This is a genomic window from Marinobacter sp. CA1 (assembly GCF_020546665.1).
In the GTDB taxonomy this organism is placed as follows: domain Bacteria; phylum Pseudomonadota; class Gammaproteobacteria; order Pseudomonadales; family Oleiphilaceae; genus Marinobacter; species Marinobacter xestospongiae.
On record NZ_CP071785.1, the window covers coordinates 341021 to 454108 of the forward strand.

At 63.3% G+C, this 113088-nt stretch carries 111 protein-coding genes and 1 riboswitch (2 of these 112 only partly in view); of the genes, 47 read left to right on the plus strand and 64 right to left on the minus strand.

Annotated elements, in window-relative coordinates; translation table 11 throughout:
• Nucleotides 1-1032 carry the 5' portion of a hypothetical protein gene (locus tag J2887_RS01545; protein WP_227173672.1) on the minus strand. Its footprint begins 120 nt before the window's first position, so the window shows 1032 of its 1152 coding nt (coding positions 1-1032); its start codon is at nt 1030-1032; its stop codon lies beyond the left edge, outside the window.
• A gap of 162 nt (nt 1033-1194) precedes the next feature.
• Between J2887_RS01545 and J2887_RS01550 the strand changes: the two genes are divergently transcribed.
• The 8 genes from J2887_RS01550 (at nt 1195) to J2887_RS01585 (ending at nt 8642) form a co-directional block, all read left to right on the plus strand.
• Nucleotides 1195-1686, plus strand: coding sequence for an NUDIX domain-containing protein (locus J2887_RS01550; RefSeq protein WP_227173674.1), 492 nt, complete (start codon nt 1195-1197; stop codon nt 1684-1686).
• Entirely contained in the window at nt 1667-3307 is a 1641-nt protein-coding gene (locus tag J2887_RS01555; protein ID WP_227173676.1) for a phosphotransferase, read from the plus strand. The genes J2887_RS01550 and J2887_RS01555 overlap by 20 nt, the downstream gene beginning before the upstream one ends.
• Complete coding sequence (locus J2887_RS01560; RefSeq protein ID WP_227173678.1) at nt 3300-4187, plus strand: GAK system ATP-grasp enzyme; 888 nt, start codon at nt 3300-3302, stop codon at nt 4185-4187. Before J2887_RS01555 ends, J2887_RS01560 begins: the two co-directional genes overlap by 8 nt.
• Nucleotides 4184-5278, plus strand: a complete 1095-nt coding sequence (locus J2887_RS01565) for an HprK-related kinase B (protein ID WP_227173680.1) — start codon at nt 4184-4186, stop codon at nt 5276-5278. The genes J2887_RS01560 and J2887_RS01565 overlap by 4 nt, the downstream gene beginning before the upstream one ends.
• Nucleotides 5275-6255 carry a histidine phosphatase family protein gene (locus J2887_RS01570; RefSeq protein ID WP_227173682.1) on the plus strand — a complete coding sequence of 327 codons (981 nt, stop codon included), beginning with the start codon at nt 5275-5277 and terminating at the stop codon, nt 6253-6255. The genes J2887_RS01565 and J2887_RS01570 overlap by 4 nt, the downstream gene beginning before the upstream one ends.
• Before the next feature lies 1 nt (nt 6256).
• On the plus strand, nt 6257-6961 hold the full coding sequence (locus J2887_RS01575; RefSeq protein ID WP_227173684.1) for a histidine phosphatase family protein: 705 nt from the start codon (nt 6257-6259) through the stop codon (nt 6959-6961).
• 107 nt (nt 6962-7068) lie between these two features.
• Entirely contained in the window at nt 7069-8370 is a 1302-nt protein-coding gene (locus J2887_RS01580; protein WP_227173686.1) for a metallophosphoesterase, read from the plus strand.
• Nucleotides 8367-8642: an amphi-Trp domain-containing protein gene (locus J2887_RS01585; RefSeq protein ID WP_227173688.1), complete on the plus strand. Its 276-nt coding sequence runs from the start codon at nt 8367-8369 to the stop codon at nt 8640-8642. Before J2887_RS01580 ends, J2887_RS01585 begins: the two co-directional genes overlap by 4 nt.
• Before the next feature lie 471 nt (nt 8643-9113).
• Here J2887_RS01585 and J2887_RS01590 read toward each other — a convergent pair whose 3' ends face one another.
• The gene (locus J2887_RS01590; RefSeq protein WP_227173690.1) at nt 9114-9527 is read right to left on the minus strand and encodes a VanZ family protein; all 414 of its coding nucleotides are present in this window, start codon (nt 9525-9527) and stop codon (nt 9114-9116) included.
• A gap of 93 nt (nt 9528-9620) precedes the next feature.
• Here J2887_RS01590 and cysZ point away from each other — a divergent pair, with 93 nt between their 5' ends.
• The 5 genes from cysZ to J2887_RS01615 all read left to right on the plus strand — a co-directional run bounded on the left by cysZ (nt 9621) and on the right by J2887_RS01615 (nt 16978).
• Entirely contained in the window at nt 9621-10385 is a 765-nt protein-coding gene (gene cysZ / locus J2887_RS01595) for a sulfate transporter CysZ (protein WP_227173692.1), read from the plus strand.
• A gap of 73 nt (nt 10386-10458) precedes the next feature.
• Nucleotides 10459-13290, plus strand: coding sequence for an RNA polymerase-associated protein RapA (rapA, locus tag J2887_RS01600; RefSeq protein WP_227173694.1), 2832 nt, complete (start codon nt 10459-10461; stop codon nt 13288-13290).
• A 273-nt stretch (nt 13291-13563) separates the two neighbouring features.
• Nucleotides 13564-16011 carry an acyl-CoA dehydrogenase gene (locus J2887_RS01605; protein WP_228752856.1) on the plus strand — a complete coding sequence of 816 codons (2448 nt, stop codon included), beginning with the start codon at nt 13564-13566 and terminating at the stop codon, nt 16009-16011.
• Between the two features lie 134 nt (nt 16012-16145).
• Nucleotides 16146-16526 carry a fluoride efflux transporter CrcB gene (crcB, locus tag J2887_RS01610; RefSeq protein WP_227173698.1) on the plus strand — a complete coding sequence of 127 codons (381 nt, stop codon included), beginning with the start codon at nt 16146-16148 and terminating at the stop codon, nt 16524-16526.
• Nucleotides 16527-16771: 245 nt separating this feature from the next.
• Complete coding sequence (locus tag J2887_RS01615) at nt 16772-16978, plus strand: cold-shock protein (protein ID WP_227173699.1); 207 nt, start codon at nt 16772-16774, stop codon at nt 16976-16978.
• A 102-nt stretch (nt 16979-17080) separates the two neighbouring features.
• On the opposite strand, the gene J2887_RS01620 is transcribed toward J2887_RS01615, so the two are convergent.
• Entirely contained in the window at nt 17081-17881 is an 801-nt protein-coding gene (locus tag J2887_RS01620; RefSeq protein WP_227173701.1) for a dienelactone hydrolase family protein, read from the minus strand.
• An 87-nt stretch (nt 17882-17968) separates the two neighbouring features.
• On the opposite strand from J2887_RS01620, the gene J2887_RS01625 reads away from it, so the two are divergent.
• The 4 genes from J2887_RS01625 (at nt 17969) to J2887_RS01640 (ending at nt 22415) form a co-directional block, all read left to right on the plus strand.
• Entirely contained in the window at nt 17969-19771 is a 1803-nt protein-coding gene (locus J2887_RS01625; RefSeq protein WP_227173702.1) for a BMP family ABC transporter substrate-binding protein, read from the plus strand.
• A gap of 220 nt (nt 19772-19991) precedes the next feature.
• On the plus strand, nt 19992-21125 hold the full coding sequence (gene ald, locus J2887_RS01630; RefSeq protein ID WP_227173704.1) for an alanine dehydrogenase: 1134 nt from the start codon (nt 19992-19994) through the stop codon (nt 21123-21125).
• A 9-nt stretch (nt 21126-21134) separates the two neighbouring features.
• Nucleotides 21135-21707 carry a glutathione S-transferase family protein gene (locus J2887_RS01635; RefSeq protein ID WP_227173706.1) on the plus strand — a complete coding sequence of 191 codons (573 nt, stop codon included), beginning with the start codon at nt 21135-21137 and terminating at the stop codon, nt 21705-21707.
• Between the two features lie 96 nt (nt 21708-21803).
• A complete protein-coding gene (locus J2887_RS01640) occupies nt 21804-22415 on the plus strand; it encodes a Yip1 family protein (protein ID WP_227173708.1) in 612 nt (203 codons plus the stop codon).
• Between the two features lie 24 nt (nt 22416-22439).
• On the opposite strand, the gene J2887_RS01645 is transcribed toward J2887_RS01640, so the two are convergent.
• Complete coding sequence (locus tag J2887_RS01645; RefSeq protein WP_227173710.1) at nt 22440-23072, minus strand: TetR/AcrR family transcriptional regulator; 633 nt, start codon at nt 23070-23072, stop codon at nt 22440-22442.
• Nucleotides 23073-23174: 102 nt separating this feature from the next.
• Here J2887_RS01645 and J2887_RS01650 point away from each other — a divergent pair, with 102 nt between their 5' ends.
• The 4 genes from J2887_RS01650 (at nt 23175) to J2887_RS01665 (ending at nt 27328) form a co-directional block, all read left to right on the plus strand.
• Nucleotides 23175-24101, plus strand: coding sequence for a ferritin-like domain-containing protein (locus tag J2887_RS01650; RefSeq protein WP_227173712.1), 927 nt, complete (start codon nt 23175-23177; stop codon nt 24099-24101).
• Between the two features lie 84 nt (nt 24102-24185).
• On the plus strand, nt 24186-25688 hold the full coding sequence (locus J2887_RS01655) for a flavin-containing monooxygenase (RefSeq protein ID WP_227173714.1): 1503 nt from the start codon (nt 24186-24188) through the stop codon (nt 25686-25688).
• A gap of 191 nt (nt 25689-25879) precedes the next feature.
• On the plus strand, nt 25880-26815 hold the full coding sequence (gene pbpG, locus J2887_RS01660; RefSeq protein WP_227173716.1) for a D-alanyl-D-alanine endopeptidase: 936 nt from the start codon (nt 25880-25882) through the stop codon (nt 26813-26815).
• Nucleotides 26816-26842: 27 nt separating this feature from the next.
• Entirely contained in the window at nt 26843-27328 is a 486-nt protein-coding gene (locus tag J2887_RS01665) for an asparaginase domain-containing protein (protein WP_227173718.1), read from the plus strand.
• Nucleotides 27329-27352: 24 nt separating this feature from the next.
• Here the strand turns inward: J2887_RS01665 and J2887_RS01670 are convergent, their stop codons facing one another.
• The 3 genes from J2887_RS01670 to J2887_RS01680 are packed head-to-tail and all read right to left on the minus strand — an operon-like array spanning nt 27353 to nt 30275.
• Nucleotides 27353-28072 carry a pseudouridine synthase gene (locus J2887_RS01670; RefSeq protein ID WP_227173720.1) on the minus strand — a complete coding sequence of 240 codons (720 nt, stop codon included), beginning with the start codon at nt 28070-28072 and terminating at the stop codon, nt 27353-27355.
• A 2-nt stretch (nt 28073-28074) separates the two neighbouring features.
• Nucleotides 28075-29106, minus strand: coding sequence for a metal-dependent hydrolase (locus J2887_RS01675; protein ID WP_227173721.1), 1032 nt, complete (start codon nt 29104-29106; stop codon nt 28075-28077).
• A complete protein-coding gene (locus J2887_RS01680) occupies nt 29094-30275 on the minus strand; it encodes a lytic murein transglycosylase (protein WP_416381906.1) in 1182 nt (393 codons plus the stop codon). Before J2887_RS01680 ends, J2887_RS01675 begins: the two co-directional genes overlap by 13 nt.
• Before the next feature lie 486 nt (nt 30276-30761).
• Between J2887_RS01680 and J2887_RS01685 the strand changes: the two genes are divergently transcribed.
• On the plus strand, nt 30762-31652 hold the full coding sequence (locus J2887_RS01685) for a response regulator (RefSeq protein ID WP_227173723.1): 891 nt from the start codon (nt 30762-30764) through the stop codon (nt 31650-31652).
• Here J2887_RS01685 and phoR read toward each other — a convergent pair.
• The 25 genes from phoR to flgB all read right to left on the minus strand — a co-directional run bounded on the left by phoR (nt 31649) and on the right by flgB (nt 52915).
• The gene (phoR, locus tag J2887_RS01690; protein ID WP_227173725.1) at nt 31649-32983 is read right to left on the minus strand and encodes a phosphate regulon sensor histidine kinase PhoR; all 1335 of its coding nucleotides are present in this window, start codon (nt 32981-32983) and stop codon (nt 31649-31651) included. The two genes, J2887_RS01685 and phoR, sit on opposite strands and share 4 nt — an antisense overlap.
• 33 nt (nt 32984-33016) lie before the next feature.
• On the minus strand, nt 33017-33709 hold the full coding sequence (gene phoB, locus J2887_RS01695) for a phosphate regulon transcriptional regulator PhoB (RefSeq protein ID WP_227173727.1): 693 nt from the start codon (nt 33707-33709) through the stop codon (nt 33017-33019).
• A 139-nt stretch (nt 33710-33848) separates the two neighbouring features.
• Nucleotides 33849-34730, minus strand: coding sequence for a 4-hydroxybenzoate octaprenyltransferase (ubiA, locus tag J2887_RS01700; protein ID WP_227173729.1), 882 nt, complete (start codon nt 34728-34730; stop codon nt 33849-33851).
• 108 nt (nt 34731-34838) lie between these two features.
• The gene (locus J2887_RS01705; protein WP_227173731.1) at nt 34839-35123 is read right to left on the minus strand and encodes a hypothetical protein; all 285 of its coding nucleotides are present in this window, start codon (nt 35121-35123) and stop codon (nt 34839-34841) included.
• A 261-nt stretch (nt 35124-35384) separates the two neighbouring features.
• A complete protein-coding gene (locus J2887_RS01710; RefSeq protein WP_227173733.1) occupies nt 35385-36365 on the minus strand; it encodes a flagellar motor protein MotB in 981 nt (326 codons plus the stop codon).
• Entirely contained in the window at nt 36365-37261 is an 897-nt protein-coding gene (motA, locus tag J2887_RS01715) for a flagellar motor stator protein MotA (RefSeq protein WP_227173735.1), read from the minus strand. The genes J2887_RS01710 and motA overlap by 1 nt, the downstream gene beginning before the upstream one ends.
• A gap of 6 nt (nt 37262-37267) precedes the next feature.
• Nucleotides 37268-37960, minus strand: a complete 693-nt coding sequence (gene fliA, locus J2887_RS01720; RefSeq protein WP_227173737.1) for a FliA/WhiG family RNA polymerase sigma factor — start codon at nt 37958-37960, stop codon at nt 37268-37270.
• Between the two features lie 11 nt (nt 37961-37971).
• Nucleotides 37972-38466 (minus strand): flagellar basal body-associated FliL family protein, encoded by a 495-nt coding sequence (locus J2887_RS01725; RefSeq protein WP_227173739.1) that lies wholly within the window; start codon nt 38464-38466, stop codon nt 37972-37974.
• A gap of 14 nt (nt 38467-38480) precedes the next feature.
• Nucleotides 38481-39707, minus strand: a complete 1227-nt coding sequence (locus J2887_RS01730) for a flagellar hook-length control protein FliK (RefSeq protein WP_227173741.1) — start codon at nt 39705-39707, stop codon at nt 38481-38483.
• The gene (locus tag J2887_RS01735) at nt 39704-40000 is read right to left on the minus strand and encodes a hypothetical protein (RefSeq protein ID WP_227173742.1); all 297 of its coding nucleotides are present in this window, start codon (nt 39998-40000) and stop codon (nt 39704-39706) included. The genes J2887_RS01730 and J2887_RS01735 overlap by 4 nt, the downstream gene beginning before the upstream one ends.
• Before the next feature lie 202 nt (nt 40001-40202).
• Entirely contained in the window at nt 40203-40583 is a 381-nt protein-coding gene (gene fliS / locus J2887_RS01740) for a flagellar export chaperone FliS (protein WP_227173743.1), read from the minus strand.
• A gap of 23 nt (nt 40584-40606) precedes the next feature.
• Complete coding sequence (fliD, locus tag J2887_RS01745) at nt 40607-41878, minus strand: flagellar filament capping protein FliD (RefSeq protein ID WP_227173744.1); 1272 nt, start codon at nt 41876-41878, stop codon at nt 40607-40609.
• A gap of 132 nt (nt 41879-42010) precedes the next feature.
• Complete coding sequence (lafA, locus tag J2887_RS01750) at nt 42011-42841, minus strand: lateral flagellin LafA (protein WP_227173745.1); 831 nt, start codon at nt 42839-42841, stop codon at nt 42011-42013.
• Between the two features lie 283 nt (nt 42842-43124).
• Nucleotides 43125-44126, minus strand: a complete 1002-nt coding sequence (locus tag J2887_RS01755) for a hypothetical protein (protein WP_227173746.1) — start codon at nt 44124-44126, stop codon at nt 43125-43127.
• Nucleotides 44127-44134: 8 nt separating this feature from the next.
• Nucleotides 44135-45028 carry a flagellar hook-associated protein FlgL gene (gene flgL, locus J2887_RS01760; RefSeq protein WP_227173747.1) on the minus strand — a complete coding sequence of 298 codons (894 nt, stop codon included), beginning with the start codon at nt 45026-45028 and terminating at the stop codon, nt 44135-44137.
• Entirely contained in the window at nt 45028-46365 is a 1338-nt protein-coding gene (gene flgK / locus J2887_RS01765; protein WP_227173748.1) for a flagellar hook-associated protein FlgK, read from the minus strand. Before flgK ends, flgL begins: the two co-directional genes overlap by 1 nt.
• Nucleotides 46366-46370: 5 nt before the next feature.
• Nucleotides 46371-46784: a rod-binding protein gene (locus tag J2887_RS01770; protein ID WP_227173749.1), complete on the minus strand. Its 414-nt coding sequence runs from the start codon at nt 46782-46784 to the stop codon at nt 46371-46373.
• Between the two features lie 13 nt (nt 46785-46797).
• The gene (locus tag J2887_RS01775; protein WP_227173750.1) at nt 46798-47889 is read right to left on the minus strand and encodes a flagellar basal body P-ring protein FlgI; all 1092 of its coding nucleotides are present in this window, start codon (nt 47887-47889) and stop codon (nt 46798-46800) included.
• 8 nt (nt 47890-47897) lie between these two features.
• Nucleotides 47898-48572: a flagellar basal body L-ring protein FlgH gene (flgH, locus tag J2887_RS01780; RefSeq protein ID WP_227173751.1), complete on the minus strand. Its 675-nt coding sequence runs from the start codon at nt 48570-48572 to the stop codon at nt 47898-47900.
• A gap of 10 nt (nt 48573-48582) precedes the next feature.
• Complete coding sequence (flgG, locus tag J2887_RS01785; RefSeq protein WP_227173752.1) at nt 48583-49368, minus strand: flagellar basal-body rod protein FlgG; 786 nt, start codon at nt 49366-49368, stop codon at nt 48583-48585.
• Between the two features lie 77 nt (nt 49369-49445).
• Complete coding sequence (locus tag J2887_RS01790; protein WP_227173753.1) at nt 49446-50177, minus strand: flagellar basal body rod protein FlgF; 732 nt, start codon at nt 50175-50177, stop codon at nt 49446-49448.
• Between the two features lie 12 nt (nt 50178-50189).
• Complete coding sequence (gene flgE, locus J2887_RS01795; RefSeq protein WP_227173754.1) at nt 50190-51386, minus strand: flagellar hook protein FlgE; 1197 nt, start codon at nt 51384-51386, stop codon at nt 50190-50192.
• Nucleotides 51383-52063, minus strand: coding sequence for a flagellar hook capping FlgD N-terminal domain-containing protein (locus J2887_RS01800; RefSeq protein ID WP_227173755.1), 681 nt, complete (start codon nt 52061-52063; stop codon nt 51383-51385). Before J2887_RS01800 ends, flgE begins: the two co-directional genes overlap by 4 nt.
• Nucleotides 52064-52080: 17 nt before the next feature.
• The gene (gene flgC, locus J2887_RS01805; RefSeq protein ID WP_227173756.1) at nt 52081-52518 is read right to left on the minus strand and encodes a flagellar basal body rod protein FlgC; all 438 of its coding nucleotides are present in this window, start codon (nt 52516-52518) and stop codon (nt 52081-52083) included.
• A 19-nt stretch (nt 52519-52537) separates the two neighbouring features.
• Complete coding sequence (gene flgB, locus J2887_RS01810) at nt 52538-52915, minus strand: flagellar basal body rod protein FlgB (protein ID WP_227173757.1); 378 nt, start codon at nt 52913-52915, stop codon at nt 52538-52540.
• 181 nt (nt 52916-53096) lie between these two features.
• Here flgB and flgA point away from each other — a divergent pair, with 181 nt between their 5' ends.
• The 3 genes from flgA (at nt 53097) to flgN (ending at nt 54589) form a co-directional block, all read left to right on the plus strand.
• On the plus strand, nt 53097-53786 hold the full coding sequence (flgA, locus tag J2887_RS01815) for a flagellar basal body P-ring formation chaperone FlgA (RefSeq protein ID WP_227173758.1): 690 nt from the start codon (nt 53097-53099) through the stop codon (nt 53784-53786).
• A 114-nt stretch (nt 53787-53900) separates the two neighbouring features.
• The gene (gene flgM / locus J2887_RS01820; protein ID WP_227173759.1) at nt 53901-54164 is read left to right on the plus strand and encodes a flagellar biosynthesis anti-sigma factor FlgM; all 264 of its coding nucleotides are present in this window, start codon (nt 53901-53903) and stop codon (nt 54162-54164) included.
• Entirely contained in the window at nt 54161-54589 is a 429-nt protein-coding gene (gene flgN, locus J2887_RS01825) for a flagellar protein FlgN (protein ID WP_227173760.1), read from the plus strand. Before flgM ends, flgN begins: the two co-directional genes overlap by 4 nt.
• Here flgN and J2887_RS01830 read toward each other — a convergent pair.
• From J2887_RS01830 to J2887_RS01900, 15 genes are all read right to left on the minus strand, one after another.
• Complete coding sequence (locus J2887_RS01830) at nt 54564-54968, minus strand: flagellar FliJ family protein (RefSeq protein ID WP_227173761.1); 405 nt, start codon at nt 54966-54968, stop codon at nt 54564-54566. The two genes, flgN and J2887_RS01830, sit on opposite strands and share 26 nt — an antisense overlap.
• Nucleotides 54968-56284 (minus strand): FliI/YscN family ATPase, encoded by a 1317-nt coding sequence (locus J2887_RS01835; protein WP_324197237.1) that lies wholly within the window; start codon nt 56282-56284, stop codon nt 54968-54970. Before J2887_RS01835 ends, J2887_RS01830 begins: the two co-directional genes overlap by 1 nt.
• 19 nt (nt 56285-56303) lie before the next feature.
• Entirely contained in the window at nt 56304-56969 is a 666-nt protein-coding gene (locus J2887_RS01840) for a FliH/SctL family protein (protein WP_227173762.1), read from the minus strand.
• A 4-nt stretch (nt 56970-56973) separates the two neighbouring features.
• On the minus strand, nt 56974-57981 hold the full coding sequence (locus J2887_RS01845) for a FliG C-terminal domain-containing protein (RefSeq protein ID WP_227173763.1): 1008 nt from the start codon (nt 57979-57981) through the stop codon (nt 56974-56976).
• Nucleotides 57962-59722, minus strand: coding sequence for a flagellar basal-body MS-ring/collar protein FliF (gene fliF, locus J2887_RS01850; RefSeq protein ID WP_227173764.1), 1761 nt, complete (start codon nt 59720-59722; stop codon nt 57962-57964). The genes J2887_RS01845 and fliF overlap by 20 nt, the downstream gene beginning before the upstream one ends.
• 11 nt (nt 59723-59733) lie before the next feature.
• Complete coding sequence (gene fliE, locus J2887_RS01855) at nt 59734-60057, minus strand: flagellar hook-basal body complex protein FliE (RefSeq protein WP_227173765.1); 324 nt, start codon at nt 60055-60057, stop codon at nt 59734-59736.
• Between the two features lie 12 nt (nt 60058-60069).
• Complete coding sequence (locus tag J2887_RS01860; RefSeq protein WP_228752833.1) at nt 60070-61386, minus strand: sigma-54-dependent transcriptional regulator; 1317 nt, start codon at nt 61384-61386, stop codon at nt 60070-60072.
• Complete coding sequence (locus J2887_RS01865; protein ID WP_227173766.1) at nt 61383-62255, minus strand: OmpA family protein; 873 nt, start codon at nt 62253-62255, stop codon at nt 61383-61385. Before J2887_RS01865 ends, J2887_RS01860 begins: the two co-directional genes overlap by 4 nt.
• A gap of 166 nt (nt 62256-62421) precedes the next feature.
• A riboswitch (cyclic di-GMP riboswitch) is annotated at nt 62422-62511 on the minus strand.
• Nucleotides 62512-62703: 192 nt separating this feature from the next.
• A complete protein-coding gene (gene flhA / locus J2887_RS01870; RefSeq protein WP_227173767.1) occupies nt 62704-64770 on the minus strand; it encodes a flagellar biosynthesis protein FlhA in 2067 nt (688 codons plus the stop codon).
• 10 nt (nt 64771-64780) lie between these two features.
• Nucleotides 64781-65908: a flagellar biosynthesis protein FlhB gene (gene flhB, locus J2887_RS01875; protein ID WP_227173768.1), complete on the minus strand. Its 1128-nt coding sequence runs from the start codon at nt 65906-65908 to the stop codon at nt 64781-64783.
• Entirely contained in the window at nt 65905-66693 is a 789-nt protein-coding gene (gene fliR, locus J2887_RS01880; protein WP_227173769.1) for a flagellar biosynthetic protein FliR, read from the minus strand. The genes flhB and fliR overlap by 4 nt, the downstream gene beginning before the upstream one ends.
• On the minus strand, nt 66690-66959 hold the full coding sequence (locus J2887_RS01885; RefSeq protein WP_227173770.1) for a flagellar biosynthetic protein FliQ: 270 nt from the start codon (nt 66957-66959) through the stop codon (nt 66690-66692). Before J2887_RS01885 ends, fliR begins: the two co-directional genes overlap by 4 nt.
• Nucleotides 66960-66963: 4 nt before the next feature.
• The gene (gene fliP, locus J2887_RS01890; RefSeq protein WP_227173771.1) at nt 66964-67686 is read right to left on the minus strand and encodes a flagellar type III secretion system pore protein FliP; all 723 of its coding nucleotides are present in this window, start codon (nt 67684-67686) and stop codon (nt 66964-66966) included.
• A gap of 6 nt (nt 67687-67692) precedes the next feature.
• Nucleotides 67693-68088: a FliM/FliN family flagellar motor switch protein gene (locus J2887_RS01895; protein WP_324197238.1), complete on the minus strand. Its 396-nt coding sequence runs from the start codon at nt 68086-68088 to the stop codon at nt 67693-67695.
• Nucleotides 68085-68969, minus strand: coding sequence for a FliM/FliN family flagellar motor switch protein (locus tag J2887_RS01900; protein WP_227173772.1), 885 nt, complete (start codon nt 68967-68969; stop codon nt 68085-68087). The genes J2887_RS01895 and J2887_RS01900 overlap by 4 nt, the downstream gene beginning before the upstream one ends.
• A gap of 158 nt (nt 68970-69127) precedes the next feature.
• Between J2887_RS01900 and J2887_RS01905 the strand changes: the two genes are divergently transcribed.
• The gene (locus tag J2887_RS01905; protein WP_227173773.1) at nt 69128-69478 is read left to right on the plus strand and encodes a PilZ domain-containing protein; all 351 of its coding nucleotides are present in this window, start codon (nt 69128-69130) and stop codon (nt 69476-69478) included.
• Between the two features lie 42 nt (nt 69479-69520).
• Here J2887_RS01905 and J2887_RS01910 read toward each other — a convergent pair whose 3' ends face one another.
• On the minus strand, nt 69521-70138 hold the full coding sequence (locus tag J2887_RS01910; RefSeq protein ID WP_227173774.1) for a chorismate--pyruvate lyase family protein: 618 nt from the start codon (nt 70136-70138) through the stop codon (nt 69521-69523).
• Nucleotides 70119-70676: a hypoxanthine-guanine phosphoribosyltransferase gene (locus J2887_RS01915; protein WP_227173775.1), complete on the minus strand. Its 558-nt coding sequence runs from the start codon at nt 70674-70676 to the stop codon at nt 70119-70121. Before J2887_RS01915 ends, J2887_RS01910 begins: the two co-directional genes overlap by 20 nt.
• Before the next feature lie 351 nt (nt 70677-71027).
• Between J2887_RS01915 and rubA the strand changes: the two genes are divergently transcribed.
• From rubA to J2887_RS01930, 3 genes are all read left to right on the plus strand, one after another.
• Nucleotides 71028-71195 (plus strand): rubredoxin RubA, encoded by a 168-nt coding sequence (gene rubA / locus J2887_RS01920; protein WP_227173776.1) that lies wholly within the window; start codon nt 71028-71030, stop codon nt 71193-71195.
• Nucleotides 71196-71227: 32 nt separating this feature from the next.
• Complete coding sequence (locus J2887_RS01925; RefSeq protein WP_227173777.1) at nt 71228-72382, plus strand: FAD-dependent oxidoreductase; 1155 nt, start codon at nt 71228-71230, stop codon at nt 72380-72382.
• Between the two features lie 162 nt (nt 72383-72544).
• Nucleotides 72545-73399, plus strand: a complete 855-nt coding sequence (locus J2887_RS01930; RefSeq protein WP_227173778.1) for an acyl-CoA thioesterase — start codon at nt 72545-72547, stop codon at nt 73397-73399.
• On the opposite strand, the gene J2887_RS01935 is transcribed toward J2887_RS01930, so the two are convergent.
• The 3 genes from J2887_RS01935 to J2887_RS01945 form a co-directional block, all read right to left on the minus strand.
• A complete protein-coding gene (locus J2887_RS01935) occupies nt 73396-75954 on the minus strand; it encodes an EAL domain-containing protein (protein ID WP_227173779.1) in 2559 nt (852 codons plus the stop codon). The genes J2887_RS01930 and J2887_RS01935 overlap by 4 nt on opposite strands.
• A 186-nt stretch (nt 75955-76140) precedes the next feature.
• Complete coding sequence (locus tag J2887_RS01940; protein ID WP_227173780.1) at nt 76141-76587, minus strand: flavodoxin; 447 nt, start codon at nt 76585-76587, stop codon at nt 76141-76143.
• 58 nt (nt 76588-76645) lie between these two features.
• Complete coding sequence (locus J2887_RS01945; RefSeq protein ID WP_227173781.1) at nt 76646-77743, minus strand: GGDEF domain-containing protein; 1098 nt, start codon at nt 77741-77743, stop codon at nt 76646-76648.
• A 231-nt stretch (nt 77744-77974) separates the two neighbouring features.
• Between J2887_RS01945 and J2887_RS01950 the strand changes: the two genes are divergently transcribed.
• Both J2887_RS01950 and J2887_RS01955 read left to right on the plus strand, forming a co-directional pair.
• The gene (locus J2887_RS01950) at nt 77975-79537 is read left to right on the plus strand and encodes an inorganic phosphate transporter (protein ID WP_227176026.1); all 1563 of its coding nucleotides are present in this window, start codon (nt 77975-77977) and stop codon (nt 79535-79537) included.
• A 140-nt stretch (nt 79538-79677) separates the two neighbouring features.
• Entirely contained in the window at nt 79678-79944 is a 267-nt protein-coding gene (locus J2887_RS01955) for a hypothetical protein (protein ID WP_227173782.1), read from the plus strand.
• Between the two features lie 54 nt (nt 79945-79998).
• On the opposite strand, the gene panP is transcribed toward J2887_RS01955, so the two are convergent.
• The 4 genes from panP to J2887_RS01975 all read right to left on the minus strand — a co-directional run bounded on the left by panP (nt 79999) and on the right by J2887_RS01975 (nt 84843).
• Complete coding sequence (panP, locus tag J2887_RS01960; protein ID WP_227176027.1) at nt 79999-81684, minus strand: pyridoxal-dependent aspartate 1-decarboxylase PanP; 1686 nt, start codon at nt 81682-81684, stop codon at nt 79999-80001.
• A gap of 390 nt (nt 81685-82074) precedes the next feature.
• Nucleotides 82075-82413: a DUF503 domain-containing protein gene (locus tag J2887_RS01965; protein ID WP_227173783.1), complete on the minus strand. Its 339-nt coding sequence runs from the start codon at nt 82411-82413 to the stop codon at nt 82075-82077.
• Between the two features lie 90 nt (nt 82414-82503).
• Nucleotides 82504-84207 (minus strand): isovaleryl-CoA dehydrogenase, encoded by a 1704-nt coding sequence (locus J2887_RS01970; protein ID WP_227173784.1) that lies wholly within the window; start codon nt 84205-84207, stop codon nt 82504-82506.
• Between the two features lie 3 nt (nt 84208-84210).
• A complete protein-coding gene (locus tag J2887_RS01975) occupies nt 84211-84843 on the minus strand; it encodes a TetR/AcrR family transcriptional regulator (RefSeq protein ID WP_227173785.1) in 633 nt (210 codons plus the stop codon).
• A 283-nt stretch (nt 84844-85126) separates the two neighbouring features.
• Here J2887_RS01975 and hemB point away from each other — a divergent pair, with 283 nt between their 5' ends.
• Genes hemB through J2887_RS01990 form a run of 3 tightly spaced genes read left to right on the plus strand, consistent with a single transcriptional unit; the run spans nt 85127 to nt 89643 of the window.
• Nucleotides 85127-86140 carry a porphobilinogen synthase gene (hemB, locus tag J2887_RS01980; protein ID WP_227173786.1) on the plus strand — a complete coding sequence of 338 codons (1014 nt, stop codon included), beginning with the start codon at nt 85127-85129 and terminating at the stop codon, nt 86138-86140.
• A gap of 39 nt (nt 86141-86179) precedes the next feature.
• On the plus strand, nt 86180-88309 hold the full coding sequence (gene ppk1 / locus J2887_RS01985) for a polyphosphate kinase 1 (protein ID WP_227173787.1): 2130 nt from the start codon (nt 86180-86182) through the stop codon (nt 88307-88309).
• Nucleotides 88310-88347: 38 nt separating this feature from the next.
• The gene (locus J2887_RS01990) at nt 88348-89643 is read left to right on the plus strand and encodes a DUF945 family protein (RefSeq protein WP_227173788.1); all 1296 of its coding nucleotides are present in this window, start codon (nt 88348-88350) and stop codon (nt 89641-89643) included.
• A 62-nt stretch (nt 89644-89705) separates the two neighbouring features.
• On the opposite strand, the gene J2887_RS01995 is transcribed toward J2887_RS01990, so the two are convergent.
• From J2887_RS01995 to J2887_RS02005, 3 genes are all read right to left on the minus strand, one after another.
• The gene (locus tag J2887_RS01995) at nt 89706-89951 is read right to left on the minus strand and encodes a YfhL family 4Fe-4S dicluster ferredoxin (protein WP_227173789.1); all 246 of its coding nucleotides are present in this window, start codon (nt 89949-89951) and stop codon (nt 89706-89708) included.
• A 99-nt stretch (nt 89952-90050) separates the two neighbouring features.
• Entirely contained in the window at nt 90051-90533 is a 483-nt protein-coding gene (gene coaD, locus J2887_RS02000) for a pantetheine-phosphate adenylyltransferase (protein WP_227173790.1), read from the minus strand.
• 163 nt (nt 90534-90696) lie between these two features.
• Nucleotides 90697-92142 carry a coniferyl aldehyde dehydrogenase gene (locus J2887_RS02005; protein ID WP_227173791.1) on the minus strand — a complete coding sequence of 482 codons (1446 nt, stop codon included), beginning with the start codon at nt 92140-92142 and terminating at the stop codon, nt 90697-90699.
• A gap of 320 nt (nt 92143-92462) precedes the next feature.
• Here J2887_RS02005 and J2887_RS02010 point away from each other — a divergent pair, with 320 nt between their 5' ends.
• A complete protein-coding gene (locus J2887_RS02010) occupies nt 92463-93119 on the plus strand; it encodes a TetR/AcrR family transcriptional regulator (protein WP_227173792.1) in 657 nt (218 codons plus the stop codon).
• A 182-nt stretch (nt 93120-93301) separates the two neighbouring features.
• On the opposite strand, the gene yihA is transcribed toward J2887_RS02010, so the two are convergent.
• Nucleotides 93302-93931 carry a ribosome biogenesis GTP-binding protein YihA/YsxC gene (gene yihA / locus J2887_RS02015; RefSeq protein ID WP_227173793.1) on the minus strand — a complete coding sequence of 210 codons (630 nt, stop codon included), beginning with the start codon at nt 93929-93931 and terminating at the stop codon, nt 93302-93304.
• A gap of 340 nt (nt 93932-94271) precedes the next feature.
• Here yihA and J2887_RS02020 point away from each other — a divergent pair, with 340 nt between their 5' ends.
• From J2887_RS02020 to J2887_RS02030, 3 genes are all read left to right on the plus strand, one after another.
• Entirely contained in the window at nt 94272-94886 is a 615-nt protein-coding gene (locus tag J2887_RS02020) for a c-type cytochrome (RefSeq protein ID WP_227173794.1), read from the plus strand.
• A gap of 255 nt (nt 94887-95141) precedes the next feature.
• Nucleotides 95142-95780 (plus strand): thiol:disulfide interchange protein DsbA/DsbL, encoded by a 639-nt coding sequence (locus J2887_RS02025; protein WP_227173795.1) that lies wholly within the window; start codon nt 95142-95144, stop codon nt 95778-95780.
• Between the two features lie 83 nt (nt 95781-95863).
• A complete protein-coding gene (locus tag J2887_RS02030) occupies nt 95864-96724 on the plus strand; it encodes an endonuclease/exonuclease/phosphatase family protein (RefSeq protein ID WP_227173796.1) in 861 nt (286 codons plus the stop codon).
• Between the two features lie 60 nt (nt 96725-96784).
• Here J2887_RS02030 and rpmG read toward each other — a convergent pair whose 3' ends face one another.
• The 3 genes from rpmG to radC form a co-directional block, all read right to left on the minus strand.
• Nucleotides 96785-96940, minus strand: coding sequence for a 50S ribosomal protein L33 (gene rpmG / locus J2887_RS02035; protein ID WP_227173797.1), 156 nt, complete (start codon nt 96938-96940; stop codon nt 96785-96787).
• An 11-nt stretch (nt 96941-96951) separates the two neighbouring features.
• Nucleotides 96952-97188 carry a 50S ribosomal protein L28 gene (rpmB, locus tag J2887_RS02040; RefSeq protein ID WP_092020087.1) on the minus strand — a complete coding sequence of 79 codons (237 nt, stop codon included), beginning with the start codon at nt 97186-97188 and terminating at the stop codon, nt 96952-96954.
• A 208-nt stretch (nt 97189-97396) separates the two neighbouring features.
• Nucleotides 97397-98071, minus strand: a complete 675-nt coding sequence (gene radC / locus J2887_RS02045; protein WP_227173798.1) for a RadC family protein — start codon at nt 98069-98071, stop codon at nt 97397-97399.
• A gap of 189 nt (nt 98072-98260) precedes the next feature.
• On the opposite strand from radC, the gene coaBC reads away from it, so the two are divergent.
• The 7 genes from coaBC (at nt 98261) to argA (ending at nt 107644) form a co-directional block, all read left to right on the plus strand.
• Complete coding sequence (gene coaBC / locus J2887_RS02050) at nt 98261-99466, plus strand: bifunctional phosphopantothenoylcysteine decarboxylase/phosphopantothenate--cysteine ligase CoaBC (protein ID WP_227173799.1); 1206 nt, start codon at nt 98261-98263, stop codon at nt 99464-99466.
• A 47-nt stretch (nt 99467-99513) separates the two neighbouring features.
• Nucleotides 99514-99975: a dUTP diphosphatase gene (dut, locus tag J2887_RS02055; RefSeq protein WP_227173800.1), complete on the plus strand. Its 462-nt coding sequence runs from the start codon at nt 99514-99516 to the stop codon at nt 99973-99975.
• A 121-nt stretch (nt 99976-100096) separates the two neighbouring features.
• Nucleotides 100097-102769: a phosphomannomutase/phosphoglucomutase gene (locus tag J2887_RS21735; protein ID WP_324197239.1), complete on the plus strand. Its 2673-nt coding sequence runs from the start codon at nt 100097-100099 to the stop codon at nt 102767-102769.
• 76 nt (nt 102770-102845) lie between these two features.
• Nucleotides 102846-103742 (plus strand): acetylglutamate kinase, encoded by an 897-nt coding sequence (argB, locus tag J2887_RS02065; RefSeq protein WP_227173801.1) that lies wholly within the window; start codon nt 102846-102848, stop codon nt 103740-103742.
• A 45-nt stretch (nt 103743-103787) separates the two neighbouring features.
• Nucleotides 103788-105062: an acetylornithine deacetylase gene (locus J2887_RS02070; protein ID WP_227173802.1), complete on the plus strand. Its 1275-nt coding sequence runs from the start codon at nt 103788-103790 to the stop codon at nt 105060-105062.
• A gap of 100 nt (nt 105063-105162) precedes the next feature.
• Nucleotides 105163-106332 (plus strand): acetylornithine deacetylase, encoded by a 1170-nt coding sequence (argE, locus tag J2887_RS02075; RefSeq protein ID WP_227173803.1) that lies wholly within the window; start codon nt 105163-105165, stop codon nt 106330-106332.
• A 4-nt stretch (nt 106333-106336) separates the two neighbouring features.
• The gene (gene argA / locus J2887_RS02080) at nt 106337-107644 is read left to right on the plus strand and encodes an amino-acid N-acetyltransferase (protein ID WP_227173804.1); all 1308 of its coding nucleotides are present in this window, start codon (nt 106337-106339) and stop codon (nt 107642-107644) included.
• Between the two features lie 20 nt (nt 107645-107664).
• On the opposite strand, the gene J2887_RS02085 is transcribed toward argA, so the two are convergent.
• Nucleotides 107665-108807, minus strand: coding sequence for an aminopeptidase (locus tag J2887_RS02085; protein WP_324197240.1), 1143 nt, complete (start codon nt 108805-108807; stop codon nt 107665-107667).
• A gap of 137 nt (nt 108808-108944) precedes the next feature.
• Here J2887_RS02085 and J2887_RS02090 point away from each other — a divergent pair, with 137 nt between their 5' ends.
• Nucleotides 108945-112706, plus strand: coding sequence for a DUF1631 family protein (locus J2887_RS02090; RefSeq protein WP_227173805.1), 3762 nt, complete (start codon nt 108945-108947; stop codon nt 112704-112706).
• Between the two features lie 4 nt (nt 112707-112710).
• Nucleotides 112711-113088, plus strand: partial view of a phosphoribulokinase gene (locus J2887_RS02095; RefSeq protein WP_227173806.1) — the beginning only. 489 nt of this gene lie beyond the right edge of the window; only the first 378 of its 867 coding nucleotides appear in the window; the start codon lies at nt 112711-112713; the stop codon falls past the right edge of the window.

A 113088-nucleotide genomic window follows, 5' to 3' on the forward strand; every position in this document is an offset into this window, starting at 1 on the left:
ATGGCTGCGGATCTCGCATTGGGTGTCATCGCCTGTTCGCATGCCCAGGGTGGTATGGCAACTGGCCCGGTCCCGATCCTTGGTCAGCCGGCAGGAAACCCTACTGGCGCGGACCTGGGGCATCTGTCCTTCGCGGTTCAGCTCGGTTTCCAGATGGCGGGCCGCCGCCTGTTCTGCCAGCAGGCCGTCACGGGTTCGGTCGCTGAGATCGGACGCTGGCAGTGCCTGGTGAGCCTGGGGCAGCTGGCTGGTGTCCAGTTGCTGGCTGACCTGCCAGCCGTCGGCGTCCTTGCGGAGCAGGACTTTGAGGGTAGAGGCCTCGCCCTTGTCGTCGGTGACCTCAAAGCCGATGACTCCGCGTTTGGGATGGTCGTCGCCAAAGCTCTGCAGGGTGACGCCAAAGCGCTCGCCCAGTGCCATTGCCGGCGCACTTTGCGCCAAGTGCTGCTGGGCCAGGTAGTCAAGAGTGTCGAAACTGTCCCAGTGGCGGTCGATATTGCCGTCTTTCAGGGCAATGTCGAGGAAGGTGGCCAGGCCCTGACCAGATAGCTTGGTGCCGTGCTCGGGAACGCTGAGACTGAGGGTGTAAGGCAGACCGAGAGGCTGTGCCTCACCAAAGCTGAGTTGCAGCTGGTAGCCGGAGAGAACCATTTCGGTGTCGGGCAGGTTGGCATCGGGGGCCTTGTAACCGAGCCGGAGGTGGGGCGCAGGGGTGGTGTCGGCAGTGAGGGTTCTGCCGGCGAGGCTTTCGGACTCAAAGGTGACAATTTCCACCGCAAGGTCCGGGAAGAAGTCGGTGCCCTGACGGATTTCCAGGGTGCCGTCCCTGAGGATGGCCTGATCGGGCTGGAAAGGGTGCTGCCGGAGTGTACCGGAAACCGGGCTGGCGACCGTCGCTGGCGGGGTTGCCGATTTTTCCGGCACTGGCGAGCTCTGTTCTGGCGGACTCTGCTCTGGTGGTGCTGGCTCGTTGCAGCCGAGAGTAAGCAGGGTCAGGCTCAGGGCCAGGGCGGAACGTGGGCTCTTGGGCATGAGTCGTGGGTCCTGTAAGACAAGGGGCAGACTCACAGGATAGCAAAAGTGATGTTGCCAGTTGGGGGTGGCATCGGCCTTGCTGTCATTTTACTGTAAAGAATGAGCCCGCTAATACATGGTATAAGGGGGCTGGCCCTTATCCCGCAACTGGACCGCTATATGACTGAATTGCAACCTGAAATACGAAATACTGCGCGGGCGTTGATTGTGCGGCAGGAGCGCGTGCTGCTGTTGCGGAAGTTCAGCGAGGAGCGTGGCGAGTACTTTGCTCTGCCTGGTGGCGGCCAGGAGACCGGGGAGACCCTGGAGCAGACCATCGCCCGGGAGTGCCGGGAGGAAATCGGCACCGAGGTGGCGCTGCGTGACCTGATCTGGGTCGCCGACTATTTCCGGTGCCGCTCCACCCAGCGCCACCTGATCGAAATGGTGTTTCTGTGCGAGGTGCCGGAGCACTACTCACCCCATAATGGCCACCATCCGGACAAGCACCAGCAGGAAGTGGTGTGGCTGCATCGGGATGAGCTGGCCAGCCATCGTCTGTCGGAACCCTATCTCGCCGAAGCAGTGGCGGAGATTCTTCGCCCGGATTCGCAGTCCCCCGATCCCACGCCGACCTACCTGGGGGCTTTCCATGACGATCCGGTTACCTGAAGCGGTCCAGGAAAACCTGCGCTTCCTGATCGTTGAGGTCGATTCCCAGCTAGCCAATCTGCAGACTTACCTGTCTGGTCGTCCCACCGCCGCCATGGCCCGCCGAATCCTCGATCGGGCCGGCTATGCCTACAATCTGAAGCTGCGCATCCACAGTGTGTCGGTGGGAAAACTGGCCGGTCGCAAGAAACGGCGCACCGCCAGCTACCTGACCTTGCGAGCGGCGGAAACCATCGCCACCGATCTCGACCGCCTGACCGAGCTGTGTCGTGAGTGCCTGCACCAGCTCGAACCCCTGGATTCCCTGGACGGACTGCAGACTGAGGTGCTGGTGGGATTGCTGGAGACTGTCCGCACCGGCCTGTCGATGATTGAGCCGGCGGTGCAGGACAACGACACCAGCCAGGCCACCGCCCTGGGGCAACTGGATCGACAGCTGGAGCAGCGTTACCGTCAGCTCTACGACTGCCACGTTGCGGCGCTGCGGCAGCGGGATGACACCGAGGTGCGGGTACGGGCGCTGCTGCTGGCGGAAAACTTCCGCCACATGGGGCGGGCGCTGTTGCGGATCAGCGAGGCCATCATCTCCGCCAATCTGGGCCAGCAGGTGAGCTTCGAACGCTACCACTCACTGCAGGCGCTGATTGGTGACCTGGAGCTGGATGGCGACGGCCTGCAGGTGGAAACCATCGCCGAAACCCGCTCCGGCAGTACCATTGCCGGGGTCTCTGCCAGCAACGACGACGGCTACCTGGCAATCTACAAGGACGGCCTCAAGCAGAAGGTGAAAGAAGAGCGCAAGGGGGTTAACAGCTGGCACGAGATCTACCCGGGCTTGGCGCCGCGCATCCTCAACTACAAGAAACGGGGTGAGTCCGCCGCCCTGCTGATTGAGCATCTGCCGGGGCTGACCTTTGAGCAGCTGGTGCTGGGGCGGGATGACGAGTTGTTGGCCCAGGCCCAGACCCAGCTGTCACGCACCCTGCGGTCGGTGTGGACCGAAACCCGGACCTCGGAACCGGTGCCGGCACTGTTCATGCAGCAACTGGCCAAGCGCCAGGACAATGTCTACAAGCTCCACCCGGAATTCCGGGCCGAGCAAACCGAACTGTGCGGGGTGACCATCCCGCCCTTCGATGCGCTGGTCAAAGCCGCCGAAGCACGGGAACGGCAGGTGCCACCGCCGTTTTCGGTGTACATCCACGGCGATTTCAATGTCGACAACATCATCTACGACCCGATGGAGCGGCGCATCAACTTCATTGATCTGCACCGGTCCCAGTACATGGACTATGTCCAGGACGTCTCGGTATTCATGGTCTCTAATTACCGGCTGCAGATTCTCGATCCGGTGATCCGCCGGCGCATCATGGCCGTCGCCCAGACCCAGTACCGGGCCGCACGGCGGTTTGCCAAACAGCAGCAGGACGACAGCTTCGATTTTCGCCTGGCCCTGGGGCTGGCCCGTTCGTTTGCCTCGTCGACCCGCTTTGTACTCGACAAGTCGCTGGCCCGCAGCATGTTTCTGCGGGCCCGCTATCTGCTGGAGCTGGTGCTTGCCAGCGATCCCCAGCGCGTTGACAAGTTCCGCTTGCCCCTGAAGGAGATATTTGTTGAATAAGCCGAAGATCGGCGTCGTCGGGATCCCCGGCAAATGGTCCACCGAAGTGCTGGCCGACGCCCTGGAACAACGCACCGGACACCGTCTGGTGATCGACCTGGCTGAGGTGGCGCTGGACCTGTCAGGCCCGACTCTTACCTGGCGCGGCAATGACCTCACCGCCCTCGACGCGCTGGTGGTGAAGAAGGTCAGCCCGGTTTATGGCCCGGACATGCTGGACCGCATTGAGCTGCTGTGTCAGGCGGAACACTGTGGCGTGCGGGTCTTCAGCCCGGCCCGGAGCATCCTGCGGCTGGTCAATCGGCTCAGTTGTACGTTGGCGCTGCGTCAGGCGGACATTCCGATGCCCGAGACGGTCATCACCGAAGATGTCGGCGAAGCGGTGGCGGCGGTACGGCGCTTTGGCCAGGCGGTGTTCAAACCGCTGTTTTCCACCAAGGCCCGGGGCATGACCCTGATCGATGCCGACCAGCCCGAAGCGCAGCTGGCGGCCCAGGTGGCAGCCTTCAAGGCCGACAACCCGATGATGTACCTGCAGCGCCGACTGGCCCTGGGTGGCCAGGACCTGGGCCTGGTGTTTCTCGGTGGCGAGTATCTGGGCACCTATGCCCGTCAGGCCCAGGGCGAGAGCTGGAACACCACCATTCACAGTGGCGGACGTTACGCCAGCTATCAACCGTCCGCTGAGCTGATCGAGCTGGCTCGACAGGCCCAGCGACCGTTCCAGCTCGACTTCACCACGGTGGATGTGGCAGAGACCGATCAGGGCCCCATCGTCTTTGAGGTGTCGGCGTTTGGTGGTTTCCGGGGCGCACTGGAGGGCGCCGGAATCGACGCCGCCAGTGCCTACGCCGATTACGTGCTGGAGGCGCTGTCATGACAGTGGATGTACTGCAGAGCTATCGGGAGCAATTGCAGGGTGGCGCGGCACTGCTTCCCCGTACCTTGCTGCTGGCCCTCGGTGACTGCCGTCTGCGGGTGGCCAGCAACAGTGGCGCGCTGCTGGACCGTCTCGAACGCTACTTCCATCACGTTGTCACCGCTGGCGACCACGCCGATATCGAGGTGGTGGCCATCGAACGGGCGGCGCCGGAGCTGGCGTTGCCGTTCATGGATTGGCGCCGGGAGGCGAGCAAGCGGGGGCGCAAGGACGCCTACCTGGATGTGCCCGGTGGCCGTCTGGTACAGAAGGTACGTACCGGCATGGTGTTCCTGCAGTGCCAGGGTGCGCGGCTGGCGGCAGGGCCGTGTCTGGCCAACGACAACCAGGTGATCAATTTCATCAATGCGCAGCACATGAACTGGCTGCAGCAGCGGGGCTGGTTGATCTGCCACGCCGCAGGCATTGAGCGTGGTGGCCGCTCACTGGCGCTGGCCGGCTTCTCCGGCGGCGGCAAGTCCACCCTGATGCTAAAATTGATGGAGCGCCCCGGCACCCATTATCTGTCCAACGACCGGTTGTTTGTACGTGCCCGCGCCGGTGAAGTGGCGGCGGCGGGCATTGCCAAGCTGCCGCGGGTCAATCCCGGCACCATCGTCTACAACCCGCGGCTGCACCCGCTGATCGACGCCGACCGGCGGGCGGCGCTGGCGGCCCTGCCGGGAGACCAGCTGTGGGACCTGGAAGAAAAGTACGATGTGATGATCGACGACCTCTACGGCCAGCAGCGAATTGTCCAGCAGGCGCCGCTGCAGGCGTTGGTGATCCTCAACTGGCAGCGGCAGGGCGAGGCGCCGTTATCGGTTCAGGCCGTGGACCTGAACGAACGCCGTGATCTGCTGGGGGCGGTGATGAAGTCGCCGGGCCCGTTCTATCAGCATCAGGACGGACGCTTTCATCAGGACACCACGCAACCCGTGGAGGAGGATTACCTTCACGCCCTGGCCGACGTGACCGTGTATGAAGCGACCGGCCGGGTTAATTTCGCTGCGCTGGCGGATCTGTGTGACCGGGAGGTACTGCCACTATGACTCAGGCGGCCGGAGCCCGCGAGCTTTTGCTGCTGCGCCACGGCAAGTCCGACTGGCGTGAGCCGGTGGCTGACTACGACCGGCCGCTGAAAAAACGCGGCAAGCTGGGGGCTCAGCGCATAGGGGCCTGGCTGCAGGAGCAGGCGCTGGAGCCGGACCAGATTCTGGCGTCACCTGCCGAGCGCGCGCTGGCCACGGCGGAGAAGTGCGTCAAGGCCATGGGGCACACGGTGGCAGAGGTGGAAACCGATCGCCAGCTGTACATGGCCAGCGTCGAGGATCTGCTGGCGGTATTGGCGAAGACGCCGGACAGCACCGAACGGCTGCTGCTGGTGGGTCACAACCCCGGTCTGGAGCAGCTGGTACGGGTGCTGCCGGCGCAGCCACCGGCGACGCCGGAGGACGGTAAGCTGATGCCCACCGCCACCCTGGCCCAGTTGCGGTTTCAGGGCGGCTGGTCCGAGCTGGCGCCGGGCAACGCGGAACTGCAGCGCATCGTGCGCGCCAGGGCGCTGTCCAGTGAGTTTCCCTTTCCCCATGGCCAGGCTGTGGACGAATGGCGACAGCGACCGGCCTACTACTACCGTCAATCGGCGGTGATTCCCTACCGTTATCTGGACGGTCAGCTGGAAATCCTGCTGATCGGTTCCAGCAGTGGGCGCCATTTGAGTGTGCCCAAGGGCATTGTGGAGCCGGGGCTCAGTGACATTGCTTCCGCCTGTCGCGAAGCGGAGCAGGAAGCGGGCATTCGTGGTCGGGTCCAGTTGCCGGCTTTGGGGCAGTATCGCCAGGCAAAGTGGGGCAACTGGTGTGAGGTCACCGTCTACGCCCTGGAGGTGACGGAGCAGTTGCCGGAGCCCGAATGGCAGGAGTGTCAGCGGGGACGCCAGTGGTTATCGCCGGTCCGGGCCAGCCAGCAGGTGCGGCAGCCCGAACTGGGGCGTTTCATCACCAAGCTGACACGGCTGCTGAACTGATATGCCCCGCCTGTTCGCCGCCCTGATTCGCCACGGTGATTACGCCCAGCTACCGGATACTCCCAGCGCCCACCAGCCCTTTGCCCTGAACCCGCAGGGCCGGGCCCAGGCCGAGAACGCGGCTTTGGCGCTCGCCGAACAGCGGCAGCGGGAGCGCTGGCAACTGGCGCCAGAGATCGACAGTTCCGAGCAGCTGCGGGCGTGGCAGACCGCCAGCATCATCGCCAACGTCCAGCTCGAGCCGCCGGCGGTGGCAAGCTTTGCCGCGCTGGCCGAGCGCGGCCTCGGCAGTGCCGCCAATCTGACCCTGGCACAGATCGAACAGGCGGTAGCCGACGATCCACGCTGCCCGCCACTGCCCACGGACTGGAAGTCCAACAGTCATTTTCGCCTGCCCTTGCCCGGTGCCGAGTCGCTGATGCAGGCCGGCGAACGGGTGGCTGAACACCTGCGACTGCGCATGGCCGAACTGGCCACGCAGGCCAGTGCCGACACCGTCAAACTGTTCGTCGGTCACGGCGCTGCCTTCCGCCACGCCGCCCATCAACTTACCGTGCTGAGCTTTCCCCAGATCGCCCGACTCAGCATGTACCATGCCCATCCGGTGCTGCTGGAATACTGGCCAACCCCGAATGGTCAGGGCCGCTGGCGCCATGTTGCCGGGCACTGGAAGGTGCGTAAACGAGGGGCTGGCGTTCTGGATTAGCTTAACGGGACGCAGAAACCTGAAAGACGCGTTTGAGCGCCGCATTCATCAAACTGCAATCCAGGTGACATACAACGGGCACACAGCCATTGTTTGCAGGTCACCCCATGATTTGTCCCCATACCCGTGCGCAGCTGCCCCGCTACTCGTCCCATATCGCCACGTCTCAAGGTCTGCCGTCGCGGGGGGAGGCCTGGGCCATCGATGGTCCTGTGCGGGGGCTGGCGCCGGCGCAGTGGCAGTGGCCGAGTCGGCCGATTTTCTTCATTTCCGATGCCCATGCCGATGCGGCGGCGTTTGATGCCTCATTACTGATATCCGGTGGTGTGCAGTGGGTTCACAATGATCTGCAACTGACCCGTGAGGGCCGCGAGGGGCTGTTCGTCATTGGCGGTGACTGTCTGGACAAGGGGCCCAGCAACCTGGCGTTGCTGCGCCGGGTGCGGCGGTTGATGGCGCTGGGGGCGTCGGTCAAGCTGCTGGCAGGCAATCACGACATGCGACTGTTGATGGGGCTGCGGGCGCTGGCGCTGCCGGCCTCGCCGCTTACGGATCACCTGTTTGTGCGGATGGGCGCGAAGGCGGTACCGCTGTTGCGGGAGGTGTTCGACAGTTACCTGGCTGGGGCGTCGTTGCCCGCCTGGGTGCCGGACGCCGACGAGTGCCGCCGTCGCCTGCTGCCCGCTGAGCGCTGGTTCCGGGAGTTCCCTAGGGCTGCGGCGGGGCTGATGCCGCCACTGGCCATCGATAAGGAGGTCAAGCGCTTGCGGGAGAAGCGGGACACCTTTGAAGATGCCTGTTCGCTGGCGGGGCTGGACATTCGGGCGGTGTATGCCACGGCCCACCATTGTCTGCAGCTGTTTTGTGAGCCCGAGGGGGAGTTCCACTGGTTCTTCCGGGACATGGAGCTGGTGCATCAGGAAGGGGCGTTCCTGTTTCTCCACGCCGGATTGGACGATACCCTGGCCTCGGTGCTGGCCCGCAAGGGCAGTGCCTGCCTGAATCGGCTCTACCGCCATCAGAGCCATCACCAGCCATTCGAGTTCTACTACGGCGCCCTGGCCAATGCCCTGCGTACCAAGTATCGCAAGGTGGACCGGCCGCTCAGCGAGGCGGGCGTACGGCGGGCCTGGCAGCAGGGTATCCGGGCGGTGGTGCATGGTCACCGCAACCGTCTGCAGGGACAGCAGCTGACCCTGCGTCAGGGGCTGCTGCACGTGGAGGGGGATGTGACTCTGGACCGCAATTCCCGTCGCAAGGAAGGGCTCAGTGGCATCGGTGCCGGCGTCACCATCATCCGGCCCCAGGGCCAGCTCATCGGTATCAGCCGTGACTACCCCTATGCTAAGGTGTTCAGCGCCGATTCGATCGCCCACGTCCGGTCACCAAGGAACCACGCCGCGCCATGACCAACGACAAGACCCGCTTCCGTCACCAGTCCCTGCAGGATCGCAAGAGCGTACAAAGCCTGCTGAAGGCCATTACCAAGGGCATCGCCAAGGGCAACCTGGAGTTTCGTGATGAGGAAGGGGAAATCACCCTGCACCCGGAGGGGCTGCTGAACCTGAAGGTGACCGCGCGCCGCGAGGGCAGTCGCGACCGGCTGGATATCCAGGTGTCCTGGCATTCGGAAGAAGCGGTCGGTTCGGATGGCAAGCTGGTGGTGAACGGCAAGGAGTAAGCCTGGAGCCTTCACATAGGTCTTCTCCAGGCCAGCAACCCTTGGTAACAGGCAAAAAAAGGACAACCCCATGGGGTTGTCCTCGTCGGAACAGTTGCCGCGTCCTTGCGTCCTGGCAACATCCTGTTGCCGCTCTGTCCAATCGCCAGCTCCGTGGCGCCAGCTTCCTAGCCAGCGGTCCAATCATTATCCCTTAAGCCTGTCTTCCCTGTATCCCTGCTTCTCTCCGCGTCCGGTGCGGGGGTGCCTCCAAGCGTCTTCCTTTTCCCTGTCGTCCGTGACAGCTTCACTATAGCAATACCCTTTTGATGTTTGTGTGACAGCCGCTGTTCGAATGTTGAGCGATTTTTCCGCTCAAAAAATTTTGCATTAAATAACAATTGCTTGCTGTTCGGCTGACAGCCTGTTGTGCTCTTGCGCACGGGTGATTGCCGAAAAGACTTACCTGTATGTAGGAAAAGGCTTACACCGCTATGAGCCATTGTCGCAATGGGCTGACGAGGTGTTCAGAGTGCGTTTCAGCCAGTCCAGTCCGACCCAGCCGGTCAGCCCCAGAATAATGCCGATCAGGTCAGCAACCAGGTCATCCAGACCGAAGCTGCGATAGTGCAGTTGTGCCTGGGCCAGCTCGATCAACAGGCCGTAGCCCAGCAGCCAGAGCGCAACATACCAGGCTCGCGCCGCCGGCCAGCCAAGGTGTGCCAGCAGGGTCAGTTCAACGAACGCCAGGACGTGATTGATTTTGTCACCGTGGGCGACCGGCAGCGCCGGGCCGGAGCGGATGGTGGCCAGGACCAGAATAGCCAGCAGTGACACCACCAACGCCAGGCGCCAGATCGACGGTTGTGCCAGCAGGGCGCCAAGGCGCTGTTTCAGTGCGGACATGGGACTCCTCGGGCTGTGGGCGCTGGCACAACATGATATGCTTTGCGCCCCGTTACTGTCATCGCGGTTATCACCGGCGGAGAACCTCATACCATGCTCAAAGGCAACTTCTTTCACGGGCTGGGGTATCTGGCAGAAGGGTTTCGTCTGATTCGCCAACCGGGGCTGCGACTGTTTGTCGTGATCCCGTTGGTGCTCAACATCCTGCTCTTTGCCACCCTGTTCGTTTTTCTGGCTGATATCTTTTCTGTATTCATCGCAACCGCCATGGGCTGGCTGCCCGACTGGAGCTGGCTGCAAAGCCTCGACTGGTTGCTGTGGCTGCTTTACGGCGGCGTGATCCTGCTGATGCTGGCCTATGGTTTTGTGATTGTGGCCAACCTGATTGGCTCCCCCTTCTATGGCTATCTGGCGGAACTGACCGAGAAGCACCTGACCGGCCAGGAGGTCGGGGTGGACGGCGGCTGGGCCCAGATCATCAAAGACATCCCACGCGCGCTCTGGCGCGAAGTGCAGAAGATTCTCTATTACCTGCCCCGGGCCCTCGGGTTGCTCATCCTTGGTCTGATTCCGGTGGTCAACCTGGTGGTGGCGGTGCTGTGGTTCCTGTTCAACAGCTGGATGATGGCACTGCAGTACGTGGATTATCCCGCCGACAACCATCGCATGAGCTTCCCGCTGCTGCGTCAGCGGCTGGCACAGCAGCGGCTGTCCGCCCTCGGGTTTGGCCTGCCGGTGTCGCTGGGGGCGATGGTGCCGATTCTGAACCTGTTTGTCGTGCCGGCCGCGGTGTGTGGTGCGACCGCCTACTGGGTGCGAGAACCCCAGTTGTCTCTGGAAAAGCAAACGCAAGCCTGATCAGGCCAGTCAAAGAGTACTGGCAAGAAAGTGCGAGCAAGAAAGTACTGGCAAGAAAGCAATCGGAGGTTTTTTGGATACATCAGATTTTGTCGTCGGGCAGCGCTGGGTCAGCCACAGTGATTCCGGACTTGGCCTTGGTATCGTTACCGAGGTTTCCGGCCGACGGGTTACGCTCGGGTTTCCAGCGGCGGACGAAGAGCGCACCTACGCCATCGACAACGCCCCGCTGTCGCGGGTGGTGTTTCAGATTGGCGAGCAGATTGAAACCTTCGACGGCGAGGCGTTCACAGTAAGGGCGGTGGAAGACCTTGGTGGTGTTCTGCTTTACCACGCCGATGACGGCGGTGAGACGCTGCAGCAGATCTCCGAAGTCAAACTCACCAGCGTGGTGAATTTTTCGGCCCCGCACCAGCGGCTGTTTGCCGGTCAGTTTGACCGCAACGGCGCGTTCCGGCTGCGGGTGGCCTCCATGCAGCACCTGGACCGGCTGCGGGGCTCGCCCGCCCAGGGCCTGATTGGTGCCCGTACCCAACATCTGCCCCACCAGATCCACATAGCCCACGAGGTCGCCAGCCGGTTTGCACCGCGGGTGCTGCTGGCGGACGAGGTTGGCCTGGGCAAGACCATCGAGGCGGGTCTGATCGTCCATTATCAGCTGCACACCGAGCGCGCCCGCCGGGTGCTGATTGTGGTGCCGGATTCGCTGGTGCACCAGTGGTTGGTGGAAATGCTGCGGCGCTTCAACCTGCGCTTCACCATCATTGATCAGGACCATTACGTCAGCGACTACGACAGCGATGACATTGAGCTGGAACGGGACAACCCGTTTGAGGCCGAGCAGCTGGTGTTGTGCAGTCTGGACTTCCTTACCCGCAATCGCTCCGCCCAGCAGGATGTCGCTGACGCCGACTGGGATCTGCTGGTGGTGGACGAAGCCCACCATCTGGCCTGGAGCCCGGAATCCGCCAGCCCCGAGTACCAACTCATTGAACGCCTGGCGGACCAGGTTCGCGGGCTGCTGTTGCTGACCGCGACACCGGAGCAGGTGGGGGTGGCCAGCCACTTCGCCCGTTTGCGGCTGCTGGACCCGGCTCGCTTCCATGACCTGGAGGCCTTCCAGCGCCAGGAGCAGGATTACGAACGCATCAATCAGGTGGTGCGGGGGCTGCTGGACAACCCGGGCCTGCCCGACGCCGACCAGCAGACCACCCTGCGGGCGTGGTTGGGGGATGAGCTCGACACCCTGCTGACAACCGAACAGCCGGTGCAGGCCATTGTTGATGCCCTGCTGGATCGACACGGTACCGGGCGGGTGCTGTTCCGTAATACCCGGGCGGCGATTCAGGGCTTCCCGCAACGTCAGCCCGAACCGGTGCCGTTGGCGTGTCCCGAGCTGTACCACGAACGCCGTGACGGTCGCCATGGCCTGACCCCGGAAACCGGCCGGGACGATGAGGAGTGGCTGGCTGCCGATCCCCGTGTGGCCTGGCTGGAACAGACCCTGACCGCGCTCAAGAAAGAGAAGGTGGTGGTGATCTGCGCCCATGCCGAAACCGCAATGGCGCTGGAGGTTTATTTGCAGCTGCGTGCCGGCATCCGCAGTGCGGCCTTCCACGAGCACCTGTCGCTGGTGGAGCGCGACCGTGCCGCCGCCTACTTCGGCGAGACCGAACAGGGCGCCCAGGCGCTGATCTGTTCCGAGATCGGCAGTGAGGGTCGCAATTTCCAGTTTGCCCACCACCTGGTGCTGTTCGACCTGCCGGAGAACCCGGACCTGCTGGAACAGCGCATCGGGCGCCTGGATCGCATCGGGCAGGCGGAGACCATCCGCATTCACATTCCCTATCTACAGGGAACAGTGCAGGAACGCCAGTTCCGCTGGTTCCATGAAGGGCTCAATGCCTTCGCCGAGAGCTGTGCCGTTGGCGTTGCGGTGAAGGAAACGGTTGCGACGCAATGGCAGGCGGTGATCGATGGGGAAGGGGATCTGGACGCGCTGGTGGCGGCCTCCCATGACGAGGCCCAGCGTCTCCGCGCGCTGTTGCACAGCGGCCGTGACGCGCTGATTGAACTCAACTCCTGCCGTCGCCCCCAGGCAGAGGCACTGATTGCCCGAATTGAGGAAGAGGAAGCGCCGGAGCGGGTGCGGGACTTCATGATGGAGGCCTTCGATATCCTCGGCGTGGATGTGGAAGACCACTCCGAACATGCCGACATTCTCAAGCCCAGCGAGCAGCGCAACACCGGCCATGTGCCGGATCTGCCGGAAGATGGTCTGACCGTAACCTGGAACCGCCAGCAGGCGCTGGAACGAGAGGACATGGCGTTCATGAGCTGGGAGCACCCGCTGGTGGCGGGCGTTCTGGAGTCGGTGACTACTACCGATCTGGGCAAGGCGGCGCTGGCGAGCATGTCGGTCAAGGGGGTGGCACCGGGAACGCTGATGCTGGAGGCACTGTTCAAGGTGCATTGTCCGGCCCCGGCGGCGCTGCAGCTCTCCCGTTACCTGCCGCTGTCTCCGCTGCGGCTGCTGGTGGACGTGAATGGCCGTGACCTGTCCGAGATCCTGCCCCACGATCGTCTCAACGGTCTGTGCTCCAACATCCGCCGACGCACCGCTCAGGCGGTGGTGCCCAAGGTGCGGGCGGAAGTGGAAACCATGGTGGATCACGCTGAAACCCTGGCCGATGGCCATCTTGAGAGCTTGCGGGAACAGTCACAGAAGCGGGTGCGGGCGTTCTTTGAACCGGAAATCCGCCGTCTGGAGGCGTTGCAGCGCGCCAATCCGGCGATTCGTGATGAGGAAGTGGCGTTCTTCCGCGACCAGCTGGCGGCGAGTGAGGACGCCCTGGCCCGGGCCACGCTCAGCCTGGAGGGAATTCGGGTGATTGTGACCTCGTGAGTTGACGCCACGGCGCTGGCGAGCAACCATCACAGGGCTGGTCCGCCATGGCGGGCGGGGACGCGGGCCTGGCCGGCGTCCCTGAGTCGGTTCCCGGACGCCGCTGGTGTTGGCGGGCCGACGGCAACGTGCCGCACCTCAAGTCTGTGTTGCGGCCCGGTGCGTACAATGCTGCTGAGAGAGTAGACGGATCAACCCATTTCAACCCTGGAGTCGCGGAGACGATCCCGGCGGGAGCGCTCCCGGACTCCGTAAGGATGATGAGTAGCTATGATGACGTTTATCCTGTTGCTGATAGCCATCGCCGGCCTGCTGGTGGTGATGCGCAAGGAAGCCGGAGCCAAACCGGCACTGACGGTGCTGGTCTCGGTGGCGGTGGTATCGCTGCTGTTCGCCTCCGGCACCCTGGCGCTGATACTGTTTGTGGCTGCGGGCCTGGTGGCCGCGGCCGGTCTGCCCGGGTTCCGCCAGAGCTGGCTGACCCCCCGTGTTTTCGCCATGTTCAAAAAAGTGGCGCCGAAAGTCTCTGACACCGAACGTACGGCCCTGGAGGCGGGTACGGTTGGCTGGGATGGCGAACTGTTCAGTGGTCGCCCGGACTGGCATAACCTGTTGATCAATCGCAACACCGGCCTGACCGAAGAGGAACAGGCCTTTGTCGATAACCAGTGCGTGGAGGCAATCTCCCAATGCAACGCCTGGGATGTCGCGGTGGAGCGTGCAGACCTGCCCCCGGAAGTGTGGGAATTCCTCAAGAAAGAGAAATTCTTCGGAATGATCATCCCCAAGGCCTACGGCGGTCTGGAATTCTCCGCCAAGGCCCAGTCTGCGGTGCTGCAGAAGCTGGCTTCCAATGAGTCCCTGATGGTTACCGTTGGCGTGCCTAACTCTCTTGGTCCGGGCGAACTGCTGCTCAAATACGGCACGGACGAGCAGAAGAACCACTATCTGCCAAGGCTGGCAGACGGCCGGGAAATTCCCTGCTTCGGTTTGACCGGCCCTCGCGCGGGCTCCGATGCCACCTCCATTCCCGACACCGGGGTGGTGTGCAAAGGCACCTATGAGGGCAAGGAAGTTCTCGGGCTGCGGCTCAACTTCGAGAAGCGCTGGATCACCCTGGCACCGGTTGCCACCGTGGTGGGGCTGGCGTTCCGGATGTTCGACCCGGACGGCCTGCTGGGTGAGACCAAGGATTACGGCATTACCTGCGCGCTGATTCCGCGGGGGACCGAGGGCATGGATATCGGCCGTCGCCACTGCCCGATCGGCAGCCCGTTCCTCAACGGCCCGATCAAGGGCAAGGACGTGTTCATCCCGCTCGACTTCATCATCGGTGGCCAGGAAATGGCCGGTCAGGGCTGGCGCATGCTGGTGGAATGCCTGTCGGTGGGCCGCTGCATCACCCTGCCGTCCGGTGCGGCCGGGGCTTCGGCGTACGCTGTGGGTACCGCCGGTGGCTTCACCCGGGTCCGTCGCCAGTTCAATACCCCGGTGGCGGATATGGAAGGGGTGCAGGAGCCGCTGGCGCGCATCGCCGCCCATACCTACATCGCCAAGGCGGCGGTCAACCAGACCGCCAACATGGTGGACAACGGTGAGAAACCCGCCGTGCCCTCCGCCATCCTCAAATACCACCTGACCGAGTTCCAGCGCAGCGTGCTGACCGACGCCATGGACGTTCACGGTGGTAAAACCGTGACCCTGGGGCCGCGGAACTACCTGGGCATCGGCTATTCCGGTGCGGCGGTGTCGATCACCGTGGAAGGCGCCAACATCATGACCCGCAGCCTGATGATCTTCGGCCAGGGCGCGATACGCTGCCATCCCTACGTGCTCAAGGAACTGGCGGCGAAGGACAACGATGACATCAACGCCTTCGATGATGCTTTCTTCAGCCACGCCGGGCTGATCATGGGCAACGCCGCCCGTGCATTCACCCAGGCTCTGGGGCTGGGCCGTGCCGAGGTGCCGTTCGATAACGCCTCCCGTCGCTACGCCCAGGGTGTGGCTCGCTTCAGCGCGGCCTTTGGCCTGTGTTCCGATGCGGCCATGACCACCCTGGGGTCAGAGCTGAAAATGCGTGAGCTGATTTCCGCCCGTCTGGGGGACATGCTGTCCAACCTGTACCTGGCATCGATGGTGCTCAAGCACTGGTACGAAACCCAGCCGGTGGAAGGTGAGAAGGAAGTGATGCAGTACAGCCTGGAGCTGCTGCTCAACCGCACCGAGACCGCCCTGGAAGAGTTTCTCCAGAATCTGCCGAACCGCGCCGTTGCGGTGGCCTTGCGGGCGGTTACCCTGCCGCTGGGCCGGCGCTGGGATCGTCCCCACGATGACCGGGCGCGGGCGCTGGCGCGGGCCATCTCCACCGATACCCCGGTTCGCGGCAAGCTGTTGGCCGGGGTTTGGACCACCGCGGGTAACGACGCGGTGGACAACCCGGTTGCCCGCTACAACGACCTGCTGAAGGATTACAGCAAGGCCGAAGGGCTGTACCGCAAAGTCACCAAGGCCTACGCCAAGGGTGAGCTGCCGATGGATGCGCTGCATCCGGAGGAGCGTGTCGAAGCGGCGCTGAAGGCTGAGCTGATCAGCACCGAGGAAGCCGAGTTCATGCGCGCGTACGAAGCCAATGTGCTGGATCTGCTGTCGGTGGACGACTTCCCCTTTGACGCATTTGCCCAGCGCAAGGAATCGGTGATCGAGCACAACGCCGCCTGACTCGGCGGCCCTTGCCGATCGACCTGACAGGACCCGCCGTTGGGGCTGTAAGGCAGCGGCACGCCGAGCCGGCGTGACGGCCTGCCCGAGGTCCCGGCGGCGGGTTCTTTGTTCTATCAGCAGGAGAATTTGCCATGTGGTTGTCTTGCCTGGCCGTCAGCCTGGGGGCCGTGATTGGCGCCAACCTTAGATGGCTGTTGGGGTTGTGGCTGAACAGCAGCTACCACGCCATTCCCGTCGGTACCCTGGTGGCCAACCTGGCGGGTGGGTGGCTGATCGGTGTGCTGATCAGCTACTTCAGCCACGACAATGCCCTGGCGCCGGAGTGGCGATTGTTTGCCATCACCGGTCTGTGTGGTGCCCTGACCACCTTCTCCACGTTCTCTCTGGAAATGTTCGCCGCCATTCAGGATGGCAAGTGGCTGATGGCGGTGGCCGGTAGTCTGGCGCACCTTCTGGGGTCCCTGCTGATGGTGGCTCTGGGGGTCTACAGTGCCGGTCTGCTGCGGGCGTAATGGGCTACTTTCAGGCTGGGATAAGCGTCGGTATTGGTGTGAAAAAATCAGCTTGGCAAGAATAAAAACAAGGAGTAGAGTGCAACGGGTAGGAAAGATTTGAAAAGCATGTCATGAATAAGACGTATTCGGCCGAAGTGAGTTGTGCATCGTCCTGTTTTTGATCCGCGAGTCCAGTTTTTCCGTTACCAGGCGTCACCCCATGTGACGACAGAAATATGATTGATTTCAGGAAGTGTTAAGATATGTCTACAACCACCGGCACCGTTAAGTTCTTCAACGAAACCAAAGGTTTCGGCTTCATCACCCGCGAAGATGGCCCGGACGTTTTCGTTCACTACAGCGCCATTCAGGGCTCCGGCTTCAAGACCCTGGCCGAAGGCCAGCAGGTCGAGTTCACCGTAACTCAGGGCCAGAAAGGTCCTCAGGCGGAGAACGTTGTAGCTCTGTAATCGCAGAGATACGGCAGAAAAAGGCAGCTTCGGCTGCCTTTTTTCGTTTTTGCGCCCCGGGCCGTGATTCGGTCGATCAGCAACGTAACCCCCGATGGGCCACTAGCGTTCAAACAGTTGCCGGTAGAACGCCAGGGTACCGTCCCAGGTCCGCTGGGCGGCGTCTTCATCGTAGCCCAGCGGCAGGTCAAAACGTTCACCGACCTGATCGGCGGCAGGGTTGCTGAACGAATGCTGGACGCCGGGGAAGCTGGTGATGGTCAGATCCACGCCCGCCGTCTGCATCTCCTCCACCAGAGCGGCCACCTGGCTGGCCGGCACCAACTGGTCCGCACCACCGGTGTACACCTGGACCCGAGCCTTCACCTTGCCGGGTTGTGCCGGCACAGTGCTGGTCAGCGCGCCGTGGATACTGACCACGCCGGTCAGCTCCACCCCCTGTCGAGCCATATCCAGCACCACCGACCCACCAAAACAGTAGCCCTGGGCGGCAATCTGGTCCGAAGCTACCGTGTGGTGATTTTTCAGCACCGCCATTGCCGCCAGAAAACGCTGCCGCAGTCGCTCCGGGTCGGCTTTGGCGGCCTTGGCAAACGCCATGGCGTCTTCGGGGTGTTCGGCCAGCTTGCCATCGCCATACATGTCGAGGGCAAACGCGGTGTAGCCCTCTGCTGCCAGTCGCTCGGCCTGCTGGCGGGCAAACTCGTTATGTCCCCACCACTCGTGGACCACCAGTACGCCGGGGCGGGGCTGGTCGGAACTGTCATCGAACGCCAGGTACCCTGAGAAGGTTTCATCGTCGATCCGGTAATCGACCGTCTCGGTATGAAGCGCCGCCAGGGCGGGTTGACCGAGCCACAGTAGCGAGGCGGCTGCCAGGGCTGGAAGAGGGTACAATTGCATGTCCGGGACTCCTGTCTTGATGGGAAGGGAAGAGGCGGCGCCAAGTGGCCGCAGGCTCTCAAACTATAGTTGTTGTGAAGGGACTCTGTGACAGATGTTGGTAACAGCGGTGGTTCGTTGGTGATGAAGTGGACGCAGTTACGGGGTGTCCGCCGTCTGATCTGGCTGGTGGTCTGGGTCTTCACCGGGGTCACGGTGTGTTCGTTGGCAGCGGCTGGCACGCCGCCGTTCCGGCCGGCGATTCTGTTTAACGGCGAGGTGCTCGACGATCAGGGCTTCAATGCCCAGATGGTGCGGGGCATCCGGCGGTTTGAAGATCGCTACGGTGTGGCGGTGACGCCCTTTACCGAAGTGGAGCCGGTGGCTCATCGGCAGCGGCTGCGGCAGCTTGCTGAGGCCGGCTATACCCCGATCCTGGTGCCGAGCAGCAGCACTGCGGAGTCGGTGCGCCGGGTCGCAGCCGATTTTCCTGATACCGTATTTATCACGCTGGATTACACCCTGGACCGCCCCAACGTCCGCTCGGTGGCCTTTCGCGAGGCGGAAGTGGCTTTCCTGGCCGGTGTGGCCGCGGCTCGTCGCAGCGACAGCGGGCATCTGGGCTTCCTGGGTGGCGTTGCCAACGAAGCGCTGGAGGAGTTTCGCCGAGGTTTCGAGGCCGGTGCACGAACTGTTCGGGACGATGTGCAGGTAACCGTCCGCTACCTGGCGGAGGTGACTCCGCGACCGTGGAGCGATCACGCAGCAGCCCGTCGGTTGGTGGCGGCCATGGTGGCCAACGGGGCCGATGTGGTGTTCCCGGTGGCCGGTGACAGCAGCCTGGGGGCGTTAGCCGAGGCGGACCGCCTGGGAGTGTTGGCCATCGGCGTGGACAGCGACCAGAATCCGCTGTTTCCCGACAGTGTCCTCACCTCCGCAACGAAACGGCTGGACCAGGCTGTATATGTCTCCCTAATCAACGAGCGCTATCGGCTTTGGTTGACCCACCAGAAGAACCTGGGGCTGGCCCAGGGCGGTATTGCTCTGGTACTGGATGGCGGCAGTCAGCGCCTGCTGGGGGAGACTCTGGTGGCCGAGTTGCAGGATTATCAGCGGGAAATTGTGCTGGGTGCGCGGAACCCGCTGACCGGTGAGCGTGACGATGTTTTGTGGCAGGCGATGGCCTCCACCCGCGGCCGGCCGGCGGAAATGACGGTGGCGTTGCCCGCCGAAGCCTTTTTCCCGTTGTTGCTGGGTAATGGTCCCGCCCTGCATCAGCCTCGTCCCGGCTTGCTGGTGGATGCTCTGGAACTGCTGGCAGAGCGCGCGGGAGTCACCATTCACTATCGCCGTCAGCCCCGAAAACGGGCGCTGATGAGTCTGCAGGAGGGGCGGGTGGACGGCGTGATCAGTTCCACCGCGCTGGACGATGTCCGCAGCCAGGGGCACCTGCCCGGTGGCACCGAGCGACTGGACAGTGCCCGTGCGGTACTGAGCTGGCGCTGGGGGCTCTATCGACTGAAGACCGACGATGAGGATCGCCCCTGGCCCCGGTCGGCGGTGGTGCCGACCGCGTCCTCGGTCGGACAGCGGCTGCGCCGCCACGGCGTCCGGGTGTATGAGAACCCGAGCCTGGAGGGACGCTTTGAGATGCTGCTGCGCGGTCGGGTGCAGGCGGTAGCAGCGGACCGGCTGTATGCGGAACATCTGCTGGCGGTCAACCCGCGCTTTCGTGAACGGATCGAGCCGATACCGGCGGCCCTCGGTCGCGGGTACTCCTATCTGGTGTTTTCCGACGACTTTTATCAGCGTTATCCGGAGTTCTGCGAACTGTTGTGGAATCAGTTGTCTGAAATTCAGCAGTCTGCTGAACTGTGGGACAGGGTACCCGAGTATCTCGGCAGTCTCTGATCCACCGGGGATCACCTCAGTGTGAGGTCCGGGTGAGCCAGCGACGCCTCTGAAGCGTGGCAATCTGTGAACGGGGGTGAGTCGGCCCGGTCCGCTCGGGTAGCCATTGGCAGGCCGGCGCCGGTGAGCCGGTGGCCGGTCCAGTGGAGTAACCAGCAACGGAGGACAGTGCGCACCGGGGAGCCCGCTTTGGCGGCTGACCAGGTGGCGTACCGGCATCATGATTATCGGCGTACCCAAGGAAATCAAGAATCACGAGTATCGTGTCGGCATGACACCGTCGGCGGTTCGGGAACTGGTCGGCCATGGCCACCGGGTGGTGGTGGAAACCCAGGCCGGAGCCGGCATCGGCTTCAGCGACGACGACTACGCCCGCGTGGGCGCCAGCATTGCCGGTACGGCGGCGGAGGTGTTCGGGCAGGGGCAACTGATCGTCAAGGTGAAGGAACCCCAGGCCGGCGAACGGGCTATGCTGACCCCCGATCATACCCTGTTTACCTACCTGCATCTGGCTCCGGATCGTGCCCAGACCGACGACCTGATCGCCTCCGGCGCCACCTGTATCGCCTATGAGACGGTGACCGACGATCACGGCCACCTGCCGCTGCTGGCGCCAATGTCAGAGGTTGCCGGGCGAATGTCGGTGCAGGCCGGCGCCCACTGCCTGGAGAAATCCCTCGGCGGCCGCGGTGTGTTACTGGGAGGCGTTCCCGGCGTCAGTCCGGCACGGGTGACGGTGATTGGCGGCGGCGTGGTCGGCCAAAATGCACTGGCCATGGCGGTAGGGCTGGGCGCGGATGTGACAGTGCTGGATCGCAACATGGAGGTGTTGCGGAGCCTGGATCGTCAGTATGGCAATCGCATCCGCACGCTGTTCTCCACCGCCGACGCCCTGGAACAGGCGGTAACCGAAGCGGATCTGGTGATTGGCGCGGTGCTGATTCCCGGCGCCTCGGCGCCCAAGCTGGTCACCCGGGATATGCTCCGGGGGATGCCGGATGGCAGTGTGCTGGTGGATGTGGCGATTGATCAGGGCGGCTGTGTCGAGACATCCCGGGCCACCACCCACGACAATCCCACCTTTGTGGAAGAAGGGGTGGTGCACTACTGTGTGGCCAACATGCCCGGGGCTGTGGCGCGCACATCCACCCTGGCATTGAACAACGTCACGCTGCCGTATATCGTCGCTCTGGCGGACCAGGGCACGGCACAGGCGCTGCTTAACGACGCTCACCTGCGCCGGGGGCTGAATGTCTGCCGTGGCCAGGTCGGTTACCGGGAAGTGGCGGAAGCCCACGGCTACGATGCGGTCGATCCCGACACTCTGGTATCCCAACTGGCCAACAACCCCTAAGGACCTGTCATGAAACTGATTGGCTCAACCACCTCGCCCTACGTGCGACGAATCCGCCTGCTGCTGACCGACGAACCCCATGAGTTCGCCAACCTGGACATCTATGGCGGCGATCGGGACGAACTGCGTAAGCACAATCCGGCGTTGAAGATACCGATGCTGATCGACGATCACCAGACCCTGTTCGATTCCCGCGTCATCGCCCGTTACCTGAGCGCCCGTCAGGGCCTGGACCCGCTGACCTGGGACCAGGAAAACCTGCTGACGCTGATCGACGCCGCCAACGATTCCTTCGTGACCCTGCTGTTGTCCAAACGCTCGGGGCTGGATGTCGACCAGGACGCGATGTTCTACAACCTGCAGTGGGAGCGAGTGGCCAAGACCCTCAGCGCCCTGGCGGAGCGGGTTCAGGACGGTGAGTTTGACCACTGGCATTACCCGGCGATGTGTCTGTACTGCCTGGTGGACTGGCTGGAATTCCGCGATTTCCTTCAGGGCGAAGGCGTGGACGTACTGCTGGCGTTCCGCGATCGAAACCGGGATCAACCAGGGGTTGAGGCCACCGACCCCCGGCTGTCGTGATGGCGCACCGGTAAACTGGAGCTTTGGCCGTTTCTGATCTAGTTTCAAAGTGAGGCGTATAAAAAATGCGCAACACAACAATAGAGGGAAACGGCTATGCTTCTAGGTCACGCGTTTGGTCTGTTTACCCACCCTGATGATGAGTGGGCATCCATCCGAAAAGAACACGAAACCCCGACCCGGGTCTATGTCGCCTATGTGGTGCTGCTGGCGGCGATTGGTCCGGTATGCGCCTATGTTTCTACCGCCATGTTTGGCTGGACCATCGGCAATGACCGTCTGATCAAGCTCACCGAGATCAGCGCGCTGCAGCTCAGCGTCCTGACCTATCTGGCCATGCTGGTGGGGGTCTTTGCGCTGGGCTACGCCATTAACTGGATGGCGCGGACCTATGGCGCACGGGAAGAGCACAATGCCTCCAACGGCATCGCCCTGGCGGCTTACTCCTGCACCCCCCTGTTTCTCGCCGGTTTTGCTCTGCTGTACCCGGTGCCCTGGTTCAACGCCGTGGTGTTCCTGGTGGCGGCCTGCTACGGCGCCTGGTTGATGTACGATGGCCTGCCGATTGTCATGCAGATTCCGAAGGAACGGGCGGTGATGTACGGTGGCGCCCTGCTGACGGTTGCCCTGGTGATTCTGGTAACCACCCGGGTGGGCTCGGTGCTGTTGTGGAACCTCGGCTTCGGTCCGGTGTTCATCTCCGGCTGACGATCACTCTCGCATCTACCCGCCCTATTGCCCGTCGCTGGCGGAGGCCTCCGCCAGCGCCATTTCCTGCTCCGTGTAGTGACCCACCATGGTAGCCAGGCCCTCCACCAGTTCGTCAAAGCTGATGGGCGGTGCCGGGTCCGACAGATGCCGCACCACCGCAAAGATACCGCCGTTGATCATGATGTAGCTCATGGTGGGAATGTTGCGGATCTTCAGGGTTTCCGGGTGGTGCATCAGGTATTGGGTCACCAGTTCTGAAAGCGCTTTCTGCAGCGGCTCCATGTGTTCTTCGAAGCCCAGCGTCATGGCGTGACGGGCGCATTTGAGGTAACGCTCGTCGTCTTCCTGCAGGAAATCCCGGAAATGCTGCAGCAGTTCCCGCACCGCATCCTTCATCGGTTTCCGAACAAGGGTCGGAATGAGGGGGTGGATCAGGGCAATGGTGTCGGCCACGAAGCGTTCCCCCATCACCTGGAAGATCTGCTCCTTGTTGTCGAAGTACTCGTACAGCGACCCCACACCAACCCCAGCAATATCAGCAATCTGGCGAGTTGTGGTGGCGGCGGGGCCGTGCTCTGCCATGGCGATGAAGCTGGCTTCAATGATGGCGTTGACGGTGGCTTTGGCGCGTTGTTGACGGGGTTTTCTGGCCATGATTTTCCGAATTGAATCCGAACAAGCATTCGCTTTACTGTGGACGAAAGTAATCGGGGATGCAACGCCCGCCTGCCCACAGATCGGCTGTACGGAGTACCCATGGCCAAGATTGATCTCGACAAAATGCTTGCCAAGGTGAAGGCGACCCAATGGTCCCTCGCCGACATCGACTGGGACGCCCCGGGGGCGGACCGGATCACCGACGAACAGTGGCCAAGGCTGAAGGAATTCATGGCCGATCTGATGTGGATCGAGCACGTCGGCGCCCGGGCTTTCGCCGCCATGTCGAAGAAAGCACCCACCGATACCCTGAGAGAGCTGTACAGCTACTTCCACGCCGAGGAGCAGCGCCACGCCAATGCCGAAATGGCGCTGATGAAGCGCTGGGGTATGCTCGACGGCGACGAGCTACCCGAGTCCAATATCAACCTGCGTCTGGTCATCGAGTGGCTGGATCGCTACAGCGATGAGATGCCGGTGTACGTGCTGGGGACCGTGGTGCCGATGCTGGAAATTGCTCTTGATGGCGCCCTGTGCAAGTTCCTGCTGGATACCGTGGATGATCCGGTGTGTCACCAGGCCTTCGAAAAGATCAATGACGATGAGTCCCGCCATCTCGGGGTGGGCTTCACGGTCATGGAAATGCAGGGCCATGGCGCCACCTACACCAGAATGGTGACCATGGCGGCACGGCTGATGGACCCCCGGCTGATCCTGGGTATTGCTTCCTACTTCCCCCTGCTCAACAAGATGCGGGACAACGTGGTGGCGATGGGGCTGTCAGAGGAGAAGCTGTACGAGTGCATGGGCAAGTTCGAGAAGATCGGTGGTCGCACGGAAGACGGTCGCCGCAACCCCTGGTTCCAGATCATCAAGCTCCACAGTCGCTGGGTGGTCAACCGTGACAACCGTCTCTACCACACGCCGGTGGATGCCATCGTCAAGGTCACCAGCTACATCCCCCGCCGCGCGCTGCCGGCGGTCCCCAGCTGGGTGCGGGAGCTGACCTACCGACCCACCGCCTGAGCTGCGGTATCACCGATGACCCCGGGGCGTTTCGGGCGCCCCGGGATGGCCATCGTTCCGTTTCCGGTTCTGTGAGAGTTTGATATGAGCAATCCTTCCCGCCCCAAAACGCCCGGACGCCGCAAGCGTCATCCCTCCGCCACGGTGTTGATCGTCGGTGCCGGCTTCGCCGGCCTGGGCACCGCCATCCGCCTGCAGCAGGCCGGTATCCGCGATATCGTGATCCTGGAGCGGGCTGCCGATGTTGGCGGTACCTGGCGTGACAATCAGTACCCCGGTGCGGCCTGCGACATTCCGTCCAACCTGTATTCATACTCGTTCGACCAGAACCCGGACTGGAGCCGCAGCTTCTCCGGCAGTACCGAGATTTTCGAGTACATCAAGGCGATGGTGGAGCGTTTCGACCTGGCGCAGTATATCCGCTTCAACCAGAACGTCACCGACCTGGCCTACGATGATCAGCATGGCCTGTGGCGGGCCAGCACCGAGTCCGGCGAACAGTTCAGCGCTCGCGCGGCGGTGATGGCCCATGGCCCGCTGTCCAACCCCAGCTACCCGGACATCGCCGGCATTGATCGCTATCAGGGCCATAAGATCCACAGCGCCGCCTGGGATCACGACTACGATTTCCGCGGCAAGAAAGTGGGGGTGATCGGAACCGGAGCCAGCGCCATCCAGATCATTCCCGAGCTGGTCAAGGACGCGCAAAAGCTGACGGTGTTCCAGCGCACGCCGGCCTGGGTGATGCCCAGACCGGACTTCGAAACACCGCAGTGGCAGAAACAGTTGTTCCGCCGGCTGCCGGCCAGCCAATCGGCGTTACGGAAGGGGCTGTACCTCGCACATGAATCCATGGCGCTGGCGGTGATCTGGGACTCACCGGTCACCCGGCTGGCGGAGCGTCTGGGGCGTTGGCACCTGCGTCACCAGGTTCGCGACCGCTGGCTGCGGCGCCAGTTGACGCCGGATTACCGGATTGGCTGCAAGCGTATCCTGGTGTCCAACGACTACTACCCGGCGCTGCAGCAGCCCAACTGCAAGCTGATCACCTGGCCCATTGCCCGGCTTTGTGAGAACGGCATCCGCACTGTGGAGGGCATTGAGCACCAGTTCGACTGCATCGTCTTCGCCACCGGATTCGATGTCAGTCATTCCGGCACCCCTTTCCCGGTGCGGGGCAGTGGCGGCCGGTTGCTGTCAGAGGATTGGCAGCGGGGTGCCCAGGCCTACAAGAGCGTCAACGTGGCAGGTTACCCCAACCTGTTTTTGACCTTCGGTCCCAACTCCGGCCCCGGCCACAACTCGGTGCTGGTGTACATGGAATCGCAGATCGACTACATCGTGCGGGGGGTGAAAACCATCCTTAACTGCAACCTCAAGTCCCTGGCGGTGCGGGACAGTGCCCAGCAGGCCTACAACGACGGTATCCAGAAACGGCTGGCCCGCACCAACTGGAATTCCGGCTGCAAGAGCTGGTACCTCACCGAAGATGGCTTCAACGCCACCATGTATCCCGGGTTTGCCTCGCAGTACGCTCGCCAGATGAAAGAGCTGGACCTGCGGGACTACGTGCTGACCCCACCCTGAGCGGCGATGACGGGTTGATGAAGGCGTGATGGCAGGGTGGTGAAAGGGATGTTGAAGGACGTTCAGGCCGCCGCCGGCCAATAGGGCCCGGCGGCGTTCGCTGGTATAGTAGGCGGATCGTGTCCGCAGTTTCGGCTTGCGGATTGCACCGGCCCTGTGCCCAATCGCCTGACCAGAGAGCTCCGTTCCACATGTTCCGTCGTTCGTTTTGCCGTCTTCTTGCCATCACCCAGGTGCTGTTGCTGTTGAGTCTTGCCGGGGGCGCTCAGGCCGGAGCAACCGGTGAGGCGTCAACTACGCCGAAGCTGGCTTCCGTCAGCGCCGCAGTGGCCTACCTGGATGACGGCGAGCTGCTGGTGAACAAGCACGCTGAGCGTTCGGTACCCATCGCCTCCATCACCAAGCTGATGACCGCCCTGGTGGTTCTGGATTCCGGCGAGCCGCTGGACGAGTGGCTCGAATTCTACCCACGGCACCAGGCCGCCAGTGCCAATGCCTACACCCGCATCCGCGTCGGTTCAACCCTGCGTCGGGGCGACATGCTGCGCATTGCGCTGATGTCGTCGGAAAACTTTGCGGCCTATACCCTGGCACGTCATCACCCGGGAGGCTTCGATGCCTTTGTGGCGGCGATGAACGACAAGGCCCGGGCGCTGGGCATGAGCCACACCCGCTTCGTTGATCCCACTGGCCTGTCTACCGACAACCGTGCCTCCGCCGGCGATCTGGTCCGCCTGGCGAGGGCCGCCGCGGCCGATGAGCGCCTGCGGCAGTACTCCACGACTGTGACCTTTGAAGGCCGTTTCCGTCAGCCCCGTTATCGTCTGCTGTTCGGCAATACCAACGTGTTGGTCAACCGGGGTAACTGGTCGGTGGCGTTGAGCAAAACCGGCTACCTGGACGAAGCCGGCCGGTGTCTGGTGATGGTGTCGGAGATGCAGGGACGTGAAGTGATCACCGTGTTGCTGGATTCCTTTGGTACCCGGTCACCGCTGGGGGATGCCGGCCGTATCCGGCGCTGGCTCGCCACCGGGGAATCCGGTCAGGTGGCCGGAGCCGCCCGGGACTATGAACAACGCCGCAATGCCCATTACGCCGCTGCGGCCCAGGACCGTAAGGTGCACTAACCGAGGGTGGATTAAGGACGTACCCGTATGATTCAGATCTTCACCACTGGCGGCACCATCGACAAGCACTACTTCGATGCCAACAGCGAGTTTGAGGTGGTCGACAGCCTGCTGCCGACCCTGCTGCAGGAAGCCAACATCAGTGACGGTTATGAGTTGACCGGGCTGATGCGCAAGGACAGCCTGGAAATGGACGACCAGGACCGGGCCATCATTCGCGATGCGGTGCAGGCCTGTAAGGCCGAGCGGGTGTTGATCACCCACGGCACCGACACCATGCCCCAGACCGCGGACGCCCTTGCCGGTATCGATGGTAAGACCATCGTGCTGACCGGGGCCATGCAGCCGGCGCGTATGCGCCACAGCGATGCGGTGTTCAACCTGGGGTTTGCCTGGGCCGCGTTGAAACTGCTGCCCGCCGGTGTGTACCTGGCGATGAACGGCGAGGTTTTTGCCGCCGGCCAGGTCCGCAAGAACCTGGCCCAGCAACGGTTTGAGTCCACGTCATCCTGAGCCGCTGACCGACCGGGAACCGCTTCAGGCCGGTTCGCTATCGCCACCTTTCAGAAAGCCGTCAATCTCGCTGTCTGTCAGCGCCCGAAACTCACCTGGCGCCAGCTCAGGGTCCAGCACCAGATCGCCGATGCGGGTCCGGTGCAGGGCCACCACCCGATTCCCCACCGCCGCAAGCATCCGTTTGACCTGATGATAGCGACCCTCCCGCAGGGTCAGGTCCAGACAGTGAGTGTCCACCGCTTCCGCCTCGGCGGGCGCTGTGGGAGTGGGGTCGTTGCGAAGCCGCAGACCTTCGCGCAACTGGGCCAGCGCGCTGGCGGTCAGTGGCTCGGCCAGGGTGACCCGGTAGGTTTTCGGGCATCGGTGGCGAGGGGCGGTGATGCGGTGGGACCACTGGCCATCGGTGGTCAGCAGCAACAGGCCGGTGGTGTCCTGATCGAGGCGGCCGACGGGGTGCAGGTCTCGTTGCCACTGCGCGGGCAGCAGGCTCAGCACGCTGGGGTGGCGGTCCTCACCGACCGTGGCGCTGACCACTCCGGCCGGTTTGTGCAGCATCAGGTAACGTGCCGTGGGGGCGTTCAGCTCACGGTCATCCAGGGTAACCGTGTCGTCGGCAGCGACGGCGTGGGCGGCCTGGCGACAGGGGGAGCCGGCCACCTGCACCCGGCCCTGGCCGATGGCACGCTTGGCGTCCTTGCGGGACAGTCCGGTGGCCTTGGCGATATATCCATCCAGTCGCATGATCAGCTACAGCTTTCGGCGTCCGGTTGTGCCTGCAGGGTGGCCAGGCACAGCACCGGCTGCTCGCCTGTCAGCCGCTGCCACAGAGTGCCCAGCAGCCGGCGGTCCGGGGTTGGGGTTTCGTGGCGGCTGGAGCGGGCGGGCTGCCATTGGCCGTCCTGACGTTTGGCCAGCACGAAGGTGAACGGGTGGGCGCCGGGTACGCCGAGCCGGACGTCGGTTGCGGCCAACTGACCTTCAATGATGGTGTAGTCGAGAAAGCTCCGGGTGAACCAGGCCAGGCGTTGACCTTCCGGTAACCGCTGCGCGGCGGCCGCCAGCTCTGGCCGGGTGGGAAAGGTCTCCACATGCAGTGGCGCATCGCCATCGAGCAGGCCGGTCACCATCTCCAGGCGGCGATCGCCGTCCATCACCGTGACCCGCCACAACAGTGTGGTCAGGGGCATGGGCTGTACCAGCCGGGGAGCGTCCGCGGCACCCAGCTCTGCCAGTGTCGGGGTGACCCGCTCGTTGATCAGTTGCTGGGCCATCAATGACCAGCCCAGATAGCCGGTGGACAGTATCAGGCCGGTCACCAGTGCCCGGGGCTGGGCCGGCCGCCACAGGAACAGGGCAATGGCGGCGAGCAGTGGCAAGGTGTAGAGCGGATCAATAATGAACACGCTGTTTAGGGCCACCGGGTCGCCCAGTGGCCACCAAAGCTGGGTGCCGTAGGTGGTAAAGGCATCCAGCATCGGGTGTGTCATCAGGGTGGCGCCGCAGAACAGCCACCAGTGGCGATAGCTCATCACCGGTCGCCACCGCTGTAACGCCCAGGCCAGCAAGGCGCTGAACGGCAGCAGCACCAGCAGCGAATGGCTGAAGCCCCGGTGCAGGGTGAAGTCCGCCACCGCGCTGCCGTAGTCGATCAATACATCCAGGTCTGGCAGGGTGCCGAGCAGGGCACCGCCCAGCAGGGCCTTACGGCCCAGCACCCGGCCGGCAATGGCTCCGCCGAGAGCGGCGCCCAGCGCCGCCTGGGTTATTGAGTCCATCCGTCCAGCTCCAGGGCCTGGAACAGGCGTTGGTCCGGGTAGCCGTCCGCAGTCAGGCCGTTACGGGCCTGAAACTGGCGAATGGCCCGGCGCGTCGCCGGTCCCAGGATGCCGTCGGCTGAGCCGGCGCTGAAGCCCTGCCGGTTCAGGCTCTGCTGCAGGGTCTTGATGATGTCGCGGGACAGCGCCGGGGTATCGGTCGGGGGCGGATTGTGCAGGCCGCCGGCGCCGGCAATACGGTCTGCCAGGTGCCCGACGGAGATGGCGTAGTATTCCGAGCGGTTCCAGCCCATGATCACCCGGAAGTTCTTGTAGACCAGGAACGCCGGACCGCGATGGCCGGCCGGCACGATCAGTTTTGCCTGCAGCTCGAGGTCGTCCAGGGGCTGGCCGAAGGCGTCGGTGATTCCCAGCTCACGCCACTGCGCCAGGGACCGCTGGCCATGACCGGCCAGGCTGTAGTCAAAGCCCTCTGGCAACTGTACTTCCCGTCCCCAGCGGTAGTCCGGGTCCCAGCCCATGGACTGCAGGAACTGACCGGCGGACATCATGGCATCGGGCAGGCTGTTCCAGAGATCGCGGCGGCCATCGCCGTCGGCGTCGACGGCGTGCTTTAGGAACACCGTGGGCATGAACTGAACGTGCCCCATCGCCCCGGCCCAGGAACCTTCCATCTGTTCGGCGGCAATGGCGCCTTCATCAATGATCTGCAAGGCGGCAATCAACTGGGCGGTGAAGAAGCTGCTGCGGCGCGGATCGCACGCCAGGGTTGCCAGGGCGCTGGGTACCGACATGCGACCGAAATAGCTGCCGAAGTTGGTCTCCAGTCCCCAGAACGCCAGCAGGTAGGCTGGTGGAACACCGGTTTCCCGGGTTACCCGTTGCAACAGTTCCTGATGCTCTTCCAGCAGCAGACGGCCCTGTTCAATGCGTCGGGGATTGACCCGTCGGTTCAGGTAATCCGCGAAGGTGGTGGTGAACTCCGGCTGGCGCCGGTCCAGCTCGATCACCCGATCCAGGTGCTCCACGCTTGCCAGCACGTCGTCGGCCACCGGCCGTGACACGCCCGCTGCAATGGCCTTGTCTTTCAGCCCGGCGACGCAGGCATCGAAGGCCTCGTTTGATGTATCGCTGGCGGGAGTGGCCAGGGCGCTGGAACTGGCAAACAGGGCCAGCAGTCCAAACTGGCGCAGTCGATGAAAGCTGGGGAACCTGCCTTGGAACCGGAAATTCTGGGTAACCACGTCTGACCTCAAAACGCTGTGGGGGAGTCGCCGGCGAGTTGCCGACCTGTGTTGTTACTGTCATCCAATGTCCATGTTATCGCGTTTCGGCGATTGTTGAACGTGTCGCTTGAGCGCTCAGGGTGACAATTCCTTAAGGCGCCCGGACTCGCTGCGCCGGGTGGTAAGCCTCTGCATGAGTTTGTAGCGATGTAGTAACCGGATCGCCTGCGCTTGAATGGTTTGTTCTATAGTTACCGTGTGCGGACTGTTGCCGCGCACAGACAGTTACCGTGTACGGACGGCTACTGTGTTCAGACCGTTACCCATACCGATAACGAACGACAGGTTTGCTCGACGAAAGTTCTCTCGACAAAAGTTCTCTCGACAAAAGTTCTCTCGACAAAAGTTCTCTCGATAAAGGTTCTCTCTATGGCAGTGTTGAAGGCGTTGGTGGTGGATGATGCCAGCTTCGTGCGCGATCTGGTGAAACGGACGGTTCGCCAGCGATTTCCGGTGATGGAGCTGACCGAGGCAGCCAATGGCAAACGTGCCCAGTCACTGATGTCGAGGACGACCTTCGACCTGATACTGTGCGACTGGGAAATGCCGGAGATGACCGGTCTGGAGCTGTTGCAGTGGATGCGGGAGCAGCCGCAGTACCAGAAAGTGCCATTCATCATGATCACCAGTCGTGGCGACAAGGACCATGTCATTGAAGCGGTCAAGCAGGGGGTGTCTGAATACCTGGGCAAGCCGTTCAGTCCGGAGGGCCTGAGCAAGAAGATCATCAAGGTGATGGGCAAGCGCCTGAAGGAAGCCATGTCGCGCAGTGGCAAATCGATGGCCAGCCCGGCGGACGCGTTCAAGGAGTCGGCCTCGCTGCTGACCCAGAAGCGGGAGCCCGCCGAGTCGCCCAAATCCCCCGCCGTCCCGGCGGACAATCCGTTGCTGCGGGGTGCTGCGTCCAGCCAGCCACCGGCGAGCAAGGCGCGTCCGACCAAGGCGCCGCTGAGCGTGGCCTCGGTGCGCTTCGCCGAGAGTACGCTGCGGTCGGTGGTCAAGGATATTACCCTCAACGAAGTGCGGGTCATTGCCAAACGCGACCAGGACTTTCCTGGCATTCTCGACCAGGCCGTGGTGGACATTGAAGTAGCGGAAGGCCAGATGGCCCGGCTCAACGGTTATGTCCATCAGTTACAGGCAGTGGACAAGCGACAGGACACCGACTTCGTCAGTGTGGTGGTGCGGTTTGTGGACGAGGACCCCCAGAAGCTGGAGGACCTGTCCCGTTTCATTGCCCGCTTCCGTGCCGGCGGTTAGTGGTTCGCCAGGTCCGTGTTGGCCCGTTCTGGCGGCACTTCTACCAGTCGTTCACGGGGGAAGTGGCAGATGAAGGTGCTGCCCTCGCCGATCCGGCTCTGGATCTCCAGATTGCCATCGTGGTTGAGCAGCACGTGCTTGACGATGGCCAGGCCCAGGCCGGTGCCACCGGTTTCCTTGTGGCGGCTCGGGTCGGCGCGGTAGAAGCGTTCGGTCAGGCGCGGAATGTGAATCGGGTCGATGCCGATACCGGTGTCCTTCACCGCCAGGTGAGCGCCCTGACGATCGGTGTACCAGCGCACGTCAATCCGCCCGCCAGCCGGGGTGTACTTCACGGCATTGAAAATCAGGTTCGAGAAGGCGCTGCGAATTTGGCTCTCGTCGCCCCGTAACAACCGCCGCTCGCCCACCTCCACGGTGATCTCGTGCTGCTGCTCTCCGCTCAGGGCCTGGGCGTCATGGCACACCTGACTGATCAGCGCCTGAACGTCGGTGGTGCTGTCGGAGATGGTGTTCTCGCCGGTTTCAATCTTTGACAACAGGATCAGATCGGTGATCAGCGCCTCCATGCGGGAAGCCTGCTGATCCATGGTGTTGATGGCCCGGCGCCACTTCGGCGGCAGGTCGTCGGCGTTGTCCACCAGGGTTTCCAGATAGCCGCTGATGACAGTCAGTGGAGTGCGCATCTCGTGGGACACGTTGCCGACGAAGTCCCGCCGCATCTGTTCCAGCTGGAACAGCCGGGTGACATCCTTGGCCACGATCAGGCGGTCGTCGTCACCGAACAGACTGATCTGTACCTGCAGGTGAATATGGGGCTTGGAGGGCGATCGCATGTCCAGCGGTTCGCGATAGTCGCGGGCGTCGAAGTAGGACTTGAACGCCGGTGTACGGATCAGGTTGTGGATATGCTGGCCCCGGTCCGACTGGCGCTGGAATCCCAGCAGGTGCTCTGCTGAGCCGTTCCACCATTCCAGAATACCGCGGGAGTCGGTCATGATCACGCCGTCCCGCATGGCGTTGGTGGATTCCTGAATACGGTTGATCTGCGCCACCAGCCGATCCCTGGTGAGCAGGTGATGCTGGTGCATTTTGTGGAGGCCGTCGAAGATGTCTCCCCACATGCCCAGACTTTCTGGTGCGCCGTCGGCGGTGGTGGGGTTGGCCAGCCAGTGGTAGAGCTTGCGGGCCTGCACCAGAGTCCAGATCAGGTAGATGATCAGGCCGGTCAGCAGGCCCAGCACCGGCTGTCCGAAGAACAGGCCGATGCCAGTGGTCGCAATAAGAAAGCCGACGATCAGTCGCAGATAGCGTGACCAGTTGTGTTGCATGGGCTGTCCATCGTATGGCGGCGAGGAAATGACCTACGCGGCCCGGGTGGAGAAACGGTAGCCGGTACCCCGTACAGTCTGGATCAGGTGATCGTACTTTTCCCCGAGGGCCTTGCGCAACCGGCGGATATGGACGTCCACCGTACGTTCCTCAACGTAGACATTGCCGCCCCAGACCTGGTCCAACAGTTGGGAGCGGGTGTACACGCGCTCCTGGTGTGTCATGAAGAACTGTAGCAGTCGGTACTCGGTGGGGCCCATATTGAGGGCGCCCTCAGCGGTGGTGACCCGGTGGCCGACCGGGTCCAGAGTCAGGCCGTCCACTTCAATCGGGCTTTCCACACCCGGTGGGGTGGCGCGTCGCAGCACTGCCTTCAGGCGGGCGACCAGCTCCCGCGGGGAGAAGGGCTTGGTGATGTAGTCGTCGGCGCCGACTTCCAGGCCCTGGATCTTGTTGTCCTCCTCAACCTTGGCGGTCAGCATGATGATGGGGATTTCCGCCGTGGCCTCTTCTTTCTTCAGCCGGCGGGCCAGTTCGACGCCGCTGGTGCCGGGCAGCATCCAGTCCAGGAGGACCAGGTCCGGCTGTTTGTCGATGATCAGGGCATGCGCTTGGCGGGCATCCTCTGCCTCCAGGTAGTTGTAGTCTGCCATCTCGAGGGCAACGGCGATCATTTCGCGGATCGGCGCCTCATCGTCAACGATCAGGACAGTTTTTCCAGACATGAGCAATAACCTGTATCAGACGGGGTTCGGAAGCGGTGTGGGAGCGGGTCACAATCTCCCGTGATAGCTTCTTTGTTGCTGCCTCATTACAACCGCCTACTGTTACAGGTATATGACAGTTGCCGTTGCAACCGGTTCGTCACAGGCGATCGATGAACAGCCCCAGGAACACCACCATCCCGGCCCAGTTGTTGTTGAGGAAGGCTTTGAAGCAGCCGTCACGCTCCCGGTTGCGGGCCAGGTGCTGTTGATAGAGAAACAGGCACGCCATGGCCACCAGTCCCAGGTAGAACGCCAATCCCAGTTTGGCCTGGAGCCCCACCACCGCCAGTACCAGTACCACCATCGCCTGCAGGCCGCCAATAATGGCCCGGTCGGCGTCACCAAACAGAATGGCGGTGGATTTCACCCCGATCTTGAGGTCGTCGTCCCGGTCCACCATGGCGTAGAGGGTGTCATAGGCGACCGTCCACAGCACATTGGCGGTGAACAGCAGCCAGGCCAGGCGGCTGATGTCACCGGACTCCGCCGCCCAGGCCATGGGAATGGCCCAGGAGAACGCCGCCCCCAGGAACAGCTGGGGCAGGTGGGTGTAGCGTTTCATGAACGGGTAGATGAACGCCAGCAGCAGGCCGCCGAAGGACAGGTAGAGCGTTAGCGCGTTGGTGAACAGTACCACCAGCAGAAACGCCACCAGCGACAGGCCGGCAAACAGCCCCACCGCTTCGACGGGTTTGACTCGGCCGGAGGCCAACGGGCGATCCTTGGTGCGTTTAACGTGGCCGTCGACCTTGCGGTCGGCAAAGTCGTTGATGGCACAGCCGGCTGCGCGCATCAGGAACACCCCGAGGGTGAACACCACCAGGTTGCCGAGGGCGGGAATGCCGTCCGCTGCCAGCCACAGGGCCCAGTAGGTGGGCCAGAGCAGCAGTACGCTGCCGATGGGACGGTCGAGTCGAAGCAGGTGGGCATAGTCCCTGGCGCGGGTCTGCATCGCCGGTGAGACCAGTTCGGAAGCCATATCAGCCGGTTCCTGTTGAGCTGTCGAATGTCGGCGGATTATAGCGCGTCTGGTGGCTGGCGTAGAACCGCGCCGGTCGGTAGACGCGAATGGGCCTCTGGCGCACTGTTAACCAAACAGCTTTGACAGCAACCCAACGCCCAGCAACAGCACACTGAACACCATGGTGTAGAGCATCGGGCGGTCGCCCAGACGGCGGGAGCGGCGGATCACCAGCCAGCTCAACAGCATGTTGTAGAACACCAGCAGTGCCGGAATCAGCGCTGCCGCCGGCAGGCGCAGCCCGCCTGCCAGGGAAAGGTAGGCGATCACCAGGATCAGATTGAGGATGACCAGGTAGACAATGATCTTCTGGCTCAGGGCGACCCGTCGGGCCTGTATCACTCGTGCCATGCGCGCTCACCCGCCGGATGGCGTCCGGCCTCTGCGGTTGCGGGAGGGGCATCGGTGTGCCGGTCCGGGGCGCCGATGCGTCTGGCCAACAGTATAGATGGTAGGCGCAGGCGTTGTGGTGATGGCCCCGGAAGGCTGGGATTCCCCCATTACTGATCAATAAGCGACCGCATGGGGGCGAAACTTTAGCGAGCCTCCGATAAACGCCGGATCACCACTGAAAACTCCGCAGCTCGTGTTCCGAGGGGCGAAGCCGGCGGCTCAGCGGGTGACCGGCTGGTTCTGGCGGGCCTGCTCCCGGGCCTGGTTGATCTCGCTGTCGGACTGACTGGCGTCGAACAGGCCCATCAGTTCCGCCTGCGCCTGTTCGGTCAGGACCAGGATTTCGATGCGCCGATTGGCGCTGGCGGTGGGATCATCCGGATTGGCCAGGGTGCGATCCGACATCGCCACTACCTGCAGGAAGCGGTCCGCCGGCGCGCCGCCGGCCATCAGGACCCGCCGGGCGGACAGCGCTCGATCTCCGGAGAGCTCCCAGTTGCCGTACTGGCGGCCCTGGTAGGGCACGGTGTCGGTATGGCCGGAGATCACCAGGCCGTTGTTGATGCGCCCAAAGACCGGAGCCAGGGCCAGCAGCATGTCCTCAAAGAAGGGATGCATGGCGGCCCCGCCACGCTCGAACATCTGGCGGTTGTCGTTGTCCTGCAGCCGAATCCGCAGCCCCTGGGGGACCAGATCGATGGCGAGGTTGTCCATGGCACCCAACTGGCGCCCCATCTCCTCCATCACATCGGCCATCACCTGCAGTGTGGCCAGGTCCGGGAAGGGGGATTCAAAGATGCTGTCGAGGCTGGTGCCATCGCCAGTGCCAGACATCTTGAGGCCGTCTTGCCGCTGTTGATTGTGCAGCGAGGTGCCCACGCCGTGGTTACCGCTGGTAAGGATTTCGCTGGCGATCCCCTGGATCAGTGAGGGATAGCCCTCCAGGTCGAACGGATGGGGACTGTTGCCCAGTTCAAAGGGGTTGGGCTGGCCATCGAAGATCGAGTAGTTACGCAGGGTGCTGGACACCACTTCCCGTTCCTGTTGCGTCGACGCGGAGAGAATCCACAGGATCAGGAACAGCGCCATCATCGCCATGGTGAAGTCGGCAAAGGCCACTTTCCAGGCGCCGCCACCGCCGGAGTCGTCGTTGCGTCGACGGCCGCCCCGTTTAATGACAACCGTTTGCTGGGTGCGCATCAGGCGGCCTCGCGCGCTGGCTCTTCGAAGCCGGCTTCATCACCGTCAGCGTCGTCGATCCAGTTTTCCAGGGTCGCAAAGGACGGTTTGATGTCCAGCTCCAGTACCCGCCGACCGGCATCCACCGCCAGCAACGGGGCCTTGCCCTCCAACTGCGCGGTGAGGATGGCCTTGACCGCCTCCAGCAGTGAGACATGACGGTGAACCTTCTCATGCAGCGCCGAGGCGGCCGGTTCCAGCACGCCGTAACAGAAAAAGATGCCGATGAAGGTACCCACCAGCGCCGCGGCTACGTGCAGGCCGATGGTGGCCAGCGGGCCGTCGAGGTACTGCATGGTAATGATGATGCCGCCAACTGCCGCCAGGATACCGAACCCGGGCATGGCTTCACCGGTGCGATGCAGCGCTTTGGAGGGCTTTAGCAGGTCATCCTCGATCGCCATGATTTCCTGCTCCAGCAGGGCTTCCACCTCATGGGCGTTGGCCTTTCCCATGGACAGCATACGCAGGTTGTCGGCAATAAAGTTGACCAGAATCGGATCGGCCAGCACCAGCGGGTATTGCTGGAACCAGGGGCTTTCAAACGGTTCCTCGACGTGTTCGTCCAGCACCAGCAGACCATTCTGGCGAATGGCGTCCAGCAGGTGGTGCATCAGCATCAGAAACTGGCGGGTTTTCTCCGCCTCGTCTTCCTTGCCGCCAAACAGGCCCTTGAGCTGGCGCAGGCAATCCTTCAGCACCACCTTGGAGTTGCCGACAATCATCGAACCCAGGCCGGCCCCGAGGATCACTACCAGCTCTGCCGGTTGCCAGAACGCCGCCAGCTTGCCGCTGGCCATGATGAAGCCGCCGAACACGCCGGCAAGTACGATGACAAGGCCAATGATGATCTGCATAGCGTGTTATTCCCCCAGCAGGCGGTTGAGTTGGGCCAGGCACTCTTTGTGCAACTGGCAAACCCGGGATTCGGTCAGCCCCAGGGTCAGCGCGATCTCTTTCATATTGAGTTCGTGCTGGTAGTACAGGGCAATGAGCAGCCGCTCCCGTTCCGGCATCTGGGCCAGGGCGGAGGCAATGGTGCGCTGCAGTTCGGTGCGGGCGAGGCTGTGGCTGCCAACGTCGCCGCCTTTGGCCAGCCAGTCGTCCAGGCACTGCATTTCTTCCGCCTGGCTGTCGTAACGGATCTCCCGGACCTGGGCCGTGGTGACGCCGGCGGCCTCGGCCAGCTCTTCGTCCGTGGGCTCGCGACCCAGCTGGTTGAACAGGGTGCGATGATGGTGGTTCAGGTCATGGCTGGCCTGGCGGACCCGCCGTGGTCGCCAGTCCTGCCGCCGCAATTCGTCGAGAATGGCGCCGCGGATGCGTTTGAAGGCGAAGCTCTCAAACGCCTCATCCGGCTCACCGTAGCGGCGGATGGCCTCCAGCAGGCCCATCAGGCCGACCTGTTCGAAGTCTTCCTGATTGAAACTGGCACTGACCTGGCTGCGCAGGTGGCTGCAGGCCCGCTTGACCAGGTAGGCGAAGCGGTGCAGCAGTTGGCTCTCGCGGGCGGCGAAATCCTCTCCCTGGGAACTGGTGGCGTAGGCGGTCTGCATGGCGCGTTCTCCTACTGGATCACCACGTTGGTGACCAGAACCTCTTCAATGGCCAGGGGCTGGCCGTAGCTTTCGGCGGCCGCCACCAGGCTGGTTTGCAACTGGGCCTGGAGCTGGTCCACGGCCGCCATCTGTTCCCGCACCTCGCTGCGGGTCATGCCGGCGAACTGTTTGAGCAGGGCGTTGCGGATCACCGAGTTCAGCGCCTCGGCCTGCTCCGGCATGCGTGGGTCGTGGCTGACCAGGGACAGCTCCAGCATCATGTAATGCTGGGTCCGCTCATTGGCCAGACTGACCACAAACTTGTCCAGATCCTTGAACAGCGGTGTCTCGCTCATCTGCACCGGTGGCGGTGGTGGTTCCTGGAACAGGCTGGACAGGTCCAGCCGGCCGCTGGAGACCGCCCAGGCGCCGCCACCGACCACGGTCAGCAACAGCAGCAGGATCAGGCTGATGACGATCATCAGCATCTTGTTCATGGCCCCGGCCTGTTGATGTCTGTTCACGGTACTGGTTCTCCTCAAGCGCTGGTACTGAGCCAGCGGTCTGACGGTGTCGGTGAATGGTCGCGGTCATCGGGTGTCGCGGTGGTGTTGGCGATGATCCGTTCGGCCGGCTGTGGCTGGTTGTGGCCGTGACGTTCGCCACCACTGTGCTGGCCCACCTGGACATCGACGGTCTGGCCGTTCTGGGCCATCAGGTCCATGCGCAGGCGTTCCGCATGCTGGGACAGCAGGTCACGGACCTGGCCATTGCTGGCGTGGAGCTGGATGTTGAGGCGATCGCCGTCCATCCGTACGGTCAGCTCAATCCGCCCCAGCTCCGGCGGATCAAGACGCACGCTGGCTTCCTTGACCTGCTGGCTGACCTGCATCTGCAGCCGGTCACCCAGTGCGGCCGCGAGGTCGCGGCTCCACTGGATATGTTGGGTATCCACCTTGACCGGGGCCCACTCCGCCGCCGGTGTCAGGCGCTGGCTGGCGGCCAGACCGTCGGGACGGGCATCGGCGGCCGGGTTGGTCACCGCGCCGGTCTGGGCGCCGGAACCGCTGGCTTCCCGGCGGGCACTGGCCAGCAGCGCCTCAAACCCGTTGCCGGAGCCGCTACCGCCGTTGGGCAGTGGTGCCCGGGTTTCCAGACTGTTGGGCGCCGCGGTGAGCGGACGACCGGTGTCGGTGGTGGCCCGCTCTGCCGTTGTTGTGGCACTTGTGGTAACGGTCGGAGCCTGGGGCCGAACCGGACCGGCGGTGGCGTCACTGCCCGGGACGGCGAGCGCCCGGGCCGCGGTTTGGCCGGCCGCGTTCGGTTCGGTGCCCGGGGCCGTCGAGGCCGGGGGCACTGGCGTTTGTCGGAAGGCCCGCTCGTTACCCGCGGCCGGATGGATTGCCTCCGCGGCGTCTGCGCCGGTGTCCTGGTCTGCCCCGGGCGCGTCGGCGAGGAGGGCATCGGCATCCTCGCTGGCTGGCTCGCCTGCTGCCGCACCGCCGCGGCTGGCGTCGGCTGATGTCGGCAGATCCGCCCAGGCGTCGGAAGAGCCGTCGGAAGAGGCATCGGCGGTGCGGAAACCGTCCAGTGTTGTCTCCTTGCCTGGTGATCCGCTGGTCGCCGGCGTGGCACCCATCAACGCCTGGAAGGGGCCAGTCGGGGCATCCGTCGCGCTGCCCTGGGACTGGCGGAAACCGGTGGCCGGAGCGGATGAGTGCGTTGAGCCCGAGCTAGACGGTGGCGCTGAGCCGAAGCTGATCATGGTTGCCCCTCCATCTGTTCGTACGCCCGCAGGCCCTCGCTGTGATCCTGCATCCGTTGCAGCCGCTCACCCAGGGCTTCGGCGTGGCGCGTGGCCCAGGTCATGGCGTAACGGTGTGCCTGCTGCAGTTCGGCGAGCGCACCGTTCAGCGTTGACGGCATCGGCCGGGTCCGTTGCAGCAGCTCGTTGACCTGACGGTCCAGCCCTTCCAGGCGGGCCCAGTCCTGATCATCGGTGGCGGCGCGAAGCTGGGTTGCCAGTTGCTGTATGGAATCCGTAAGCCGTGTGCTCATTGCGGGTGTCCTGTCACATCCAGTGGTGCCGGCAGTGGCGCCAGCGATACCTTGGGCCTGCGCCCGGTGCTGCGATCTGACTTTGCTAAGCAGGGGGTGTGCCAACTTGATTGGCTATAAGAATCAATGGGTTGCTGGAGAGGGTGGGCCGGGGAGGAAGTGAGTTTTCCGCCCCGGCGGAAGCGACCGGAAGTGGCGGTAATCAGGCCGCCATGGCCTGCCAGCCCTCCCGCAGGTCGGACATCACCTGGTGTACCACCTTGAGTCCGGCCGGGTCGTTCTTGACGCTGACATCAAACAGCTGGCGGCCGCAGAAGTCGTACAGCCGGTGCAGTTCCTCCGCGATGGGACCGCCATTTTCCAGATCCAGGGCGGTATCCAGGCCACCAAGGATGTCCATGCAGCGGGTAACGGATTCGGCCTTGCGCTCCAGATTGCCCGCGGCCAGATGCCCTTCGATGCGGGCCAGTTCGTCCAGCAGACCGTCCACCAGCATCAGCACCAGCTGATGGGGATCGGCCGAAGCCGCACGGGCTTCCACCTGGGCGTGTTGATAGGCGTCGTAGCCGGTATCGTCGATCATGGTCTCACCTGTGAATAAATGGCTTAGAACAGGCCGGCGGTCTGCTGCATCTGCATGACCAGGCTCTGCATCTGGCTGAACTGGTTGACGTAGCGGTTGTAGGTCTGCTCCATCCGCAGGTCGAACCGGTCCATCCGGTCCTGCAGTTGGTCGAGACTGGACTGGACCGCATTGCTGGAACTCTTCAGCAGCGAGTCGTCACCCTTGGTGAAGGTGTCGAGGCGGGCATCCAGCTTGGCGAGCAGACCAGTGTCGCCGCCGAAGGTTTCAGTCAGGGCATCGGGGTTGGCGGCCAGGGCGTCGTCCAGACGGCCGCTCTCCAGGGTCAGCTTGCCGGACATGTTGAACTCCAGACCCAGACCACTGATGCCGGACCCGCTGAGTTCACGCCGCAGCTGCTGCACCAGCATGCGTGCGGTGCTGTCGCCGGTCACGCCCTTCTGGCTCACAGTATCGACAATGGCGTTGTAACCATCCACCAGGGTTTGTAACTGCTCGCGGGTGGCTTCACCGTCCTGGCCGACGGTGAAGGTCAGCACATCCCCGGCGGTGGCGTGAGTCTTTTTCAGGTCGATGGTGAGGCCATCAATGGCGTTGTCGAAGCTGTTGGAGGCTGAGGTCAGCTCCAGCGACTGGTTGGCCCCCAGATAGATACGGGCATCCTGGGCCTGGCTCAGCTCGGTGTGATTGTCGATGGCGGTCTGGATGTCCGCCATGGCGGGATCGCCATTGGTGGTCATCGATACCACGTTGGCGGCGCCGGTTTCCTCGCTGGTCAGCATCAGTTTGACCGCACCGCCGGTCCGAACGATGGATGCCTGTACCCCCGGGTTGTCGGCGTGGGCGTTAATGGCATCCCGCAGGTCGGTGAGGTCGGCTCCGGCGCCCAGGCTGGCCATGTCGATGTTGAAGGTGTCGCCGCCAAGGCCAAGGGTCAGCTGGCCGCTGGTGGCCACCGGATCGGTCTCGGAGGCAAAGTCCAGAGCGACCTGGTGGGCGGTGGCAAGCTGATCGATGTTGATCTGGTACTGGCCGGAGGCGGCGTTACCGCTGGCGGTAATGTCGGCGTAGCCTTCGGCGGACTGGGTCACGCTGTAGGCTTCCAGACTGTTCTTGTCCGCCAGGGCATCGATGGTTGAGTGCAGCTCATTGATCTTGCTGGTCAACGCCTGGTAGGCCTTGAGTTGGGTCTGGTAGGCGTTCTGGCGCTGGGCGAAGAACTGGTCCTGGGATGCCCGGTCGGCCTGCATGAACTGCAGGGCGAGGGACTGAACGTCAGTGCTGCCGTTGATCATGGTCGGGTCTCCTTGGTTGGCCCGGGAACCTTTGGTTGTGTCCTGCGACAGTGGCGCGCGGGACACAATCAGAGATTCCCCGCTGATAAAAGCGAGAGCCCCGGGTGGGGCTCAAGCGGGGAATGCCGGGGCTTAGCGCAGCAGGGAAGTGACCAGGCCACTCATCTGGTTGGCGTTGCCCAGAACCGAGATGCCGGACTGCATCAGCATCTGCTGTTTGGTCATGTTGGAACTTTCGGTGGCGAAGTCCGCATCCATGATCCGCCCTTTGGCGGCTTCGGTGTTCTGGCTGATGGAGGCCAGGTTGTTGATGGTGTGCTCGAGACGGTTGACGTTGGCACCCAGCTTGGCGCGAACAGAGCCAACGGCGTCGATCAGGGTGTCGGCAGCATCGATGTTGGTGTCGGCGTTGGCCTGGGTGGTGATGTCAGTCAGGGCGCCGTATGCGGCAGTGACTGCGGCAACACCGCTGGAGGCGTCCAGGGCCAGGTCTTCACCGGAGCCGGCACCGATCTGGAAGGTGACTGCAGCCGCCAGGGTGCCGCCTTCCAGCAGGGTCTCGCCGCCGTAGCTGGTTTCCTGCATGATCCGGGTCACTTCCGCGGTCAGCTCCTGGTATTCCGCATCCAGGGCGGCACGGTCGTCAGCGTTGTTGGTGCCGTTGGCAGACTGGGTGGCCAGGTCTTTCATGCGGAAGGCGATGCTGGAGATCTCGTCGAGCGCGCCGTCAGCGGTCTGCAGCATGCTGATGGCGTCCTGGGAGTTGCGCTGGGCGACTTCCATGCCGCGGGTCTGAGCGTTCAGACGGTTGGCAATCTGCAGGCCGGCAGCGTCGTCAGCGGCGCTGTTGATGCGCAGGCCGGTGCCCAGACGCTCCATCGCGGTGGAGAGCATGCCGTTGTTCTTGTTCAGGGTGTTCTGGGTAACCAGGGAAGCGAAGTTGGTGTGGATGGACAGTCCCATGATGGTTCTCCTGTGTCTTGGGTCGTACCGCGTTGGCGGTGTTGCGTTGTCTCATGGGAAGAAGAGCGGCCAGTGGCTGGGGAAACTGAAATTCTTCCTGCAATAAAATGCGAGGGTTTTGTTACCGAATGTTGTTGGTGTGAATGTGATTTAAAAACAGTGGCTTGGGCTTGGTTTTGTTGCTGGTCGATCTTGGCAGGATGGGCGCGGCGAGATTGTTCTGAAGAAAGTGGTGTGAAGAAAACGGAGATGTGTTGGTCGGGATTGCCGAATCCGGACGGCTTCAGCGACCGAGCAGAGCAACGACCGAAAAACGGGAGACGTTGGCCTGCGCCATCAGGGTATTGAGCTGAAGCGTGAAATCGCCGTTCTGCAGGGTCTGGCGGACCGCGCCGCTGAGTTCCAGATGCTGTTCGGTCTGGCCGGTGTCGGACGTGCGTAGCTGGGAAATCTGCCGCAGCAATTGCTGGCGCTGATTCTCCAGGGTGCGGCGCTGCTGCTCCAGGGTGCTGAGCAGGTCTCGCAGGCGTTGTTTTTCCGCTTGGACGTTGCCCTTGTCGAGGCCGGCCTGGAGCTGCGACAGCTGGTCTGGTTCCGCGCCCAGCTGGATCGGCACCGGATTGCCCGCCGGTACCCGGATGCCCTGGCCCCGGAACACCCAGGGTGAGGATAACAAAGCCTCGGCCCCGCGCAGCCGCAGTTGCCCCTGGTCGTTGCGGTCGGCTTTCAGTCCATGGGGCTCGAAAGCCTGTTGCAGTTGCCGGAGCTGATCATCCGGGCTGCTGTTGGCGGCCAGTTGCAGGGTGAGGGGCTGACCATTGGGCAGCTGGATGTTGAGACGCTCGCCCTGGGGGCGGGGGCTGAGCAGGTCGACCCGGTCCAGCAGGTAGCTGACCTGTTGTGGTCCTTCCCGGTGCTGGAGTCTGAGATTGCCGTCCAGGTGTGGAGTCTGGTTAAGCTGCTTGCGAAGGTCGGCGACCCGTGAGGAGAGCTGGTCGCCGCGAGTCTGGCTGCGTTCCAGTTGGCGCATCAGTTGCAGCAGCTCGCGGTAGCTGTCGACCACCGCCTTTTCCGCGCCCTGCAGATGGGATAGCTGGCTCTGGGCCCGGCCCAGCAGGTCCCAGCGGCCGTGCCGCTCGACCCGCACCGCCATGGCGCTGTGCTCCCGCCGGTCTGCCTGGGTGCTTGGCGCCTTATCGCTGCTGCTCGGGCCAGACGGTCCCTGTACCCCGGAATTGGGGCGGTGGGGCGCGGAAGCGCGATTGACAGGCAGCTCGGGTTTCATGGCAACGCCTAGAGGTGATTGAACAGGCTCAACTGACTGAGTTTGCTGTACGTCTTCTGGGTGGTGTTCATCGCCAGCTCGATCTGGCTGACCCGGCCCATGGCATCCAGGTAATCCAGATCCTGGATCTTACCACGGATCTTTTCGTTGGTAAGGGCGAGGTCCTCCTGGGCCATATCCAGACTCTTCGCGCTCTTGATGCGCGACCCCACCTCCGTCAGCTTCTGACCGATGCCGTTGACGGTGCGGTCAATGGCATCCAGCATCGCCGGACCTGTGGTATCCAGGGTGGCACTGCCGGTTTCCAGATCGGTGATGAAGTTTTCCAGGTCGGTGAAGAAGTTGCCGCCGTTGAAATAGACCGATTCGATGGTCTCGTTGGCGGCCAGGGTCACGCCCTGGGCAACGGGCACTTCCCGTCGCAGGTTGTCGCCCTGGTAGGCCAGGCCGGCGCCGGTATCGGACACCGGCGCGGTACCCAACTGACTGCCACTGAACAGGTAGTTGCCCTCTTCGTCCCGGGCATTGGCAAAGTTCACCAGAGTATCCTTGAGGGTCCGCAGCTCCGACGCCAGTGCCTGGCGGTCGTCATTGGTGGCGGAATCGTTACTGGCGGCCAGCGCCAGATCCTGAACCCGCAGCAGCGCATTGAAGCTGGTGTCGAGGTAGGTTTCGCTCTGCTCCATCCGGCTCATGACCCGGGTGGCGTTGTCCCGGTACTGCTGGTAACTGGTCTGTTCCCGCTCCAGGCCAATCAGGCTGACGGTGCCCAGGGGATCGTCGGAGATGCGGTTGATCCGCAGTCCCGAGCTCATCTGGGTCATCACATCGGCGTAGGATTTGTCCTGCTGGCGCAGCCCCTGCAGAACGATCTGGTTTAACTGGCCGCTACTGACGCGCATTAGAACATCCCCAGTAAGGTGTTGAAGACCTGATCGGCGGTGCTGATGACCTTGGCGTTGGCCTGGTAGGCCTGGGTAAAGGTCATCAGCCGGATCGCCTCTTCATCCTGGTTGACGCCACTGACCGAGTCGCGCTGGTTCTGGGCGTCGTGCAGCAGTGACTGGCTGGCATCCGCCTGGGCCTGAGCCTGGGCGCTGCCGATGGCGATGTCGCCGACCAGTCCGCTGAAGTTGTCGTAGAAACCGGTCTTCAGGGCCACGACGTCGAGCAGGTTGCTGTTGTCACCGCTGCCGCCGACCGGGTTGCCGCTGCCGTCATCGCCAATGAACGCCAGTTCCTCGGGAGTGATCGCCGGGTTGAGTTCAAGGGTGCCGGAGGGCGACGCCGGGTCGTACTGGAACAGCGCGGCACCCGGGTTGCCGTTGAGGTCGAAGCCGGCCGCCAGCTGGTTGTTGATCTGGTCGGCGAGATCCTGGGCCTGGGTGTCGAGGCGGCCCCGGATGTCCGCCAGGGTCACGTCGCGGTAGGTCAGCAGGGCCCCCATTTCACCGCCCGGCTGGTCCACCGGGAAGTTCTGGCCTTCCAGCTCCAGGCTGAGGGTGCCGCCGCTGAAATCCAGCGTGGCGGACTTGTTGCCCAGCACCAGGGGCTGGCCACTGGACAGCGTGACGTTGACCCGGCCATCCGGAAACGCCTGGGTTCGCAGCTCCATGTGACCGGCCAATTCCTTGATCGCCAGGTCACGCTGGTCCTGAAGCTGGGCGGTGTTGCCACCGCGGGCCTGGACATCGGCAATGCGCTCGTTGAGGCGGGCGATGCTGGCGGTCTGGCTGTTGATGGTGGCGGTCATCGCCACCGCCTGTTCGTCGATCTGCCGCTGCTGGATGTCGAGGTTGTGAGCCAGTTGGTTGAAGCGGTCCGCCAGCGCGCTGGCACTGGCGAGGATCTGCTGACGGGTGGCGATGGACTGGGGGGCCTCGGTGGCGGCGTTGAAGGCGGCAAACAGGGTGTCGAGCCCTTTGTTGACGGAGAGTTCGTCGCTGCCGACGATGCCTTCCACCTGCTGCACCAGAGTCTGCATGCGGTCGTCGTACCCGAACTGGCTGCTGGCCCGCCACAGGGTCGCCACCCGGTAGTCATCGGCGATCCGGCGGATGGCGGTGACTTCCACGCCATTGCCGCTGCTGAGCCGGTCACTGCCGCCGCCCCGTGACATCAGCACGGCGTCCTGCCGGGTGTAACCCGGGGTGTTCAGGTTGGCGATGTTCTGGCTGGCGACCTCCAGTACTTTCTGGGACGCGGACAGGCCGGACAGACCGTTCAGCAGCAGGCTCATGGTGGTTAGGTCTCCTTGTCGTGCGGCCGGTTAAGGGGCTGTTGAAAGGCCGCCGAGTTCACAGAGGGAGAAGCGACCACCGGCCCGGAATTCTTTAATGGCTCCGGCGATTCGGTGCCAGTGTGACCACCGAGCTGCTGTACCAGGGCATCGGCCAGGCCCATGCTGCCGCGTTTGGCCATGTCGCTGGCCAGCTGGCCGTCGGCCATCTGCTGGTAGAACTGCTGCTGTTGGCTGCTGAAGGGACTGTTGTCGTCAGCAATGGCCTCGGTGGCGCTGCGCATGTTCTTCAGCACCATCTGCAGGAACATCGCCTCAAACTCGCTAGCGGCCGCTTCCAGGCCTTCGCGGCCCTTGAGCTGCTTGAGCTTGGAGGTGTCCTGGTAAAACGTTGGCGTCGTGGTATCGATACGGCTCATCTTGATTCCTTACTCAGATCACGACCAGGTCACCTTCCAGGGCACCGGCTTCGTCCAGCGCCTGGAGGATCGACATGATGTCACTGGGCGCCGCGCCCAGACTGTTGACCGCCCGCACAATGGTGTCCAGGTCGGTGCCTTCGGGCCACACGAACATGTGGGGCCGCTCCTGCTCGACGTTGATGCGGGAGTCCGGGGTGGCAACGGTGCGACCGTTACCAAAGGCCCGGGGCTGGGACACGTTGGTGTCCTCGGAAATGGTTACGGTGAGGTTGCCGTGGCTGACCGCCGACTTGTGTACCTTCACTCCCTGGCCCATGACCAGGGTGCCGGTGCGGCTGTTGAACACCACCCGTGGACGGTTGCGGCCTTCCTCCACATCGATGTCTTCCAGCATCGACATGAACACCACCCGCTGGTCTGGCTGCACCGGTGCATTGACGTGGATACGGCCGGAATCCTGGGCGGCGGCCACGCCCGGACCAAAGACCCGGTTGATGGCCAGCTCAACGTTACGGGCGGTGCGGTAATGGGGCGCTTTCAGGGTCAGGGTGACCTGTTGCGGCAGCTGTTCCTGCACCGGCACTTCCTGCTCAATGATGGCGCCCTCGGGAATGATGCCAACGGTGGGGATGTTGACCTGCACCGAGGAGCCGTCGCGGCCACGGGCCCCCAGCCCGCCCACCACCAGGTTGCCCTGGGCGACTGCGTAGATCTCGCCGTCGACCCCGTGCAGGGGCGTCAGCAGCAGGGTGCCGCCCTGCAGGCTGCTGGCGTCGCCGATGGAGGACACCGTCACGTCGAGGGTCTGGCCGCTGCTGGCGACGCTGGACAGGGTGGCGTGCACCGAGACCGCGGCGACGTTGCGCAGCTTGGGATCGACGTTCTCCGGCAGCTGTACACCAAACTGCTTGAGCATGTTGGTCATCGACTGGCTGGTGAAACGCACCTGGTTACGGTCGCCGGTGCCGGTCAGGCCGACCACCAGGCCATAGCCGATCAGCTGGTTCTGGCGCAGGCCTTTGACGTCCACCAGGTCCATCAGTGACCGGGCCTCGGCGGAGAGGGTGAGCAGTAACAGCAGGCAGCTAAGCAGGGTTCTCATGGCAAACCTCAAAACGGGAACAGGGGGCTCTGGAAGAAGCGGGTCAGCCAACCGGGCTGATTGGCTTCTGCCAGCGAGCCGCGACCGGCGTAGGTGATCTGGGCGTTGGCAATGCGCTGGGAGGAAATGCGGTTGCCGTCGTCGATGTCATCGACCCGCACCAGCCCCTTGAGACGGATGAACTCATCGCCCTGGTTGAGACGCAGCCATTTCTCGCCCTTGATCGACAGCACGCCGTTGGCCATGACATCCGCCACCGTGACGGTGATGTAGCCACTGAGGGAGTTGCGCTGATTGGCGCTGGCTTCGCCGGAGAACTCACGCTGGGCGTTGAGTTCCGCGGTCAGCTCCTCAATGGTCTTGGTGCCGAAGGTGGGGGCACCCATCGACAACCCGGAGCTCTTGCCCATGGAGGCGCCGGAGCGTTTGGAGGACTCGGTGGCCTCATCCAGGGTGACCGTGAGGATGTCGCCGATGCGATAGGCTCGCCGGTCCTGAAACAGGGTAAACAGTTGCGCCGAAGCGTACAGACTGCCCGGCCCACGTCGGGCTTCACTGGCATCCACCACGGTCGGCGCCCAGGCCTCCTCACCGGGCTGGGGCACCGCCACGTCGTAGTGGGCGCTCTGGCAACCGGCCAGCAGCAGGCTGGCCAGGGTGAGCAGGAGGGTCAGGCTACGCACGGCAAACTCCTTACATTGACTGGCTGGCAAAGCGCAGCATTTCGTCAGTGGCGGACACCACCTTGGCGTTCATCTCGTAGGCACGCTGGGTAGCGATCATGCTGACCATTTCTTCCACCACCGAGACGTTGGAGCTTTCCAGGCTCTTCTGCTTCAGTGGACCCAGGGCATTCTCTCCCGGGATGCCTTCCAGCGGCTGGCCGGAGGAGGCGGTTTCCAGGAACAGGTTGCCACCCTGGGCTTCCAGACCGGCGGGGTTGGCGAAATTGACGGTGGCGATCTGGCCGATCTGCTGGGGCACCGGGTCGCCGGCCAGCTTGGCCATCACAATGCCGTCGGTGCCAATGCTGACGCCGACCGCATCCTCCGGAATCTGGATCTGCGGCACCAGCGGCAGACCACTGGTGTTGACCATCAGGCCTTCGGCGTTGCGCTGGAACTGACCGTTACGGGTGTAGGCCAGCTCACCATTGGGCTGTTCAATCTGGAAAAAGCCCTTACCAACGATGGCCACATCCAGGTCCTGGCCAGTGTTCTCGAAGTTGCCCGGGGTGTGGACTTTCTCGGTGCCCGCCAGGCGCACACCGGTACCAACCTGAACGCCGGTGGGCAACTGGTTCTGGAAATCCTGCTGGGCGCCGGGCTGACGTTCGATCTGGTAGAACAGGTCCTCAAAGGATGTCCGGTCACGCTTGAACCCGACGGTGTTGACGTTGGCCAGGTTGTTGGAAATGGTGGCCATCTTGACGTCCTGGGCGGCGAGGCCGGTCTTGGCGACCCAAAGTGCTGCCTGCATGACTTGTCTCCTGTCTCAATCTCTGGAAATCGTTATCGGTTCGGAAAATTGCTGTTGGCCAAGTGGTCTGTGACCGCTTAACCGCCTCGAACCAGTCGGTTACCGGCGTTGGAGTTCTCGTCGGCCGCTTTCATCATTCGCATCTGGATCTCAAAGGTTCGGCTCAGCGCCATGGTGGTGACCATCTCGTCCACCGGATTGACGTTGGACTGTTCCAGATGGCCCGACACCACCAGAACCTCCGGGTCGGCTGCGGCGGCTTCACCGTCGGCGAGACGGAACAGGCCGTCTTCACCCTTGCGGAGCTGGTCCAGCGGCGGGTTGACCAGTTTCAGCTGACCGGCTTCCAGCTGGCCACCGCCGGGGGGCGTCACTGAGATGGTGCCGTTGTCACCGATGCTGATGGCCTGGTATTCGGGAATGGCGAGCTGACCACCGCCGGCGCCGACTACTTCCCGGCCGCGGATGCGCAGCTGGCCCTCGGCATCGAGACTGAGGTTGCCAACCCGGGTGTAGGCCTCGTTGCCGGCCTCGTCGATCACCGCCAGGAAGCCGGCGCCGCGGATGCCCACGTCGAGGTCGCGGCCGGTGGTTTCCAGTCGCCCGGGGGTGAAGTCGGTGACCGCACTCTGGCTCTGGCTCAGGTACTTGGTCTCCAGGCCCGCCCCCTTCACCTGGTATGTCTCGGCGCGTTCGAAATCACGGCGAAACCCGGTGGTGCTGCTGTTGGCCAGGTTGTTGGCGTGGATGCGCTGCGCCGTGAGGGTGTGCAGCGCGCCGCTCATTGAGGTGTAGAGGTAACGTTCCATGGTCGGGCCCTATTACATGTTGCTGAACAGCACCTGGGTGAGCTGGTCGGCGGTGCTGACGCTCTTGGCGTTGGCCTGGTAGTTGCGCTGGGCGGTCATCAGGTTCACCAGTTCGCCGGTCAGGTCGACGTTGGAGCCTTCGTAGGCGCCGGGAGTCAGGGTGCCAAGGGCGCCGGTGCCAGCGGTGCCGGTAACGGCGTCACCGGAGGCGAAGGATTTGGTCCAGGTGGTGCTGTCGGCCTGGGACAGGCCGCCCGGATTGGCAAAGTTGGCCAGTATCACCTGACCCAGCAGCCGGTCGCGGCCGTTGGTGTACACCGCCGAGACGGAGCCATCTTCATCCACCCGCAGCCCGGTCAGGTCACCGGAGGCGAAACCGTCGGTGGCGTTGGCGGTAACCGCGAAGTCACCGGCGTACTGGGTGGTGCCAGTGAGGTTGAGGTCAAAGTTCATGACATCCGCGCCAGTAGTGGCACTCGGGTCATAGGTGAGGGCGACCGGGCCGGCCGGGGTATTGAGACTGCCGTCCGAGTTGAAGTTCACGGCCGTCGGCGCACCCATGGCGGCGCCGTTCATATACATGTGCACATCCCAGGTATTGGCGCCGGTTTTCACCATGTACTTGGTCAGGGTGTGCTCATTGCCAAGGGAGTCGTACACCTCACTGGAGTAGGAAAAGTTGTAGGTGTTGGTGTCGTTCGGGTCCAGCGGCGCGACGGCCGGCACAGGCGCATCGGCCTTGAAGTTGGCCACGAAATCCAGGCTGGTGGAGGCCTGGGCCGGTACCGTGGCGGCCTGTACCTTGAGGTCGGTCAGCACACCCGGAACCAGATCGCCGTTGGCATTGACGCCGTAACCCTGGAGTTTCATACCGTTGGCGGTGGTGACGAAGTTGTTGGCGTCCTTGCTGAACATGCCGGCGCGGGTGTAGCGGTCCTGGCCGTTCTGATCCTTGACGATGAAGAAGCCCTGGCCGGAGATGGCCATGTCCAGCTCACGGCCGGAGAAGTTCTTGTTGCCGTCCTTGCCGAAGTTCTGCGACACGTTGTTCATCTCCACACCACCAGGCTGACCGCCGGAGTAGAGTGCGGCCAGTTCCGGGCGGCTGGCCTTGAAGCCCGCCGTGGACACGTTGGCAATGTTCTGGGAGATCACATCCAGAGACTGGTTGGTGGTGCGCAAACCGCTAAGACCGATGTTGTAGCTCATGAACGTCCTCCAAGGAATTCGCTGATACTGAACAGGGAAACACTGCCCACGCCGGCAACCTGCAGGCGGATGTCGCTGCCATCGGACGGCACGCTGACTTTCTCAACGGTACGCTGCAGCTTGGGCGGGTAGGTGGTGAGGTCATCGCCGTTGCGGGCGATCACCTCCAGGGTGTATTGGCCGGCATCCAGCTCCGGCAGAGTAAAGGCGGTTTCGCCGGCGTCGCGGGCGCCCAGATTGACCGACTCCACTACGTTGCCAGCGGCGTCGAGGGCACGGACTTCCACCTCACTGGCGGCGGCGGGCAGGGCCACGGTGCCGGTGAGTTCCTCTTCCGCATCCAGGTTGATGCGATCCACCGGAATGCTGACCTGCTTGCCGGCCAGGTTGGTGCTCTGCAACACCTGCAGGGTGTCCATCAGCACGTTGTTCTGGTTCTGCAGTTTGCCCATGTTCTCGATGCCTTCGACGGTGGAGAACTGGGCCAGCTGGGCGACGTACTCGGCGCCGTCCAACGGATTAAGCGGGTCCTGATTCTTGATCTGCGCCACCATCAGGGTGAGGAACTCGTTTTTCAGTCCCGCGGCGCTGTTGTCATTGCCGGCAATGGTGTTGGCGGTCGTGCCGGTGTTCGTCGCGCCGCCGGTTTCGCGGTTCTGCATGGCTGAAACGGTCATGTCGGTTCCCTATCCCCTCAGGACTGGCCAAGGCGCAGCAGGCCCTGCTGCATGCTGTTGACCCGGCTGACCATGTCCACCGAGGTCTGGAAATTGCGCGACGCCGACATCATGTCTGCCATCTCTTCCACCACATTGACGTTGCTGTAGTAGACATAGCCGTCGCCGTCGGCAATGGGGCTGCCGGGCTCGTGACGACGCTCGATGGCGCGGTCGGATTCGGTGACACCGGCGATGCCGACACTGGCGGCGGCCAGACGCTGGCTGGTGACCGGGCTGCGGGTCTCCAGGCTCTGATAGAGGCTGGCGAACACCGGCTTGATGGCGCGGAAGGCATCTTCCTCACTGCCCGCGGCGCTGTTGGCGTTGGCCAGGTTGGAGGCGACGGTGTTCAGTCGAACCGACTGGGCGCGCATGGCGCTGCCGGCAATGTCGTAGATGTTGTGGAATGCCATGGTGTGGCTCCTCGATCCGTTATCCGTCGATGGCCTTGCGCAGGCCGGAAATTTTCATATTCAGGAACGTCAGGCTGGTCTGGAAGTCCATCGCGTTGGCGGCGAACTGGGCCTGTTCCACGCCGAGCTCGGCGGTGTTGCCGTCTTCGGACGGTTGCATCGGCACCCGGTACTTGAGATCCCGGCTGGCATCGAGGCTGGGTGCGGGCAGGCCGCTGTGGAGGCCGTCCAGCTCCCGGGCGACCCGCTGCAGGGAGGCCTTGAAGTCGAAATCACGGGACAGGTAGCCCGGGGTATCAACGTTGGCCAGGTTGCTGGCGAGGATGCGGGAGCGTTCCATCCGCATCGACAGGGCGTATTGATGGACGCCCAGTGCCTTGTCCACAATAAGTGCCATGGTTGGTCTCCAGTGCCATGCAGTGAGATTTCCTGCTACCGTACTAACAAGGTATGTGCCAACTTTTAGATTCAATAAATCAAGGGGTTACCGATTGAGGGCGGAAGTGGGGAAGGCAGGGCGGAAATCGTGGTTTCCGCCCCGGAAGTGGCGGGTTCCCCTGTCGGGCGGGGCACTGCTGTTGGTCTGGCTGCTGGCCGCTGGTGGTGTTCAGGCCCAGAACCAGAATCGGGCGGACCTGGTGGCGCGGGTCACCGCGGACGCCGAGCGCCAGGTCCAGCGTTACGCCCGTCAGCGTGGTTGGGTCAATTTCGATTACCAGGTGGAAGCCTGGGTGCCGGGAGCCGCGGACCAGCATCCCGGCTGCCAGGGCGAGCTGGTGGTGGCGCCGGCCCAGGCCTCCGGGCGAATCTGGGGGCGGGTGCCCTATCGCATCGGCTGCAGTGAGCCGGAATGGGAACTGCGGGCGCGGGCGGAAGTATCGCTCAAGGTTCCGGTGGTGACGGCCCGGCGGACGGTGCGCCGGGGTGAGAGCCTGAACCGGGACACCATGCGGCTGGCGGTGCGGGACCTGGCCGACATCTACGGCGATTTTGTGACCGACATCCGCATGTTGCGGGGGCTGCGGACCCGGCGCGCGATCCGTGGTGGCCAGGTCATCACCCTGGACCTGGCGGAAGCACCGCTGCTGGTGGAGCGAGGCGACCAGGTGCTGATCCGGGTCGAGGCCGACGGCGTGGCTGCCTCGATGACCGGCGAAGCGCTCCAGAGCGGCAGCAAGGGGGAGGGTATCCGGGTGCGTAACCATTCGTCCGGCAAGGTCATCACCGCCTGGGTGGTGGAGCGGGGCATCGTCGAAACCCGATTCTGATGGGCCCTGGACCGGTGCGGATACCTGCCAACGCATTTTTTCCAAGTTCGGTTACAGTTTCGCCGGCAGCCGGTCGCTATACTCTGACAGAGACACTGATTGGGTTTGAATGCTATGAAAATCAATCACGCCACGACACCGGTTACCAGCGCCAACCAGCGTGCCAACGCCGCCCGCCATGACCAGGGGGCGACCAGCAGCACGGCCGCCAGTGCGACGCCGGAACTGCAGAGCCGCGGTCTGGAAAAGTCCCTGGCGGACGCCTCCGATGTCGACATGACCCGGGTTAATGCCCTGCGTCAGGCCATCGCCGAAGGTCAGCTCGATCTGGACCCGGCGGTACTGGCGGAAGCGGTGCTGGACCTGCACGGCTCATGAGCGCCAAGGCTGCCCTGGCGGAGCTGACCCGGGGAATCCGTGCCGACCTGGCGCGTTGCCAGGGGTTGCAGCCACTGCTGGTGGAGCAGCAGCGGCTGCTGGCGCGCACTGACGCCGAGGCGCTGCAGCCGCTGGGAGAGCAGATCGGTGACGCGTTGGCGGCGCTGGAAGTCAGTGCCGGCCGTCGGGGGGAAATCCTGGTGGGCCTGGGACTGAACGCCGATGCCGGCGGTTTTGAGCGGCTGTTGACCAAACTGCCACCGGCCCTGGCCACGGAGCTGCGATCGTTTTGGCAAGAACTGGAGGCGGCACTGGTGCGCTGCCAGGCCCTGAATGAGCGCAACGGCGAGCTGCTGGCCAGTCACCGCACGGCGCTGGATGATCTTCTGGGCACCACCACTAACCCTTACGACCAGCTCCGTTGAGCCAGTCGTCCACCTGTCCCTGCTCCTGGCGCCGCTGGCGCTGCTGATCCTGCTGCTGGCGCCGTCGTACCAGCAACTCCAGTCCCTTGACCTTACCGAACTGCGCCAGCAATGCCCGCTGCCGTGCTTCCAGTTCCTTGCCCGCCAACAGCAATTCGTCGGCCTGCTGATCCAGTAGCTGGTTGAGCTGATGGCGCATGGCCAGTCGGTTCTGGTGCACCAGCGCATTGCCGCTGGCGCCGCTGGCCATGCTGTCGACATAGAACTTCAGGCTGTCGTAGCGCTGCTGTTCCTGCTGGTGGCGCAACTGCTGCTGTTGCTTGTCGTTGCCCAGGCGTTCCAGGGTTTTCTGCTGCTGGTCGAGGAAGCGGTTGAACATCAGCCAAACAGCCCTTGCAGTTGTTGCAGGCTCTGGTCATAGCCTGCCGGTTCGTCGATCGCCTGCTGCAGGAAGCTCGCCAGCCGGGGATGCGTCTGTACGGCTTCATCCAGCTCCGGGTCCTGGCCGGCGTGATAGCCGCCAAGGGGAATCAGTTCCCGCACACTCTGGTAACGGGACAGCAGCCGGCGGAAGCGTGCAGCGGTCTGCTGGTGGTCGCGGTCGGTGACCTGGGGCATGACCCGGCTGATGGAGGCATTGATATCAATTGCCGGGTAGTGGCCGGCTTCCGCCAGCTCGCGACTGAGGATGACGTGACCGTCGAGGATGGCGCGGGCGGCGTCGGCAATCGGGTCCTGCTGGTCATCACCTTCCGCCAGCACCGTGTAGATGGCGGTCAGTGAACCTTCACCTTCGCCGTTGCCGGCACGTTCCGCCAGCCGGGTCAGGGCGGCGAACACCGACGGCGGGTAGCCCCGGGTTGCCGGCGGTTCGCCGATGGCCAGTGCCAGTTCCCGCTGGGCCTGGGCATAGCGGGTAAAGGAATCCATTAACAGCAGCACGTCCTGGCCCTGGTCGCGATAGTATTCCGCCAGCCGGTGGCAGGTCTCGGCGGCCCGCAGCCGCATCAGCGGCGACTGGTCGGCCGGTGCGGCGATTACCACCGAGCGGGCGAGGCCCTCCGGCCCCAGGGCGTCTTCGAGAAATTCCCGGACTTCCCGTCCGCGTTCACCGATCAGGCCCACCACAATCACGTTGGCCCGGGTAAACCGGGTAATCATGCCAAGCAGCACACTCTTGCCCAGGCCGGCGCCGGCAAACAGCCCCAGACGCTGGCCTTTGCCCGGTGTGAGCAGGGCGTTGATGGCGCGGACCCCGACATCCAGTGGTTCCCGCACCGGCCGCCGTTTCAGCGGATTGGGGGGCGCCGCGTGCAGCGGCAGGCGGTCGCCGCTGACGGCGGGGCCGTCATCGAGGGGCTGCATCAGACCGTCAAAGGTACGACCAAGCAGGTTGTTGCCCACCGGCAGTTGCAGATCGTCGTCCAGGCGCTGGACCCGGGCCCCGGCGTAGAGGCCACCGACCGCGCGGTAGGGCATCAGGAAGGCGGTGTCGCGGTCAAAGCCGACCACTTCCGCCAGCACCGGCTCGCCCTGGTGGGTGTCCACCAGGCAGCGCTGGCCAATCACCAGTCGACAACCGACGACTTCCAGGGTGAGACCGGTCACCCGCACCAGGCGGCCGGTGACGGTCTCCCGTGGCACTTCCCGCAAGCGCTCGGCGGCGCGCGCCAGCTGTTCGGGCAGGGTGTTCATGTACGGGTTCCGGTGCGGATCATTGTGGCGACTCCTGGGTCAGTTCCTCGCGCACCTTGTCCACACAGCCCTGCAGCCGTTCTTCGCTGCGAATGGTCTGTTGCTGCTGGTCGCTCTCCAGGCGGCAGTCGCCAATGGCCAGGGCGTCGTCGGGCTGGACCGGGTAATCACCGATGTGGTTGGTGCCGGTGCGGGCCAGGCGCTGGTAGTCGTCCGGCGACAGGTACACGGTGACGTCGCCCTTGCGGGTGTCCATGCGGGTCAGCGCCTCTTCCACCAGTTTCAGCATCTGGCCGGGGTTGAGGCTGAGTTCGGCGTGCACCACCCGCCGAGCCACCTGTTCCACCAGTTGGCACAGCTGTTCGGTGTGTTCTCGAAGCTCCTGCTGACGCAGCTCCTCCAGCTTACCCTGGATACTCTGCAGCGGTGCCAGTGCGGCGTTGAAGGTGTGGCGTCCGGCATCCTCGCCCTTGCCCAGGCCCTGCTGGTAGCCGGCCTCGTAGCCCTGGGCCTCGCCCTGACTGCGGCCATCGGCCAGGCCCTGCTCCAGGCCGCGTTCCTGGCCCTGGCGGAAGCCTTCGTCATAACCCTGCTGGAATGGGTCCTGCTCGCCGCGATCGCTGGCCTCCAGTGCGGCCAGGGAGCGGAAGCGATGCCTGCGGTAGTTGCCCCTGAGTTTGTCCATAGCGTCAGTCTACGACCGTTTCCTCGAAGATCTGGTAGTTGATCACTTCCTGTTCGTGCAGTTCCCGCACCAGGCGCATGACCTCCCGCCGGGCGTCTTCCACCTGACTGACCGGCACCAAACCCAGGGCCTGGGTGCGGTCGAGGATGGACTGCGCCATCCGTCGGGGCAGGGCGCCCATCAGTGCATCACGGACCTCCGGCGCAGCGCCCTTGAGGGAGAGCGAGAGGATGTCCTCGGGAATCTCCTGCACCAGCACCTGGAGCACGTCGGTGGACTGGCGCCCCAGGGTCATGAAGTCGTACATGTTCTCGGACACCGAACGCGCCAGCTCTTCGTTGTGGAGCTTGAGCATGTCCATCAGGCTGGCGCGATCACCGCGGAAGCGATTGAGGATGTCGGCGGCCTGCTTGACTCCGTCTACCCGCGCAGTGCTGCGCTCGGAGACGAACTGCAGACAGCGGCCGAGGGCGTCGCGCAGCTCCGACAGCACCTGGTCACTGACTTCGTGCATGTTGGCGACCCGATAGAGCAGATCGTCGTGGCAGTTGTCCGGCAGCTCTGCCAGTACCCCGGAGGCGGTCTCCGGTGGCAGGAAGGCCAGCAATACCGCCTGCATTTGGGGATGCTCGGTGGCGAAGAAGCGGGCCAGGGTTTCCGCCGGCACCCATTGCAGCTTCTGCAGCTCGTCTTTCAGGGCGTCGCCGTAGATGTCGTCGATCATGCCCTTGGCCAGGCGCTTGCCCACGGCCATGTCCAGGGTGCGCTCCAGGTAGTCGCGGGAGGCCGCGCTGATGCCACTCTGGTCCCGGAAATGATCAAAGAAGCCCTGGATCACGTCACGGGCGGCGTCGGTGGAGACGCCGGCGAGCTTGGCCATGCGATTGGACAGGGTGGTGACCTCATCCCGGCCCAACCGACTGAGAACCTTGGCGGCAGCATCTTCACCCATCGACAGCAGCAGGATGGCGGCCTTGTCGAGGGAGTTGGTTTCAACGACTTGTGTGTCCATGATCCTCTACCCATGATTTGATGACGTCGGCAACGCGGTTGGTTTCTTTATCGGCCAGCAACCGCAGGTGTTCCAGTTGTACCTCCAGTTCCGAGCCCGGTGGTGGCAGGCTCAGGGTGGAGGCGGCATCAGCGCTGGACTCGGTGGCTTCCTGTTTGCTGGCGGAGGCCTCGGCACTGGCGCTTGCTGTTGCATTGGTGTCGGTACGGGTGACTGTGCGTTCGTCGTCGTCACTGTCATCGGTGTCCTGACTGCGCTTGCTGGCGAAACGGTTCTGGGGTTGGCCGGCGGCGCTGTTGGTCAGGTGCTTCACCAGCGGGCGAATGCCGAACAGGATCAACAGCAGCAGCATCAGGCTGCCGAGGGCGTAACGGATGTGGGTCTCCCACGGGGTCAGGTCCTGATACCAGGGCGTGGCCTGGGGCACGGGCGCGGCAGCCGGCTTGGCGACGAACGGCGCGCTCTGCAGGGTAATGACGTCGCCGCGCTCGGTATCGAGCCCGGCGGCGGTGTGTACCAGTGCGCTCATCTTGTCGAGCTGGGCCTGGGTCCAGCCGCCATCGGGGGCATTGCCATCATTGACCAGTACCGATACCGACAGCTGACGGACCCGAGCCTCATCCAGGCGGGTGTGGGTGACCGCACGTCCGGTTTCGAAGCGGCGGTTGACCTCTTCCCGGCGATTGACCGCGGCCGCGTCCTGGCCTTCCTCATCGGCCTGATCCGGTTGTGGGACCGGTGGCTGGTTGGTGAGGGCGCCGGGAATGCCCAGCGCCAGCTGGCCGGCGGCGTTGTCCAGCACCGAGTTTTCCGACAGCAGCACCGGCTCGCCGTCCAGGACTTCGCGGGTTTCCTCAACCTCGGAGAAGTCGACGTCGGCGGCGACCCGGATGCGGAAGTTGCCGGCGCCCAGCATCGGCTCCAGCATGTCGCTTGCGCGGCTGGCCACCTTGTCTTCCAGCTTGGAGATGTAGTCCATCTGGCGGGTGCTGACCCGGCCCGGGCTGTCCTCGCCAATACCGGCGGACAACAGCTCGCCGGCCTGGTTGACCACCGACACCGAGCCCGGCTTCATGCCGGGAATGCCGGCCGCTACCAGATTCACGATGGCTTCCACCTGGGTCTCATCGAGGTGGCCACTGAGGTCCAGCACCACCGAGGCGGTGGGGGTCTGTTCCTCGCGGCCAACAAACAGCGTGCGCTCAGGGATGGCCAGGTGCACCCGGGCATTGCGGACCTGCTCCAGGGTCATGATGGTGCGGGCCAGTTCCCCTTCCACTGCGTGGGTGTAGCGGGTGGACTCCATGAACTGGCTGGTGCTGATGCCGGACAGTTCGTTAAGGCCTTCGATACCGGCCGGCATCTGGGCGGTTACGCCACGGGCGGCCAACTTCATCCGCGCGCTGGCAATCTGGTCCTTGGGCACCAGGATGTTGCCGCTGCGGCTGTCGAGTTCAAAGTCGATGGTTTCGGCTTCCAGTACCTCCAGGATGGAGGCGCTGTCGTAGCGCTCCTGGTTGCCGTATAGCGGGACATACTGGCCGCTGTTGGTCCACAGAATGATAACGATGGCGGCGGCCACCAGGGCCGCCAGCAGGGCGACCACGATGATCGAACGGGAATCACCGGAGAGGCGGCGCCAGCCCTGCAGCAGGGACTGGGCCCGGGAACGGCTGGCGCTGGCGCCGCCTCCCTGGCCATTGGTGACGGTGCTGGGCAGTGCGTTGATCAGCTCAGACATGACTCAGGCCCTTACACCGGCATCCGCATGATTTCATCGAAACCGGACACCAGGCGGTTTCGAACCTGGACCAGTGCCGAGAAGCTCAGGCCGGCCTTCTGGCTGGCGACCATGGCGCCCACCAGGTCGTCGCTCTGGCCGGTTTCCACCGCGGTCTGCAACTGCCCGGCGTGATGCTGCTGGGCGTCGATGGTGTTGAGGGCGGCCTGCATCACCTGGGTGAAGTTGACGTCCTGTTCGGAACTGCGCTGGGCCGGTGCCACGGCCGCATCACCCCGTAACTGGGTCATGGTGTCGAGCAGTACCGACTGGGTATTGATTGCCTGAATAGCCATGGTGTTCTCCTGTTAGCCGGTGACGGCAGCCTGATTGATGTCGATGCCTTGCTCGCGCATTGCCGCGAGTTTGTAACGCAGTGCCCGGGTGGTGACGCCGAGGGCCTCGGCGGTGTCCTTGCGATGGCCGTTAAAGCGGCGCAGGGTATCCAGTACGTGCTGGAATTCGGCAGAGCGTCGGGAGTGCTGCAGGCTGGACGCCGCCGGTGCCGGGGCGGGCACTGGCACGGTGTCTGGCAGCATCAGGTCGATGCTCTGGATCACCAGGCCACGGGCCAGGATCAGCGCGCGCTGGATGGTATTTTCCAGTTCCCGCACGTTGCCGGGCCAGTCGTGGGCCAGCAGCGCCCGGGCAGCCTCCGGATGCAGTTCGAAGCCGGATTCCGGGGCGTGCTTGGCGAGGAAGTGACGGGCCAGTGGCAGGATGTCTTCCTGACGCTGGCGCAGGGCCGGCCAGCTCAGTGGCAGCACGTCGAGGCGGTAGAACAGGTCTTCGCGGAAGCGGCCGGCGGCGGCCTCGGCGCGCAGGTCACGGTTGCTGGCGGCAATGACCCGGACATCGAGTTTCACCTTCTGGTTTGAGCCCAGCTTTTCCAGTTCCCGTTCCTGCAACACCCGCAGCAGTTTTGCCTGCAGGGCCAGCGGCATCTCGGAGATCTCATCCAGCACCAGGGTACCGCCGTTGGCCAGCTCGAACTTGCCGGTCTGGCTCTGCTGAGCACCGGTAAAGGCGCCCCGGGCATGGCCAAACAGGGTGGACTCAAGCATGGTTTCAGGAATGGCCGCGCAGTTGACCGCCACGTAGGGACCCTTGGCTCGCGGCGACTGATCGTGGATATACCGCGCCAGGCATTCCTTGCCGGTGCCGGACTCGCCGCCGATCAGGATTGAGGCGTTGGTTTGGGCAGCCTTCTTGGCCAGCAGCAGGACCTGTTGGCTGGCCGGTGACGCCACCACCATGTCGGGGATGGGCTGGTTCAGGCTCAGGGCATGGTTGACCGTGGCCACCAGCTGCTCACCGGTAAAGGGCTTGAGCAGGTAATCCATGGCGCCATGGTGCATGGCCTCGCCGGCCAGCGCGCTCTGTCCCGCATCCACCAGGGTGATGACCGGGCAGCCGGGGTAGCGCAGGCCGAAGTCGCGCAGCACCGGCACGATGTCCGGGCTGACGGCGGCGTCCAGCAGGATCAGGCTTGGCGGAGGTGTGCCCGGGTCCAGCTCCGGCGCGGTGCCGTTGACCAGGCGAACGTCGTAGTCGGCGGCGATCAGCTGTTGGTGAAGACTGGTGGCCAGCGGGCTGGCTTGAATCATGAGCAAGGGCGTCTTCATGAGGTTTCCTCAGTTTCCTGCCTGACGATACGGATGGTGACGCGGCGGTTCAGGTCCCGGCCTTCAGCGGTGTCGTTGTTGGCGGACGGGTAGCGGTCGCCGTGGGCCCGCTGTTCAATCATGGTGTTGGGAATGCCGGCGGCCTTGAGCACCGCAGCCACGTCGGCGGCACGTTCGCGGGCAATCTGCAGGTTGCCCAGGCGGGAGCCGGTGTTGTCGGTGTGGCCATCCACCAGCAGCTTGCGAACCTGGGGATCAAGCTGGACATAGCGGGCCAGGTCCTCCAGGTCGGCGATCTGCTCGGGAGTCAGGGCCCGTTGACCGGCCTGGTAGAACACCACCTGGTCGCGGGCCTGGTGCACCGACAGCGGTGACAGTTGCTGCTCGCACTGGCGGAAGCGGTCGGCAACCGGTGCCCAGTTCACGGTGGGAATGCGCAGCTCCAGGGTATCCAGGTACAGGCTGGTCCAGAGGCCGCTGTCGAGGGCGGTCAGCACTGAGCGGCTGGTGTGCTGGTCGAGCCGGAAGTGATCGTCGCGGGCCGCCAATGCGGTGGCCTGGCTCTGACGATCGCCCTGCCAGGGCGCGGTGCGGCTGGCCAGTGACACCTCGGCCGGGAGGGCCTGGGCCGGGCGGTAGTGCACCTGCATGGGGGCGCCAGCCGGGTGGCTCAGCAACAATTCACCATTTTTTTTCAGATCCAGCTCAAGTTCGCAGTGGAAGCGGTCGCCAGTAAAAGACCAATGGACCTGATCCATGGCCAGTTGCTGGACCACCCCGGAATTGGCGGCTGCTGTACCGGCGACCGACAACGCCAGAATGGCGGCATTGGCCCGGGACAAGAAATTGCGCATACCTTGCGACGTCATCGTTTCCGACCTTACTTGGGGCACTGGTTGGTGCAGACCAAGGCGTATTGCGAAGACAACAGCAGGCACCACGGCGATGACAAAAACGTCTGCTGTGTGGTGACTGTGGGAAAAGATATCGACCTGGGCGGCATCGGGACCGACGCCGCGGGGAGAGATATCTTAGCCCGGCAACCCCGCTATCATGGATTCTGTCGAATCGTTAGACCGGAGGCTTTGCGTCCTGCGCTTTCGCGACAGTTTGCCTTTGTCTGTAGCTAAGTTATTGAAACCGGTGTCTGGTTCGTCAGACACCGGCCTTCTCGATAGTGTGATCTAGTTAACAGTAATTGACGTTGTGCCGGCAACCGCTGTTTTGTAGCGGAGAGTCGCCCTTTGTGGCGAATTGCTAAAATGTGTAACCCCCGCTTGTTCTGACACCATTTTCAGCTAGGACCTCTAACCGTCACTACCCCAGTGTGCCGACCACATCGATGTGCATCTGCTCCGGCACTTCGTTGTAGGACAGCACCGCCAGCCCGCGGGCGAAGGTGCGGGCATAGCGCGCCAGCAGCGGCCGCAGCTGCGGCACGACCAGCAGCACCTGGGGCAGGCCCTGACGTTTCATTTCATCGCGAACCTGTGGCATCGCCTGTTGCAGCCGTCCCAGCATCTGGGGCTCCACCGGGAAGCTGTCCAGTGACGCCTGGCCGGACTGCTGGGCCTGCTGCAGCGCCTTCATCAGGGTCTGTTCCAGCTCGTCCGCCAGGGTGACCACATTGAGCTGATCGCGTTCACCGATGGTCTGGCGTACCAGGCTGCGCTTCAACGCACAGCGTACGTCGGCGGCCAGCAACACCGGGTCCTTGGTGACGTCGGCGCTGTCCACCAGGGTGGTGGCAATGGTCTGGATGTCCGACAGGCTGACCTGGTCGGACAGCAGGTGGCGGAACACCCGCAGCTGTTGCATCGGGCTGAGCTGGCTGTTGAGGGCCTCGGCGAGTTTTTCCGACACCCCCTTGAGGCGTTCCCCCAGAGCCAGGACGTCGTCGTGGCTGAAGATTTCATCCAGGTGCTGGCGCATCACCTTGCCCAGATGGGTGCTGATCACGGTGGCGGCATCCACCACCGAATAGCCCAGGTTCAGTGCCCGCGACTTGTGCTCGGGGGCAATAGCCACCGCGCTCATGTCGTAGGCGGGCTCTTTGACCAGTTCGCCGTCGAGCTGGCCATAGGTCTCGGCGCCTTCGATGGCCAGCAGTTTGTCCGGGTCCACCTCGCCGCTGGCAATGCGAACGCCATCGAGCTTAATGCAGTATTCCGCCGGTTTCAGTCGCAGGTTGTCGCGAATACGGACCTCCGGCAGCAAAACCCCGAGCTGCTCCGACAGGGTCTTGCGGATGCCGCGAATGCGGTTGGGCAGTTCCGCCTTCTGCTCCCGGTCGGCCAGCGGTACCAGCCGGTAACCCAGCTCGATGCGCATCTTGTCGACGTAGGGCAGGTCCTGCCAGCTCAGGGGCGGGTCTTTCTGCAGTTGTTCGGTGAGCTCCTGTTCGGCCTCGTGGGCAGCTTCGTCGGGCTTGGTCTGGTGCAGGTTCCAGGCCGCGAATGCCAGCACGCCGGCAAATGCCAGGAACGCCACCGTCGGCATGCCGGGAATCAGCCCGAGGATACCCATCACCAGGGCCGCGGTACTGACCACCCGGGGGGAGGCTAGCAGCTGCTGCTGGACCTGGTCGGCCATCTCGGATTCGTCGTTGACGCGGGTGACGATGATGGCCGCAGCGGTGGCCAGCAGCAGCGACGGTATCTGCGCCACCAGGCCGTCACCGATGGTGAGCAGGGCATAGATCTGGAACGCCTCGTCGCCGGACAGCCCCTGTTGCAGCACGCCGATGGCGAGACCGCCCAGCAGGTTGATCAGCAGGATCAGCAGACCGGCGATGGCATCGCCGCGGACAAACTTGGAAGCGCCGTCCATGGAACCGTAGAAGTCGGCTTCCCGGGCAACGTCCTGGCGGCGCTGGCGGGCCTGGTTCTGGTCAATGGTACCGGCGTTGAGGTCGGCGTCGATCGCCATCTGCTTGCCGGGCAGGGCATCAAGGGTAAAGCGGGCGGAGACCTCGGAGATGCGCTCGCCACCCTTGGTGACCACCACAAAGTTGATGATCATCAGGATCACAAACACCACCAGACCGACCACGTAGTTGCCGCCGATCACCACTTCCCCGAACGACTGGATTACCTGGCCGGCGGCGCCGGGGCCGGTGTGGCCATCCAGCAACACGATGCGGGTTGAGGCAACGTTGAGGGTCAGCCGCATCAAAGTGGCGATCAGCAGCACGGTGGGGAAGACTGAAAACTCCAGTGGCCGCTTGGCGGAGACCGCCACCAGCAGCACCATCACCGCCAGCACGATGTTGAAGGTGAACAGGGTGTCGATCAGCCACGGCGGCAACGGCAGGATCAGCATGGCCAACACGGCCATCAGGATCACCGGGATGGCGGCGTAGGAACGGGTCAGGTTGAATTTCACCTTGGGTCACCTATTTCCTGAGGGAGTCCGGAATCTGGAAGCGGGGCAGCGGCGCGGGTTTGTTTCCGCGCCGGGCTTTCCAGGCATTGAGCTGCATGACGTACATCAGCACATGGGCCACGGCGTTGAACAGCCCGGCCGGAATCTCCTGGTCGATTCTCGTGGAGTGGTAGACTGCCCGGGTTAGCTCCGGCAGTTCCAGTATGGTTTTATTATTTTTTGTAGCAACGTCGCGGATGCGCAGCGCCAGGTCGTCCACCCCCTTGGCGATCACGTAGGGGGCATCGGCGGTATCCGGGGCGTAGCGGATGGCCACGGCGTAGTGGGTCGGGTTGGTGATCACGACGTCCGCTTCCGGCACCCGCTGGTCGATGCGCTGGCGGGACATTTGCATCTGGATTTCGCGAATCCGCTGTTTGACCTCGGGCCGGCCTTCGGTGTTCTTGTGCTCGTCCTTGACCTCCTGCTTGGTCATTTTCAGTTTCTTCACCATCGACCAGCGCTGGTAGGGCACGTCCAGCAGGGCGATGAACAGCAACACCAGTCCCATGGCCATCAGCGCCAGCCCCAGCAGTCGAACGCCTTCGCCAATGGCGGCCCCCAGCGGCAGCCGGTTGATGGCCACCAGGTCGTCGGCGTGGGTCCACAGCAGCCACACCATAACCCCAAACAGCAGCACCACCTTGAGGGAGGACTTGGCCAGCTCTACCAGACTCTGGCTGGAGAACATCCGCTTCAGGCCCGACAGCGGGTTGAGTCGCTTGAGCTGGGGCTGGATGGCCTTGCCGGACGTCAGCCAGCCGCCCGGCACCATGCCGGAGACGGCGCCAATCAGCCACAGCGTGATCAGGAACGGCAGCATGGCACCCAGCCCCAGTTCCAGGGCGCTGCCCAGGTGTTGCAGCATCATTGCCGGGTCGGTGGCGGCGGCGCGGTCGAGCTCAAAGTGCTGCACCATCAGATCCCGGGCAAACTGGGTGAGGAAACTGGACATCAGCAGCAGTACCCCGCCGATGCCCACCAGGGCGGCGCTTTGCAGCTCCCGTGAGCGGGCGATCTGGCCCTCTTCGCGGGCTTTGCGAAGTCGCTGTTCCGTGGGTTCTTCGGACTTGTCCTGGCTGCTGTCGTTCTCGCTCATGGGCTGACCGTGGTTACCAGCAGGCGCATTTCATCCAGCACATGGGCGGTGAACTCGCCATAGCGGCCGGGCACGCCGGCCACCGTCAGCATCAGGCTCAGCAGCCCCATCAGCATGCTCAGCGGGAAGCCCAGGGCGATAACGTTCATCGACGGTGCCGAGCGGTTCATCACTCCGAAGGTGAGGTTGACGATCAGCATTGCCACCACCGCCGGCATCGCCAGCAGCAGGGCGCCGCCGAACATCCAGCCAAACAGGGCAAGCACCCGGTTGAGATCGAGGGCGTAGATCGACTGGCCGGGCGGCCAGGTGAAGAAGCTTTCCACCAGAATGTCGATGGCCACCAGGTGGCCATCGAACACAAAGAACAGAAACGCGCCCAGGATGATCAGCAGCTGTCCCATTAACGGCACCGCCTGACCGTTGGTGGGGTCGTTCATGATGCCCATGGCCAGGCCCATCTGCATCGACAGGATCTGCCCCAGCAGCGACATCAGGGCAAACAGCATCTGCAGCATGAAGCCAAGGAAGAAGCCCAGCAGGATCTGTTCGCCGGCCATCACCAGGGCTGTGAGGGAGAACGGGTCGACGCTGGGCATCGGTGGCAGCATGGGGGCCATCAGTGCCGCCAGCGCCAGCGACAGCAAGACCCGGACCCGCACCGCGGTCAGCCGGTCGCCGAACATCGGCATGGTCCACAGCAGCGCACCGATGCGAAGAAAGGGCCACCACAGGCGACCCAGCAGGGAGGTGATGTCGGCGCCGGTGAGTTCCACCAGACTCATCCGATGGCTCCCGGAATGGTGGTGAAGATCATCTCGAACAACCGCAGTACCCGCTCCAGTATCCAGTGGCCGGCGAACACGATCATTCCCAGGGTGGCGAGCAGCCGTGGCAGGAAGCTGAGGGTCTGCTCGTTGATCTGGGTGGCGGCCTGGAACACGCTCACCACCAGCCCCACCACCATGCCCGGACCGATCAGCACGGCGACGATCAGGGTGATGGTGAGGACCGCTTCGTAGATCAGTGAGACGGCGAGTTCGGCGGTCATGGCGCTACCCGAAGCTGGCGGTGAGGGTGCCGACGGTCATTGACCAGCCGTCGGCCAGCACAAAGATCATCAGCTTGAAGGGCAGCGAGATGATCAGCGGAGACAGCATCATCATCCCCATCGCCATCAGCACACTGGCCACCACCAGGTCGATGACCAGGAACGGAATGAACAGCATGAAACCGATCTGGAACGCGGTCTTCAGCTCCGACAGCACGAACGCCGGTAGCAGCGCCGAGAAGGGCACATCGTCCTGGGCCAGGGTCAGCGGCTCGTTGGCGATCCGCAGCATCTGCTCCAGGTCCGCCTCGTGGGTCTGCTTGAACATGAAGCCGCGCAACGGCTGTTCGGCGCGGACGAACGCTTCCTTGAGGGTGATCTCATCCTGTTCGTAGGGCACGAAGGCGTTGGCGTAGATGTCGGTCCACACCGGGCGCATGATCAGCAGGGTCAGCACCAGGGCAATACCCACCAGCACCCGGTTGGGCGGGCTCTGCTGCAGGCCGAGGGCCTGGCGCAGCACCGCCAGCACCACGATGATGCGGGTAAAGCTGGTAAGCATCAGCAGCATCGCCGGCAGGAACGACAGCGCCGTCAGCAGCAGCAGGATCTGGATCTTGATGCTGTAGTCCTGGGTGGAGTCGCCGTCGGTGACCGAGAACAGCGGCAGGTCCTGGCCCCAGGCCAGCCCCGGCACCAGCAGTGCCAGCAGCAGGAGCATTCGCATCGGGCGTCAGTCCTGGTCGGGGGTGAGATTGGGGTTGCGGGGCACGTCCACCAGGCGCAGACCGTAGCGGCCATCAACCACCACCACTTCGGCGCGGGCCAGCAGTTCGCCGTTAACCCGCACATCCAGCGGCTCTCCCACTTTCTTGTCCAGCGGCAGGACTTCGCCCGGGTTCAGATCCAGCAGGTTGCCAAGCATGATCTCGACACTGTCCACTTCCAGCGTCAGTTTGACCGGAATCTTGCCGAACATTGCCATGTCCCGCTTGGGGGCGGCGTTGCCGGAGCTGGCCTGATCGCCATCCGCCGGGTCGGAAAACAGCTCTTCCAGGCTCTGGTTGCCCAGCCCCTCCAGGGAGTCGAGCTGATCCTGGCCCTGGGGCTTGTCGTCTTGAGGGTTCATTCCGCGTCTCCGATAAAATCACGAATTCTCAGCGCCAGACGGTCGCCGTGTTCACAGACTTCGCCGCGCAGGCAGGGGGCGCTGCCGGCGCTGGCGGTTACCAGACTGTCCAGCTCCATCGGCAGGATGTCGCCTTCGCGCAGTTGCGTCAGGTCTTCCAGGTTGAGGGTGAGGCTGGCCAGATTGGCCTTCAGACGTACCGTAACCGCCTGCAGGTTGTGGCGCAGGCGCTCTTCCTGGTCGGCCGGCGCTTCGCCGGTGCCTTTGGGGTGGTGGCTATCGAGCGCCAGTGGCCAGCCGCAGGCCAGGGAGACCTGCCAGGCGTCGCCATTGCCAAGGCGGATCTCGCTCCACAGCGTCTGTTGGCTGCTGGTTTGTGGCGGGTAGTCCAGCCACTGGCTTTGCCAGTCGTCCAGATCCAGTGACAGCGCCGGGCACACCAGTGCCAGCAGGGCGTTGAATATCCGATTGACCAGACGTCGTTCGGTGTCCGCCAGTGGCCGGTCTTTCAGTTGGCTGTCACTGAGTTGGGCGGGGTCACCGCCAAAGAACAGTTCCGACAGGCTGTACAGGCAGCGGTTGTCCATGGCCAGCAGAACGGGATACTCTGCCTCGCCGTTGCGGATGGCCGCCAGCCAGTGGTTGTGGGGCTGGGCGGGTGCGTCGGCACGCCAGGGGCCCACGCTGACATCCAGGCTGCCAAGGTTGAGCAGCTGACGCAGCGCCGCGGCAAGTTCATTGTTGAGACTGCTGGTCAGACCGTCGAGCTGGCGGGTCAGTGCCTGCCGGCGCTGCTGGTAGCCGGTCAGGTCGTAGGCCGGGCAGTCGGCCGCGGCGTCAGCAGACAGGAAGCGCCTGTCGGCGGGGTGTCTCGATGTCACGGGCATGGACCTTGGTTGCGGTGTTGGCTCTGTCTCTCACAGGGTAGTCCTGTCGAGGCGGTTGCGCATGAAACGGCGCTCTCGACGGCCCCGGGCTCAAGATTCTTGCACAAAAGGTCGTTTCACATTGTATAGATACTGTTTCGGGGGTTACCTGCTTGAAAAGCCAGAGTATTAAGCGTCGTCGTGAAATCCGTCACCAGCTTCGTGAACCGCTGCCCGCGAGGGTACTGTTGCGTCGTCTGCGAGACGGTGGCAGCCGTGGCGTATCGGGCCTGTTGATGGATGTCAGCAAGAACGGTCTGGGGGTTCTGGTGCAGGAACATGTGGCGCTGGACAGCCGGTGCCGCATCGAGGTGGTGTGCAACCAGAAACGCCAGGTGTTTCGCGGTGAAGTCTGCTACGGCACCCGCACCGAGGCCGGGTTGCGGCTGGGCATCCTGTTGTCCCCGGGCAACACGGTGTCGGCGTTGGAGTACCTCAAGGCTGAGCAGGTGGAGCTGTTTTAAGGCTCAGTCGATGAACTTGCGGTTGAGCGCTGTGATGGCTGGTTATTCGGCTGAGCGGGGCAGCCCTGGCAGAAAGTACTCACTCACCAGGATGGCGCCCTGGGGGCCGTGGAAGCAGGAACGGCGGGCGACCCGGGGCTGATTGCGGCCATCGGAATGGCACAGGCCAGTCTCGAACCCACTGCGTTGCCATTGCCGGGTGGCGAACAGGTAGCTGCCCAGGGGGCGTCGCCCCAGGTGGCGGAGCCGGCGTCCACTGCCCCGCAGTGTCGCCGCCGGCATCACCGTGCGGGCCAGCACCCAGGGTTGACCATCGCCGCACAGGCGCACTTCCCGAATCCAGGCCAGCTGTCGCTCCGGCAGGCCGAGGCGTCGGGATTCCTCCAGGCCTGGCCGGGTGAAGGCCTCACGGACAACGTCAACGTCAAAGCGCTGGCGACAGCGTAGTGTCAGGGCGCGGGTCAGCGAGCCTTCGAGCTGCAGCCAGAACGCCAGCGCCTGCAGGGGCTGACGCTGGTGCAGGGCGGCGGCCTGCCAGGAGGGGTGCCAGTGGGTCCGGGGCAGGGCAAAGGCCGGTGGCTGGCCCGGGGTTGCCGGGCTCAGTCCCACCGGGTGATCGCAGCGGCTGGGGCTGGCGACCTCAAAGTCCCTTAACGGCATAGATGCCTGGCGCGTTGCGCCAGTAACCCTTGTAGTCCATACCGAAACCGAACAGGAAACGGTCTTCCACTTCCAGGCCGGTGTAATCCGCCTTCAGATCCGGACGCGCTTTGCGGTCGTGCTGTTTGTCCACCAGCACCGCGGTCAGCACTTCCTCGGCGCCCTGGGCTCGGCAGTAGTCGGCAATGGCATCGAGGGTGGTGCCCTCATCAAGGATATCGTCGACGATCAGAACCGAGCGGCCCTGCATGTTGGCGTCCGGGCGCAGTTTCCATTCCAGCAGGCCGCCGGTGGTTTCCTGGCGGTAGCGGGTGGCGTGCAGGTACTCCGCCTGAACCGGGAAACGCAGCTTGGGCAGCAGCTGTCCGGTGAGGATCAGGCCTCCGTTCATTACGCAGAACAGCAGTGGGTTGCGGTCCTTGAGGTGATCGGTAATGGCGCTGGCCATGCGATCAATGGCGGCGTGAACCTCCTGCTCGGTGACCAGGCAGTCGGCTTCCGCGAGGACCTGGTTCATTTCGGCGACGGTATCGGTCATAGTGGTCTGATCCTGTCGTAAAACGCCGCATTATACCGAAGCCGGCTCCCGGAAGGGAGGCCGGTGCTGGTCTCCCGTCATCCTGTCGTCAAACCGCTGCCATTGGCCGCTGGCGCCGTGATCATGCCGCTCCATGCCGTCTGTAGCCGAATTGGTGGCGAGTGGGTATATACCGCTATTGGCAGCAGCGTCGATCCGTGAGGTTCGATGCGGCATTGGTGTACGCGTGTTCGCTGGGTATGATGGTCGGCCAATAGGTTCGGCGTCGCCAGCGCTTGGAAGATCCTTCTAATCGTGTATGATTGTCCGACAATATTAAGCGTCCCTGATGATGAGTCTGGAGGAAGTGGTATGAAGAAGTGGCAATGCGTCGTCTGCGGCTGGATCTACGACGAGGCCGAGGGCTGGCCGGAAGACGGCATTGAGCCGGGCACCAAGTGGGAAGACATTCCCGATGACTGGGTATGCCCGGATTGTGGCGTCGGTAAAGAAGACTTTGAAATGATCGAGATCGGCTGAGCCGGTCGATCAGTAACACAGGAGCGCAGTGAATGAGTGAGCAAGCCCCCATCGTCATTGTGGGTACCGGTCTGTCCGGTTTTTCCCTGGCCAAGGAGATCCGCAAGCAGGACCGCGAAATGCCGATCCTGATGATCACCGCCGATGACGGATTCAGCTATTCCAAGCCCATGCTGTCCACCGGATTCACCAAGGGCAAAGAGGCGGATGAACTGGCCCAGGCCACGGCAGCGGCCATGGTGGAACAGCTCAACATTGAACTGCGCACCCACACCACCGTCACCGGCATCGACAGCGCGGCCCATCAGTTGCTGATCGGCGACGAGCGTCTCGAGTACAGCAAGCTGGTACTGGCCTGGGGGGCAGACGTGATCCGCCTCGACATCGCCGGGGATGCCCACGAACACGTCTATTCCATCAATGATCTGATGGACTACCGCGCTTTCCGCCAGGCGCTGGCTGGCAAGCGCCGGGTGGCCATTATGGGCGCCGGCCTGATCGGCTGTGAGTTCGCCAATGACCTGCGCAATGGCGGCTACGAGGTGGATGTGATCGCACCTTCCGACACCGTGATGCCGGGCCTGCTGCCGAAGCCGGCGGCGGATGCGGTGGTGGCGGCACTGACTGACGAAGGCGTGGGTTTCCACCTGGAGACCGTGGTGGAACAGCTGGACCGGGCCGGCGACGGCGTCCGCCTCAGCCTGGCCAATGGCGAGACCCTGGAAACGGATCTGGTGATCTCCGCCGTCGGCCTGCGACCGCGCACAGAGTTGGCGGCTGCGGCAGGGCTGGAGACCGCCCGGGGTATTGTGGTCAACCGGGCGCTGGAAACCTCCGCTGAGGATGTTTATGCCCTGGGCGATTGCGCCGAGGTGGATGGCCATGTACTGCTGTACGTGCTGCCACTGATGGCCTGCTCCCGGGCGCTGGCGAAATCCCTGCTGGGCACCCGCACCGAGGTGGCCTATGGCACCATGCCGGTGATGGTGAAAACCCCCTGTTGCCCCACGGCGGTCTGTCCGCCACCGGTCAATGCCGAGGGCGACTGGCAGGTGGAGCAGGATGGCCGCAACGTGCGAGCACTGTTCCGCGATGCGGAAGGCACCCTGCTGGGCTTTGCGGTGACCGGCGACTACGCTATGGAGAAGCAGGCTCTGGCCAAAGAAGTGCCGCCAATCCACGGTTGATCCGGGGCGCCTGGTTCTTCCAGGTAAGCGAACGGTGTTGGCGTTTAACGCCGAGACAAGGGCAGTTGTGGTCAACCACGCTGCCCTTTTTGGTCATTGCATCCTGCCCCGGGTCTGGGATAGAACGTTCTGTCCAAACCAATAAATCGAACAGGAGCAGGCATGCTGGAAGTCACCAGAAAGCTGGTAGAGTTGCTGGACCTGTCGCCCACGGGCGATGATCATTTTCAGGGGGACAGTGAGGACCTGGGCTTTCCCAACGTCTTTGGCGGCCAGGTGCTGGGCCAGTCGCTGATGGCGGCCTGCCGCACGGTGGAAGGTCGTTTGCCCCATTCCCTGCATGCCTATTTCCTGCGCCCTGGTAACCACAGCCTGCCGATCGATTACGAAGTCCAGCGGGTCCGCGACGGCGGCAGCTTCTCGGTGCGTCGGGTGATTGCCCGGCAGGACGGCAAGGAGATTCTCACCAGTGCGATGTCGTTTCATGGCGAAGAAAGCGGCTACGAGCACCAGTTTGAGATGCCGGCGGTGGCGGGGTATGACGACCTCGCCTCGGAGTCTGACTACGTTGCCCGGCTGATGCCCCACATCCCGGAAAAGATGCGTGACAAGCTGGATCGTGAGCGGCCCATTGAAATCCGCCCCATCGATCCGGTCAACCCGCTCAAACCGGAGGCCAAACCGCCCTACAAACAGAGCTGGTTCCGTGCCCAGGGCGAGCTGCCGGATGATCCGGTGCTGCATCGTTGCCTGTTGGCCTATGCCTCCGATTTCACCTTCCTTGGCACCTCGCTGCATCCCCATGGCGTTACCTTCATGAGCCGGAACATGCAGGTGGCAAGTCTGGATCATGCCATCTGGTTCCACCGCGATTTCCGCATGGACGATTGGCTGCTGTACGACAAGGATAGCCCCAGTGCCTCTGGTGGCCGGGGCTTTAATCGGGGCAATTTCTTCAGTCGCGACGGTGTGCTGGTGGCCTCCACCACTCAGGAAGCGCTGATCCGCCAGCGCTAGCCCAGCTTGCGGGCTGTGGTGTCGGCGCGCTCGTCCAGCCAGCTCAGCAGGTCCGCCAGGGGCATGGGCCGAGCCAAGTGGTAGCCCTGAATCATGTCGCAGCCCATGGTTGTCAGCAACTGCTGGGTTTCCGCGTCTTCCACACCTTCGGCCACCACCCGGTAGCCGAGGCTGTGGCACATCTGGATGGTGGTCTGCACAATCACCCGGTCTTCATTCTGTTTGGGCAAATCGCCCACCAGGGAACGGTCGATCTTGATCTCGCGAGCCGGCAGTTGCTTGATGTAGGACAGCGACGAATAGCCGGAGCCGAAGTCGTCGATCGACAGTGGGATGCCAGTGGCGTCCAGTGACTTCAGGGTTTTCAGCGAATTGCCGGGGTCCAGCATCATCGAGGTTTCGGTGACTTCCAGGGTGATGTGTCCGCGGTGATCCGGGTGGCTGGTCAGCAGCCGCTGGACGTGCAGCGGGAACTCCGGCTCCCGCAGGTTGTTGGGGGAAATGTTGACGGAAACGCCGATCTCATGCCCCCGCTCCAGCAGTTGTTGGCGGACCCGCAGCGCCTCCTCAAGAACCCAGCGGGTCAGGGGCTTGATCAGGCCGGTCTGCTCGGCCATCGCCACCAGCTGGTCGGCGGGAATCGGTGTGCTGCGTCCGGGCCAGCGAATCAGCGCCTCGGCGCCAACGATCTGGTTGCTGCTCAGGCCCAGCTTGGGCTGCAGGTGCAGTTCCAGTTCCTGGTTTTGCAGAGCCAGGCGGAACTCGGACACCAGGGTCAGGCGGTCGGCGCTGTAGGAGTCCCGGCTGGGCTGGTAGTACGCCAGGCCGCGGTCCCGGGCCTCGTCCGACTCCTGGGCGATGTAGGCCCGGCGAATCAGCGAGTTGGTGTCCTGGGCGTGGTCGGGGTAGATCGCGACACCGGTTTGGGGGTCGAGCGGCAACTGCATGCCTAGGTAGTCGATGGGTTCGCGGAACTGCTCCAGGCCCTGGACGATGCGTCGCGGGTGCAGGGCGATCAGGTCGGCATCGATGAGAAAGCCAAAGGCGGCGGACTCCAGTGACGCCAGATAAAAGGTCCGGTGCGGCGTCTCCTCGATCGGTTGCACCCCGGGCAGATCGGCGATGATGCTGTTGAAACGGCGGGCGGCCAGCTCCAGCAGGCGGTCGGTGTTACGGTGCCCGAGGGTCTTGGTAATCGCCTGCAGGTTGGTGAGGTAGATAATGCCGACGGCCTGTCGCTGTTTGGACTGACGACCAATGCGTTCGTTGATCACCAGCTCGAAACTGGTGCGGTTCGGCAGTCCGGTCAGCGGATTGTGCAGGGCCTGCTCCATCATCCGCAGTTCGGCCTTGCGCCGCGCCGCCATCGCGTTCAGCTCGGCTTCCCGTGCCGCGATCTTGCCCTGACGCTCCTGATGTACCCGCACCGCCAGGGCAACGGTCAGCAGAATGGCCTCCAGCGCTGAGCCCAGTTGCATGCCATAGGTGGTGATGAAGCTATTGGCGATCCAGCCGTACTTGTTGGCGGCGGTGATGGCGCTGCCCACCGTCAGCAGGCCCCAGGCGATGGTGTAGAAACCGGCCTGGGGGTTGCCCCGCAGCCACTGGATCGGGCCGATCACGGTCAGCATCAGGCAACTGGGGATCGCCAGTGCCACCGACAGCCGGATCGAGGTGTTGTAATCCAGCGCAAAGGCGCCAGCGAAGCTGATGACATTGAAGATCACCAGGGAGCGGACCACCAGGTCCAGCCGTGGTGCATTCTGTGGCAGTTTGAGGAAGGCCCGGACAAACATCAGGGTGAACAGCATCGCCGCCGGTACCGACAGCAACACCGTCAGATTATGGAGCAGTGGGTGGTCCGGCCACAGCAACTGGAACGGCACTCCCCGCAGGGTCGACAGCAGAAACAGGTAGCTGGCGGCCGACAGGGTGTAGAGCAGGTACGTCACCTCACGTAGCGCCAGAAAAATGAACAGGTTGAAGCAGATCACCGTCAGCAGCACGCCGTAATAGAGGTTGTGAAGCCGGTCTTCCTGACCGATGGCTTCGAACACCTCGCTCTGCCCCCAGAGCCGGATCGGCACCTGCAGTGCCCCCTGGGTCTGTACCCGTAATAACAGTTCATCGCTGCCGGTGCCGGATACGGTGTAAGGAATCAGGAACGTCGGGTGGTCTATGGGACGGGCTGCAAACGGCTGGCGATCGCCGAAGTGGGTGGTCTGGATGACCTGTCCGTTGCGGACCAGGTAAAGGGTAACGTCGTCAAGGTGGGGGTAACTGATATCAAGAATCTGGTGATCCGGTGACGTTGGCGGAGTCATGCGGAACCAGTATTCGTTGGTGACGTAGCCGAAGTTGGGGCTGGCTTCGGCCAGCGCCTGCCAATGACGGCTGGCCAGCGCCTGCTCCAGACTGAAAGCGGTCTTGGCGGGCACTTGCAGAAAACGGATGTCAGGCTGGTGCCAGCGATGACTGTTGGTTTCCGCCTGGACACCAGCGGCCACAGCCAGCAGCAACAGCAGCCAGCTGGTGATGATCAGGGATTGGCGCACGGTAGTTCTGTCTTATTGTGATTGTTCTGGTTACCGGGCAGGGGTGTTGGCTTCTGCTCCGGTGGAGCCGCCACCGGTGGCGGTCCGGCTCTGCTGTCGGTTGGCAACAGTAGAGCCAGTATGGCGGTTGGGCGTGCGCGCCTCAAGCACGGGCTGCGGCTTTTGAGGTAAAAAAACGAGAATCTGTCACAAACTCTCTAGCCAGTCCCGTACCCAGGGCAGGGCGGGCTCTTCCGGCTCCAGGGTCTCCAGCGCGTCGATGCGCAGGGTGTCACCGACCTTGCGGGCGCTGGTTTCGTAGAGTGCTTCTTCCATCAGTTCGCCAGCGCCGCAGAAGGTGTCGCCGTAGGAGCTGTCGCCCAGCACCATCACCCCAAACGGGCGTCCCGGCATCTGTGGCAGCTGCTCCCGCAGGGCCAGGTAGAACGGCAGCAGGTTGGGGGGCAGTTCGCCCTGGCCGGTGGTGGAGGTGCAGACCAGGATCGGGTCGTCACTGCCGGCAATGTCATCCAGGGTGGGGGCTTCCAGCACGGTGACTTGGTGTCCTTCCGGCTCCAGGGTCTTCTTGATGGCACGGGCGGTCATCAGGGCGCCACCGTAGACGCTGCCGACCAGTATCCGGATTGCGGCCATGGCGTGAACCTCTTGCTAATGGGATGGCCGGCTATGGTAGCGAGCCGCCAGCAGCGCCTCAAGCGTCGGGGATTGCCGGTGTCAGGCGGCTCTTGACCCGGGGCGCAATGCGGTTGCGGCCGGCGGCCTTGGCGTTGTAGAGCTGGACGTCCACCTGCTTGAGCAGATGGTTGATGGAGTCGGATTGGGTGATGGAGCTGACGCCGGCGCTGATGGATACCGGCAGGGTCTCACCCCGGAACTGGAAATGGTTGTCTGCTACTTTCTGGCGCAGCCGCTCGGACAGGGTCAGCGCCTGCAGCAGCGAGGTGTCCGGCAGCAGTAGCAGGAATTCCTCGCCGCCCCAGCGGGCCGCCAGGTCAGTCTGGCGCACCATCTGTGCTAGCAGCTCGGCAAACTGGCGCAGGACCGCGTCGCCGGCGTCGTGGCCGTAGTCGTCGTTGATGCGTTTGAACCAGTCCAGGTCGATCAGGGCGACCGAAAAGTGGTGGCCGGAGCGCTGGTAGCGGTTGTACTCGAGCTGCAGCCGCTGTTGCATTTCGCGGCGATTGGCCAGGCCGGTCAGCTCATCGGTACGGGCCGCCTGTTCATGACTCATGGCCTGGGCCAGCAGTTCGTTGCGGGCCTTGCGCCGGCTGTACTCCAGCAGGAAGCAGAACATCGCCTCGAAGCAGATGGTGGCAAAGAACCGGACCTTGAAGTCGGCGCTGTACTCGGCGGTGACAAACGGCAGTTGGGGGAACTGGAACACCAGGGTGGCGAACAGCAGGCACACCAGCAGCATCAAGGTGCCCACCCGCAGGCCGGTGAGGTAGAACAGCAGCGGTGGGAAAACGTAGAACCACAGCGGGCCGGTGTTGTTCTCGCCACCGGAAGCAAACAGGTAGACGAACAGTGCCGACACCACGATCAGCAGACCCACCTTGTGCTGGCTTGGGTCGCGGGTTTTCAGGAACGCCAGGATGTTGAGGGCCACCAGCACCGCAAAACACCAGAGCACCACGGCGTGGTTGCCATGGCCGGAGAACCACGACTTGGCACCAATGCCCAGCAGGAACAGCAGCGCCATGGCAGATAGCCAGGCCAGCAGCTGGGCGGCCCGGCCCTCTTCGTCCTGCTTGGCCGATTGGCGGCGGTCATCGGCAAGGTGTTTCATGGTGTCTCGCTCGGCGGTTATCGTTCTTTTCGGCGACCATGGAGGGATTATGCGGCAATCACTGTGGACAAAACAGTGATAGAGTGCCACTGATTAGCTTGCTTTATGTCAATAAGGCAGCAAACGACCGGATTTTCGGGGCTAGCATCTCGGTTTTCGATGATTTCAATTTAATGACAAAATCACTATAGTGCGCCCCTGGTTCCTATCTGCATGAGTGTGGTTTTCTCCATGGCCCAGGCTAACGGTTTTCTCGACTCCCTCCTTACCAGTCCTACCACAGAGCGCTATCGGATCGGCATCAGTCTCTTCTTCCTGCTCGGCGTCTGGCTGGTCGTGGGGCAGCTGAGCAGCGGCCTGCCCAACAGCATGTTGCTGATGGCCGCGGCGGTGATCGGTGGCTACATGGCCATCAACATCGGCGCCAACGACGTGGCCAACAACGTCGGCCCGGCGGTTGGCTCTGGGGCCCTGTCACTGGGGGCTGCGGTGGTGTTGGCGGCGGTGTTCGAAGCCAGCGGTGCGCTGATTGCCGGCGGTGATGTGGTCTCCACCATCAAGGGCGGCATCATTTCGCCAGAGCGCCTGGCCGATCCCAACAGTTTTGTCTGGCTGATGACCGCGGCTCTGCTGGCCGGCGCCCTGTGGCTGAACCTGGCCACCTGGATGGGCGCGCCGGTGTCCACCACCCACTCCATCGTAGGTGGGGTCCTGGGAGCGGGGATCGCCGCCGGTGGTTGGGGCATCGCCAACTGGGCGGTGATGGGCAAGATCGTAGCCAGCTGGGTGATTTCGCCGGCCCTGGGTGGCCTGCTGGCGGCGCTGTTCCTGTTCCTGATCAAGAAGGCCGTGCTTTACCGTCGCGATGTGATCCCGGCGGCCCGCAGCTTCGTGCCCTGGATGGTCGCCATCATGGCCTGGGCCTTTGGCACCTATCTGATGATCAAGGGTGTGAAGAAGGTCATCAAAGTGGACTTCCTGGATGCGTCCCTGGTGGGTCTGGCGGTGGCTGCTGTGACCTTCGCCATCATGCGCACCCTGGTAGCCCGTAAGGCGGCGACCATGGCCAACAGTGCCGCCGGGGTTAACACCCTGTTCACCTGGCCGCTGATTTTCGCCGCCGCCCTGTTGAGTTTTGCCCACGGCGCCAATGACGTCGCCAACGCCATCGGTCCGCTGGCGGCCATCAATGACGCTCTGTCCAACGGTGGTGTGGTGACCTCCGCCAGCATCCCGCTGTGGGTGATGATCGTTGGTGCCCTGGGGCTGTCTTTCGGGCTGATGCTGTTCGGGCCCCGGCTGATCAAGACCGTGGGCAGCGAAATCACCGAGCTGGATAAGACTCGTGCCTTCTGTATCGCGCTGGCGGCTGCGCTGACGGTGATCATCGCCTCCCAGCTTGGGCTTCCGGTTAGCTCCACCCACATCGCCATTGGCGGGGTGTTCGGGGTGGGTTTCCTGCGGGAGTACCTGAAGTCCAACTACGCCTCCCAGCTGCACTCCATCATTGAGCGTCATGGGCCCGAGCAGCGGGCGCGACTGCAGCCGTTCCTGGACAACTTCCGGGAGGCATCGGTGGAAGAGATGGAGCAGCTGCTGAAGGAAGCCAAGCAGAACAAAAAAGACGTCCCGCTGTCGAAAGCAGAACGCAAGCGGCTGAAGAAGATCTACCGGGAAGAGCTGGTGAAGCGCTCCCACCTCACCAAGATCGTGGCGGCCTGGGTGATTACCGTGCCGGCGTCGGCCAGCATGGCGGCGATACTGTTCTTCACGGTGCGGGGTCTGATGGTCTGACCGCTTGGCGTCCGTTGCCGCCGATGGCATTCGCCCCTGCTATAATGGGCGGTGCTGCGGGGGCGGTATCGTGGGCCGTGACAGTATCGCGCGGTTGCGGCATGATCGCAGCCCGGGTCATTTATCGAGGGAGTAAACAGATGAGTTCAGCATCCGAGAGTCGTCAGGCCAAGACCATTGACGAACTGCGCACCTTTATCAAGAAGGTGCTGAGCGATCCCACCGTGGCGGTCAAATCCGTGGAGATCGCCCGCAAGTACCGCAATGAGCAGAACGCCAACGAACTGATCGCGAGGGAAATCAGCGCCAACACCACGGTCCGTATCCCGGAGCAGTGGAGTGAGGCGGATCGCATGTTCCTGGACATCCTCCACGAGGTGCTGGACGACGAGGCCGCCCTCTACTGAGGTCCGGCCCCCGCCATTCGGTGACGGGACGGCATCGGCCGTCCTGCACCCGCCTCAGGCCTGTGAGCGCAGGTCTTCCCCGCCTTCCTGCCCGGCCAGCACGGTCCGGGTGATCTCCTCCAGAATCGCCATTTCATCGGCAATGCCCGCTTCCTGGGCCAGTTCCGCCTGCTCGCTGAGAATGTCCCGCAGGATTTCGTCGGTGGTCAACGGGTTGGCCAGCACCACGCGGAAGACAATGCAGGGGAAGCGCTGATAGGCCACCGGTTCCAGTCGGGTTCGGGAGACAAACGCCTTGCCCCGCTCACGCTGGGTTTTCTGGATGAACTTGGTCACCCGGTTGAGTCCGGTATTGAGGCGCTCCTGCTGGAGCGGGTCTGCCAGCGCCAGTGCTTGCTGAACCTTGGCGGGACAGTAGCGGTAGGTGAGAATGTTCAGCTCCGGTCGGGAAATCAGCTCAAAGTCGTCGCGGGCATCGATCAGGTCGGCAAAGCGACGGGCCTTGGCGATGCCCTCATTGATCAGGATCTCATAGCCTTCCCGGGCGAGAATCTTGAGCCCGGAGTGGATCAGCATCGCCATGCCCGGGCGGGAACCTTCCAGGGTGGTGCTGCCGAGGTCACGGGAACCCTTGCGGATGATGTACTGGGCATGGTGCTCCACCGCGCTCGACAGGCTGGGGTCACGAAACACCACCAGGCCGGCCCCCATCGGCGTATACAGCTGCTTGTGGGCGTCAAAGGTGACCGAGTCGGCCTGCTCGATGCCCTTGAGCAGATGGGCGTGCTGGCGGGAGAACAGGGTCGGCCCGCCCCAGGCGGCGTCAACGTGAAAGTGGGCGCCAAATTCCCGGGCAATGTCGGCCATCGCTTCCAGCGGGTCGACATTGCCGGTTTCGGTGGTGCCGGCGACGCCGCAGATGGCCATCACCTTGATCTTCTGTTTCTGCAGTTCCAGGCACTTTTCCCGCAGCGCATCGGTCTGGATGCGGTTGTCATCGTCCGTCGGCACCGGTACCAGGAAGTCCCGGCCCAGTCCGAGCACGTCGGCAGCCTTGCGCAGGGAGTAGTGGCCGCGACTGGACACCAGCACCGCAGCGCCTTCGTGGCCGTAGTAGCGCAGTGCCCGGAACAGGCCTTCCTGGTGCAGGCCGCGGAAGCTGCCCTCGGCGGGGAAGGCGCGGTTGCGGGCCACCCACAGCGCCGTCAGGTTGGCCACGGTACCGCCGGAGCACATCGCTCCCAGCGAATGTCGCGGATCGTGCATCCATTTGCGGTAAAAGGCGCCGTCCTGCTTGTAGACCAGGCGGTGAATCATTCCCAGCACCTGCCGCTCCATGGGCGTGAAGGCCTTGGAGGTCTCCGTTTTCACCAGGTTCTGGTTCAGCGCGATCATGATCTTTGACAGCGGCAGCATGAAGTAGGGCAGTGCCGAGGTCATATGACCGATGAAGCTGGGGGAGGCGGTATGAACCGAGTTGGCCACCAGCTTGTCGAGCAGGAACTGGGTCTGCTCGGAGACAAACACCGGTTTCTCGGGGATGCTGGAGTCGGAGAAGTTTTTCTCCACATCGCTCAGGTCCCGCTCAACGGCGACGATGTGCTCCTGCAGGAACCCCGCCAGGTTGTTGGATATGTTCTGGTCGATCCGGCTCAGGGTGGAGTCGGGTGCTTCCGGTACGGTGAACACACGATACATGGCCTCGATCGAGGCGTGAGCGGATTTTTTCTTACCGGTCATAGGCGCCACACGGTCTCCGTGGTATCCGTCGGCCGATCCCGGCTGGCCAACGGAGAACGGCGGTAAGCCAAGGCTTACCGCTGGTCTGTTACAGCAGTCTGGCACACTTTTCTGGGTTCCCAAACGGGGAGGCCGACTGCCGGTTGCAGAGACACTCTGAACAACACCTCACACCGTCCGCTGGCGAAGCAAGTGCTGTTCAGAGGCTTCTGTTAGCTGCCTCTAAATACCTTCGGATCACCTATGGGCCAGGGCGCAGAGGCGATTCAGAGTTATTCAGAGGGTCATTTCTGGTCCTCTCAGGGGGGCGTAGTATACGGGCTCCCCGGCAGTGGTGCCATAAGCCGGATTGACCCGGGTGGGTCGCTGCTGCAGGCACCCGGGCCGTGGTCAGAGCAGTTCCCGCTGGACCTCAAGTACCGGCGCGTCGATGCGCTCGGCAATGGCTTTCTCGATCTGGTCCAGGCGCTGGTCGATGGCCTGGGAGGAGGTGCCCAGGACCGCGATGCTCCAGGTGGCGCAATCGAGCGCCTCCTGGTCGGCGGTTTCCGCCACCGCCAGGTCCGGTTCCCGGCCCCAGACCGCTTTCAGCGGCGCGAACGCCTTGCGCTTGGCCTTGAGGTCGTCGCAGCCATAGACCTGGAAGTGCAGGGTCATTACCCCGATATGCGGAGTGATGGTGGGCTGTTGCTGATCGGCCTGGATCAGGCGGCGCAGGGCGTCGGACATGAAAAACCTCCGGCAGTGGAGCAGGGCAGGCCGGACGCAGGACGCGACCGGCCGGGGCTGTGTGATACGCCGTCAGTCTACTATACGCCGTCAGTCGACTACAGGTGTGGCCCGCTCGATAATGGCGCGGACATCCACGCCGCGGGGCAGGTTGCCGTAGTTGAGGCCGCCGTGGTGCTCCAGGCGGGCAGCGCAGAACGCGTCCGCCACCGCCGGGGTGCCCTGTTGCAGCAGCAGCGAGGCCTGCAATGACAGCGCCAGCCGGTCCACCAGGTTGCGGGCGCGGTACTGGATGTCGTCGGTGCGGGCAAAGTCACCCTTGAGCTGATCGACAAAGCGGTCGAAGCGATTGTCGCTGCCGCGGGCCAGGTCGAGCTCGGCAAAAAACGCCGACAGTGACTCCGGTGATTTCTGCAAGGCCCGCAGGGTGTCCAGACACTGGACGTTGCCGCTGCCTTCCCAGATGGCGTTGACCGGGGATTCCCGGAACAGCCGTGGCATGATGCAGTTTTCCATTACCCCGCTGCCGCCGATGCATTCCATCGATTCGTAGGCGTGATTGGGTACCCGCTTGCAGATCCAGTACTTGCCCACCGGTGTCGCCAGCCGGGTGAACAGCTGCTCCTGTTCGTTGTCCGGATTGTCGAGGGCGCGGCCGACCCGCAGGGTCAGGGCCATGGCGGCTTCGCTCTCCAGCGCCAGGTCTGCGAGCACGTTCTGCATCAGCGGCTGGTCTGCCAGGGTGGCGCCGAACGCACTGCGGTGGCGGCAATGGTGCAGGGCCTGGGCGGCAGCCTGACGCAGACCGCCGGAACTGCCAATCATGCAGTCAAAGCGGGTCATGGCCACCATCTCGATGATGGTAGGGACGCCACGGCCCTCTTCGCCCACCATCCACGCCAGGGCGCCGCGCAGTTCCACTTCGCTGGAGGCGTTGGCGACGTTGCCCATCTTGTTCTTCAGGCGCTGGATCTGCCAGGGGTTCTTGCTGCCGTCCGGGCGCCAGCGCGGCATCAGGAAGCAGGACAGGCCACCGGGGGCCTGGGCCAGTACCAGGAAGGCGTCGCACATCGGGGCTGAGACAAACCACTTGTGGCCGACCAGCTCGTAGGCCTGGCCGGGGCCACCCTGGCCCATCGGCAACGCCCGGGTGCTGTTGGCGCGGACATCGCTGCCACCCTGCTTTTCTGTCATCGCCATGCCAATGGTGACGGACTGTTTCTCGCTGTCCGGGACATTGCGGGGATCGTAGCTGTTGTGGAGGATCTTGTGTTCCCACTGCGCCGCCAGGTCTGGCTGATGGCGGATCGACGGAATGGCGGCGAAGGTCATGGTGACCGGGCAGCCATGGGCGGCTTCGACCTGGGAGTGCATGTAGTACTTGGCCGCGCGGGCGACGTTGGCGCCCGCACCCGGGTTGGTCCAGGGGCTGCTGTGGAGGCCGTTTTCCAGGGCAATCGTCATCAGCTCATGGTAGGCGGGGTGGAACTCCACCTCGTCGATACGGTGGCCATAACGGTCGTGGGTGTTGAAGGTCGGTTTGTTCTCGTTGGCCTTGAAGCCAAGATCGATGGTCTCGGCCTGACCGGCCAGGGCGCCAAAGCGCACCAGCTCATCCTCAGCCCAGCTCGCGCCTTCCCGCGCCACGGCCTGCTGCAGGGCGGTGTCCTGCTGGTAGAGGTTGTAGTTCTCCAGCGCGGTTGGCTGGTTGGTGACCTCGTGGGTAACCGCCAGGTAGCGGTCGGTTGGCTGCTCGTCGATCGAGCTGGCCGTGGGCTGGTGCTGGGCGTTCATAACTTACCTCCGGTTGCCGGTCAGTCCCTGCAGGCAAAAGCGCACAATGGTGTCGACCAGCGGGTCAGTGTGTTCCGGCTCGACGATATCGCCATCGCCCGCTTGCGTGGGCGACAGCGGCCCTACCAGGCTTTCCGATATCGCGCCCACCAGACAGGTACTGCTGAAATGCGCATCCTGTGGCGGCAGTGAGCCTTCCTCGATCCCTTCTTCAATGGTGCGTTGAAACAGCTCGGCGTAGGCCCGGCGGTAAATCAGCCGTTGCGCCTCCACGCGCGGGTCCACCGGTTCGGCAATCAGCGCCCAGGCCATCACCGGGGCATCCAGTGCCCGCTCGGCGAAGCGTCGCAGCGCCTTGCCCAGGCGGCTGACGGCATCGCCGTGACTGGCCAGATCCTCCGACACCTTGTTGACCTCCCGTTCGGTGGCGTCACGGAAGATCTCCGCGAACAGCTCCTCCTTGGAGTCAAAGTGGCGGTAGATGGTGCCCGTGGCCACACTGGCCAGTTGCGCGATGCGGGTTACCTGGGCGTTGCCGAAGCCCCCCTCGAAGACCCGTTGGCGGGCGCAATCCAGAATGCGCTGGCGTGTCTGGGCCTTGCGTTGGCGCATCTTTTCGGTTTCGCGATAGGCCATGGCTGTTTCCTCTAAAACAAGTGAATCACTATTCATTCTTTGTGTCAACGCTGCCGGGGCAATCCGTGGCACGGCGTCCGGGCGTCCGTTGCGGTACGCAGTTGCCGCAATGCCGGTGCCCTAGGTCGCGCCGCAGGTCAGGGCTGGTGCGGTCTGGGCGGCGTTGTCATTAATCTGTAACAATTTGGTTGCTACCCTCGTCGTGTCGGGGTCTGTGCTCCTCGCGGCAGAGGTGTATGATGGAAGAATTTCCTTTCCTAATAGACTCCTACAGGAGGTTGCAGTGAACTCTCCCACCCATCGTGCCTTCCCCGCCAGCCGTTTGCGTCGTAACCGGGTCGACGATTTTACCCGTCGGCTGGTGCGGGAGCATCGGCTCAGTGTTGATAACCTGATCTTTCCGGTGTTTGTGCTGGAAGGGGAAGGTCAGCGGGAGGCGGTGCCTTCCATGCCGGGCGTTGAGCGTCTGAGTATCGACTTGTTGGTGGAACAGGCGGCGGAGCTGGTGGAGCTGGGGATTCCGGCAGTCGCCCTGTTTCCGGTAGTGGCGCCGGAGGACCGCAGCCTGTCGGCCAGTGCGGCCTGGGACAGTCAGGGCCTCATTGCCCGCACCATCCGGGCGCTCAAGCAGGCGCATCCGGAGCTGGGGGTGATCACCGACGTGGCACTGGACCCTTACACCTCCCACGGCCAGGACGGCATCATCGACAATGATGGCTATGTCCTCAACGATGTCACCGTAGAGGCGCTGGTGAACCAGGCCCTGTGCCACGCCGATGCCGGTGCCGACATGGTGGCGCCGTCGGACATGATGGATGGCCGCATTGGTGCCATTCGCCAGGCGCTGGAGGAAAACGGCCATATCAACACCCGGATCATGGCCTATTCTGCCAAGTACGCATCCAGCTACTACGGTCCGTTCCGGGACGCGCTGGGCACGTCCTCCACCCTGGGCAAGAGCAGCAAGGAAACCTACCAGATGGACCCGGGCAACAGCGATGAAGCCCTGCACGAAGTCGCCATGGATCTGGCGGAAGGCGCGGACATGGTGATGGTGAAGCCGGGTATGCCGTACCTGGACATCGTTTACCGGGTCAAGCACGAACTGAAGGTGCCCACCTTTGTCTATCAGGTCAGTGGCGAGTACGCCATGCACATGGCGGCTGCGGAGAACGGCTGGCTGGACGGCGACAAGGTGATGATGGAAAGCCTGCTGGCCATGCGCCGGGCCGGTGCCGATGGCATCCTGACCTACTTCGCCGTACGAGCGGCGCGGATACTCCAACAACGCGGCTGAGCCCAGGCTGGCCGTGGCGAACTGCGAGGACGACACGACATGACGACGGATTCTGCAAATGCCCTGAAACCGGTGGCCGGCAAGGCCGAGGTGGATTCAGTGGAGGAAGTTGTGACCATTGATCCCACGGCCAGCGAGAACTACTTCAATCGCGAACTCAGCCACCTGCAGTTCAACTACCGGGTGTTGCAGCAGGCTCTGGACCCGACCCACCCGCTAATCAACCGGTTGATCTTCTGCTGCATTTTCAGCAGCAACATGGATGAGTTCTTTGAAATCCGGGTGGCCGGGCTGCGTCAGCAGATCAAGTACGGTCGTGAGAGTACGGGGCCGGATGGCATTCTGCCCAACCAGCTGCTGAATGAAATCAGCCAGGTGGCGCACCAGTACATCACCGAACAGTACGACATCATCAACAACGTGCTGATCCCGGAGATGGAGAAGGAGAACATTCACTTCGTCCGCCGCCGGGAGTGGACCCCCGCCCAGGTGGAGTGGGTGCAGCGCTATTTTGAGGAAGAGATCCTGCCGGTGGTGAACCCCATTGGTCTGGACCCGTCCCACCCATTCCCGCGACTGGTCAACAAGAGCCTCAACTTTATTGTCGAACTGGACGGCAAGGACGCCTTCGGCCGTGAAACCGGTATGGCAATCGTGCCGGCGCCGCGTTCACTGCCGCGGCTTGTGCGCTTGCCGGACGAGGTTTGCGACGGTGGCGACAACCTGGTGTTCCTGTCGTCGATGATTCACGCCCATGCCGATCAGCTGTTCCCGGGTATGGAGGTCAAGGGCTGCTACCAGTTCCGGCTGACCCGCAACGCCGACCTTGAGCTGGAAGACGACCTGGAAGACCTCGCGTCCGCCCTGCGGGGCGAGCTGCTGAGCCGCCGCTTTGGCGACGGCGTGCGGCTGGAGGTGGCGGATAACTGTCCTGAGGAACTGGTGCAGTTCCTGCTCCGGGAGTTTGGCCTCACCGAGCGTGATCTCTATAAGGTCCATGGCCCGGTTAACCTGACCCGGCTGATGGCGGTGGGTGGCCTGGTGGATCGGGACGACCTCACCTATCCCGGTTTTTCGCCCTCGGTGCCGAAGAAGATCCGCAACGCCGAGGCGATGTTTGACGCCATCCGTCAGAAGCCGCAACTGCTGCTGCATCCCTATGAGAGCTTTACGCCGGTGATCGACTTCCTGCGTCAGGCCGCCAAGGACCCGCAGGTGCTGGCCATTCGCCAGACCCTTTACCGCACCGGCGCCGACTCCGAGATTGTGGAAGCGTTGATGGACGCGGCCCGGCGCGGCAAGGAAGTAACCGCGGTGATTGAACTGCGGGCGCGGTTCGACGAGGCGGAGAACTTGGAGCTGGCCAGTCGTCTGCAGGAAGCCGGGGTGATCGTGGTGTACGGCGTGGTGGGCTTCAAGACCCACGCCAAGATGATCCTGATCGTGCGCCGCGAGGAAGGCCGGCTCAAGCGCTACGTCCATCTGGGAACGGGCAACTATCACGCCGGCAATGCCCGGCTGTACACCGATTACAGCCTGCTGTCCTGTGACGATGCCCTGGGGGACGACGTCAACAAGCTGTTCCAGCAGCTCACCGGCATGGGTAAGGCGCTGAAGATCAAGAAGCTGTTCCATGCGCCCTTTACCCTCCACAAGAAACTGATCGAACTGATCGACCGGGAGGCGGAGTACGGCGAGAACGGCCATATCATCTTCAAGATCAATGCGCTGACCGAGCCTGAGGTAATGCTGGCGCTGTTCCGTGCCTCCCAGGCCGGGGTAAGGGTGGACCTGATCATCCGTGGCATCTGCTGCTTGCGACCGGGGGTGCCGGGACTGTCGGAGAACATTCACGTGCGCTCCATCATCGGCCGTTTCCTGGAGCACACCCGGGTCTACAGCTTCGGCAACAATGGCAAGCCGGAGATCTACTGTTCCAGCGCTGACGGCATGGTCCGTAACCTGATCAACCGGGTGGAAGTGGCTTTCCCGGTGGATGACCGGGACCTGGCTGAGCGTTTGCGCAGTGACCTGGACGCCTACCTCCATGACAACTGCCAGAGCTGGGAGCTGCAGCCGGATGGCCAGTACATCCAGAACCACCCGGCGGAGGGCGAAGAACGCTTTGCCTCCCAGCTGGTGTTACTGGAGCGCCTGGCGGGCAAATGACCGCCGGTAAACAACCGCACATAGCGACGGAGTAGAGTTTGAAGCGATCATGGATGTTGGCGGCCGGGGCACTGGTACTGGCCCTGGCTGCCAGTGCGCCCTGGCTGGTTGGCAAGGCCACCGAAACCCAGTGGCAGCGGGCGACAGCGGAGCTGAACCGCAATCAGGCGCTGTTCCGGCTGGAAACCGGCCGCTACGACCGGCATTACCTCAGCGCCGATGTCAGTGGCCGGTTGGTGTTCACCAACCCCGAAACAGGGCAGGCGATCACCATTCCGTTCCAGGGTGAGGTCAGTCATGGCCTGCTGGGCAGTGAGCTGGATGTCACCACGTCAGAGCGTTTCCAGGTCCTGGGGCAGCCTCTGTTCGGCGAACGCCGGCCGCACCTGGTAATGGCATCGCGGTTGTGGGGCACGGTGACGCTGGAACTGAACGTACCGGCGGTCAGCGTCGAGAACACCGCCACCGGGGAGTCCTTTAACGCTGCCGAAGCCTATGGCTGGGCGCGGATCACCAATCAGGGCCGTGACGCCGAGATCGACCTGCGTTGGCCGGGAATGGCAGCCAGGGCTCCCGGAGTGCGACTGACGTTCGACGACCTGCGGCTCAGCCAGCAGCTGCAGCAGGTTCGCGGGCAGCTCTGGCAGGGCGGCGGTGAGTTGACGTTGGCGCAGGTGTCCCTGGCGGATACCGATCAGCCGGCGGTGACGCTGAAAGGGATTACGGTTCGGGGAAAAACCACCGCCACCGATGGCCAGCAGCGCTTTGACAGCGAGGCGGAGCTGGAAGTGGAGGAACTGGCCGTTGCTGACTCCAGCTATGGTCAACAGCGGATGAGCTTCGCCATTCAGGGCGCCCATCTGGACAGTTGGAATCGCCTCAGCGAGCTGTTCGCCGACCTGCAGAGTCTGGCGCGTCCTTCCGGGCAACCCACCCGGGCCCAGGTGGATCGACAGCTGGCGCTGATGGCGGAGCTGTCGGATACCCTGAAAGCCCTGGCAGGCCATGGTCTGACGGTGGCGGTACCGGAACTTTTATTGCAGACACCGGAAGGCGACATCACCGGGCGGGCATCGTTGCAGCATCCGTTGGTGCCGGAAGCTGAGCGGGCGAATCTGCGGGTGGTCATGGATGGTCTGGTCGGGGATCTGGAGCTGGCGGTGCCGGCGGCACTGGTGGACAAGAATCCGCAGCTGGCCCGGGACGTGCTCCGTCCGCTACAGTCCCAGGGACTGATTGTGAGGGATGACGATGTCTATCGCATCGAGGCCCGGCTCAAGGACCGGGTGATCGGCGTTAACGAGACCAGCATCCCGCTGCCGCCGTTGATCTGAAAGCCGGCGGCTGTCGGGCCCGGTACCAGAGAGTGGGCCGGGCCGACCGCCGCGTTGTGTTATTACCCGGTCAGTTGGTGGTATTTGTCCATCAGCTGCTCCCGGGTCTCCTCCCGTTCCGGATCGACCGGAATGCAGTCCACCGGACATACCGCCTGGCACTGGGGCTCATCGTAATGGCCGACGCACTCGGTGCACTTGTTGGGATCAATGATGTAGATCTCATCACCGGGCGAAATCGCCTCGTTCGGGCATTCGGGTTCACAGACGTCGCAGTTGATGCATTCGTCGGTAATCATCAAGGCCATCAGGCATCACCTCGGGAATCTCAAAGAACGCCGGTATTTTACCGGAAACCGGGGGCAAAGTGGTGGCTGTTGCCCCCGGAATGCTGATCAACAGAGCGACTATTGGCGACCGAACTTGCGGGCCAGCGCCGCGGCCACCGCCGGCGGCACGAATTCGGAAATATCACCGCCCAGGGATGCGATCTCCCGAATCAGCGTCGAGGAAATGTAGGACAGGTGGTTGGCCGGTGTCAGGAACACGCTTTCCACCTCCGGAGCCAGGCGCCGGTTCATGTCCGCCAGTTGGAATTCGTACTCGAAATCCGACACCGCGCGCAGGCCGCGAAGGATCACCGTGGCGTTCTGCTCTCGCACAAATTCCGCCAGCAGATTGCTGAAACCGGTCACCCGGACATTGTCCAGATGGGCGGTGCACTCCTCCACCAGTTCAACCCGCTCTTCCAGGGTTAGCAGCGGTTGTTTCTTGGGATTGTAGGCAACGGCGACCACCACCTGGTCAAACATCCGGCCGGCCCGCTCGATCAGATCGGTGTGGCCGTTGGTGATGGGGTCAAAGGTTCCTGGGTAGATGACGGTGGGCATGATTGGGCTCCTTGTGCTCTCCAGGCGCGTAGGATAGCAGCAACTGGGGCCGAAGTTCGCGTCGGTACGGTGACAGCGATGATCTGGTGCGCAATCCGGTTGGCAGGGGGGGTGGTATAGCTGGGTGGCCGGCCCGGCGGTCAGCGCGGGCCGGCAGTGGAGCTTAGCGGATAAACAGCTTGTACACCAGCTTGTGCATGGCGGTGCCATGGGGGGCATAGACATACTTGCCGCTGTTGAAGCGCTGCTTGGTGAAGATGGAGCGGGCGTGGGAGAAGGTCAGGAAGCCTTCCTTGCCGTGGTAATGGCCCATGCCAGAGTCACCAATGCCGCCAAAGGGCAGGTCGTCCTGGGCAACGTGCATCAGCGCGTCGTTGATGCACATGCCACCGGAGTGGGTGCTTTCGGTGACGTGCTGTTGCAGACCCTTGTCGTAGCCGAAATAGTACAGTGCCAGCGGACGTGGCCGCTCATTGATGTAGTGGATGGCGTCGTCGAGGCTGTCATAGCTCACCACTGGCAGGATCGGGCCGAAGATCTCGTCCTGCATCAGTTTCATGTCCGGGGTGGTGTTGAGCACCAGGGTCAGCGGAATCTTGCGGGTGCCGTCACTCAGGTTCTCCCCGGCTGGGTTGATCTCGATGATCTCGGCGCCCTTGTCCCGGGCGTCGTCCAGGTAGCCCCGCAGCCGGTCGTACTGGCGTTCGTTGATGATGGCGGTGTAGTCATCGTTGTCCCGCAGGCTTGGGTACATGGTGGAGAACTGGCTGCGGAATTCGTCGACGAAGCTCTGCAGGCGGTCGGCCGGGCACAGCACGTAATCCGGGGCGACGCAGGTCTGGCCAGCGTTGAAGGCCTTGCCGAAGGCAATCCGTTGCGCCGCATCGGCCATGGGAACATCAGCGGACACCAGTGCCGGGGATTTGCCGCCCAGCTCCAGGGTGACCGGGGTCAGGTTCTCGGCGGCGGCCCGCATGACGATCCGGCCGACGGAGGTGGAACCGGTAAACAGCAGGTGGTCAAACGCACGGCCGGAGAAATCCGCGGCGACATCGGCCTCACCGAGAATGACGGACACCAGATCTTCCGGGAAGGTGGCGCTGAGGATATCGTGGACCAGCGCGGAGGTGTGCGGGGTGAACTCGGACATCTTGATCATCGCCCGGTTACCGGCGGCCAGGGCGGCGACCAGTGGCCCGATGGCGAGGAACAGTGGGTAGTTCCACGGCACGATGATGCCGACGACGCCCTTGGGTTGGTAAAACACCTGGTTGCTGGCGGGCTGGAACAGCACCGACACGTGACGTTTGGATGGCTTCATCCAGCCTTCCAGGTGTTTCATGGCGTAGTTGATGCCCTGCACCGACGGCATGATTTCGGCAATCCGGGTCTCATCGCGGGAGCGGCAGCTGAAATCCTGGTCGATGGCCTCGAGCAGTCGTTCCTGGTTGCTGAGCAGGGCGCGTTTGAGGCGCTTGAGGTTTTCCAGTCGTTCCGTGGCCGAGGGCATCGGGTTTTTGCGGAAGGCCGCGCGCTGGGCGTTGAAAACCTGGCCGATGTGTTGAATCTGCTTCTTGCTTTCGGTCAACTCGATGACGGTTGCACCCATGATTCTCTCCTCGTCTCCCCGGACCGTGTCAGCACGGGCGGATGGCGTTTTATCGTGGCCGGGAGGCTGGCCGGTCGTGCGCTGTGTCAGGCCGGTTCCCGGGTGTGTCTGTGCAGGTCTGTGTTTGTTCAGGACTGCATTTCTGTTCAGGGCTGCCGTTCAGGGTTTTGCGGCTGTACAGAAACTGTTCGATTTGATCTTTGGTGTATTATTAGAGTATATACTCTAGTCAGTCAAGGGAAGGGGTGGCCGATCGGGCCATGCCGGAATTGCCACCCACGATGCGTTGCCGGACAGCGCTGAGTGCAAGCAGTGAGTCTATGAAAACAAGAGATAAAATCATCCTTGCCAGTCTGGATCTGTTTAACGAGCGGGGCGAGCGCAACGTCACCACCAACCACATTGCCGCCCACCTGGCGATCTCGCCGGGCAACCTCTATTACCACTTCCGTAACAAGTCCGACATCATCTACGAGATCTTCCTGGAGTATGAAAAGCTGGTGGATTATTACCTCCAGGTGCCGGAGGGGCGCTCACTGACGCTGGAAGACAAGATGTTCTACCTGGAGTCGGTGTTTGACGGGCTCTGGAGTTATCGTTTCTTTCACCGCGATCTGGAGTTTCTGCTCGACAGTGACGAGCGCCTGCGGGAGGACTATCGCCGTTTCACCAACCGCTGCCTGGACGCCATCAACCGGATTTTCGCCGGGCTGTCCGATGGTCAAGTGCTGCAGCCGCAGACCGAGGAGATGCGCGCCGCGCTGGCGCTGAACGTGTGGTTGGTGATCACCAACTGGATGGCGTTCCTGAAGACCGCCCACGGCACCGAGCTGTCCTGCAGTCTCAACAAGACCAAGCTCAAGCAGGGTATCTTCCAGGTGCTGACGCTGGAGCTGCCCTACGTCACCGAGCCTCACCATGAGGCGGTGCTGGCGTTGCGGGAGCGGTACCGGCCGGATTTGCCGGAGGCTGATTAGTTTCCCGGAACTTTTGGATCTGTCGCCGGGTCGTACATACACGCCCAAGGATTCGGACTTCCGGGGCGTCTCCTGAGCGTTCGCTCGGGTTTTAGCACGTCGATAACCCTGACGTTTGGCCGGGTCCCGATGCGGGACGCCGGCTTTTTTAGGGGTGGACGCCGGCCGCCTGGCGGATCATTTCACCGGGGTGGGGGCTCAAACCATTGGCTGAGAATGTCGCGGGTTTCATCGAGACCGCGCTTGGTGGTGGCGGAAAACATCACCAGATTTTCCACAAACTGCTGCTGTTTCAGTTCCTTGGCGATGGTCAGCATGGTGGTCTTGGCCTGCCCGAACTTCAGTTTGTCCGCCTTGGTGACCAGGATGGTCAGTGGCACCTGGTTGTGCTCGCACCAATCCACCATCATCCGGTCGAACTCGGTGAGTGGGTGGCGGATGTCCATCACCAGTACCAGTCCCCGCAGGCAGCGGCGATCGTTGAGGTAATGACCCAGGTGTTCCTGCCAGTCTTCCTTCATGTTGCGGGAGACCTTGGCGTAGCCGTAGCCGGGCAGGTCCACCAGGCGGCAGTGTTCTCGATTGAGGCTGAAGAAGTTGATCAGCCGGGTGCGTCCCGGTGTCTTACTGGTGCGGGCCAGCTTACCATGGCCGGTGATGCAGTTGATGGCGCTGGACTTGCCAGCGTTGGAGCGACCGGCAAACGCGATTTCGACACCGTCGTCGGGCGGACATTCGTCCAGCCGCGAGGCGCTGATCAGGAAGCGGGCGCTGTTAAAGGATACGGGTTTGGACTGCTGTTCGGCCGACACGAATTTAGGCTTTCCTATTGGATTTCAGTTATCAGGGATTAATGTATAATGCTACACCAATTTCAGGCGGCACGCCGAGCGTAGCTGCTGACAGCCCCGGAGAACCGAGGCTGCGTGAAACTGTCTTAGGTCAAGGCCCAGCCTCGCGTTTTCTGGCAAAAAGGCCCTTCGCAGACGGCCCGTCAACCTCTTGCCTGCGGTTTGGGGTTCTTTCCGGTGGCGGCCACGTTGCCGGTAAGAGGTGTTCGGCGAGCCGGGTTCACGCAGCACCTCCTTGGCCCAGGCCCGCCGGCTGTATGACGAATAATCGGTTTTAAGATGAGAGAGAAGCGGAGCGAGCATGAAAAAACTGATCGCAGGAGTAGTTCTCGGCGTTAGCCTCAGTGCCGTGGCTTACGGGGCGGGAGATCCTGAAGCTGGTAAAGAGCTGGTGTCGGGTATGGCGTGTCAGAGCTGCCACGGCCAGGGCGGTGCCCAGCCACTCATGGGCAACTACCCGAAACTGGCCGGCATGGGCGAGGTCTACCTTACCCGCCAGCTCAAGCATATCCAGGATGGCACCCGGAACATTCCGGAGATGGCTGGCCAGCTGAATGGTCTGTCTGACCAGAATCTGCAGGACCTGGCAGCCTATTTTGACCAACAGCCCGTGGGCCTGAACCAGGCCGACCCGGCGCTGGTGGAGCGCGGTTCTGCGATCTACCGCGGTGGTAACATGGCCTCTGGCGTTCCCGCCTGTGCCGGCTGTCACAACCCTCAGGGCAAGGGTAACGAGCCGGCCGGCTATCCCCGTCTGAGTGGCCAGAACGCCGAGTACGTGGCCAAGCAGCTGCGGGCCTTCCGCGATGGTGAGCGTGCTGCCACCGCCAACGCCCAGATCATGGCTGATGTGGCGTCTCGCCTGACGGATGCCGAGATCGAAGCAGTTGCCAACTACGTATCTGGCCTGCACTAAGGCCGGTAGACGTTGTTGCAGAAAACCCGCCGTGTGCGGGTTTTTTTGTGGCCGAACTGGCTGGATTAACATGGCGTAACCTGCCAGGCGTGGATAAATGTGGCTGTTTATCGATAATTTGGGGCATCGTCGGAGCCCGGATGAACAGGGCGTAAGCTGCCTGGCCAGAACTATTTGGCTGGTGCATGGTCACAGCGCGGGCATGACGACGAATCGGGCCCGTCGGGCCAATCCCTTGCAATGTGGAGAAAATCGATGACCAAACTACTGAACGTGGCGCTGAGCCTGATGTTGGCGCTCACGGCTTTTTCAGCCCAGGCCGCCGACGGTTCCTGGGAAGAAGGGCGCCACTATGAGCGCCTGAGCAATCCGGTGCGCACCAGTAACCCCGATGTGATCGAGGTGGCTGAAGTATTCTGGTATGGCTGTGGCCACTGTTACCGCTTCAAGCCGCTGGTTGAGGCGTGGGCGGACAAGCAGGCTGAAAACGTCAGTTTTGAGATGGTACCGGCTGCGCTGGGGCGTTCCTGGACCCCTCATGCCATGGCGTTCTATGCCCTCAAGGCCATCGATCAGCTCAATGACACCACCAACGATGCGCTGTTCAAGGCGCTGGCGGTGGAGCGTCGGGCGCTCAACGATGCCGATGCCCTGGGTGAGTTCCTGTCGGACTATGGTGTCGACAAGGCTGAGTTCGTAGCCGCCTACGAGAGTTTCGGGGTCAGTGCCCAGTTCCAGCAGGCCCAGTCACAGATCCGTGGTGCCCGCATCACCGGAACTCCGACTATGCTGGTAAATGGCAAGTACACGGTCACCGGCACTGGGGCGGGTAGCCATGAAGCCATGCTGGAAGTGGTAGACTACCTGGTGGCGAAGGAGCGCGACGCGCGCTGATTCGCTGCGCCGCCGGACCTGAACGGGTCCGGCGGTGTGTGTCAGGGAGACGAAAGGCCTGGAGGTAGTGAGGCGAGCCGTCCATGTACAAGCGAATCCGTAAGCAGCTCAATGGCATGCTTGGCACCGAGTCTCAACCTCGGGGTGCCTGCTCGGGCGAGGTCCATGTCCCGGACTTCGAGCCCCATCGACATATCCGCCTGTTGACCTTCAACATCCAGGTCGGCATCAGTACCTCCTCCTACCACCATTACCTTACCCGCAGCTGGCAGCACTTCCTGCCCCATCGTCGTCGTATCGAAAACCTGGACCGGATCGCCGGGCTGTTGCGTGGCTACGATGTGGTGGCGCTACAGGAGTGTGACGGCGGCAGCCTGCGTAGTGGCTACATCAACCAGGTTCAGTACCTGGCGGAGGCGGCGGGTATTCCCTACTGGTACCAGCAGCTCAACCGTAACCTGGGTCAGCTGGCCCAGCATTCCAACGGTCTGTTGAGCCGATTCCGGCCCCTGGATGTCTGTGAGCACCGGCTGCCGGGGCTGATTCCGGGTCGCGGTGCGATCATCGCCCGTTACGGTGCCGAGGACGATCCGCTGGTGCTGGTGATGATGCATCTGTCCCTGAACAAAACCGCGCAGCAGAAGCAGTTGGGGTATATCCATGAGCTGATCAGTCAGTACCAGCATGTGGTGCTGATGGGGGATATGAACAACCACGCCGAAGAGTTGTTGAGCGGTACACCGCTGAAGGAGGCGAACCTGGTGCCGCTGCCGGAGACGGCCCACAGCTTTCCCAGCTGGCGGCCGGAGCGGGCGCTGGACCATATTCTGGTGAGCCCCAGCCTGGAAATACGGCGTTCCGAGGTGGTCAGCTACCCAATGTCGGATCACCTGCCAATTGCGATGGATATCGCCTTGCCGAAGGGGTATCTGGAGACTTTCTGAGTCGATTGGTGGCCACAAAAAACCCGGCGGTTGCCGGGTTTTTTGTGGCCGGAGATCAAATTACTTGATCTTGGCTTCTTTGTACGCCACGTGCTTGCGAACCACCGGATCGTACTTTTTGATCTCGATCTTTTCCGGGGTGTTACGCTTGTTCTTCACCGTAGTGTAGAAGTGGCCTGTGCCTGCTGAGGATACCAGCTTGATCTTTTCGCGCATGATGCGGCTCCTTAAACTTTCTCGCCGCGGGCGCGAAGATCGGCCAGCACAGCGTCAATGCCTTTTTTATCGATGATGCGCATGCCCTTGGTGGATACGCGCAGCTTCACGAAACGTTTCTCGGACTCGACCCAGAAGCGATGGTTCTGCAGGTTCGGCAGAAAACGACGCTTGGTGTGGTTCATTGCGTGAGAAACATTGTTACCGGTGACCGGTCGCTTACCGGTAACCTGACAAACTCTGGACATACTTGCCTCCGACCTGAGCGTTGGTCTACTTAAAGAACGAATTCGTTAAATTGCGTCTCTGGTTGCTACTCGCGCCTCTGCTATTGCGCCCCTGAGTGCACGCTGCCCGCCAGACGCCGCCAGAAAGGGACGCTTTTATACCAGAACTGCCCAGGCAAAGCAAAAAATTGTTGGGAATTTGGCCAGGCCATCGGCTAAGCCCCCGTTTTCACAACAGACCCCGTTCTGCCAGGGAAACCACCTCACCGTGCCCCACCACCATATGGTCCAGCACCCGAATGTCCACCAGCCCCAGGGCTTCCCGCAGCCGTTTGGTGAGGGCGACATCCGCCTGGCTGGGCTCGGCGACGCCGGACGGGTGGTTGTGGGCGAAGATCACCGCGGCGGCGTTATCCTCGAGAGCCTGACGCACCACTTCCCGGGGATAGACCGCGGCGCCGTCAATGGTGCCGCGGAACAGCTCGCGATACTGGATCACCCGGTGGCGGTTGTCCAGGAACAGGCCGGCAAACACCTCGTGGGGATAGGTGCCCAGGCGACTGCACAGATAGCGCCGGGTGTCCTCCGGAGAGCGCAGCGGGTCGCCCTGGCGCAGAGGTTCGTCCATCACTCGCCGGGCCATCTCCATGGCGGCCTGAATCTGGGCGTACTTGGCGCTGCCCAGGCCGCGGACGTCGCAGAACTGGCGCTGGCTGGCGGTCATCAGGCCCCGCAGACTGGTGAAGCGCTCGATCAGTTGCTGCGCCAGCGCCATCACCGGTGTGCCGCTGGTGCCGGTGCGCAGGAAGATGGCCAGCAGTTCGGCGTCGGAGAGGCTGCCGGCGCCATGGGCCAGCAGGCGTTCCCTGGGGCGTTGGTCCCGGGGCCAGGAAGATTGTGACATGGTGAATCCTTTCCCTTGATGTCGATAACGGCTCGTCCTGAGCCGGGTTTACGGTGTCCGTGACGATGAGACTACCACAGTTGGCGGGCTGTCGATGGGCGGCCAGCGGTGCTATCTTATACGCCCCTGGGTTTGCTAACAGGGTGCCTTGATTTTCAAGGCTTTTGGCGAGATCAAACGGGAGAGGACATGGTGCAGAAACGCATCCTGCTGGGAGTAACCGGCGGTATCGCGGCCTACAAGAGTGCCGAGCTGGTTCGCCTGCTGCGCAAGGCCGGGCACGAGGTGCGGGTGGTGATGACCGGCGGTGCCGAGGCCTTTGTGACGCCGCTGACCTTCCAGGCCCTCAGTGGCGAGCCGGTGCGGACCTCATTGCTGGACCCGGAAGCGGAGGCCGGCATGGGGCACATCGAGCTGGCCAAGTGGGCCGAGCTGGTGCTGGTGGCTCCGGCGTCGGCGGACTTCCTTGCCCGCTTCGCCCAGGGCATGGCGGATGACCTGCTCACCACCGTGTGCAGTGCCACCGAGGCGCCCATTGTGCTGGCGCCGGCGATGAATCAGGCGATGTGGCGCAATGCCCGCACCCAGCGCAACGTCGCCCTGCTGGCGGACGACCCCCAGGTGTCGCTGTGGGGACCGGACCAGGGCGAGCAGGCCTGTGGCGACACCGGCCCCGGCCGGATGCTCGAACCCCAGGCCCTGCTGGCCAGGCTGCAGGTGCCGGTTGACGGTGTGCTGGCAGGGCTGCGACTGGTGATTACCGCCGGTCCCACCCGTGAGCCGATCGACCCGGTGCGCTACATCAGCAATCACAGCTCCGGCAAAATGGGGTACGCCCTGGCGGCGGCGGCCCGGGCTGCGGGTGCCGAGGTCACGCTGGTGAGCGGGCCGGTGGCCCTGGCGGCGCCGGACGGGGTTGCGGTGGTGCCGGTGGTGACAGCGGCCGATATGCTGGCGGGCGCCAGTGAGGCGGTCGATGCCGGTTGCGACATTTTCATCGCCACGGCGGCGGTGGCGGATTACCGCCCAGACCAGTGTGCGGATCAGAAGATCAAGAAATCCGAGCGCGCCATGTCATTGGCTCTGGTGCGCAATCCCGATACGCTTGCGACAATATCTTGTCGCGAGAGCGCCCCATTTACCGTCGGATTTGCGGCGGAGACCACAGACGTGGCCCGCTACGCCCGCGATAAAATGCAACGCAAAAACCTCAACATGATCGTTGCCAACGATGTGTCCCGCCCCGGGCTGGGATTCAACAGCGACGACAACGCCGTGACGGTGTTCTGGGCCGACGGCGAGCAGCCCTTCGAGGCCCAGGGCAAGGCCGAACTGGCGACCAAACTGGTGGCGTTGATCGCCGACCGCTACCGTGACCGGGCCAGTGCCGGCTGATGCCGTTTACTGCGGCGCGGAACGCAAACGTTTATTAAGGAATCTGGATGACCAAACAATCTTTACAGGTGCGGGTGCTGGACCCCCGCATCGGCGATACCATCCCGCTGCCGGAATACGCCACCGATGGCTCCGCCGGGCTCGATCTGCGGGCCTGCCTGGATCAGCCGCTGACCCTGGAACCCGGTCAGACCGAGCTGCTGAAAACCGGTCTGGCGATCCACATCGGTGATCCTTCGCTGGCGGCGATGATTCTGCCCCGCAGCGGGCTGGGTCACAAGCATGGCATTGTGCTGGGCAACCTGGTGGGACTGATCGATTCCGACTATCAGGGCGAGCTGATGGTGTCCTGCTGGAACCGGGGCAACACCACGTTCACCATCGAGGCCGGGGAGCGCATTGCCCAGCTGGTGCTGGTACCGGTGGTGCAGGCGGAATTTGAGCTGGTGGACAGCTTCGAGAGCAGCGATCGTGGTGCCGGTGGCTTCGGCTCCACCGGTAAGCACTGAGGGATTCGCTCTCCCTCGGGTAGGGTGACTATACTTTTCCACTAAACATTTGTTGCTCTAAATCATATTCCTACGAATCATCGTGTCGTCACCGATACGCAACTGGCATGCAGGGTTGGCTATGAAACTGGGGAAGAAAAAGCCGTCGGACGACGACGTGCCGGCAAAGCCGAAAGACAAAAAGGACGCTTCTGCCAAGCAGAAGAGAAAAGCCGACAAAGGTAAAGGGGAGCCTTCCCTGAAGCGACTCGGCAGTGTCGCCGGAATGCAGGCTGCGGTGGTGGTGATTGCCGCCGCGGTCGCCGCAGCCCTGCTCTACCTGCTGGTTTTTCAGCCGGCGGAGACTCGTCGCCAGCAGGCGGTGGCGGAGCGTCTGGCAGACCAGGCCGAAGTCCGGTTTGAGCAACGGGTGGCGGGTCTTCAGGCCCTGGTCGGTGGGATGTCAGAGCTGGATCAGGTCCGTGATGCCTTGGGCAACCAGGCGGCCACCCAGCAAATCAGTGCCGATCTGCAACGGCTGATGCCGGGGATTCAGGAGGTCCACCTGTTCCCCTATGGCCGGGTGCCCCGCTCGGCGGTGGGGTCGGTGCGGCTTGGCTTTGCCAGCCTGGACCTGGCGCGCCGTGCCGAGTCCGGCCGGGCGCTGAGTCCGGATGCGTTTCCCCGGGATGGCAACTGGTTTGTGCAGATCGCCGCGCCGGTGCGGAACCCCACCAGTCAGGCGGTGGAAGGCAGTCTGCTGGTGGTGATGGACGCGGATATCCTGGCGCCGGCACTGACCAGTGCTAGTGCAGAGCAGAGTGCCCGGGTGGCCCTGGTGCAGACGGTATCCGGCAATACCAATACCGTGGTGGCCCAGGGCTCCGGCCAGGGTGCCGTGGTGGAACGCAGTCTCGACATCCCCAACTGGACCCTGCAGGTGACTCCGGGTATGAGCCTGGCGCCAGTGCTCAATCCGATGCTGGCGCTGGCGATGGTGGTGGCGCCGCTGCTGGTGGCCGCGGTGATCGTCTGGCTGTTACTGGGCCAGGCCCAGAAGTCCCTGCGTCAGGAGTCCACGGCGCTGATCCAGTGGGCTCAGAAGACCTTCAGTGGCGAGCGCCAGAAATTGCCCGCCATGTCCTGGGAGACCCTGGCGACCATGGCGGATGTGCTCCAGCGCCTGTCCCAGGCGATTGAGAAGCGGCTGCTCAAGGCTGCTGAAGCCGCACGAGCCAGGCCCGCTGCGCGGGCTGCTGCCCCTGCCTCCGAGTCGGCCGCAGGCGCCAAGGCGGCGCCAGCAGCCGAAGAACCGCTGTTCCAGGACAAGGATATGCTGGACATCGACATGCTGGACGGCGACGACGACCTGTTGGGCCTGGGTGACAGCCTGGACAGTGCGGCGGATGAGCTCGGAATCGAGGAACAGCCGGCGGCCCAGGTGTTGGTTGATCCGGGCATCTTCCGCGCCTACGACATCCGCGGCATTGTCGGTGAGACGCTGACGCCGGCGGTGGTGGAAACCATCGGCCGGGCCATTGGCAGCGAGGCACGCCAGCGTGGCCTCGATACCCTCTGTGTCGGCTACGATGGCCGTCACTCCAGTCCAGAGCTGGCCGTGGCGCTGGGCAATGGCCTGATGGCAACCGGCTGCAATGTGATCGACATCGGCGCGGTACCCACGCCGGTGCTGTACTTCGCCACCCATCAGCTGGAAACCGGTTCCGGGGTGATGGTGACCGGCAGCCACAACCCGGCCAACTACAACGGCCTGAAGATGATGCTCGGTGGTGAGACCCTGTCCGGCGATGCCATCCAGGGGCTGCTGCAACGCATCCAGACCGGCGATTTCGCCACGGGGCAGGGCCAGAGCCGTCAGGAAGATGTCCGTCGTCCCTACCTGGATCGGATTCTTGGCGACATCGCCGTGGCGGCACCGCTCAAGGTGGTGCTGGATGCCGGCAACGGCATTGCCGGCGAACTGGCACCGATCCTGGTGGAAGAACTGGGCTGTGAAGTCATTCCGATGTACTGCGAAGTCGATGGCAGTTTCCCCAACCACCATCCGGACCCGGGCAAGCCGGAGAATCTCAGTGACCTGATCGAGCGAGTTAAAAGCGAAGGCGCAGACCTCGGTCTGGCGTTTGACGGCGACGGCGACCGTCTGGGTGTGGTGACCAACAGCGGCAAGATCGTCTGGCCAGATCGGCTGATGATGCTGTTTGCCCGCGACGTGGTCTCCCGCAACCCGGGCTCGGATGTGCTCTACGACGTCAAATGCAGTCGCCGCCTGGCCAGCGTGATCAACGAGGCCGGTGGCCGGCCGATCATGTGGAAAACCGGCCATTCACTGATGAAGGCGAAGATGAAGGAAACCGGCGCTCTGCTGGCAGGGGAAATGAGTGGTCATGTCTTCTTCCAGGAACGCTGGTACGGCTTTGACGATGGCCTCTATTCCGCCGCCCGCCTGCTGGAAATCCTCGGGGTGGAAGATCGCCAGAGCGATGAGGTGTTTGCCGACTTCCCCGAGGACGTCAGCACCCCGGAGCTCAACGTGGCGGTGACCGAAGACAGCAAGTTCTCGCTGGTGGAGAAACTCAGCAGCGAAGGTGACTTCGGCGATGGCAGCATCAGCACCATTGACGGTGTGCGGGTGGACTACCCGGACGGCTGGGGCCTGTGTCGCGCCTCCAACACTACACCGGTACTGGTGCTGCGCTTCGAGGCGGAGTCCGGCGACGCCCTGGAACGCATCAAGACCGTGTTTCGGGAACAGCTCCAGAAAGTCTCCCCGGACCTGGTGGCGGAATTCTGAATCGCTCCCTACCAAGGGCCTGGCAGGCAACGGCCGCCGGCCCTCCCCAACAACACTTCGATGAGTAAGGCAGAGAATGGCACTGGATCGTGAAACGGCAATGCAGGTGGCTGCGGTATTGAGCAAAGGCCTGCCCTACATCCAACGGTTTACCGGTAAGACGGTGGTCATCAAGTACGGCGGTAACGCCATGGAGAATGAGGACCTGCAGCGCAGCTTTGCCCGTGACATGGTGCTTATGAAACTGGTGGGTATCAATCCCATCGTGGTTCACGGTGGTGGTCCACAGATCGGTGAGCTGCTGGAGCGCCTGAACATCAAGTCTCACTTCATTAACGGCATGCGGGTGACCGACAGCGAAACCATGGACGTGGTGGAAATGGTGCTCGGTGGCCAGGTCAACAAGCAGATAGTGTCACTGATCAACCAGCAGGGCGGCACGGCGGTGGGGCTGACCGGCAAGGACGGCAACCTGATCCGCGCCCGCAAGCTGGAAGTGAAAAACCACGCGGACGAACTGGCCCGCCCAGAGATCATCGATATTGGTCACGTTGGCGAGGTGCAGGAGGTCAACGTCGAGATGATCGACATGCTGACCCGCAGCAATGTGATTCCGGTGATCGCCCCCATTGGGGTCGGCGAAGACGGCGCGTCCTACAACATCAACGCCGATCTGGTGGCGGGGAAGGTGGCCGAGGCGCTGAAAGCCGAGAAGCTGATCCTGCTCACCAACGTCTCCGGGCTCAAGAGCAAGGACGGAGAGGTGTTGACCGGGCTCACCGCCCAGGAAGTGAACGACCTGATTGAGGACGGCACCATCCACGGCGGCATGCTGCCGAAGATCCGCTGCGCCCTGAACGCGGTGGAGAGTGGGGTACGGACCTCCCACATCATCGATGGCCGGGTGGCCCACGCCACCCTGCTGGAAATCTTTACCGACGAAGGTGTCGGCACCCTGATTTCCCGGCACTGATCGCAGTGTCGTTGGCAGACCGGGACAGGATGTAGGGAGGCCAGAGTGAAGAAACTGTTGATGACGCTGGTTCTGATGGCCCTGGTGGCATTCGGGGCCTACAAGGCGGCGGTGTGGTGGCTGACGGAGCAGGACCTGAAGCAGGCCCGCGCCGAGCTGGAATCGTTTGGCGTGCTGGAGTGGGGCAGTATCCATTCCAGCGTGGCTGGTCAGCTGACCCTGCGGGGTAACGGCTACCAGTCCTTCCACCTGACCCAGCCACTGGAGATTGGCGAGGCCTCGCTGGATGCCTCGTCACCGTGGGCGCTGTTGCAACTGCTGGCCGACCCGGCCCGTTTGCCGTCGCACTGGGAGTTTCAGGCCCGGGACGTTGGTCTGGCGCTGGACGCCGCGATGTTCCGCAGCTGGGTCAGCGCTGGTGATAACGGTGGCAACGATTCCTTCGCACCGGTATGCGGGCCGGACCATCGTCAGCGCCTGGGCAGTGGCGATCTGGTGCGCATCGGCATCACCGAGGTGAGTGGTGAAGCGCTGTTGCGACAAAGCCCTGACCGCCTGCACGCCGAGCTGGTGACCGATGGCACCGGCAGTATCGAGATCGACTGGCCCGGCGCCCGGTTCCGGTTGCTGGAGCCGCAGTCGCTGTGGCAGGACGCCCCCGGTCCGTTGACCCTGACGCTGCGGGATGGCGGCACCATGCGGAAAATCGCTGCCTACTGCGCCCGGGAGTCCGGGCTGGCGGTTGACGAGTGGACCGCCTCGGCGCTGGCGGCGCTGAAGGCCCGTTTCCGGCAGGCCGGGCTGGCGCCCAGTCGCCAGTTGCAGGCGCTCTATCGACGCTGGCTGGCCGACGGCGGCGAGCTGGTGGTGGTGCTGGACCCGCGCCAGGGTCATTGGGGACTGCCGGTCCGCGCGGCCAATACGGACTCTGGAGCTGACGGCACGACTAACGACGGTGCCGAACTGGCGGCACGGTACAACGGCGCCGAGGTTCCCGGGCTGTTCCTGAACCGGGTGGCTGCCGCCGTTTCCGAGCTGCCCACCGAGGCCCTCGAACCGGTGGTGCCCCGGGACCGCAGTCTGACCCAGCCGGGTTGGCGAACGGTGACGGTGGAGAGCGCCTCGCAATGGCTTGGCCACCGGGTTCGGGTTACTCTGAACAATGGCCGAACCGTCCAGGGCCGTCTGGATCGGGCCGATGACCGGGAGCTGGAAGTAGCGCGGGCGGTGGACGGCGGCGAAGTGGCCTACCCGATGATGGTTCGCGCCGTGGCCACCCTGGAAGTGTGGCGGCGAGGTGGTCAGCCGTCATCCCGATAAAGTAACGGCGACCGGGCCGTGGTGATGGCGCCGTGGTGATACGGTGGTCATGCGGTGGTGATGGACAGTGGTGATGGACAGCGGCGATGGGAGAACGGTGATGACCCAGGCAAACCCGGTGGCAACCCCGCCGGACATCCAGACCATGCTGGCCCGGCTGATTGCGCTGCCGTCGGTCAGCAGCGCTTCCCCGGAATGGGACCAGAGCAACGCTGCGGTGATCAACCTGCTGGAGGAGTGGCTCCAGCCCCTGGGCTTTCGCACCGAGGTGTTGCCGGTTCCCGGCCGGGATGGCAAGTTCAACCTGGTGGCTACCCTGGGGAGCGGTCCCGGTGGTCTGGTGCTCTCCGGCCACACCGACACCGTGCCTTACGACCCCAGCCGCTGGCAGAGCGACCCCTTCACCCTGACGGAGCGGGATGATCGCTGGTACGGCCTGGGCACCTGCGACATGAAGGGCTTCTTCGCCCTGGCCATCGAGGCAGCCCGGGAGCTGGCGGGGAAAAAGCTGAAGCAGCCGCTGATCCTGCTGGCGACCGCCGACGAGGAAAGCTCCATGGACGGCGCCCGGGCACTGGCTGAAGCCGGTTACCCCAAGGCCCGTTACGCGGTGATCGGCGAACCCACCAATCTGCGTCCCATCCGTATGCACAAGGGCATCATGATGGAGCGGTTGGCGTTCGAGGGCCAGTCTGGCCATTCCTCCAATCCGGCGTTGGGTCGCAATGCCCTGGAGGGCATGCACCAGGCCATGAGTGAGCTGCTGGCGCTGCGGGCAGACTGGCAGGCCCGTTACCGCAACCCGGCGTTCGAGGTGGCGGTGCCGACCCTCAACCTCGGTTGCATTCACGGTGGCGACAACCCCAATCGCATCTGTCGTCGCTGCGAGCTGCATTTCGATCTTCGGCCGTTGCCGGGCATGGCGATGACCGAGTTGCGCGAGGCCATACTGGAGCGGCTCCAGCCGCTGGCCCGGGCGCGTCAACTGGACCTCACCTTCGAGCCGCTGTTTGATGGCGTACCGCCGTTTGAGACCGCCGCCGACGCCGAGCTGGTCAAGGCCTGTGAGGCGCTGACCGGTCATCGCGCGGAAGCGGTCGCCTTCGCCACCGAGGCGCCCTGGCTGCAGAAACTGGGCATGGAGACCCTGGTGCTGGGGCCTGGCTCGATCGACCAGGCCCACCAGCCGGACGAGTTCCTGGCGCTGTCCCAGGTGGCCCCCACGGTGACCCTGCTGCGTCAGTTGATCCAACGTTTTTGCCTGGAGTAACTCCTTGAAATCGAATGACTGGCTGCACGGGTTCCGTCACTCGTCGCCGTACATCAATACCCATCGTGGCCGTACTGTGGTGCTCTCCATCAGCGGTGATGCCATTGCCCACGACAATCTGATCAACATCATTCATGACCTGACGCTGCTCAGCAGTCTGGGCATCCGTCTGGTGATCACCTTCGGCGCCCGCAGCCAGATCCAGCGACGGCTGGATCAAGCCGGCGAGTCGTCCCGTTTCCATCGTGGTTTGCGTATTACCGGCGAAGGCCAGCTTCCGCTGGTGCTGGAGGCCATCGGCGGCCTGCGGAGCCACCTGGAGAGCCAGCTGTCCATGGGGCTGGTGAACTCCCCCATGCACAACGCCCGCATCCGGGTCAGCAGCGGCAACTTTGTGACGGCGCGCCCGGTCGGGGTGCTGGATGGGGTCGATTTCGGCTACACCGGCAAGGTTCGGCGGGTTGACGTCGAAGGCATCGAACGGCTGCTGGAGTTGGGTCACATCGTGTTGGTACCGCCCCAGGGCTATTCGGCCACCGGCGACGTCTTCAACCTCTCCTACGAGGACGTGGGCAGTCAGGTGGCGGCCGCCCTGCAGGCGGAGAAACTGATCATCTTCACTCGCCACCAGGGTGTGCTCGACGAGGAAGGTGCTCTGGTGCGGGAGCTGTCCGCCCGCCAGGCGTCTGACCGGCTGGCCGCCGGGCGCCTGACCGGGGACGATGCCGACCTGCTGCGGGCTGCCTGCGATGCCTGTGTCAAAGGCGTCAAACGGGCCCATATCATCAGCTACGCCGCCGACGGTGCGTTGCTGGAAGAACTGTTCACCCGCGACGGCTCCGGCACTCTGGTCAGTGGCGACACCTACGAGCAGATTCGCGCCGCCGGGGTGGAAGACATCGGCGGCATCATGGAGCTGATCCGGCCGCTGGAAGAGCAGGGGGTGCTGGTACGCCGTTCCCGGGAGATGCTGGAAACTGAGATCGACCGTTTTGTGGTGGCGGAGCGGGATGGTACCGTGGTTGGCTGTGCGGCCCTCTACCACTTTCCCGACGAACGCGCGGGTGAGTTGTCGTGTTTCGCCGTGGATGCGGCCTACCGCCGCGCCGGTCGTGGTGATGACATTCTCGCCACGGTGGAGCAGATGGCCCGACGCCAGGGTATCCAGCGGCTGTTTGTGCTGACCACCCAGACCGAGCACTGGTTTCGCGAGCGTGGCTTCCAGCCCTCCACGGTGCAGGCACTGCCTGGCCCGAAGCTGGCTACCTACAACGCCCAGCGCAACTCCAAGGTGTTCGTCAAACCGCTCTGAGGGCCTGAGGTGATCCGCCGTTAATCGGAGTCCCCATGATCCGGATCGGGTTGGCCGGCAGCGGCGGCAGCCAGCGTGTGCAGCCGGCGTTGCCGTTGCGCTGGGGGTTGTGCGGCGAGCGTTTTGACAGCGTCATAGAAGTCGGCAAAATGATGGTCATGCTCGCGCAGCAGTTGGCGAAAGGCCGGCAGGTATTGGTTGTACTGACGAAACAGCGCCAGGTGGGCGTTGTTGAATGCCGGCGGCGATAGCCCGAACGGACCCGGCGCATGCCATTCCCGGGTTTTGGCCAGATAGGCCTGACGCAATTCGGAGAGGATGCGGGCCTTGTGTTGCCGCAGCTGCTCGGGCGGTAGTGGGTCTTCACTGTGGTACAGCGCCTGCAACTGCTCGCTGGCGGCGGCGACCAGGGCGAGGGTCTGGTCCCGCCGCTCCAGGCGCGCCAGGGTGGCCTGGAATCGCGCCTGTTCACCTTGCCGGCTGAGCCACAGTTCCAGGCCGGCCAGTTCCACCGCGGTGGCGAAGCTTTCGTTGAAGGCGGTATCGCCGGCGACGTACACCACCCGGTGGGCGAGTTCGTGGAACAGCAGGGCGGCCATGCGCTCACTGGGCAGGCGGGTGAATCCACTGTGCAGGGGATCGTCAAACCAGCCCAGGGTGGAATAGGCGGTGACGCCGCTGACCAGGGTGTCAAAGCCCTGGTCCCGGAAAGTCTGGGCCTCGGCCCTGGCCATCTGTGGATCGAAATAGCCGCGGTAGGCCTGGCAGCCCACCACCGGGTAACACCACTGGTGGGGCTGCAGGGAAAACTCGGGCACTGCCACCACATTGACCACCACGTAGGGGCGGTCGAGGGCGACGAAGTCGCGGTAGGCGTCGCCCACCGGCAGTGCCAGCTGGTCGCGGGCAAAGCGTCGGGCCGTCTGGGCCTGCTCCAGGCGCTGACGCAACGCAGGATCGATGTCCGGGTCGGCAATTACCTCGCTCACCGGACGCGCGGACCACATCAGATCAAGCTGACCTGCGACGGCCTGCTGGTAGTAGCGCAGCGACGAGCAGCCGCCAAGCAGGCCGGAGATCAGCAATGCCAGCACCAGCAGGCAACCGCGTCGGGACCATACGGCGAGAGCGTCTGCATGTACTGGAAGGCTACGCAAAATCACGGGTTTTTTCTCCTACCTTGGTAGCCGCTATACTACAGCCAACGTAATCCGGGTGGCAGTTGCCACGCCGGGTCAGAACAAGGAAGCGGGAGGGCACCGCCACTCTCGTATCGGCTTCGCCAGGTATCAGGTCGTCAATGGATTCCAAGGATCGTCGTTCCAGTCCCCGCAGGGCCATCAAACTCGCCGCTCAGTTGGTGCTGGACGATGGCACGGTGCTGCCGTGCCAGATCGCAGACTTCTGCGCCGAAGGGCTCTACATCCGCTTTTCCCCGGACTCTGAACGCCGTCTGGAGCAGCAGCTCCAGCGGGGCGACAGCCATGCGGTGGATGTGCGCTTTCGCGCCGCCGATGGCCAGACCCGCCACGAGCTGCGGGTCAATGTCGTGCGTCGTACCTCGGGCGCCGCCGGCGTGGCGTTTGCCAGCGTGAAGCCGGAGGCGGTGGCTGCCATGCTGCAACTGTGTGGTGCCGAACAGGAACAGGAGCGGCCGGCGCTTAACGCCCCCAGCGAGCGGGTCCAGTTTGTGCTTCACCAGTGTGCCCGCTCGGTGGTGCGCTATCTGGAACCGTTGATGCAGGAATGCTTCGGCCAGATGACGGCCAGTTTGCAGGAAGCGGCGCAGCATGCCACCAGCGACCAGCAGGCGAACGACTTCCTCGATGCCTCGGGGCTGTTGGCCGGTCGCCAGAAGGTAATCTGGCACCAGATGAGCCAGGCCCTGTCGTCGCCCCTGAAGCCGGCCGGCAAGAGTGCCGATGGCGGTGAGCTGTCGCTGGTGGAAAAGGGCGAGTTTGAGGACTGGCTGACCCTGCGGGTGATGGTGACCAAGGCTGACACCCAGTACCGTGGCGATCTGCTGCAGCTCAAACTGCGCCTCGACAAGCTCGGTGTCAGTAACGACACCGGCCACCAGAATCCCTTGGGGCCGGCGCTGATCTGCGAGTCTTTCCATGCCGGTCTGGCACTGCTCAAGGCCAGCCGGGCGGTGGAGAAAGTGTGCCTGAAGACCTTCGAAAAGACGGTGCTGAACCGTCTGGCGGCGCTGTATCAGGAACTGAACCAGATTCTCGTTCGTCACGGCATCCTGCCGGATCTGGATCTCAGCAAGTACCTCAGTGAGCGCAAACCGGTCAGTGCCCAGGCTGAGCGCAAGCAACCCGTGGCTCCGCCGATGGCCGAACCCGCTGCAGCGCCGGCCTCGCCATCACCGGCGGATGTCGGGGCGACTCCCAGGCCTCGCGCCGACGCGGCCCAGGCCGGCGCCGCGGGACTGGGGTTCCAGGGTCATTCCCAGGCCGCGCAGTCGGCCTTTGCCACGGTGCGCAACCTGTTGTCTACCCTGCAGGCCAGTCGCCTGGCCCGGGGGGATTCGGACCCGGTAGCGTTTCCACCCAACGCCCGGCCCCTGTCCACCGGGGAGTTCCAGCGTGAACTGCAGCAACTGCAATTGGCCGCTGTCGCCAAGGCGGATGACCACACCCCGTTGAAAGATCGGGTGGTGGCGCGGGTGCGGGACGATGCCGACGGCCGCCTCGATGACGAGCAGCAGGACGCCCTCGATGTGGTGGACCGCTTCTTCAGCAGTATTTCCGAGAGCCCCCGTATCAACGAGGCGGTGCAGCGCCACCTCAAGCAGCTGGAAGTCCCGGTATTGAAGGTGGTTCTGCGTGACCGCTCGTTCTTCGATGACGAAAACAGCCCGGTGCGGGGCGTGCTCAATCGCCTGGCCCAGCTCAGCGTCAAGGGCGGCCGGATTAATCCGGTTACCCAGCGCCGCATCGATGAGCTGGTGCAGCAGATTGCCACCAACTTTGAGCAGGACACCGGGGTGTTCGAGCACGTGGTCCATGAGCTGGACACCCTGATCGAACGTCAGAACCTGGTCTATCGCCGCAACGTCGAGCGGGTCACGGCGGCCTCGGAAGGGGCCCAGAAGGTGGCGGAATCCAAGACCGCGGTGGCCGAGGCGCTGGATCAGCGTCTCGCCGGTCGCCGGGTGCCGAGGGTCATCGTCAGTCTGCTTGATGGAGGCTGGCGTGACCTGCTGTCGCTGACCTGGATTCGCCAGGGCGCCGACAGCCAGTTGTGGGAGGATTACCTGGCGGTGATCGACTTGCTGATTGCCTTCGGCGAAGACCCCGACAGCGACATCAACCTGCCGGAACTGCTGCGGTTGATCCAGGACGGGTTGGCGTCCATCTCCAGCAACCACCTGCCGCCGTCCCAGATCCGGGACCAGCTCAAGCAGTTCCTGGTGCGCAAGCCGGATCAGGACGTGGAATACGTTGACATGCCGGAGGCTGAGAGCAGCCAGGGCGCAGCCGACGATGGCGGCAATGGCGAGCACAGCCTGGTGCGGTGGCTGCATCGGGCCCAGCAGCTGCGCACCGGCGACTGGCTGCGGGACCAGGAAAGCGCGGAGACTGCCCAGTATATTCGTCTGGTCTGGGTGGCCCGGGAATTCAGTCGCTTTGTGTTTGTGAACCACCAGGGTATGCGGGTGGTGGAGCTGGATCTTGAGGAACTGGCCCGCCGTATGAAGGCGGGCAGGATCGTGCCCGACAGCCAGTACGACCGACCGCTGGTGGACGAGAGCATCGATCGCATGGTGCGCAAGGTTTACGATCAACTGTCCTGGGCGTCGACCCACGATGAACTCACCGGCCTGCTGGCCCGGCGTGAGTTTGAGCGCTTGCTGGAACAGCAGTTAGAGCGTCATGAGGACGAACGCTTCCTGGTGCAGCTCGATCTGCGTCAGTTCCGGCTGCTCAATGACACCGCTGGCTACCAGGCCGGGGATGGCGCCCTGAGACAGGTGGCGGAAATCCTCCAGGCCCGGGTGGATGGCGGCATGCCCCTGGCCCGGTTCGGCAGCAACGAGTTCGCCTGGCTGTTGCCAGCGGAGCAGGCCGAGACCGTGACTGAACAGATCATTCGCGACATCGAAGCGCTGGAACTGGTTCACTCTGGTCGTCGCTACCAATTGTCGGCCTGTGCCGGCCTGGCCGCGCCCCTGCCGTCCCTGTCCACCCCCGAGCGCTGGTTACGGGCGGTGGATGATGCCTGTAAGAGTGCCAAGCGGCTGGGGGATGGCCGGCTGGCCTATTACGCGGCGAACGAAACCGAGCAGAACCGCCAGGAACAGATTGCAGCCAAGCTAGCCAGCCTTGGCAACCTGGACGAAGAGCGCATGTTGCTGCGCTGCCAGAAAATCATTCCACTGCACCCCGGTGCCCGCATGGGGGCCCAGTACGAAGTGCTGATCAGCATGTACGACGACGCCGGCAACCTGATTACCGGCAGTGATTTCGTGCGGGCGGCGGAGCGCTACAACCGAATGCAGGCGGTGGACCGCTGGGTGGTCGGCCATATGCTGGACTGGCTGCGGGAGTCGGATGTACGGGCCGAGCAGTTGGGGGGCGTGTGCATCAACCTCTCCGGTTACTCGCTCAATGACGAATCGTTGCTGGAGTTCATCTACGACAAGCTCAGCCAGAAGGATGCGCCAATCGAAAGGCTGTGGTTCGAGATCACCGAGGCGGCTGCGATCAACGATCTGCCCGGCGTGGCCGAGTTCATTCGCGAGATGAAGGAGCTGGGGTGCCGGTTCTGTCTCGGCAATTTCGGCAGTGGTCCCAATTCCTACCAGCTGCTGCGCAGTCTGCCTGTGGATCTGATCAAGCTGGATGGAGCCTTTACCAGTCAGGTCACCAGCAGCCAGACCGATCGCGCCATCGTGGCGTCCATGGTGGAGATGGCCCACTACATGAAGCGGGAAGTCATCGCCACCCAGGTTGAGAGCCGGGAGATCCTGGATGGCCTGCGCCAGCTCGGCGTGGACTATGCCCAGGGCTACGTCATCGAGAAACCACGGCTGCTGGACAGGCTGGGCTGAGGGTATGTCGAGACGTCATCCGATCATTGCGGTGACCGGCTCCTCGGGTGCCGGGACCACCACCACCGGGCAGATCTTCAGCCGACTGTTTGCTGCCGAAGGGATTCATGCGGCGATGGTCAGCGGTGACAGCTTCCACCGCTATAATCGCGAGCAGATGGCCAGGCTGGCGGCCAAGGGCCAGTTTGGTGAGCGCAACCATTTTGCTCTGGCGGCCAACCACATCGACAAGCTTGAGGCGTTGTTTTACGACTACTGCCACACCGGGAACGGCCAGAGCCGGCAATACGTCCACGATGAAGACCGGACGCTGATTGCCAGCGGCCATAAGCCGGGCACGTTTACCCCATGGGAGTCGCTGCCGGCGGACACAGATCTGCTG

Bases quoted from the DNA above. Each gene is read 5' to 3' on its own strand.
- flgM (WP_227173759.1), top strand. From the start codon at position 53,901: ATGAAAATCAATCACGCCACGACACCGGTTACCAGCGCCAACCAGCGT.
- J2887_RS01865 (WP_227173766.1), bottom strand. From the start codon at position 62,255: ATGACGTCGCAAGGTATGCGCAATTTCTTGTCCCGGGCCAATGCCGCC.
- phoB (WP_227173727.1), bottom strand. From the start codon at position 33,709: ATGTCTGGAAAAACTGTCCTGATCGTTGACGATGAGGCGCCGATCCGC.
- J2887_RS01705 (WP_227173731.1), bottom strand. From the start codon at position 35,123: ATGGCACGAGTGATACAGGCCCGACGGGTCGCCCTGAGCCAGAAGATC.
- J2887_RS01590 (WP_227173690.1), bottom strand. From the start codon at position 9,527: ATGTCCGCACTGAAACAGCGCCTTGGCGCCCTGCTGGCACAACCGTCG.
- rpmG (WP_227173797.1), bottom strand. From the start codon at position 96,940: ATGCGCGAAAAGATCAAGCTGGTATCCTCAGCAGGCACAGGCCACTTC.
- fliP (WP_227173771.1), bottom strand. From the start codon at position 67,686: ATGCGAATGCTCCTGCTGCTGGCACTGCTGGTGCCGGGGCTGGCCTGG.
- J2887_RS01645 (WP_227173710.1), bottom strand. From the start codon at position 23,072: ATGGCCAGAAAACCCCGTCAACAACGCGCCAAAGCCACCGTCAACGCC.
- J2887_RS01910 (WP_227173774.1), bottom strand. From the start codon at position 70,138: ATGCCGTTAAGGGACTTTGAGGTCGCCAGCCCCAGCCGCTGCGATCAC.
- J2887_RS01650 (WP_227173712.1), top strand. From the start codon at position 23,175: ATGGCCAAGATTGATCTCGACAAAATGCTTGCCAAGGTGAAGGCGACC.
- J2887_RS01885 (WP_227173770.1), bottom strand. From the start codon at position 66,959: ATGACCGCCGAACTCGCCGTCTCACTGATCTACGAAGCGGTCCTCACC.
- J2887_RS01735 (WP_227173742.1), bottom strand. From the start codon at position 40,000: ATGAGCACACGGCTTACGGATTCCATACAGCAACTGGCAACCCAGCTT.
- J2887_RS01845 (WP_227173763.1), bottom strand. From the start codon at position 57,981: ATGGACACACAAGTCGTTGAAACCAACTCCCTCGACAAGGCCGCCATC.
- dut (WP_227173800.1), top strand. From the start codon at position 99,514: ATGACCAAACAATCTTTACAGGTGCGGGTGCTGGACCCCCGCATCGGC.
- J2887_RS01555 (WP_227173676.1), top strand. From the start codon at position 1,667: ATGACGATCCGGTTACCTGAAGCGGTCCAGGAAAACCTGCGCTTCCTG.
- J2887_RS01635 (WP_227173706.1), top strand. From the start codon at position 21,135: ATGAAACTGATTGGCTCAACCACCTCGCCCTACGTGCGACGAATCCGC.
- J2887_RS02020 (WP_227173794.1), top strand. From the start codon at position 94,272: ATGAAAAAACTGATCGCAGGAGTAGTTCTCGGCGTTAGCCTCAGTGCC.
- fliD (WP_227173744.1), bottom strand. From the start codon at position 41,878: ATGATCAACGGCAGCACTGACGTTCAGTCCCTCGCCCTGCAGTTCATG.
- fliF (WP_227173764.1), bottom strand. From the start codon at position 59,722: ATGTCTGAGCTGATCAACGCACTGCCCAGCACCGTCACCAATGGCCAG.
- J2887_RS01775 (WP_227173750.1), bottom strand. From the start codon at position 47,889: ATGAGAACCCTGCTTAGCTGCCTGCTGTTACTGCTCACCCTCTCCGCC.
- J2887_RS01835 (WP_324197237.1), bottom strand. From the start codon at position 56,284: ATGAACACCCTGCCCGAACAGCTGGCGCGCGCCGCCGAGCGCTTGCGG.
- ald (WP_227173704.1), top strand. From the start codon at position 19,992: ATGATTATCGGCGTACCCAAGGAAATCAAGAATCACGAGTATCGTGTC.
- ppk1 (WP_227173787.1), top strand. From the start codon at position 86,180: ATGACGACGGATTCTGCAAATGCCCTGAAACCGGTGGCCGGCAAGGCC.
- J2887_RS01955 (WP_227173782.1), top strand. From the start codon at position 79,678: ATGAGTTCAGCATCCGAGAGTCGTCAGGCCAAGACCATTGACGAACTG.
- J2887_RS01950 (WP_227176026.1), top strand. From the start codon at position 77,975: ATGGCCCAGGCTAACGGTTTTCTCGACTCCCTCCTTACCAGTCCTACC.
- fliS (WP_227173743.1), bottom strand. From the start codon at position 40,583: ATGATCGACGATACCGGCTACGACGCCTATCAACACGCCCAGGTGGAA.
- flgB (WP_227173757.1), bottom strand. From the start codon at position 52,915: ATGGCACTTATTGTGGACAAGGCACTGGGCGTCCATCAATACGCCCTG.
- argB (WP_227173801.1), top strand. From the start codon at position 102,846: ATGGCACTGGATCGTGAAACGGCAATGCAGGTGGCTGCGGTATTGAGC.
- rpmB (WP_092020087.1), bottom strand. From the start codon at position 97,188: ATGTCCAGAGTTTGTCAGGTTACCGGTAAGCGACCGGTCACCGGTAAC.
- J2887_RS01605 (WP_228752856.1), top strand. From the start codon at position 13,564: ATGACGTTTATCCTGTTGCTGATAGCCATCGCCGGCCTGCTGGTGGTG.
- J2887_RS02010 (WP_227173792.1), top strand. From the start codon at position 92,463: ATGAAAACAAGAGATAAAATCATCCTTGCCAGTCTGGATCTGTTTAAC.
- J2887_RS01970 (WP_227173784.1), bottom strand. From the start codon at position 84,207: ATGAACGCCCAGCACCAGCCCACGGCCAGCTCGATCGACGAGCAGCCA.
- J2887_RS01670 (WP_227173720.1), bottom strand. From the start codon at position 28,072: ATGCGACTGGATGGATATATCGCCAAGGCCACCGGACTGTCCCGCAAG.
- J2887_RS01570 (WP_227173682.1), top strand. From the start codon at position 5,275: ATGACTCAGGCGGCCGGAGCCCGCGAGCTTTTGCTGCTGCGCCACGGC.
- J2887_RS01550 (WP_227173674.1), top strand. From the start codon at position 1,195: ATGACTGAATTGCAACCTGAAATACGAAATACTGCGCGGGCGTTGATT.
- J2887_RS01640 (WP_227173708.1), top strand. From the start codon at position 21,804: ATGCTTCTAGGTCACGCGTTTGGTCTGTTTACCCACCCTGATGATGAG.
- flgE (WP_227173754.1), bottom strand. From the start codon at position 51,386: ATGAGCTACAACATCGGTCTTAGCGGTTTGCGCACCACCAACCAGTCT.
- J2887_RS01860 (WP_228752833.1), bottom strand. From the start codon at position 61,386: ATGAAGACGCCCTTGCTCATGATTCAAGCCAGCCCGCTGGCCACCAGT.
- flgC (WP_227173756.1), bottom strand. From the start codon at position 52,518: ATGGCATTCCACAACATCTACGACATTGCCGGCAGCGCCATGCGCGCC.
- crcB (WP_227173698.1), top strand. From the start codon at position 16,146: ATGTGGTTGTCTTGCCTGGCCGTCAGCCTGGGGGCCGTGATTGGCGCC.
- J2887_RS01615 (WP_227173699.1), top strand. From the start codon at position 16,772: ATGTCTACAACCACCGGCACCGTTAAGTTCTTCAACGAAACCAAAGGT.
- J2887_RS01930 (WP_227173778.1), top strand. From the start codon at position 72,545: ATGCTGGAAGTCACCAGAAAGCTGGTAGAGTTGCTGGACCTGTCGCCC.
- J2887_RS01730 (WP_227173741.1), bottom strand. From the start codon at position 39,707: ATGATCAGCTTCGGCTCAGCGCCACCGTCTAGCTCGGGCTCAACGCAC.
- coaBC (WP_227173799.1), top strand. From the start codon at position 98,261: ATGGTGCAGAAACGCATCCTGCTGGGAGTAACCGGCGGTATCGCGGCC.
- J2887_RS01580 (WP_227173686.1), top strand. From the start codon at position 7,069: ATGATTTGTCCCCATACCCGTGCGCAGCTGCCCCGCTACTCGTCCCAT.
- ubiA (WP_227173729.1), bottom strand. From the start codon at position 34,730: ATGGCTTCCGAACTGGTCTCACCGGCGATGCAGACCCGCGCCAGGGAC.
- J2887_RS01800 (WP_227173755.1), bottom strand. From the start codon at position 52,063: ATGACCGTTTCAGCCATGCAGAACCGCGAAACCGGCGGCGCGACGAAC.
- J2887_RS01925 (WP_227173777.1), top strand. From the start codon at position 71,228: ATGAGTGAGCAAGCCCCCATCGTCATTGTGGGTACCGGTCTGTCCGGT.
- J2887_RS01770 (WP_227173749.1), bottom strand. From the start codon at position 46,784: ATGAGCCGTATCGATACCACGACGCCAACGTTTTACCAGGACACCTCC.
- flhB (WP_227173768.1), bottom strand. From the start codon at position 65,908: ATGAGCGAGAACGACAGCAGCCAGGACAAGTCCGAAGAACCCACGGAA.
- flgL (WP_227173747.1), bottom strand. From the start codon at position 45,028: ATGCGCGTCAGTAGCGGCCAGTTAAACCAGATCGTTCTGCAGGGGCTG.
- motA (WP_227173735.1), bottom strand. From the start codon at position 37,261: ATGCAGATCATCATTGGCCTTGTCATCGTACTTGCCGGCGTGTTCGGC.
- J2887_RS21735 (WP_324197239.1), top strand. From the start codon at position 100,097: ATGAAACTGGGGAAGAAAAAGCCGTCGGACGACGACGTGCCGGCAAAG.
- J2887_RS02005 (WP_227173791.1), bottom strand. From the start codon at position 92,142: ATGGGTGCAACCGTCATCGAGTTGACCGAAAGCAAGAAGCAGATTCAA.
- argE (WP_227173803.1), top strand. From the start codon at position 105,163: ATGACCCAGGCAAACCCGGTGGCAACCCCGCCGGACATCCAGACCATG.
- J2887_RS02025 (WP_227173795.1), top strand. From the start codon at position 95,142: ATGACCAAACTACTGAACGTGGCGCTGAGCCTGATGTTGGCGCTCACG.
- pbpG (WP_227173716.1), top strand. From the start codon at position 25,880: ATGTTCCGTCGTTCGTTTTGCCGTCTTCTTGCCATCACCCAGGTGCTG.
- J2887_RS01620 (WP_227173701.1), bottom strand. From the start codon at position 17,881: ATGCAATTGTACCCTCTTCCAGCCCTGGCAGCCGCCTCGCTACTGTGG.
- cysZ (WP_227173692.1), top strand. From the start codon at position 9,621: ATGCTCAAAGGCAACTTCTTTCACGGGCTGGGGTATCTGGCAGAAGGG.
- J2887_RS01585 (WP_227173688.1), top strand. From the start codon at position 8,367: ATGACCAACGACAAGACCCGCTTCCGTCACCAGTCCCTGCAGGATCGC.
- fliA (WP_227173737.1), bottom strand. From the start codon at position 37,960: ATGCAGACCGCCTACGCCACCAGTTCCCAGGGAGAGGATTTCGCCGCC.
- J2887_RS01675 (WP_227173721.1), bottom strand. From the start codon at position 29,106: ATGGACTCAATAACCCAGGCGGCGCTGGGCGCCGCTCTCGGCGGAGCC.
- lafA (WP_227173745.1), bottom strand. From the start codon at position 42,841: ATGGGACTGTCCATCCACACCAACTTCGCTTCCCTGGTTACCCAGAAC.
- J2887_RS02090 (WP_227173805.1), top strand. From the start codon at position 108,945: ATGGATTCCAAGGATCGTCGTTCCAGTCCCCGCAGGGCCATCAAACTC.
- J2887_RS01840 (WP_227173762.1), bottom strand. From the start codon at position 56,969: ATGGACAAACTCAGGGGCAACTACCGCAGGCATCGCTTCCGCTCCCTG.
- J2887_RS01655 (WP_227173714.1), top strand. From the start codon at position 24,186: ATGAGCAATCCTTCCCGCCCCAAAACGCCCGGACGCCGCAAGCGTCAT.
- J2887_RS01895 (WP_324197238.1), bottom strand. From the start codon at position 68,088: ATGAACCCTCAAGACGACAAGCCCCAGGGCCAGGATCAGCTCGACTCC.
- fliR (WP_227173769.1), bottom strand. From the start codon at position 66,693: ATGAGTCTGGTGGAACTCACCGGCGCCGACATCACCTCCCTGCTGGGT.
- J2887_RS01945 (WP_227173781.1), bottom strand. From the start codon at position 77,743: ATGAAACACCTTGCCGATGACCGCCGCCAATCGGCCAAGCAGGACGAA.
- J2887_RS01710 (WP_227173733.1), bottom strand. From the start codon at position 36,365: ATGCGCACCCAGCAAACGGTTGTCATTAAACGGGGCGGCCGTCGACGC.
- J2887_RS01965 (WP_227173783.1), bottom strand. From the start codon at position 82,413: ATGTCCGACGCCCTGCGCCGCCTGATCCAGGCCGATCAGCAACAGCCC.
- phoR (WP_227173725.1), bottom strand. From the start codon at position 32,983: ATGCAACACAACTGGTCACGCTATCTGCGACTGATCGTCGGCTTTCTT.
- flgN (WP_227173760.1), top strand. From the start codon at position 54,161: ATGAGCGCCAAGGCTGCCCTGGCGGAGCTGACCCGGGGAATCCGTGCC.
- J2887_RS01940 (WP_227173780.1), bottom strand. From the start codon at position 76,587: ATGGCCGCAATCCGGATACTGGTCGGCAGCGTCTACGGTGGCGCCCTG.
- radC (WP_227173798.1), bottom strand. From the start codon at position 98,071: ATGTCACAATCTTCCTGGCCCCGGGACCAACGCCCCAGGGAACGCCTG.
- J2887_RS01755 (WP_227173746.1), bottom strand. From the start codon at position 44,126: ATGAAACCCGAGCTGCCTGTCAATCGCGCTTCCGCGCCCCACCGCCCC.
- coaD (WP_227173790.1), bottom strand. From the start codon at position 90,533: ATGCCCACCGTCATCTACCCAGGAACCTTTGACCCCATCACCAACGGC.
- fliE (WP_227173765.1), bottom strand. From the start codon at position 60,057: ATGGCTATTCAGGCAATCAATACCCAGTCGGTACTGCTCGACACCATG.
- J2887_RS01685 (WP_227173723.1), top strand. From the start codon at position 30,762: ATGGCAGTGTTGAAGGCGTTGGTGGTGGATGATGCCAGCTTCGTGCGC.
- J2887_RS01565 (WP_227173680.1), top strand. From the start codon at position 4,184: ATGACAGTGGATGTACTGCAGAGCTATCGGGAGCAATTGCAGGGTGGC.
- J2887_RS01790 (WP_227173753.1), bottom strand. From the start codon at position 50,177: ATGGAACGTTACCTCTACACCTCAATGAGCGGCGCGCTGCACACCCTC.
- J2887_RS02030 (WP_227173796.1), top strand. From the start codon at position 95,864: ATGTACAAGCGAATCCGTAAGCAGCTCAATGGCATGCTTGGCACCGAG.
- J2887_RS01665 (WP_227173718.1), top strand. From the start codon at position 26,843: ATGATTCAGATCTTCACCACTGGCGGCACCATCGACAAGCACTACTTC.
- rubA (WP_227173776.1), top strand. From the start codon at position 71,028: ATGAAGAAGTGGCAATGCGTCGTCTGCGGCTGGATCTACGACGAGGCC.
- J2887_RS01995 (WP_227173789.1), bottom strand. From the start codon at position 89,951: ATGGCCTTGATGATTACCGACGAATGCATCAACTGCGACGTCTGTGAA.
- J2887_RS01575 (WP_227173684.1), top strand. From the start codon at position 6,257: ATGCCCCGCCTGTTCGCCGCCCTGATTCGCCACGGTGATTACGCCCAG.
- flgG (WP_227173752.1), bottom strand. From the start codon at position 49,368: ATGCAGGCAGCACTTTGGGTCGCCAAGACCGGCCTCGCCGCCCAGGAC.
- J2887_RS01830 (WP_227173761.1), bottom strand. From the start codon at position 54,968: ATGTTCAACCGCTTCCTCGACCAGCAGCAGAAAACCCTGGAACGCCTG.
- J2887_RS01975 (WP_227173785.1), bottom strand. From the start codon at position 84,843: ATGGCCTATCGCGAAACCGAAAAGATGCGCCAACGCAAGGCCCAGACA.
- panP (WP_227176027.1), bottom strand. From the start codon at position 81,684: ATGACCGGTAAGAAAAAATCCGCTCACGCCTCGATCGAGGCCATGTAT.
- J2887_RS01915 (WP_227173775.1), bottom strand. From the start codon at position 70,676: ATGACCGATACCGTCGCCGAAATGAACCAGGTCCTCGCGGAAGCCGAC.
- flgK (WP_227173748.1), bottom strand. From the start codon at position 46,365: ATGAGCCTGCTGCTGAACGGTCTGTCCGGCCTGTCCGCGTCCCAGAAA.